General features: G+C 60.4%; 108 protein-coding genes, 2 tRNA genes, 1 other RNA gene and 1 pseudogene (2 of these 112 running past the window's edge). 68 read left to right on the top strand and 44 right to left on the bottom strand.

Going from position 1 to position 113,118, the window contains the following annotated elements; genetic code table 11:
• On the bottom strand, window positions 1-231 hold the 5' portion of the coding sequence (locus OU997_RS06990; protein WP_267809495.1) for a TIGR02444 family protein. Its footprint begins 234 nt before the window's first position; the window shows 231 of its 465 coding nt (coding positions 1-231); it begins with the start codon at window positions 229-231; its stop codon lies off the left edge, out of view.
• Between the two features lie 50 nt (window positions 232-281).
• On the opposite strand from OU997_RS06990, the gene OU997_RS06985 reads away from it, so the two are divergent.
• The 4 genes from OU997_RS06985 to rhtB all read left to right on the top strand — a co-directional run bounded on the left by OU997_RS06985 (window position 282) and on the right by rhtB (window position 4,264).
• On the top strand, window positions 282-2,192 hold the full coding sequence (locus OU997_RS06985) for an ATP-binding cassette domain-containing protein (protein ID WP_267809494.1): 1,911 nt from the start codon (window positions 282-284) through the stop codon (window positions 2,190-2,192).
• A 26-nt stretch (window positions 2,193-2,218) separates the two neighbouring features.
• A complete protein-coding gene (locus OU997_RS06980) occupies window positions 2,219-2,776 on the top strand; it encodes a mechanosensitive ion channel family protein (protein WP_108489137.1) in 558 nt (185 codons plus the stop codon).
• 6 nt (window positions 2,777-2,782) lie between these two features.
• Window positions 2,783-3,550, top strand: a complete 768-nt coding sequence (locus OU997_RS06975; RefSeq protein WP_108489105.1) for a TerC family protein — start codon at window positions 2,783-2,785, stop codon at window positions 3,548-3,550.
• Window positions 3,551-3,634: 84 nt separating this feature from the next.
• The gene (rhtB, locus tag OU997_RS06970; protein WP_108489106.1) at window positions 3,635-4,264 is read left to right on the top strand and encodes a homoserine/homoserine lactone efflux protein; all 630 of its coding nucleotides are present in this window, start codon (window positions 3,635-3,637) and stop codon (window positions 4,262-4,264) included.
• Window positions 4,265-4,279: 15 nt separating this feature from the next.
• On the opposite strand, the gene OU997_RS06965 is transcribed toward rhtB, so the two are convergent.
• Window positions 4,280-5,053: an SDR family NAD(P)-dependent oxidoreductase gene (locus OU997_RS06965; protein ID WP_267809493.1), complete on the bottom strand. Its 774-nt coding sequence runs from the start codon at window positions 5,051-5,053 to the stop codon at window positions 4,280-4,282.
• A 121-nt stretch (window positions 5,054-5,174) separates the two neighbouring features.
• On the opposite strand from OU997_RS06965, the gene OU997_RS06960 reads away from it, so the two are divergent.
• Window positions 5,175-7,055: an FTR1 family protein gene (locus OU997_RS06960; protein ID WP_267809492.1), complete on the top strand. Its 1,881-nt coding sequence runs from the start codon at window positions 5,175-5,177 to the stop codon at window positions 7,053-7,055.
• 37 nt (window positions 7,056-7,092) lie between these two features.
• Here OU997_RS06960 and OU997_RS06955 read toward each other — a convergent pair whose 3' ends face one another.
• From OU997_RS06955 to OU997_RS06940, 4 genes are read right to left on the bottom strand one after another with little or no spacing between them, the layout of a single operon-like run.
• Entirely contained in the window at window positions 7,093-7,836 is a 744-nt protein-coding gene (locus tag OU997_RS06955; RefSeq protein WP_108489109.1) for a penicillin-binding protein activator LpoB, read from the bottom strand.
• 1 nt (window position 7,837) lies between these two features.
• A complete protein-coding gene (gene lpoB / locus OU997_RS06950) occupies window positions 7,838-8,428 on the bottom strand; it encodes a penicillin-binding protein activator LpoB (RefSeq protein WP_177480041.1) in 591 nt (196 codons plus the stop codon).
• A gap of 14 nt (window positions 8,429-8,442) precedes the next feature.
• Window positions 8,443-8,838 (bottom strand): YcfL family protein, encoded by a 396-nt coding sequence (locus OU997_RS06945; protein WP_108489111.1) that lies wholly within the window; start codon window positions 8,836-8,838, stop codon window positions 8,443-8,445.
• Between the two features lie 11 nt (window positions 8,839-8,849).
• Entirely contained in the window at window positions 8,850-10,238 is a 1,389-nt protein-coding gene (locus tag OU997_RS06940) for a COG3014 family protein (protein ID WP_108489112.1), read from the bottom strand.
• A gap of 311 nt (window positions 10,239-10,549) precedes the next feature.
• Between OU997_RS06940 and OU997_RS06935 the strand changes: the two genes are divergently transcribed.
• The gene (locus OU997_RS06935) at window positions 10,550-10,999 is read left to right on the top strand and encodes a YaiI/YqxD family protein (RefSeq protein WP_108489113.1); all 450 of its coding nucleotides are present in this window, start codon (window positions 10,550-10,552) and stop codon (window positions 10,997-10,999) included.
• Between the two features lie 100 nt (window positions 11,000-11,099).
• Here the strand turns inward: OU997_RS06935 and OU997_RS06930 are convergent, their stop codons facing one another.
• Window positions 11,100-11,570, bottom strand: coding sequence for a thioesterase family protein (locus tag OU997_RS06930; protein ID WP_108489114.1), 471 nt, complete (start codon window positions 11,568-11,570; stop codon window positions 11,100-11,102).
• Window positions 11,571-11,981: 411 nt separating this feature from the next.
• A complete protein-coding gene (elbB, locus tag OU997_RS06925) occupies window positions 11,982-12,644 on the bottom strand; it encodes an isoprenoid biosynthesis glyoxalase ElbB (RefSeq protein WP_108489115.1) in 663 nt (220 codons plus the stop codon).
• A gap of 190 nt (window positions 12,645-12,834) precedes the next feature.
• Between elbB and OU997_RS06920 the strand changes: the two genes are divergently transcribed.
• The 3 genes from OU997_RS06920 (at window position 12,835) to ppk1 (ending at window position 17,555) form a co-directional block, all read left to right on the top strand.
• Window positions 12,835-14,070, top strand: coding sequence for a sterol desaturase family protein (locus OU997_RS06920; protein ID WP_267809491.1), 1,236 nt, complete (start codon window positions 12,835-12,837; stop codon window positions 14,068-14,070).
• A 245-nt stretch (window positions 14,071-14,315) separates the two neighbouring features.
• The gene (gene hemB, locus OU997_RS06915) at window positions 14,316-15,329 is read left to right on the top strand and encodes a porphobilinogen synthase (protein ID WP_108489116.1); all 1,014 of its coding nucleotides are present in this window, start codon (window positions 14,316-14,318) and stop codon (window positions 15,327-15,329) included.
• Window positions 15,330-15,347: 18 nt separating this feature from the next.
• The gene (ppk1, locus tag OU997_RS06910; RefSeq protein WP_267809490.1) at window positions 15,348-17,555 is read left to right on the top strand and encodes a polyphosphate kinase 1; all 2,208 of its coding nucleotides are present in this window, start codon (window positions 15,348-15,350) and stop codon (window positions 17,553-17,555) included.
• Window positions 17,556-17,613: 58 nt separating this feature from the next.
• On the opposite strand, the gene ppx is transcribed toward ppk1, so the two are convergent.
• Window positions 17,614-19,116: an exopolyphosphatase gene (gene ppx, locus OU997_RS06905; protein WP_108489118.1), complete on the bottom strand. Its 1,503-nt coding sequence runs from the start codon at window positions 19,114-19,116 to the stop codon at window positions 17,614-17,616.
• A gap of 277 nt (window positions 19,117-19,393) precedes the next feature.
• Here ppx and trxA point away from each other — a divergent pair, with 277 nt between their 5' ends.
• The 4 genes from trxA (at window position 19,394) to OU997_RS06885 (ending at window position 23,841) form a co-directional block, all read left to right on the top strand.
• Entirely contained in the window at window positions 19,394-19,720 is a 327-nt protein-coding gene (gene trxA / locus OU997_RS06900) for a thioredoxin TrxA (protein ID WP_108489119.1), read from the top strand.
• 291 nt (window positions 19,721-20,011) lie between these two features.
• Complete coding sequence (rho, locus tag OU997_RS06895) at window positions 20,012-21,271, top strand: transcription termination factor Rho (RefSeq protein WP_267809489.1); 1,260 nt, start codon at window positions 20,012-20,014, stop codon at window positions 21,269-21,271.
• 135 nt (window positions 21,272-21,406) lie between these two features.
• On the top strand, window positions 21,407-22,873 hold the full coding sequence (gene ubiD, locus OU997_RS06890; RefSeq protein ID WP_108489121.1) for a 4-hydroxy-3-polyprenylbenzoate decarboxylase: 1,467 nt from the start codon (window positions 21,407-21,409) through the stop codon (window positions 22,871-22,873).
• Window positions 22,873-23,841 (top strand): CDP-6-deoxy-delta-3,4-glucoseen reductase, encoded by a 969-nt coding sequence (locus OU997_RS06885; protein ID WP_267809488.1) that lies wholly within the window; start codon window positions 22,873-22,875, stop codon window positions 23,839-23,841. The genes ubiD and OU997_RS06885 overlap by 1 nt, the downstream gene beginning before the upstream one ends.
• Window positions 23,842-23,895: 54 nt before the next feature.
• Here the strand turns inward: OU997_RS06885 and OU997_RS06880 are convergent, their stop codons facing one another.
• On the bottom strand, window positions 23,896-24,873 hold the full coding sequence (locus OU997_RS06880) for an NADPH:quinone oxidoreductase family protein (protein ID WP_108489123.1): 978 nt from the start codon (window positions 24,871-24,873) through the stop codon (window positions 23,896-23,898).
• A 156-nt stretch (window positions 24,874-25,029) separates the two neighbouring features.
• Between OU997_RS06880 and OU997_RS06875 the strand changes: the two genes are divergently transcribed.
• On the top strand, window positions 25,030-25,446 hold the full coding sequence (locus OU997_RS06875; RefSeq protein WP_256583078.1) for a flagellar basal body-associated FliL family protein: 417 nt from the start codon (window positions 25,030-25,032) through the stop codon (window positions 25,444-25,446).
• Window positions 25,447-25,469: 23 nt separating this feature from the next.
• Here OU997_RS06875 and OU997_RS06870 read toward each other — a convergent pair whose 3' ends face one another.
• Window positions 25,470-25,919, bottom strand: a complete 450-nt coding sequence (locus OU997_RS06870; RefSeq protein WP_267809487.1) for an EVE domain-containing protein — start codon at window positions 25,917-25,919, stop codon at window positions 25,470-25,472.
• A gap of 168 nt (window positions 25,920-26,087) precedes the next feature.
• Here OU997_RS06870 and OU997_RS06865 point away from each other — a divergent pair, with 168 nt between their 5' ends.
• The gene (locus OU997_RS06865) at window positions 26,088-26,219 is read left to right on the top strand and encodes a hypothetical protein (RefSeq protein WP_267809486.1); all 132 of its coding nucleotides are present in this window, start codon (window positions 26,088-26,090) and stop codon (window positions 26,217-26,219) included.
• A gap of 40 nt (window positions 26,220-26,259) precedes the next feature.
• Here the strand turns inward: OU997_RS06865 and OU997_RS06860 are convergent, their stop codons facing one another.
• From OU997_RS06860 to OU997_RS06845, 4 genes are all read right to left on the bottom strand, one after another.
• On the bottom strand, window positions 26,260-26,856 hold the full coding sequence (locus tag OU997_RS06860; RefSeq protein ID WP_108489125.1) for a 5-formyltetrahydrofolate cyclo-ligase: 597 nt from the start codon (window positions 26,854-26,856) through the stop codon (window positions 26,260-26,262).
• 49 nt (window positions 26,857-26,905) lie between these two features.
• A non-coding RNA gene (gene ssrS, locus OU997_RS06855) (6S RNA) lies at window positions 26,906-27,084 on the bottom strand.
• Between the two features lie 33 nt (window positions 27,085-27,117).
• Window positions 27,118-27,432: a cell division protein ZapA gene (locus OU997_RS06850; protein ID WP_108489126.1), complete on the bottom strand. Its 315-nt coding sequence runs from the start codon at window positions 27,430-27,432 to the stop codon at window positions 27,118-27,120.
• Entirely contained in the window at window positions 27,432-27,638 is a 207-nt protein-coding gene (locus OU997_RS06845; RefSeq protein WP_108489127.1) for a TIGR02449 family protein, read from the bottom strand. Before OU997_RS06845 ends, OU997_RS06850 begins: the two co-directional genes overlap by 1 nt.
• A 305-nt stretch (window positions 27,639-27,943) precedes the next feature.
• On the opposite strand from OU997_RS06845, the gene OU997_RS06840 reads away from it, so the two are divergent.
• From OU997_RS06840 to OU997_RS06820, 5 genes are read left to right on the top strand one after another with little or no spacing between them, the layout of a single operon-like run.
• Window positions 27,944-28,498 carry a YecA family protein gene (locus tag OU997_RS06840; RefSeq protein ID WP_108489128.1) on the top strand — a complete coding sequence of 185 codons (555 nt, stop codon included), beginning with the start codon at window positions 27,944-27,946 and terminating at the stop codon, window positions 28,496-28,498.
• 49 nt (window positions 28,499-28,547) lie between these two features.
• The gene (gene pepP, locus OU997_RS06835) at window positions 28,548-29,882 is read left to right on the top strand and encodes a Xaa-Pro aminopeptidase (RefSeq protein WP_108489129.1); all 1,335 of its coding nucleotides are present in this window, start codon (window positions 28,548-28,550) and stop codon (window positions 29,880-29,882) included.
• A 3-nt stretch (window positions 29,883-29,885) separates the two neighbouring features.
• Entirely contained in the window at window positions 29,886-31,073 is a 1,188-nt protein-coding gene (ubiH, locus tag OU997_RS06830; RefSeq protein ID WP_267809485.1) for a 2-octaprenyl-6-methoxyphenyl hydroxylase, read from the top strand.
• Between the two features lie 3 nt (window positions 31,074-31,076).
• Window positions 31,077-31,559 (top strand): DUF4442 domain-containing protein, encoded by a 483-nt coding sequence (locus OU997_RS06825; RefSeq protein WP_267809484.1) that lies wholly within the window; start codon window positions 31,077-31,079, stop codon window positions 31,557-31,559.
• A gap of 14 nt (window positions 31,560-31,573) precedes the next feature.
• The gene (locus OU997_RS06820) at window positions 31,574-32,791 is read left to right on the top strand and encodes a 2-octaprenyl-3-methyl-6-methoxy-1,4-benzoquinol hydroxylase (protein ID WP_108489132.1); all 1,218 of its coding nucleotides are present in this window, start codon (window positions 31,574-31,576) and stop codon (window positions 32,789-32,791) included.
• A 167-nt stretch (window positions 32,792-32,958) separates the two neighbouring features.
• Here the strand turns inward: OU997_RS06820 and dctM are convergent, their stop codons facing one another.
• From dctM to OU997_RS06795, 5 genes are all read right to left on the bottom strand, one after another.
• Window positions 32,959-34,242: a C4-dicarboxylate TRAP transporter large permease protein DctM gene (gene dctM / locus OU997_RS06815; RefSeq protein ID WP_267809483.1), complete on the bottom strand. Its 1,284-nt coding sequence runs from the start codon at window positions 34,240-34,242 to the stop codon at window positions 32,959-32,961.
• Window positions 34,239-34,871: a TRAP transporter small permease gene (locus tag OU997_RS06810; RefSeq protein ID WP_108489134.1), complete on the bottom strand. Its 633-nt coding sequence runs from the start codon at window positions 34,869-34,871 to the stop codon at window positions 34,239-34,241. The genes dctM and OU997_RS06810 overlap by 4 nt, the downstream gene beginning before the upstream one ends.
• A gap of 126 nt (window positions 34,872-34,997) precedes the next feature.
• Complete coding sequence (gene dctP, locus OU997_RS06805; protein ID WP_267809482.1) at window positions 34,998-35,987, bottom strand: C4-dicarboxylate TRAP substrate-binding protein DctP; 990 nt, start codon at window positions 35,985-35,987, stop codon at window positions 34,998-35,000.
• 288 nt (window positions 35,988-36,275) lie between these two features.
• A complete protein-coding gene (locus OU997_RS06800) occupies window positions 36,276-37,670 on the bottom strand; it encodes a sigma-54-dependent transcriptional regulator (RefSeq protein ID WP_267809481.1) in 1,395 nt (464 codons plus the stop codon).
• Entirely contained in the window at window positions 37,667-39,481 is a 1,815-nt protein-coding gene (locus OU997_RS06795) for a sensor histidine kinase (protein WP_267809480.1), read from the bottom strand. Before OU997_RS06795 ends, OU997_RS06800 begins: the two co-directional genes overlap by 4 nt.
• Window positions 39,482-39,642: 161 nt before the next feature.
• Between OU997_RS06795 and OU997_RS06790 the strand changes: the two genes are divergently transcribed.
• On the top strand, window positions 39,643-41,268 hold the full coding sequence (locus OU997_RS06790) for a methyl-accepting chemotaxis protein (protein WP_108489340.1): 1,626 nt from the start codon (window positions 39,643-39,645) through the stop codon (window positions 41,266-41,268).
• Here OU997_RS06790 and rfbD read toward each other — a convergent pair.
• Genes rfbD through rfbB form a run of 4 tightly spaced genes read right to left on the bottom strand, consistent with a single transcriptional unit; the run spans window position 41,265 to window position 44,606 of the window.
• Window positions 41,265-42,131: a dTDP-4-dehydrorhamnose reductase gene (rfbD, locus tag OU997_RS06785; RefSeq protein WP_108489339.1), complete on the bottom strand. Its 867-nt coding sequence runs from the start codon at window positions 42,129-42,131 to the stop codon at window positions 41,265-41,267. The genes OU997_RS06790 and rfbD overlap by 4 nt on opposite strands.
• Window positions 42,128-42,673, bottom strand: a complete 546-nt coding sequence (rfbC, locus tag OU997_RS06780) for a dTDP-4-dehydrorhamnose 3,5-epimerase (RefSeq protein ID WP_267809479.1) — start codon at window positions 42,671-42,673, stop codon at window positions 42,128-42,130. The genes rfbD and rfbC overlap by 4 nt, the downstream gene beginning before the upstream one ends.
• 2 nt (window positions 42,674-42,675) lie before the next feature.
• Window positions 42,676-43,542: a glucose-1-phosphate thymidylyltransferase RfbA gene (gene rfbA, locus OU997_RS06775; protein ID WP_267809478.1), complete on the bottom strand. Its 867-nt coding sequence runs from the start codon at window positions 43,540-43,542 to the stop codon at window positions 42,676-42,678.
• On the bottom strand, window positions 43,539-44,606 hold the full coding sequence (rfbB, locus tag OU997_RS06770) for a dTDP-glucose 4,6-dehydratase (protein ID WP_108489336.1): 1,068 nt from the start codon (window positions 44,604-44,606) through the stop codon (window positions 43,539-43,541). Before rfbB ends, rfbA begins: the two co-directional genes overlap by 4 nt.
• Before the next feature lie 337 nt (window positions 44,607-44,943).
• Between rfbB and OU997_RS06765 the strand changes: the two genes are divergently transcribed.
• The 14 genes from OU997_RS06765 (at window position 44,944) to OU997_RS06700 (ending at window position 59,684) form a co-directional block, all read left to right on the top strand.
• The gene (locus OU997_RS06765) at window positions 44,944-46,170 is read left to right on the top strand and encodes a lipopolysaccharide biosynthesis protein (protein WP_267809477.1); all 1,227 of its coding nucleotides are present in this window, start codon (window positions 44,944-44,946) and stop codon (window positions 46,168-46,170) included.
• 156 nt (window positions 46,171-46,326) lie between these two features.
• Window positions 46,327-47,367: a dTDP-glucose 4,6-dehydratase gene (locus tag OU997_RS06760; RefSeq protein WP_108489334.1), complete on the top strand. Its 1,041-nt coding sequence runs from the start codon at window positions 46,327-46,329 to the stop codon at window positions 47,365-47,367.
• 56 nt (window positions 47,368-47,423) lie between these two features.
• A complete protein-coding gene (locus OU997_RS06755) occupies window positions 47,424-48,911 on the top strand; it encodes an exopolysaccharide biosynthesis polyprenyl glycosylphosphotransferase (protein ID WP_267809476.1) in 1,488 nt (495 codons plus the stop codon).
• Between the two features lies 1 nt (window position 48,912).
• Entirely contained in the window at window positions 48,913-49,845 is a 933-nt protein-coding gene (locus OU997_RS06750; protein WP_158271583.1) for a glycosyltransferase family 2 protein, read from the top strand.
• Window positions 49,842-50,666, top strand: coding sequence for an NAD-dependent epimerase/dehydratase family protein (locus tag OU997_RS06745; protein WP_267809475.1), 825 nt, complete (start codon window positions 49,842-49,844; stop codon window positions 50,664-50,666). The genes OU997_RS06750 and OU997_RS06745 overlap by 4 nt, the downstream gene beginning before the upstream one ends.
• A gap of 1 nt (window position 50,667) precedes the next feature.
• A complete protein-coding gene (locus tag OU997_RS06740) occupies window positions 50,668-51,624 on the top strand; it encodes a glycosyltransferase family 2 protein (protein WP_158271582.1) in 957 nt (318 codons plus the stop codon).
• Window positions 51,614-51,898, top strand: a complete 285-nt coding sequence (locus OU997_RS06735; protein WP_267809474.1) for a hypothetical protein — start codon at window positions 51,614-51,616, stop codon at window positions 51,896-51,898. Before OU997_RS06740 ends, OU997_RS06735 begins: the two co-directional genes overlap by 11 nt.
• Before the next feature lie 41 nt (window positions 51,899-51,939).
• On the top strand, window positions 51,940-53,076 hold the full coding sequence (locus OU997_RS06730) for an O-antigen ligase family protein (RefSeq protein ID WP_267809473.1): 1,137 nt from the start codon (window positions 51,940-51,942) through the stop codon (window positions 53,074-53,076).
• On the top strand, window positions 53,073-54,329 hold the full coding sequence (locus tag OU997_RS06725) for a glycosyltransferase family 4 protein (RefSeq protein WP_108489328.1): 1,257 nt from the start codon (window positions 53,073-53,075) through the stop codon (window positions 54,327-54,329). The genes OU997_RS06730 and OU997_RS06725 overlap by 4 nt, the downstream gene beginning before the upstream one ends.
• Before the next feature lie 105 nt (window positions 54,330-54,434).
• Entirely contained in the window at window positions 54,435-55,553 is a 1,119-nt protein-coding gene (locus OU997_RS06720; RefSeq protein WP_108489327.1) for an acyltransferase family protein, read from the top strand.
• 29 nt (window positions 55,554-55,582) lie between these two features.
• Window positions 55,583-56,203, top strand: a complete 621-nt coding sequence (locus OU997_RS06715; RefSeq protein WP_146180712.1) for a CpsD/CapB family tyrosine-protein kinase — start codon at window positions 55,583-55,585, stop codon at window positions 56,201-56,203.
• 63 nt (window positions 56,204-56,266) lie between these two features.
• A complete protein-coding gene (locus tag OU997_RS06710; protein ID WP_158271580.1) occupies window positions 56,267-57,004 on the top strand; it encodes a polysaccharide biosynthesis/export family protein in 738 nt (245 codons plus the stop codon).
• A 38-nt stretch (window positions 57,005-57,042) separates the two neighbouring features.
• Entirely contained in the window at window positions 57,043-58,170 is a 1,128-nt protein-coding gene (locus OU997_RS06705) for a hypothetical protein (protein ID WP_146180711.1), read from the top strand.
• Complete coding sequence (locus OU997_RS06700; RefSeq protein WP_108489323.1) at window positions 58,167-59,684, top strand: GumC family protein; 1,518 nt, start codon at window positions 58,167-58,169, stop codon at window positions 59,682-59,684. Before OU997_RS06705 ends, OU997_RS06700 begins: the two co-directional genes overlap by 4 nt.
• A gap of 69 nt (window positions 59,685-59,753) precedes the next feature.
• Here the strand turns inward: OU997_RS06700 and OU997_RS06695 are convergent.
• The 11 genes from OU997_RS06695 to OU997_RS06645 all read right to left on the bottom strand — a co-directional run bounded on the left by OU997_RS06695 (window position 59,754) and on the right by OU997_RS06645 (window position 69,863).
• Window positions 59,754-59,829 (bottom strand) — tRNA-Thr (locus OU997_RS06695).
• Window positions 59,830-60,078: 249 nt separating this feature from the next.
• Window positions 60,079-61,353, bottom strand: a complete 1,275-nt coding sequence (locus OU997_RS06690) for a methyltransferase (RefSeq protein WP_267809472.1) — start codon at window positions 61,351-61,353, stop codon at window positions 60,079-60,081.
• Between the two features lie 36 nt (window positions 61,354-61,389).
• The gene (locus OU997_RS06685; RefSeq protein WP_108489321.1) at window positions 61,390-62,079 is read right to left on the bottom strand and encodes an ABC transporter permease; all 690 of its coding nucleotides are present in this window, start codon (window positions 62,077-62,079) and stop codon (window positions 61,390-61,392) included.
• A complete protein-coding gene (locus OU997_RS06680) occupies window positions 62,076-62,771 on the bottom strand; it encodes an ABC transporter permease (protein ID WP_267809471.1) in 696 nt (231 codons plus the stop codon). Before OU997_RS06680 ends, OU997_RS06685 begins: the two co-directional genes overlap by 4 nt.
• Before the next feature lie 50 nt (window positions 62,772-62,821).
• Window positions 62,822-63,574: an ABC transporter substrate-binding protein gene (locus OU997_RS06675; RefSeq protein WP_108489319.1), complete on the bottom strand. Its 753-nt coding sequence runs from the start codon at window positions 63,572-63,574 to the stop codon at window positions 62,822-62,824.
• A 19-nt stretch (window positions 63,575-63,593) separates the two neighbouring features.
• On the bottom strand, window positions 63,594-64,367 hold the full coding sequence (locus OU997_RS06670) for an ABC transporter ATP-binding protein (RefSeq protein WP_108489318.1): 774 nt from the start codon (window positions 64,365-64,367) through the stop codon (window positions 63,594-63,596).
• 262 nt (window positions 64,368-64,629) lie between these two features.
• Window positions 64,630-64,705 (bottom strand) — tRNA-Phe (locus OU997_RS06665).
• A 354-nt stretch (window positions 64,706-65,059) separates the two neighbouring features.
• Window positions 65,060-65,332 (bottom strand): oxidative damage protection protein, encoded by a 273-nt coding sequence (locus OU997_RS06660; RefSeq protein ID WP_090379491.1) that lies wholly within the window; start codon window positions 65,330-65,332, stop codon window positions 65,060-65,062.
• A complete protein-coding gene (gene mutY / locus OU997_RS06655; RefSeq protein ID WP_108489309.1) occupies window positions 65,329-66,408 on the bottom strand; it encodes an A/G-specific adenine glycosylase in 1,080 nt (359 codons plus the stop codon). The genes OU997_RS06660 and mutY overlap by 4 nt, the downstream gene beginning before the upstream one ends.
• Window positions 66,405-68,639: an AsmA family protein gene (locus OU997_RS06650; protein ID WP_267809470.1), complete on the bottom strand. Its 2,235-nt coding sequence runs from the start codon at window positions 68,637-68,639 to the stop codon at window positions 66,405-66,407. Before OU997_RS06650 ends, mutY begins: the two co-directional genes overlap by 4 nt.
• A gap of 123 nt (window positions 68,640-68,762) precedes the next feature.
• Window positions 68,763-69,863: an NAD(P)/FAD-dependent oxidoreductase gene (locus OU997_RS06645; RefSeq protein WP_267809469.1), complete on the bottom strand. Its 1,101-nt coding sequence runs from the start codon at window positions 69,861-69,863 to the stop codon at window positions 68,763-68,765.
• Between the two features lie 133 nt (window positions 69,864-69,996).
• Between OU997_RS06645 and hisB the strand changes: the two genes are divergently transcribed.
• The 8 genes from hisB (at window position 69,997) to OU997_RS06605 (ending at window position 75,888) form a co-directional block, all read left to right on the top strand.
• The gene (gene hisB / locus OU997_RS06640) at window positions 69,997-70,590 is read left to right on the top strand and encodes an imidazoleglycerol-phosphate dehydratase HisB (protein WP_090255169.1); all 594 of its coding nucleotides are present in this window, start codon (window positions 69,997-69,999) and stop codon (window positions 70,588-70,590) included.
• Window positions 70,591-71,229, top strand: a complete 639-nt coding sequence (hisH, locus tag OU997_RS06635) for an imidazole glycerol phosphate synthase subunit HisH (protein WP_267809468.1) — start codon at window positions 70,591-70,593, stop codon at window positions 71,227-71,229.
• Window positions 71,230-71,490, top strand: a complete 261-nt coding sequence (locus OU997_RS06630; RefSeq protein ID WP_267809467.1) for a DUF2164 domain-containing protein — start codon at window positions 71,230-71,232, stop codon at window positions 71,488-71,490. It begins immediately after the preceding gene.
• 36 nt (window positions 71,491-71,526) lie between these two features.
• Window positions 71,527-72,264, top strand: coding sequence for a 1-(5-phosphoribosyl)-5-[(5-phosphoribosylamino)methylideneamino]imidazole-4-carboxamide isomerase (gene hisA, locus OU997_RS06625; RefSeq protein ID WP_267809466.1), 738 nt, complete (start codon window positions 71,527-71,529; stop codon window positions 72,262-72,264).
• A gap of 125 nt (window positions 72,265-72,389) precedes the next feature.
• Complete coding sequence (hisF, locus tag OU997_RS06620) at window positions 72,390-73,160, top strand: imidazole glycerol phosphate synthase subunit HisF (RefSeq protein ID WP_108489303.1); 771 nt, start codon at window positions 72,390-72,392, stop codon at window positions 73,158-73,160.
• Window positions 73,161-73,405: 245 nt separating this feature from the next.
• Window positions 73,406-74,143, top strand: coding sequence for a substrate-binding periplasmic protein (locus OU997_RS06615; RefSeq protein ID WP_108489302.1), 738 nt, complete (start codon window positions 73,406-73,408; stop codon window positions 74,141-74,143).
• Window positions 74,144-74,240: 97 nt separating this feature from the next.
• Entirely contained in the window at window positions 74,241-74,996 is a 756-nt protein-coding gene (locus OU997_RS06610; protein WP_267809465.1) for a substrate-binding periplasmic protein, read from the top strand.
• 136 nt (window positions 74,997-75,132) lie between these two features.
• Window positions 75,133-75,888: a substrate-binding periplasmic protein gene (locus OU997_RS06605; RefSeq protein ID WP_108489300.1), complete on the top strand. Its 756-nt coding sequence runs from the start codon at window positions 75,133-75,135 to the stop codon at window positions 75,886-75,888.
• A 98-nt stretch (window positions 75,889-75,986) separates the two neighbouring features.
• On the opposite strand, the gene OU997_RS06600 is transcribed toward OU997_RS06605, so the two are convergent.
• The 3 genes and pseudogenes from OU997_RS06600 to gpmI all read right to left on the bottom strand — a co-directional run bounded on the left by OU997_RS06600 (window position 75,987) and on the right by gpmI (window position 80,228).
• Complete coding sequence (locus tag OU997_RS06600; protein ID WP_108489346.1) at window positions 75,987-77,288, bottom strand: S41 family peptidase; 1,302 nt, start codon at window positions 77,286-77,288, stop codon at window positions 75,987-75,989.
• A 39-nt stretch (window positions 77,289-77,327) separates the two neighbouring features.
• Window positions 77,328-78,568 (bottom strand): annotated as a pseudogene (locus OU997_RS06595) (murein hydrolase activator EnvC family protein).
• Between the two features lie 124 nt (window positions 78,569-78,692).
• Window positions 78,693-80,228: a 2,3-bisphosphoglycerate-independent phosphoglycerate mutase gene (gene gpmI / locus OU997_RS06590; RefSeq protein WP_267809464.1), complete on the bottom strand. Its 1,536-nt coding sequence runs from the start codon at window positions 80,226-80,228 to the stop codon at window positions 78,693-78,695.
• Window positions 80,229-80,374: 146 nt separating this feature from the next.
• On the opposite strand from gpmI, the gene OU997_RS06585 reads away from it, so the two are divergent.
• From OU997_RS06585 to secB, 3 genes are read left to right on the top strand one after another with little or no spacing between them, the layout of a single operon-like run.
• A complete protein-coding gene (locus OU997_RS06585; RefSeq protein ID WP_267809463.1) occupies window positions 80,375-80,788 on the top strand; it encodes a rhodanese-like domain-containing protein in 414 nt (137 codons plus the stop codon).
• A 1-nt stretch (window position 80,789) separates the two neighbouring features.
• Window positions 80,790-81,044, top strand: a complete 255-nt coding sequence (gene grxC / locus OU997_RS06580) for a glutaredoxin 3 (RefSeq protein ID WP_108489296.1) — start codon at window positions 80,790-80,792, stop codon at window positions 81,042-81,044.
• A gap of 43 nt (window positions 81,045-81,087) precedes the next feature.
• Window positions 81,088-81,573 (top strand): protein-export chaperone SecB, encoded by a 486-nt coding sequence (gene secB / locus OU997_RS06575; RefSeq protein ID WP_108489295.1) that lies wholly within the window; start codon window positions 81,088-81,090, stop codon window positions 81,571-81,573.
• A gap of 69 nt (window positions 81,574-81,642) precedes the next feature.
• Here secB and trmL read toward each other — a convergent pair whose 3' ends face one another.
• On the bottom strand, window positions 81,643-82,107 hold the full coding sequence (gene trmL, locus OU997_RS06570; RefSeq protein ID WP_108489294.1) for a tRNA (uridine(34)/cytosine(34)/5-carboxymethylaminomethyluridine(34)-2'-O)-methyltransferase TrmL: 465 nt from the start codon (window positions 82,105-82,107) through the stop codon (window positions 81,643-81,645).
• Here trmL and OU997_RS06565 point away from each other — a divergent pair.
• The 18 genes from OU997_RS06565 to OU997_RS06480 all read left to right on the top strand — a co-directional run bounded on the left by OU997_RS06565 (window position 82,106) and on the right by OU997_RS06480 (window position 100,489).
• Window positions 82,106-82,537, top strand: a complete 432-nt coding sequence (locus OU997_RS06565) for a hypothetical protein (protein WP_108489293.1) — start codon at window positions 82,106-82,108, stop codon at window positions 82,535-82,537. The two genes, trmL and OU997_RS06565, sit on opposite strands and share 2 nt — an antisense overlap.
• A gap of 537 nt (window positions 82,538-83,074) precedes the next feature.
• Window positions 83,075-83,995, top strand: coding sequence for an MSHA biogenesis protein MshI (locus OU997_RS06560; RefSeq protein ID WP_108489345.1), 921 nt, complete (start codon window positions 83,075-83,077; stop codon window positions 83,993-83,995).
• Window positions 83,995-84,603 carry a PilN domain-containing protein gene (locus tag OU997_RS06555; RefSeq protein ID WP_267809462.1) on the top strand — a complete coding sequence of 203 codons (609 nt, stop codon included), beginning with the start codon at window positions 83,995-83,997 and terminating at the stop codon, window positions 84,601-84,603. The genes OU997_RS06560 and OU997_RS06555 overlap by 1 nt, the downstream gene beginning before the upstream one ends.
• A complete protein-coding gene (locus OU997_RS06550) occupies window positions 84,596-85,276 on the top strand; it encodes a type II secretion system protein GspM (RefSeq protein WP_267809461.1) in 681 nt (226 codons plus the stop codon). The genes OU997_RS06555 and OU997_RS06550 overlap by 8 nt, the downstream gene beginning before the upstream one ends.
• Entirely contained in the window at window positions 85,269-85,583 is a 315-nt protein-coding gene (locus tag OU997_RS06545; protein WP_256583075.1) for a Type II secretory pathway component, read from the top strand. Before OU997_RS06550 ends, OU997_RS06545 begins: the two co-directional genes overlap by 8 nt.
• A gap of 5 nt (window positions 85,584-85,588) precedes the next feature.
• Entirely contained in the window at window positions 85,589-87,190 is a 1,602-nt protein-coding gene (locus OU997_RS06540) for a pilus (MSHA type) biogenesis protein MshL (protein ID WP_256583074.1), read from the top strand.
• A gap of 4 nt (window positions 87,191-87,194) precedes the next feature.
• Window positions 87,195-88,124, top strand: a complete 930-nt coding sequence (locus tag OU997_RS06535) for an ExeA family protein (RefSeq protein WP_108489289.1) — start codon at window positions 87,195-87,197, stop codon at window positions 88,122-88,124.
• Entirely contained in the window at window positions 88,121-89,467 is a 1,347-nt protein-coding gene (locus OU997_RS06530; RefSeq protein WP_267809460.1) for a tetratricopeptide repeat protein, read from the top strand. Before OU997_RS06535 ends, OU997_RS06530 begins: the two co-directional genes overlap by 4 nt.
• Complete coding sequence (locus tag OU997_RS06525; RefSeq protein WP_108489287.1) at window positions 89,467-91,191, top strand: GspE/PulE family protein; 1,725 nt, start codon at window positions 89,467-89,469, stop codon at window positions 91,189-91,191. The genes OU997_RS06530 and OU997_RS06525 overlap by 1 nt, the downstream gene beginning before the upstream one ends.
• A gap of 31 nt (window positions 91,192-91,222) precedes the next feature.
• Window positions 91,223-92,458 (top strand): type II secretion system F family protein, encoded by a 1,236-nt coding sequence (locus OU997_RS06520; RefSeq protein WP_108489286.1) that lies wholly within the window; start codon window positions 91,223-91,225, stop codon window positions 92,456-92,458.
• A gap of 14 nt (window positions 92,459-92,472) precedes the next feature.
• Window positions 92,473-92,973, top strand: a complete 501-nt coding sequence (locus OU997_RS06515) for a hypothetical protein (RefSeq protein ID WP_218276641.1) — start codon at window positions 92,473-92,475, stop codon at window positions 92,971-92,973.
• Between the two features lie 18 nt (window positions 92,974-92,991).
• Window positions 92,992-93,504, top strand: a complete 513-nt coding sequence (locus OU997_RS20855; RefSeq protein WP_108489284.1) for a type II secretion system protein — start codon at window positions 92,992-92,994, stop codon at window positions 93,502-93,504.
• Between the two features lie 26 nt (window positions 93,505-93,530).
• Entirely contained in the window at window positions 93,531-93,995 is a 465-nt protein-coding gene (locus tag OU997_RS20850; RefSeq protein WP_324288939.1) for a type II secretion system protein, read from the top strand.
• A 5-nt stretch (window positions 93,996-94,000) separates the two neighbouring features.
• Window positions 94,001-94,444, top strand: coding sequence for a type II secretion system protein (locus OU997_RS06500; protein WP_267809459.1), 444 nt, complete (start codon window positions 94,001-94,003; stop codon window positions 94,442-94,444).
• 2 nt (window positions 94,445-94,446) lie between these two features.
• The gene (locus tag OU997_RS06495; RefSeq protein WP_256583100.1) at window positions 94,447-94,935 is read left to right on the top strand and encodes a type IV pilus modification PilV family protein; all 489 of its coding nucleotides are present in this window, start codon (window positions 94,447-94,449) and stop codon (window positions 94,933-94,935) included.
• Window positions 94,935-95,861: a PulJ/GspJ family protein gene (locus tag OU997_RS06490; RefSeq protein ID WP_420713248.1), complete on the top strand. Its 927-nt coding sequence runs from the start codon at window positions 94,935-94,937 to the stop codon at window positions 95,859-95,861. The genes OU997_RS06495 and OU997_RS06490 overlap by 1 nt, the downstream gene beginning before the upstream one ends.
• Complete coding sequence (locus OU997_RS06485) at window positions 95,842-96,243, top strand: type II secretion system protein (protein WP_267809458.1); 402 nt, start codon at window positions 95,842-95,844, stop codon at window positions 96,241-96,243. Before OU997_RS06490 ends, OU997_RS06485 begins: the two co-directional genes overlap by 20 nt.
• Window position 96,244: 1 nt before the next feature.
• Window positions 96,245-100,489 carry a DUF6701 domain-containing protein gene (locus OU997_RS06480; protein WP_267809457.1) on the top strand — a complete coding sequence of 1,415 codons (4,245 nt, stop codon included), beginning with the start codon at window positions 96,245-96,247 and terminating at the stop codon, window positions 100,487-100,489.
• Between the two features lie 55 nt (window positions 100,490-100,544).
• On the opposite strand, the gene ntrC is transcribed toward OU997_RS06480, so the two are convergent.
• From ntrC to glnA, 5 genes are all read right to left on the bottom strand, one after another.
• On the bottom strand, window positions 100,545-101,978 hold the full coding sequence (gene ntrC / locus OU997_RS06475; protein ID WP_108489279.1) for a nitrogen regulation protein NR(I): 1,434 nt from the start codon (window positions 101,976-101,978) through the stop codon (window positions 100,545-100,547).
• Window positions 101,975-103,057, bottom strand: coding sequence for a nitrogen regulation protein NR(II) (glnL, locus tag OU997_RS06470; RefSeq protein WP_177480039.1), 1,083 nt, complete (start codon window positions 103,055-103,057; stop codon window positions 101,975-101,977). The genes ntrC and glnL overlap by 4 nt, the downstream gene beginning before the upstream one ends.
• 239 nt (window positions 103,058-103,296) lie before the next feature.
• A complete protein-coding gene (locus OU997_RS06465; protein WP_108489277.1) occupies window positions 103,297-103,914 on the bottom strand; it encodes a DUF4124 domain-containing protein in 618 nt (205 codons plus the stop codon).
• Between the two features lie 3 nt (window positions 103,915-103,917).
• Window positions 103,918-104,481, bottom strand: coding sequence for a DUF4124 domain-containing protein (locus tag OU997_RS06460; RefSeq protein WP_267809456.1), 564 nt, complete (start codon window positions 104,479-104,481; stop codon window positions 103,918-103,920).
• 174 nt (window positions 104,482-104,655) lie between these two features.
• Window positions 104,656-106,062: a glutamate--ammonia ligase gene (gene glnA, locus OU997_RS06455; RefSeq protein WP_108489275.1), complete on the bottom strand. Its 1,407-nt coding sequence runs from the start codon at window positions 106,060-106,062 to the stop codon at window positions 104,656-104,658.
• 327 nt (window positions 106,063-106,389) lie between these two features.
• Here glnA and thiI point away from each other — a divergent pair, with 327 nt between their 5' ends.
• From thiI to OU997_RS06435, 4 genes are all read left to right on the top strand, one after another.
• Window positions 106,390-107,844: a tRNA uracil 4-sulfurtransferase ThiI gene (gene thiI, locus OU997_RS06450; protein ID WP_108489341.1), complete on the top strand. Its 1,455-nt coding sequence runs from the start codon at window positions 106,390-106,392 to the stop codon at window positions 107,842-107,844.
• Between the two features lie 129 nt (window positions 107,845-107,973).
• On the top strand, window positions 107,974-109,794 hold the full coding sequence (typA, locus tag OU997_RS06445; protein WP_108489274.1) for a translational GTPase TypA: 1,821 nt from the start codon (window positions 107,974-107,976) through the stop codon (window positions 109,792-109,794).
• Between the two features lie 370 nt (window positions 109,795-110,164).
• Window positions 110,165-111,820: a ShlB/FhaC/HecB family hemolysin secretion/activation protein gene (locus tag OU997_RS06440; protein ID WP_256583098.1), complete on the top strand. Its 1,656-nt coding sequence runs from the start codon at window positions 110,165-110,167 to the stop codon at window positions 111,818-111,820.
• A gap of 45 nt (window positions 111,821-111,865) precedes the next feature.
• Window positions 111,866-113,118: the start of a hemagglutinin repeat-containing protein gene (locus tag OU997_RS06435; protein ID WP_267809455.1), read on the top strand. Its footprint extends 6,985 nt past the window's final position; only the first 1,253 of its 8,238 coding nucleotides appear in the window; the start codon lies at window positions 111,866-111,868; the stop codon falls past the right edge of the window.

Genomic DNA, 113,118 nt, shown 5'->3' with positions numbered 1-113,118 from the left:
GCCTTGGCGTAAGCAGCGTAGCGGCACCACCACCTGCTGCCGCCAGGAGTAGGCCAGTTCACGCAATGCCTCGGCATGTTCCTCGGTACAGGCAATCTGTCGGCGTTCCAGCCAGGCGGCACACAGCAGCAGGCAGACATCGGCCCCCTCGTTCTGCAGCAGCAGGCAGGTGGCTTCGACATCACGCGCTTGGTAGAGGGTTTGGGCAAACCGCCACAGGTCAGTAGGCATGGTGCTTTCCGGGCTTATCAAAAAGGACTCTGGTAGACTCCGCCGCCATTATGATCCGACTCCAGAACCTGACTTTACAGCGTGGCCCTCAGCGTCTGCTAGAAAACGCCGAGATGACCCTGCACCCCGGCCACAAAGCCGGTCTGATCGGCGCCAATGGTGCCGGTAAATCCAGCCTGTTTGCCCTGCTGCGTGGCGAGCTGAGTGCCGACGCGGGCGATTGCCTGATCCCTGGCGATTGGCGCGTGGCCCACATGCGCCAGGAGATCGAGGCCGTCGAGCGCCAGGCGGTCGATTATGTGCTGGATGGCGACGTACGCCTACGTTGTGTGCAGGCCGAGTTGGCGCAGGCCGAAGCCGCCCATGACGGTGCCGCCGTAGCCCGCCTGCACACCGAACTGGATACCCTCGATGGCTATTCGGCTGACGCACGTGCGCGCAAGCTGCTGGCTGGCCTGGGCTTTGACAGTGCGCAGATGGACCGCCGCGTCGGCGACTTCTCCGGTGGCTGGCGCATGCGCCTGAACCTGGCGCAGGCGCTGATGTGCCCGTCCGACCTGCTGCTGCTCGACGAACCGACCAACCACCTCGACCTCGACGCGATCCTCTGGCTGGAAAGCTGGTTGAAAGGTTACCCCGGTACTTTGCTGCTGATCTCCCATGACCGTGATTTCCTGGATGCCGTAGTGGACCACGTTGCCCACCTCGATCAGCAGAAACTGACCCTCTATCGCGGCGGCTACTCGGCCTTCGAGCGCACCCGTGCCGAGCGTCTGGCGCAGCAGCAACAGGCTTACGAGAAGCAGCAAGCGCAGCGCGCGCACATGGAAAAATACATCGCCCGCTTCAAGGCCCAGGCCACCAAGGCGCGTCAGGCGCAAAGCCGGATCAAGGCTCTGGAACGGATGGAAGAGCTGTCGGCGGCGCATGTCGATTCGCCTTTCGACTTCAGTTTCCGTGAGGCCGACAAGATCTCCAGTCCGCTGCTCAGCCTGAGCGAAGGCCGCCTGGGTTACGGCGACAAGGTGGTGCTGGAGAAGGTCAAGCTGAGCCTGGCGCCCGGTGCGCGGCTGGGTCTGCTCGGACCGAACGGTGCGGGTAAATCGACCCTGATCAAGAACTTGTCGAACGAACTGCAACCGATCAGCGGCCATCTGCAGCGCGGTGAGAATCTGGTGGTCGGCTACTTTGCTCAGCATCAGCTCGATGCTCTGGACGACCATGCCAGCCCGCTGCTGCATTTCCAGCGCCTGGCCCCGACCGAGCGTGAGCAGACCCTGCGCGACTTCCTCGGCGGCTTCGATTTCCGCGGCCCGCGTTGCGATGAGCCAGTACAGAACTTCTCCGGTGGCGAAAAGGCTCGCCTGGCCCTGGCGCTGATTGCCTGGGGCAAGCCCAACCTGCTGCTGCTCGATGAACCAACCAACCACCTCGACCTGGAAATGCGCCTGGCATTGACCATGGCCCTGCAGGAGTTTTCCGGTGCCGTGGTGGTCGTGTCGCACGATCGTCACCTGCTCAAGAGCACCACCGATGAATTCCTCCTGGTTGCTGATGGCCAGGTGCGGCCGTTCGACGGTGATCTGGAAGATTACGCGCGCTGGCTGGTGGACTACCGCGCGCGGCAGGCACCGGCCAGCAGCGGCGACAGCAACCCGGACAAAACCGACAAGCGGGTGCAGCGCCAGGCGGCAGCGGCCCTGCGCCAGCAATTGGCTCCACACAAACGTGAAGCCGAGAAGCTGGAGAAGGAGCTGGGCCAGGTGCAGGACAAGCTCGCGGCTGTCGAAGCCCGTTTGGCTGAAAGTGACATCTACGATGCCGTGCGTAAGGACGAACTGCGCGATGCCTTGGCCGAGCAGGCCAAACTGAAAGTGCGTGAAGCCGATCTGGAAGAGCGCTGGTTACAGGCGCTGGAAACCCTGGAGGCTCTGCAGGCTGAGCTGGAGGCCGCCAGTTGAGGTTTGAGTGGCCTTCTTACGCATGGCTGTTGACCTATAGCGAGCCGCTGATTCGCGCAGGTCAGGTACTGCTGATTCTGTTCTTGGCCTGGGGGCTGCAACGCTTTTTGGCGCGTGGCCTGAATAGCTTGGGTGCACGTTATCCGCAGCTACCGGCCGAGGTGCTGTTACCGCTGCGCGGAACGGTGCGATGGCTGATCATGGGCAGTGCATTCATGCTGGTGCTGGAGCGGTTGGGCGTGTCGGCTGAGGTTCTGTGGACGGCGCTCACAGGGTTTGTGGCTGTCGCCGCTGTCGCGTTCTTTGCTATCTGGAGCGTGCTGTCCAACCTGTTCTGTGCGCTGCTGATCATCACCCTGGGGCCGTTCCGTATCGGCGACTGTGTTGAAGTCATCGAAAGCGCTGACAAGCCTGGAGTCAAAGGCCGCGTCTTGTCGGTGAACCTGTTTTACACCACCCTCGAAGACCTCAGTGAGGAAGGTGTGGGCGCGCTGATGCAGGTGCCCAACAGTTTGTTTTTCCAAAAGGCCGTGCGCCGCTGGCGCAATGGCGAACTCCCCTCACCCCGAAACAAAGAGGTTTAAGCATTTATGGAATGGTTGGCCAGCCCGGAGCTCTGGGTCGCTTTTCTGACATTGACGGCCTTGGAAATCGTCCTCGGCATCGACAACATCATTTTTATCTCGATCCTGGTCAGTCGTCTGCCCAAGCATCAGCAACCCAAGGCGCGTTTCTTCGGCCTGGCCCTGGCCATGGGCACGCGGATTCTGCTGCTGCTATCGATCAGTTGGGTGATGCGCCTGACCGCCGATCTGTTCCATGTATTCGACCAAGGCTTCTCCGGCCGTGATCTGATCCTGTTCTTCGGTGGCCTGTTCCTGCTGTGGAAGAGTACGGCGGAGATCTTCCACAGCCTGGAAGGTGAAGAAGAGGCTCAAACCGTCGGTGGCAAGACCTATGGCTTCATGGGCATCATCGTGCAGATCGCGATCATCGACATCGTGTTCTCCCTGGACTCGGTAATCACTGCGGTCGGCCTGGTCGACAACGTGCCCGTCATGGTCGCGGCCATTGTGATTTCGGTGATCGTGATGATGCTGTCAGCCGGCACTATCAGCGACTTTATCGACAAGCACCCGAGCCTGAAAATTCTTGCCCTGTCGTTCCTCATCGTGGTCGGTACCGTGTTGATCGCCGAAGCCTTCGAAGTGCATGTGCCGAAGGGTTATGTGTACTTCGCCATGGCCTTCTCGCTGGCGGTGGAAGCCGTCAATATCCGCATGCGCACCGCTCGTGCTCGTGCACGCAAGGAAGAAGACGCGGAGCCGGTGCAGTTGCGCAAGGACTTGCCAAACTAAACCACAGGCTGGGCGAGGCAATCGACAAGGGGTAGGCTAAGGCCTACCCCTTTTTATTTCGCATTTGTTTAACGGAGAAATGCCATGGCACTGGAAACCTGGCTTGCATTCTTTGTGGCCTGTTGGGTCATCAGCCTGTCGCCGGGTGCCGGGGCGATTGCCTCGATGTCCGCAGGGCTGCAATACGGGTTTCTGCGCGGTTACTGGAATGCCCTGGGCCTGCAGTTGGGCCTGGTGTTGCAGATCGCTATCGTGGCCGCCGGTGTCGGGGCGATTCTGGCCGCGTCGGAATTGGCCTTTAGCCTGATCAAGTGGTTCGGTGTGGTTTACCTGGTGTACCTCGGCTATCGCCAATGGCAGGCGCTGCCCAGCGACATGAGCGCACAGACCGAACGGCCCATCGGCCGACCGCTGACTCTGGTGCTGCGCGGTTTTCTGGTCAACTTCAGCAACCCCAAAGCGATTGTGTTCATGCTCGCGGTGCTGCCGCAGTTCCTTAACCCGCAGGCGCCGCTGCTGATGCAGTACCTGGTGATGGGCGTGACCATGATCTGCGTCGATCTGATTGTGATGGCCGGTTACACCGGTCTGGCCGCACGTGTGTTGGGCGCGTTGCGTTCGCCGCGTCAGCAGAAGCTGATGAACCGCACTTTCGGCGCGCTGTTTGTGGGGGCGGCGGCACTGCTGGCCAGCGTACGTCGCGCGCCAGTCTGATCTTCGCGGACATAGTTACCAGGGAATCGGCTGGCCGTCCCAGCCCCAGAACGTGCCGGTCTGAGCCGGGCCGTGCTGCTCAATCTGCGCCAGCAGGCATTCGGCGGAGTAGCGTGGGGTAAACAGTTTGTCGGCGGGCACATTGGCCTGAAAGGGTTTCGACAGGTCGGTGTTGGTGGTGCCGGGGTGCAGGCTGAGCACGCAGCTGTTGGGGTTGAGCCGGCTCAGCTCAATGCTCGCCGTGTGCAGCAGTTGATTCAACGCGGCTTTGCTGGCGCGGTAGCTGTACCAGCCGCCGAGGCGGTTGTCGCCAATCGAACCGACCCGCGCCGACAGCGCCGCCACTGTGCAGGCATGCTGGCCGCGTAGCAGCGGCAACAAATGCTTGAGCAGCAAGATCGGCGCAAAGCTGTTGCGCTGAAAGGTTGCCAGCAACCCCTCAAGCGTGATCTGACCCAGGCCCTTTTCCGCTTTCGCCGCGCCGTCCTGCAGCACGCCAACGGTGCACAGCAGCAGGTGCAGGCGCGGGATGACGGTGCGTAAATGCGCGGCCAGCTCGCTTAGCGCCTGTTCATCGCACACATCCACATCCAGACAGTGCAAGCGTTGGCCGTATTGCGCTTGTAGCTCAAGCAGGCCGGGCGCCTGACTGGCTTGGCGGGTGATGGCCCAGACCGCGGCGACATCGGTGCGGGCGAGCAATTGTGTGGTCAGCGCCAGGCCGATCCCCCGACTGGCGCCACAGACCGCAACATGCGCGGGTTCATTCAGGCGTTGCCAAAAAGTCATCGCATCACTCCTGCACCGTTGCGACGATCCGTCGCGGGCCATGGTCGATCAGTGGTTGAGGAAAGTTATTAGGAGGGCAACAATCGAATGTCATCCATTCGTATTTGGGATCAACTCCTATATGACTTCCGTTTTACGTTTCTGCAGCTGGTTGCTGGTGCCTGTGTTGGCATTCTGCAGCCTGGCTGTTATGGCCGAGCCCATCGAGGGCGCGGCGCAAGCATTGCATCTGCTCGGTTACCTGGGCGCTGACTACCCGGCCACCGTGGCCAATGGTCAGGTGATCGACTCCGGCGAATACCGTGAGCAGCTTGAGTTTCTTACTGTACTGCAAGGGCTGATCGTTGCGCTGCCAGCGCGTAGCGAGCAAGCCGAGTTGGAACAGGGCGTTGCCAGTCTGCGCCAGGGCATTGAACAGCGTGTCGACGGCGGCCAGGTTGCTCAGCAGGCACGGCAGCTGGCCGCGACCCTGGCCAGCGCTTATGGGGTCAGTCAGACCCCGGCGATTACCCCCGATCCTAGCCGTGGCGCGCCGCTGTTTGCCCAGCACTGCAGCGTGTGCCACGGTGATAGCGGTGCGGGTGATGGGCCGGCCGGTATCGGCCTGGAGCCGCCTCCAGCCAACCTGCGCGACCTGGCGCGGCTCAACCGTTTGAGCCTGTATGACCTGTTCAATACCATCGGTCTGGGCATCGAAGGTACGGACATGGCGGCTTTTGCCGATCAGTTGGATGAGCGTCAGCGCTGGGACCTGGCCAGTTATATCGCCGGCTTCAGTGCCGAGCCGGTTGCCGTCGGTGCGCCGTTCACGATGGCGGCGTTGGCCGGTACAAACCCGGATGAAGTGGCCGCCGCGCAGGGCGATGAAGCGGCTGCACGCTTCCGTATCCAGCGTGCTCAGCCTCCGGTGCAACAGCGTGGCCCGCTGCAGTTGATCGAGCATACTCGCGCGACCCTGGAGCAGAGCCTGGCGGCCTACCGCGTCGGTGAGCACGAGCAGGCCTATGACCTGTCTGTCGGCGCTTATCTGGAGGGCTTCGAGCTGGTCGAAAGCGCCCTGGATAACCTCGACTCGGTGCAGCGCAAGACCACCGAACGGGCGCTGATGGCTTACCGCCAGGCGCTCCAGGACGGTTTGCCGGTGCCGCAGGCGGCGCAGCGGCTGGAGCAGGCCAAGGCCGAGTTGGCGACTGCTGCCGCCTTGCTCGACAGCGATGGCCTGTCGGCTTCGCTGAGTTTCTTCTCCAGCCTGCTGATTCTGCTGCGTGAAGGGCTGGAGGCGATTCTGGTGCTGGCGGCGATTCTGGCCTTCCTGCGCAACACCGGCCAGCAACAGGCGGTGCGCAGTGTGCATATCGGCTGGGGCCTGGCGCTGCTGGCTGGGGCTGGCACCTGGGCACTAGCGGCCTATCTGATTGACGTCAGCGGTGCGCAGCGTGAACTGCTGGAAGGCGTGACTGCGCTGTTCGCCAGCGTGATGGTGCTCTGGCTCGGGGTGTGGATGCATGACCGCCGGCATGCCGCAGCCTGGCAGGATTACATCAAGAGCAGTCTGGTCGGCGGTGGCGGTCGTTTCGGCTTTGCCGTGCTGGCGTTCTTCTCGGTGTACCGCGAGTTGTTTGAAGTCATCCTGTTCTATGAAACCCTCTGGCTGCAGGCTGGTCCGCAAGGCCATGGCATGGTGCTGGCCGGTGCGGCCGCGGCGCTGGTGCTGCTGCTCGGGCTGGCCTGGGTGATCCTGCGCGGCTCGCGCAAGCTGCCGCTGGCAACTTTCTTCGGTGCTAATGCAGTGTTGCTCTGCGTGCTCTCGGTGGTGTTCGCCGGCCATGGTGTGGCGGCGCTGCAGGAAGCCGGGGTGCTGGCGACGCAGCCGGTGGCGTTTTTCGAGTTCGACTGGCTGGGTATTCATGATGACGCCTACAGCCTGGCGGCCCAGGCCACGGCGCTGGCGGCCATCATCCTGTTGTATGGGCGCAGCCAATTGACTCGCAAGGTCGCCTGAGCCAGAAAAAACAGGCGGCCATCGGGCCGCCTGTGGATTAACGCAGAATGACCGGCGCTTCGTTGGGGGGCAGTGTGCTGTTGCCTGACGGGCTTTGCAGGCCAGGGGTACGGTTACCGAGCAGTTGCTCGTGCAGCTGACCGGCAACGTCTTCACCCAGCGCCTTGGACACATCGCGGATTACTCGCCCGCGATTGGGGGTGACGCGGATATCGTTGCCATTGACCAGTTTCACGTCCTGCGCTTCACCCATGGCGGTGAACGCCGAGGTGATTTCGTAGGTTCGGGTATTGATCAGGCTGAAATCCGCCACCAGGGTCAGGCCGAGCACCTTGGAGTAGCTGTCGGTTTCGGCTATGTCGTTGAGGTCCTGGCGGAAGTCGATATCCGACAGGGTGCCGAACAGCACATAGTCAGCGCCCTTGAAGTGACCCTGCTTGATCCGCGCGATGACGTCGTAGAGGCCTTCGTTCTGCTTGGCGGTGTAGGGTTTGCCCTGAATCAGCTGGAACATCCGTGATTTGAGGATCTCGCCCTTGATGTCACCGGTGAACTTGCGCAGTTCGCCGCGCTCAACGTAGCTGTAGGTTCCTTCCACTTCGTTGTAGCTGGACGAGTTGCTTGCCGAAAAGCCACTGGCCTGGGCCTGGCTGTGCGCACTGACCACGCGGATGTATTCGCGTACACGTTCCTCGTAAGCCAGATCGGTGACCGCGATCTTGGGTGCAGCCTGGGCCAGCCCGGCGATGCCGAGCAGCAGTAATGCGATCAGATGCTTCATCTCAGCGCTCCGTAGTTTTGCGGATTTCTTTTTCGTCCATCCACTCGGCCAGGCCGCTTTCCACATCGACCAGTTGCAGGCTGAACTTGTAGAACACGTCTTTGTAATCGCTGCTGCGTTTGACGATGGAGCTGATCGAGCCTTCCAGGCGGTATTGGGCAGCAATCATGTTGCCGGTTTTGGCTACCGTGGAGTTCTTGTACAGGCCGCTCTGGTTCTGCAGCTTCAGCTGGTCAACCTGGCTCTGCATGTCGACATTGTCACTGGCGAAACGGGCTACACCGCTCTTCAGCAACTGGGTCTTGATCGATGTGGTGATTTCGCGGGTATCGATGTACTCGCTGGTCTTGTTCTTCACATCGTATACCTGCACCACCGGACGCCCCTGCAGCACGCCAGACTGAGCCAGCGAGCGGGTCATCGATTCGGCGATCATCTGCAGATCGGTGGAGCCGAACTCATTGGTTACCAGCTCGACAGCCTTGCTGTCGCCATAGCTGACATTGCCGCCACCGAGCACGGGCGACGAGGTGGAGGCACAGCCACTGGCCAGCAGAGCAAGGGCGGCTACGAAGGAAAGGCGTGCAAACAACATGGCGATCTCTCTTAACGGAACAGGTTGACGTTATTGTCGGGCGTCTGGACTTCCAGACGGAAGTCGGTGGCCTGCGGCACTGGGGCGATGGCAGGCAGGTAGGCGGTTTGCGTGCCGTACAGGGTCAGGCTTTTCCAGCCTTCTTCGCCGGCAACCGGGAACCCGTCATTGCCCAGCCAGGCAAAGCGGTAGTACATGGATTTGTTTTTGTGGCTGCTGTTCTTCAGCTCGACTTTGACGGTGAGAAAACCGTTTTCACGGGCAACGCGCATGGCACCGACTTCGATGTGCTCCATGCTGCCGAGCGATACCACCTTGCTGGCCGCGCTGCCTGGTGCAGGCGGGGGCGGTGTGGCACAGCCGGCCAACAGGGCCAGGCCGAAAATGGCAAAAAGCGGACGTGACATCATCTGTCTCCTTAAAGGCTAGAGGCCTGTGCCACACTGGGCAGCGGCGCGGGTGTAACCAGATTGGCGGCGGTGCCGCTGGTGAAAATCTGCCTGCCGATCAGGCGCAGTGGCACAACCTGGTAGTTCTGTTCAACCTTCAGACGTACCTGACTGTCGGCGAGTTGCAGCAGATGCTCACCTTTTTTCAGTCGCAGGCGAATGATCTGGGTGTTGTCGGGCAGGGTGCGCCAGGTGCGTTCATCGGCGCCTTCGGTGATGGCCGATGCGATGCCTACGGCCAGGCCTGCGAGCGGGTTGACATCGTTGAGCTGTTTTTGGGCCACGCTGCGTGTGGCGGCACGTACGCTGGTGCGCAGAATGATGCCGGGCATGTCGTCACGCAACGCGCGGCGCGACATGGCTTCAGTGCTGTTGAGTTCAGTCAGGCTCAGGCTCTGTGCGTCCAGCGACAGGCTGCTGATGTCTGCAGTGGAGGCATCGCTTTTAATCACCGGGAAGGACAGCGGGGTGATGATCAGACCACTGCTGGTTGGAATTGGCAGAGGAATGCGGACCGAGTCCCGTGCCGGAGCCAGCCCGGTTTGCACCACCAGCAGCACATCGCTTTGATCGGCTGCACGGGCGTCGGGCTTGTCCAGCTCAAGCAGTGCCTGCTCCAGCAGCGGCGTGTCAGGGCGTAATTCAGCAGCCTTGCGGTAGCCAGGGGCGGCCATGCCGCGTTCGCCCAGCGCTTCATAAACGAAGCCGGACAGGTAGTGGCTGAAGGCGCTCTGATAGCTGTTCTTCAGGCTGATCACCTCTGGGGCATTCAGCGACTCCACGGGGTAACCCTGGAGGTCCTTGAGTTCGGCCGTGACGCCCTGTTTTTCGGCCTCTTCCTCGCGCTTGAGGTATTCCTTGTCGCGCAGTTCAGCAATCAGTGCTTCGCGCTCATGGGTCTTCTTGATTTCAACGCGCGCCGCTTCGAAGTCGCCTAAGGCCAGGTGGTTGATGGCCATCTGGGTGGTTAGCATGACTTTTTCGTAGTCATACCCTTCATAACGGCGCACCCGGTCATTGACCAGAAAGCTGCCGAATTCGCCCAGGTATTTGTTTGGGTCGCCGCGCACAGCTTCTTCCCACGCCATGACCTGCTTGTCAGCCTCGGTCCAGGCGGCCAGGCTACCTTGCAGATCGCCTTTGCTGCGCAGCAGTTCGCCTTTCTCGAAGTAGTAGAGAAGGTCTTTGCTTTCGCCGTTGTTGTTCTTTTCCAGGAGCGCCAGGGCTGCGTCGATATCACCGTTTTGCAGGTGCTGGTTGGTTTGGGTCAGCTCGCTTTCGTAGCTGCGGAAAGCCGCACAGCCGCTTAGGAGCAAAGACGCGCACAGCATGAGCGCGACTAGAGCACGAGATTGCATCGGATACTCACATTTTCATCGGGTTCGTAAATTCTGCCGACTCTGCGGTCAGCAAGACGAGGTCCGCTTGGCGTGCATTGCTTTTGGCTATCCTGCCAATCCCTCATAAGCGCGAGGGCCAAAATACCTTTTGGGCATAAATGGTGGGGGCGAAATTATATGCCCAATTTTGTGGTGCGTAATGGCAATTTGTTCGCGTCCAGACCAGCTGTCGTCTCTCAGGGGATGACACTCAGCGTGAACAGTGGCGGCGAGCATGGCTCGCAGGTTGCAACTGGCATAATGATGCTTTGCTGAGGGAGAACACGCGCATGCGAGTCTGGATTGATGCCGATGCCTGCCCTAAGGCGGCCAAGGATCAGGTGGTGAAGTTCGCCCTGAAGCGGCGCTTCGAGGTGCTGCTGGTGGCGGGGCAGGCGCAAGTCAAACCGGCCTACAGCTGCGTGCGGCTGATCGTGGTACCCAGTGGCCCGGATGCGGCGGATGATTACCTGGTTGAACACGCTGTGCCAGGTGAGTTGGTGATCTGCAGCGACGTACCGCTGGCCGACCGCCTGGTGAAAAAAGGCGTGGCGGCTCTCGACCCACGCGGCCGCGAGTTTGATGAGCGCAACATGGGCGACAAGCTGGCCGTGCGTAACCTGTTTACCGAGCTGCGCGAACTGGGCCAGGTCGGCGGCGGTCAGCCGCCGTATGGCGAGCGCGACAAACAGGCGTTCGCCAATTCACTGGACCGCATCCTCACCCGCTTGAGCCGTTAGTGCATCCTGCGTGCTGCTGTGGGAGGCGCTTCAGCGGCGAGCCTTGGCGTCTCATGCGGCTAAAGCCCTCCCGCATCGCTGCTCTCTGAACCGACCTGGACTATCCGCACAGATAAGTGCCAGTGCCGACAGCGACCAGGGTGCCATCGTCGCTGTGCAGTTCGCTGCGCACCACCGCCACCTTGTTGCCTGTGCGCAAGAGCACGGCGGTGGCGGTAAAGCGCTGGCCGCGGCCGGGGCGCAGGTAGTCGATGCGCAGGTCGATGGTGCCGAGCTTTGACAGCCGCGCCATGCGCTCGGCGCTGGACAAATGCTGGTGCTTATCGAAGGCGCCAATCAACGCCATGGCGCCGCCAGCCACATCCAGCAACGAGGAAATCACCCCGCCATGCAGAATGCCGTGGACAAAGTTGCCGATCAGTTCGGGCTTCATTGGCAGGTGCATGGTCACGCGCTGGGCGCTCAGCTCATCCAACTCGATACCGAGCACCTGATTGAAAGGAATGCGCTGAAAAAAGTTGCTGACCGCCTGCTGTAATTCAGCGGTGAGCTCAAAAGGTGGGTTGTTCATGGAGATCGTGCCTGGGCGAAGGGATGCTCAACCTGCCGCACTCGAGCTGATCTGGCCAGTGGCGCGGCTGGAGTGCCGCGCGCATTGGCGTGATTGACCTGATATGCCGGGCTGAGCCGGCCAATTAACAGATCGTTGGAAAAAACGTAGGCGAGGCAGGCAAGACAAGGCGCTACGTTAGCAACAGCCTCCGGCTGGTCAACACGGCCGAGAAACGCAGCGTAGCGGAGTAACAGCCAGCGGCTGACCCGCAGGGTGAGCGCAGCGAATCAAGCGGAGTTTACGGGCTGTAAATGAGCATGACTCGTTTCACTCGCCCTTCGGGTCGCGCTAAAGCGCGTGAGCCGCCAGCGGCTTCCGAGGCCGTTTTTAACGCAGTATTGCCAACGCAGGTAGTTTTTCAGCGATCTGTCAGGCTGGGTGGCTGAGCTCCAATACCCGATCCACCAGCTTGTTGATCCCCGAGGCGGCCTCACTGATCGACTGGGCGAGCATATAGGCCGGGGTGGTTATCAGCTTATGTTCGGCGTCTTCGACAATCTCGCTGACTTCACACTCATGGTGCTCGGCGCCCATCTGCACCAGAGTCGCGGCGGTTTCATGGTCCTTGCCGATGGTGCAGATCACGCCGTTGCCGAAGATCTTCGCGGCCAGCGCCGGGGCGATGCAGATCAGGCCCACCGGTTTGCCGGCTTTGACGAAGGCCTGGGTAGCGCTCAGTACATCGGGCTGCACCGTGCAGTTGGCGCCGCTGATGGCGAAGTCGGAGAGGTTTTTCGCCACGCCAAAACCGCCGGGCAGGATCAGCGCATCGAAGTCGCCGACATGCAGCTCCTTGACGTCCTGGATCTTGCCGCGGGCGATGCGTGCTGACTCAACCAGTACGTTGCGCGTGTCGTCCATTTCGTCGCCACTGTAGTGATCGACTACGTGCAGCTGCGGTACGTTGGGGGCGAAGCACTGCACCTGCGCGCCGCGCTGATCGAGGCGCAGCAGGGTGATCACGCTTTCATGGATTTCCGCGCCGTCATAGACGCCACAGCCGGAAAGAATCACCGCGACTTTCTTGCTCATCAAATTCTCCTGAATAACCCGCTGTATCGAATTGAGTCGTGTCCTGTCGTCGCCTGAGCCCTAATGTCGCCATATGCCACCCAGGTTGGCATGGCGCGCCGCGAGGCGGATGTGACGCTGGGCTAGGATTTGTTCAGCATCCTAGCCGTTAGCCGCGTGCTGCGATATGGCCTATGCAACAGGTGAAACCATGAATTACATCCTCTATGCCGTACCGTTCTTCTTTGCCTTGATCGCCCTGGAACTGCTGCTCGACCGCTGGCGCGGGGTCAGCACCTACCGCTTCTCCGACGCCCTCAACAGCCTCAGTGCAGGGGTGCTGTCGACCACCGTGGGCCTGCTGACCAAGGCCGTCGGGTTGCTCACCTACACCCTGGCCTGGCAACACTTCGGCGTGTTCGAGTTGTCGGCCAGCAGCCTGTGGGTCTGGCTGTTTGCCTTCGTCTTCTACGACTTCTGTTACTACTGGAACCACCGCCTGGGTCACGAGCGCAACGTGCTCTGGGCCGCGCACTCGGTGCACCATCAGAGCGAGGACTACAACCTCTCCACGGCGCTGCGGCAGACCAGTACCGGTTTTATTTTCGGTTGGATCTTCTACCTGCCGATGGCCATGGCTGGTGTGCCGCCGCTGGTATTCCTCACCGTGGCGGCGCTCAACCTGCTCTATCAGTTCTGGGTGCACACCCGGCATATCCCCAAATTGGGCTGGTTCGAGTGGTTCTTTATCACACCGTCCAACCACCGCGTGCACCATGCGCAGAATGCTGTGTATATGGATCGCAATTACGGCGGTGTGTTCATTCTCTGGGATCGGTTGTTTGGCACCTTTCAGGAGGAATTGGACGAAGAACCGGTGATATTCGGCGTAACCACGCCGCTGGCCAGCTGGAACCCGCTGTGGGCCAATGCGCAGTTCTATGTTGCGCTGTGGCAGGACGCGGTACGGGCCGAGTCCTGGTGGGACAAGCTGCGCATCTGGTTTATGCGCACCGGCTGGCGCCCGGCCGATGTCGCGGCCAACTACCCGCAGAACAAGCCGGACCTTAGCCAGTTCGTCAAATTCGACGTGCCGCTGAGTCTGGCGCAGAAGCTCTACGCCGGTGTGCAGTTCAGCCTGTATGTGGTGGCGGGCACCTGGCTGCTGGGCATGGGCGACACACTGAGCCTGACGCAGGCGCTGCTGGGCATCGTCTGGATGGCCGTGGGGCTGATGACCATCGGCTGCTGGCTGGAAAACCGGCCGACGGCCAAGCGTCTGGAAATACTGCGTCTACTGTTCAACCTGCCGGCGGCCTGGCTGGCTCTGCAACTTGGTCTGCTAACCGCTCAGCCACTGCTCTGGGCGCTGCTGCTGGGTTACAGCCTGCTCAGTGTCGGTGCGCTGTTCTGGACGCCGCGCGGACATAATCCCGTGCCTGCTTAGGCAGAGACTGCTGCTGAACCCGATAACGCTGGACAGGCGCAGGCCTGTTCCACCGTTATGCGTTTAAGCCTTGTTATTCGGCCTACCTTCCTGCTTTTCCGGCATATCCTCGCGCCCGTCGCAGCGCTATGCTTGCTGGGCTTGCGGCAAGCGGTCGCAGCGCTGTCGTGCGTTGTCATACTTTGGTCATAATGGCCGCTTATAACTGTCACACTCGCCCGTTGCTGCGGGCTTCGGAGTCTGCCGTGAGCTTTACCCCCGCCAATCGCCTGTTTCCCGCCACTCGCCTGCGTCGCAACCGCCGTGATGATTTTTCCCGGCGTCTGGTGCGGGAAAACCGCCTGAGTGTCGATGACCTGATTCTGCCGGTGTTCGTCCTCGACGGCGAAAACCGCCGCGAAGCGATTGCCTCGATGCCCGGCGTCGAACGCCTGTCCATCGACCTGCTGCTCAAGGAAGCCGAGCACTGGGTCGCTTTGGGTATTCCGGCGCTGGCGCTGTTCCCGGTGACGCCGCTGGAGAAGAAATCCCTGCTGGCGGAAGAAGCCTGGAACCCGGACGGCATCGCCCAGCGCGCCATCCGTGCTCTGCGCGCCAAATTCCCCGAACTGGGGGTGATCAGCGACGTGGCACTGGACCCATTCACCACGCACGGCCAGGACGGCATCCTTGATGATTCCGGCTATGTGATGAACGATGTTACGGTCGATGCATTGGTCAAGCAGGCGCTCTCGCATGCCGCTGCCGGTGCCCAGGTGGTCGCGCCCTCGGACATGATGGATGGCCGCGTACAGGCGATCCGCGAGGCGCTGGAGCTGGCCGACCACAGCAATGTGCGGATCATGGCCTACTCGGCCAAGTACGCCAGCGCCTACTACGGCCCGTTTCGCGACGCGGTGGGTTCGGCGGCCAACCTGGGCAAGGCCAACAAGGCCAGCTACCAGATGGACCCGGCCAATGGCGACGAAGCCCTGCATGAAGTGGCGGCGGACCTGGCTGAGGGCGCGGACATGGTCATGGTCAAGCCGGGCATGCCCTACCTGGACATCCTCTGGCGGGTCAAAACGGAATTCAAAGTGCCGACCTTTGTCTATCAGGTCAGCGGTGAGTACGCCATGCACATGGCAGCGATCCAGAATGGCTGGTTGGGCGAGGCGGTGATTCTTGAATCACTAACCGCCTTCAAACGTGCGGGTGCTGATGGCATCCTGACTTATTTCGCCGTGCGCGCGGCAGAACTGCTGAAGCAGGGGCAGTAGGCCCCACAGGAACTCCAGATGAACACCGAAGGACTCAGTAACACCGAATTGCAGGACGCCCAGCCGGTCGTCGAGGACGCCGCCGTGGTTGAGGCGCCACCTGCCGAGGCACCCGCTCCGGTGGTTGTCCCGGCGCCTGTGGTGATCCACAACCTGGATGACAGCAGCCTGTATATTCACCGCGAGCTGTCGCAGCTGCAATTCAATATCCGCGTGTTGGAACAGGCGCTGGATGAGTCCTATCCGCTGCTGGAGCGGTTGAAGTTTCTGCTGATCTTCTCCAGCAACCTGGATGAGTTCTTCGAGATTCGTGTGGCTGGTCTGAAGAAGCAGATCAACTTCGCCCGCGAACAGGCCGGCGCGGATGGCTTGCAACCGCATCAGGCGCTGGCACGGATTGCCGAGTTGGTGCACGAACAGGTGGATCGTCAGTACGCGATTCTTAACGACACCCTGTTCCCGGCGCTGGCCAAGCACAACGTCAACTTTATCCGCCGGCGCTTCTGGACGGCCAAGCACAAGGCCTGGGTACGTCGCTATTTCCGCGACGAGATCGCGCCGATCATCACCCCGATCGGCCTCGACCCGACCCACCCGTTTCCGCTGCTGGTGAACAAGAGCCTGAACTTTATCGTCGAACTGGAAGGCATTGATGCCTTCGGCCGCGACTCCGGTTTGGCGATCATTCCGGCCCCGCGTTTGCTGCCGCGCATCATCAAAGTGCCGGAAGAGGTTGGCGGGCCGGGGGATAATTTTGTCTTCCTCTCATCGATGATCCACGCCCATGCCGATGACCTGTTCCAAGGCATGAAGGTTAAAGGTTGCTACCAGTTCCGCCTGACCCGTAACGCTGACCTCTCAGTCGATACCGAAGACGTCGAAGACCTGGCCCGCGCCCTGCGTGGTGAGCTGTTCAGCCGCCGTTATGGCGATGCCGTGCGCCTGGAGGTGGTCGATACCTGCCCGCGCCCGCTGCTCGATTACCTGCTCAAACAGTTCAGCCTGACCGAGGCCGAGCTGTACCGGGTCAATGGTCCAGTCAACCTGACCCGCCTGTTCAGCATCACCGGCCTGGAAAGCCACCCGGAGCTGCAGTACACACCGTTCACCCCGGTGATCCCCAAACTGTTGCAGAACGCCGAGAACATCTTCAGCGTGATCAGCAAGCAGGACGTGCTGTTGCTGCACCCCTTTGAATCGTTCACCCCGGTGGTCGATCTGCTGCGTCAGGCGGCGAAAGACCCGCATGTGCTGGCTATCAAGCAGACGCTGTACCGCTCCGGGGCCAACTCGGAGATCGTCGACGCGCTGGTGGAAGCGGCGCGTAACGGCAAAGAAGTGACCGCGGTGATTGAACTGCGTGCGCGCTTTGATGAAGAGTCCAACCTGCAACTGGCCAGCCGCCTGCAGGCGGCTGGTGCGGTGGTGATTTACGGTGTGGTGGGTTTCAAGACCCACGCCAAAATGATGCTGATTTTGCGCCGCGAAGCCGGCGATATTGTCCGCTACGCACACCTGGGTACCGGTAACTACCACGCCGGTAACGCCAGGCTGTACACCGACTACAGCCTGCTCACCGCTGATGTTGCGCTGTGTGAAGACGTGTCCAAGCTGTTCAGTCAGTTGATTGGCATGGGTAAGACCCTGCGCATGAAAAAGCTGCTGCACGCGCCGTTCACCCTGAAGAAGACCCTGCTCGACATGATCGCCCGCGAAACCGCGCTGGCGGCCGAGGGCAAGCCGGCGCATATCATTGCCAAGTTCAACTCGTTGACCGATCCGAAGATCATCCGTGCGCTGTACAAGGCCAGCCAGACCGGGGTGAAGATCGATCTGGTGGTGCGCGGCATGTGCTGCCTGCGTCCTGGGATTATCGGGGTGTCGCACAATATCCAGGTGCGCTCGATCATCGGTCGCTTCCTTGAACACACGCGCGTGTTCTATTTCCTTAATGGCGGCGAGGAGAAAATTTACCTGTCGAGTGCCGACTGGATGGAGCGCAACCTCGACAAGCGCGTCGAGACCTGCTTCCCGGTGGAAGGCAAGAAGCTGATTCTGCGGGTTAAAAAGGAGCTGGAAAGCTACCTGACTGACAACACCCAAGCCTGGGTGCTGCAGCCGGACGGGCGTTATCTGCGTGTCAGCCCAAGCGGTAACCAGAACCCACGCAGCGCGCAGGCAGGCTTGTTGGAGAAGCTGACGGCACCGCTGATCAGCGCCCGCTAGGCAAGTGGGCTGATACCCATCGCCATTGCCCTCTGCCAATGCGGGGAGGGCGTGAGCGTCACCTCACACTCAGTTCAATCCCGATCCGTTTGAGCCACTCCGCTTCCTGGGTGAAATCTGCCTGGGTCAGCGGGTTGCTCTCCAGCCAGCCCTCAGGGAACTGAATCTCCAGACGCTGTTCGGCCGCTTTGAGCTGCACGTTGGGCATTTCCTGAGTACCACGGATGTGGTGGAACAGGATGGCAAAGCGCAGCAGTACGCACAGGCGGATCAGCTTGATGCCTTCGGCGCCGAACTCGGCAAACTTGTCCTTGGGAATATTGCGTCGGTGGCCGCGCACCAAGAGCGCGAGCATCTGTTGATCTTGACGTGAGAAGCCGGACAGGTCGGAGTGCTCGACCAGATAAGCGCCGTGCTTGTGGTATTGGTAGTGAGCGATGTCCAGGCCCACTTCATGCACCTTGGCCGCCCAACTGAGCAGCTCGCGGTGCCAATCGTCTTCCAGCTGCCAATCCCCGGTGACCTTGTCCAGCGCAGAGAGTGCCTTGCTCTCCACTCGCGCGGCTTGCTCCAGGTCGACGTGATAGCGCTCCATCAGCGAACTCAGCGTGCGCTCGCGCACGTCCTCATGCTGATGGCGGCCCAGCAGGTCGTAGAGCACGCCTTCGCGCAGCGCACCTTCGGAATGGCTCATGCGCTGGATATCGCAAGCGTCGAAGATCGCTTCGAGAATCGCCAAGCCCGCCGGGAAGATGCCTCGGCGATCCGGCTTGATGCCGTCAAGGTCGAGCTTTTCTACTTCGCCGATCTTGAACATCTTGCGTTTGAGCCAGGCCATGCCGGCTGCATTGACTTCACCGGAGCCGAGCCCGGCGGCCTGAATGGCCAGACCTACGGCTTTGATCGTACCCGATGCGCCGACGGCATCTTCCCAGCCCAGGCGGCGCAGGGCGTGCTCAATGCCCATGATTTCCAGGCGCGCAGCGGTGTAGGCCTGAGCGTAACGCGCCGGGGTAATCTTGCCATCCTTGAAAAAACGCTGGGTGAAGCTGACGCAGCCCATCTGCAGGCTTTCGCGGATCAGGGGTTCGAAACGCTGACCAATGATGAACTCGGTACTACCACCGCCGATATCGGCGACCAGGCGTCGGCCAGGGGTGTCGGCAATGCTGTGTGATACGCCGAGGTAGATCAGTCGCGCTTCTTCGCGTCCGGAGATGACTTCAACCGGGTGGCCGAGGATTTCTTCGGCGCGGCGGATGAATTCGCCACGGTTACGCGCCTCACGCAGGGCATTGGTGCCCACGACGCGTACTGCACCTTCCGGCAGGCTGGCGGTCAGCTGAGCAAAGCGGCGCAGGCAGTCCAGCCCGCGCTGCATGGCCTCTTCACTGAGTAGGCGCTCTTCATCAATGCCAGCTGCCAGTTGCACCTTGTCGCCGAGGCGTTCGAGGATACGGATCTCGCCATGGTCGGCTTTGGCCAGCACCATATGGAAGCTGTTGGAGCCCAGGTCGATAGCAGCAATCAAAGGAAAAGACTCGGCAGGGGTATACGGCATGGAGAACCATCTCATTGCGGAACCGTGCCATCGTGCCACGATAGCCCAGCTCCGCCAACGCATACTGATGTCGCAGGTCTGTTGGCTGACCTTGTTAAGGGGGTCGCACAGCGAGGGCTGAGGGTTTGCCGGCTGTCTGAATAAACTGTGACATGGCTGTCCAGGCGACAAATTTCGCTATGGGTCATAGAGAAGCTCAATTGCCACTGCCTTCCTGTGTAAGGAAAGCCGGGCTATGATGTCGGCCATCTTTTGCTTCCGAATACGGAGACTTTCCATGAGCGACTTCATCACCAATGTCAGCGATGCCAGCTTCGACCAGGATGTGATCCAGGCTGAAGGTCCGGTACTGGTCGATTACTGGGCTGAGTGGTGTGGCCCTTGCAAGATGATTGCGCCGGTGCTCGATGAGATTGCCCAGGTCTATCAAGGCAAGCTGAAGGTCTGCAAGCTGAACATCGACGAAAATCAGGACACTCCGCCGAAATACGGCGTGCGTGGTATTCCGACGCTGATGCTGTTCAAGAACGGCAATGTTGAGGCGACCAAAGTGGGTGCACTGTCCAAGTCGCAGCTGGCGGCTTTCCTCGACAGCAACATCTAAGTATTCGGCCAGCCGCTCTGTCGGGCCATGGCCCGTGCATGGCAACAGCGCCGCCTGCTCGTGAAAGCCCCGTGAAATGCGGGGCTTTTTTCTGCCTGAGTGCTGGACGGATCAATAAACCCGGTGTTACATTCGGCCTCGTTGCATTTCCTATGCAGCCCCCTGCAAGCCGTCGCCGACGGATTCCTCCGCGAATACCCTCGATACACACGGGCGATCAAATCGCCGCTCAGTGGCACGGCCTCCCAAGCTTATTAGCTTATTTCCCTCCCTCATGATTACGTCATTCCTATGAATCTGACCGAACTCAAGCAAAAGCCGATCACCGAACTGCTGGAACTCGCCGAACAACTGGGCCTGGAAAACATGGCCCGTTCGCGCAAGCAGGACGTGATTTTCTCGCTGTTGAAAAAACACGCTAAAAGCGGTGAGGAAATCTCCGGTGATGGCGTGCTGGAGATTCTCCAGGACGGTTTCGGCTTTCTCCGCTCTGCGGATGCCTCGTACCTCGCTGGCCCCGATGACATCTACGTCTCGCCGAGCCAGATCCGCCGCTTCAACTTGCGTACAGGCGATACCATCGTCGGCAAGATTCGCCCGCCGAAAGAAGGCGAGCGCTACTTCGCGTTGCTCAAGGTTGACACGATCAACTACGACCGCCCGGAAAACGCCAAGAACAAAATTCTGTTCGAAAACCTCACGCCGCTGTTCCCCAACAAGCGTCTGGTCATGGAGGCCGGTAACGGCTCCACCGAAGACATCACCGGCCGGGTCATCGACCTGTGTGCGCCCATCGGTAAAGGCCAGCGCGGCCTGATCGTTGCACCGCCGAAAGCCGGTAAGACCATCATGCTGCAGAACATTGCGGCGAACATCGCGCGCAACAATCCTGAGTGCCACTTGATCGTGCTGCTGATCGACGAGCGCCCGGAAGAAGTGACCGAGATGCAGCGCACCGTGCGCGGCGAAGTGGTCGCGTCGACCTTCGACGAGCCGCCAACCCGTCACGTGCAGGTGGCCGAAATGGTCATCGAGAAGGCCAAGCGCCTGGTTGAGCACAAGAAGGATGTGGTCATCCTGCTTGACTCCATCACCCGTCTGGCGCGTGCCTACAACACCGTGATCCCAAGCTCCGGCAAGGTGCTCACCGGTGGTGTCGACGCCCATGCTCTGGAGAAGCCGAAACGCTTCTTCGGTGCGGCGCGTAACATCGAAGAAGGCGGCTCGCTGACCATCATCGCCACCGCGCTGGTGGAAACCGGCTCGAAGATGGATGAAGTGATTTACGAAGAGTTCAAAGGCACCGGCAACATGGAGTTGCCGCTGGACCGTCGTATTGCTGAGAAGCGTGTGTTCCCGGCCATCAACATCAACCGCGCTGGCACCCGCCGCGAAGAGTTGTTGACCGCTGAGGACGAACTGCAGCGCATGTGGATTCTGCGCAAGTTGCTGCACCCGATGGATGAAATTGCCGCCATCGAGTTCCTTACCGACAAGCTGAAAGCGACCAAGACCAACGAAGAGTTCTTCCAGTCGATGAAGCGTAAGTAAGGCGTTCTTCGCTTTACAACAAAAGCCGGGCAAGCCCGGCTTTTGTGTGTCTGAAGGCTGGCTTTCCCTTCTGAAAGACCGAGTTCGGCGCTAAACTTTGTGCCCCTATTGCTCGGCCCGAAACGAGGCATCTGCATGCAGTATCGTGATCTGCGCGATTTTATTCGCGGTCTGGAGACGCGCGGCGAACTCAAGCGTATCCAAACGCCGGTTTCCCCTGTGCTGGAAATGACCGAAATCTGCGACCGCACCTTACGTAAAGGCGGGCCGGCATTGCTCTTTGCAAACCCCACGGGCTTCGATGTGCCGGTGCTCGGCAACCTGTTCGGCACGCCCAAGCGTGTGGCGCTGGGCATGGGCGCGGAAGAGGTCAGTGAGCTGCGCGAAATTGGCAAGTTGCTGGCCTTTCTCAAAGAGCCCGAACCGCCGAAAGGGCTGAAGGATGCCTGGAGCAAACTGCCGATCTTCAAGAAAGTGCTGAGCATGGCGCCCAAGGTGTTGAAGGATGCGCCGTGCCAGGAAGTGGTCGAAGAGGGCGACGACGTCGATCTCGCCAAGCTGCCGGTGCAGACCTGCTGGCCCGGCGATGTCGGGCCGCTAATCACCTGGGGCCTGACCATCACCAAAGGCCCGAATAAAGAACGGCAGAACCTCGGCATCTATCGCCAGCAGGTGATTGGCCGCAACAAGCTGATCATGCGCTGGCTCAGCCACCGTGGGGGTGCGCTGGATTTTCGCGAGTGGTGCCTGAAGTATCCGGATCGTCCCTACCCGGTGTGCGTGGCCCTCGGCGCCGATCCGGCGACCATTCTCGGTGCGGTCACCCCGGTGCCCGATACCTTGTCTGAGTATGCGTTTGCCGGTTTGCTGCGCGGCCACCGCACCGAGCTGATCAAGGCCCGTGGCAGTGATCTGCAGGTGCCGGCCAGCGCCGAAATCGTCCTCGAAGGGGTGATCCACCCCGGCGAGACCGCGCCGGAAGGCCCTTATGGCGACCACACCGGTTACTACAACGAAGTCGACACCTTCCCGGTGTTTACTGTCGAGCGCATCACGCGCCGGCAAAAGCCGATTTACCACAGCACCTACACCGGCCGTCCGCCGGATGAGCCGGCGATTCTCGGCGTGGCGCTCAACGAAGTGTTTGTGCCAATCCTGCAGAAGCAGTTTCCCGAAATCACCGACTTCTACCTGCCGCCGGAAGGCTGCTCGTACCGCATGGCGGTGGTGACCATGAAGAAGCAGTACCCGGGACACGCCAAGCGCGTCATGCTCGGTGTGTGGTCGTTCCTGCGTCAGTTTATGTACACCAAGTTTGTGATCGTCACCGACGACGATATCAACGCACGGGACTGGAATGACGTGATCTGGGCGATTACCACGCGCATGGACCCCAAGCGCGACACGGTGATGATCGACAACACGCCGATTGACTACCTCGACTTCGCCTCGCCGATCTCGGGTCTGGGCTCGAAGATGGGGCTGGACGCCACGCACAAATGGCCTGGGGAAACCACTCGCGAGTGGGGCCGGGCTATCGTGCAGGATGAGGCGGTCAAGCAGCGCGTCGATGCGCTGTGGTCTGAGTTGGGAATTGATTGATGAAAGTCACCCTGAACCCTTCAGGTGCCGTACTGGACGTGCAGCCCCGCGAACGCATTCTCGATGCGGCGCGACGACTGGGTTACGACTGCCCGCAGAGCTGCCGCAATGGCAACTGCCATATCTGCGCGGCGTTGCTGGTGGAGGGCCGTGTGCAGCAGGGTGGGGTCGAGCTGACCCAGGGCGAACTGTTCACCTGCCTGGCTGAGCCGCTGGAAGACTGTGTGCTGCACTGGGACGGCGTGCTTGCTCCGGGTGAAATGCCGGTGCGCGAGCTGGCCTGCCAGGTGGTCGCGTGTGATGACGTGGGCGGTGATGTGTTCCGCCTGCGCCTGCAGACCCCTGCCGGCAAGGTGCCGCGCTACCACGCCGGGCAATACCTGCTGCTGCAGCGTGATGGTGATGATTACGCGGCCTTCTCCCTGGCCTCAGCCCCGCATCGTGGGCGTGAGCTGGAGCTGCACGTGCTGGCTCGCGATGAGGTCACGGTTGCGCTGATCGCCCAGCTGCGCCGCAGCGGTCTGGTGCGGGTGAGGCTGCCGTTTGGCGACGCCCACCTGGCGGAGCTGCCGGATGGGCCGCTGGTGCTGATCGCTGCTGGCACCGGCATGGGGCAAATGCACAGCTTGATCGAACACTGCCACGCTGCCGGTTTCGTCCATCCGGTGCACCTGTATTGGGGGGCACGCCGTCCAGAAGACTTTTACGACCTGGAGCACTGGGCGCAGTGGCAGCAGGTGCCCAACCTGTTCCTGCATCAGGTGGTCAGCGACCCGTGTGGCTGGCAGGGACGTTGCGGCCTACTGCACGAGGCGGTGCGCGAAGACTTTCCTGACCTCAAGGCGCTGCATGTCTACGCCAGCGGCTCGCCGGCGATGGTCTACGCCACCCTGGATGCGCTGGTGGAAGCGGGTATGGATGCTCACCAGATGCGTGCGGATGTATTCGCCTACGCGCCGCGCGGCTGAAGCCTGCGCATAAAAAAGGCCGCGTGATGGGCGGCCTTTTGCTACGCGTTGGGCTTAGCGTACGCTGACGACGACTTTACCCACTGCCTTGCGCTGACCGAGGGTGTTGATCGCCTCGGCTGCCTGTGCCAGCGGGAAGGTCTGCGATACCAGCGGCTTGAGCTTGCCTTCGGCGTGCCAGGCAAATAGTTGCTGGAAGTTGGCGGCGTTGTCCTGCGGCTGGCGCTGGGCGAACGCCCCCCAGAACACACCTACCACGGCCGCGCCCTTGAGCAAGGTCAGGTTGACTGGCAGCTCGGGGATGCGCCCGCTGGCAAAACCCACCACCAGCAGGCGGCCGTTCCAGGCTATTGAGCGGATTGCGGCGTCGAACAGGTCGCCGCCCACCGGGTCATAGATCACGTCTGCGCCCTGGCCGCCAGTCAGGCGCTTCACTTCGTCCTTCAGGCTGCATTCGCTGTAGTTGATCAGCTCATCGGCACCAGCGGCTTTGGCCACTTCGAGTTTTTCCGCGCTGCTGGCGGCGGCAATCACCTTGGCGCCCATGGCTTTGCCAATTTCCACGGCGGCCAGACCAACGCCACCGGACGCACCGAGTACCAGTAGGGTTTCACCTGGTTGCAGATTGGCGCGTTGCTTGAGGGCGTGCATCGAGGTGCCGTAGGTCATGCCGAATGCGGCGGCGCAGGCGAAGTCCATGCTCGGCGGAATCGGCATGACGTTGTAGCCAGGTACTGCCACTTCCTCGGCAAAGCTGCCCCAGCCGGTCAGGGCCATCACCCGGTCGCCAACTTTCAGATGGCTGACTTTTTCACCGACGGCCGTGACCACGCCAGCGGCCTCGCCACCCGGTGAGAACGGGAAGGGCGGCTTGAACTGGTACTTGCCTTCGATGATCAAGGTGTCGGGGAAATTGACTCCGGCCGCATGGACGTCGAGCAGCACTTCGTTCTTCTTCGCTTCGGGGCTGGCGATTTCTTCCAGCACCAAGGTTTCGGCGGGGCCGAAGGCTTTGCACAGCACGGCTTTCATCAGGCTTTCCTCTGCGGTTGATGGTCATGCAGTGTAGGGGTGGGTGTGCCAGGGTCAACGAGCATGGCTGCGCCTGATGAGTCAGCATAAGTTTGGGGCTTGGGCTGTGGGCAGACTCTGGCTATGCTAGGTGCAAATTAGCGAGGAATACTGCCTGTGAAAGCCTTGATTGCAATGCTGTTGGCTCTGTCCCTGCCTTTACTGGCGCATGCCTCGGGAGATGAAGAGCCGAAGGAGGGGGCGCCCGTGGCGCCCGTGGTCGCTTATGTCACATTGGTTCCTGCGTTAGTCGGCAATTTTGGTGAGGGCCCCAAGTTGAAGTTCTACAAGGCGGACCTTTCCTTGCGTGTTACTGGTGCGGATATTGAGGCCAAGGTCAAACACCATGAGCCGTTGATTCGTAATCAGCTGGTTATGCTGTTTTCGCAGCAGACTGAAGAGGCCATGGCGGCCTCTGGTGCGCGGGAGACGTTGCGTGCGGAAGCGCTCAAGCAGGTTCAGGCTGTTCTGACCCAGGAAGAAGGCAAGCCGCTGGTTGAAGATTTGCTGTTCAACAACCTGATTATTCAATAGGTCGTCATTCCAGCCTGCTGCGTTCAGCGCAGAGCGAGAATGGCCGCCCATTCTTCAGCTTTGACGGGCATCACTGAGAGACGGCTGCCTTTTTGTACCAGTGGCAGTTCCAGCAAGGCGCTCTGAGCTTTCAGCTGTGCCAGTGGTATGACCCGTTTGAATGCTTCAACAAACGCCACGTCGACGGCGCTCCACGGATTTTTCGCGGCGCTGGCTTTGGCGTCGAAGTAATGGCTTTCAGGCTCCAGCGCCGTCGGGTCAGGATAGTGCGCCGAGATGACTCGGGCGATCCCGGCAATGCCCGGTTCCGGGCAGCTGGAGTGGTAGAAGAAGAACAAATCATCCGGTTGCAGGCTGCGCACGAAATTGCGTGCCTGGTAATTGCGCACGCCATCCCAGCGTGTCTGCTTCAGGCGTTGAAGGTCGTGGATGGATAGTTCCTCGGGTTCTGACTTCATTAGCCAATAAGGCATGAACTTTGCTCCTGTGGGTCAGTCCGTTAACGGACTGGGTGTGCCGCCCGCTATCTATCACATGGGCTTGTTGCCCGAATGGCAGGGCGGATGGCCACCGTTGCGGGATCTATAACAATAATGGCTGCGGAAACACCGCGCGTTATGCCTTAAAGGGGGAGGCATTGAATGAAACGTAAACCAGATGTGTTGTGGGTGTTGGTGATTCTGTTCAGTCTGGGCGTGGTAACCACGGGTTACACCCAGAGCCTGTGGGAGCGCCAGCCTGCGCCGGTGTTGCAGCCCAAAGCGGCAGGCTAAGCCGGTTGTGTACCGCAGGGAGCGCGGTACCGCTACACCATCAATACCACGCCTTATCCGTTACCGTGCCTTGCAAGGGCACGTCCCAACTGGCCATGCTCAGCTGTTCGACCTGCTGACACTCATGCGCCAAGCCGAGTAATGTCGGTTTGTGCCAATTTTTGCGCAGTGCGCGATAGGCCAGGCTACGGTCATAAAACCCACCGCCCATGCCCAGGCGCGCGCCGTGACGGTCGAAGCCAACCAGGGGCAGTAGCACCAAATCCAGGGTCCAGATCTTGCGCTGCTGCTTGCGGTTGCGCCGCGGCTCGTCAATGCCGAAGCGGTTTTTCTGCAAGCGTTCGCCAGGTCGGATGCGCTGAAACACCATCTTGCTGCGTGGCCAGGGGCTGAGCACTGGCAGGTAGGTCGCCTTGCCGCGCTGCTGCGCCGCACGCAACAGTGGGCGCGGATCGATCTCGCCATCATTGGGCAGGTACAGGGCAATCTGCGTCGCACGGCGAAACAGTGGGTGCTGGGCGAGTTGTTGGTACAGTCCGCGCGCGGCGTGGCGCTGGGCCTGGCGGCTGAGTGCGCGGCGTTGCGCGCGCAGGTGTCGGCGCAGTTGCGTGCGACTCAGTGCAGAAGTATCGGGCATGGGCTTGGGCGGGCGCTGTGACCACGGCTGGGCAACAGGCTAAAAAGGGTGACTCCCCGACGTGCCGCTGTCGGTTTAGCCCTTGAACCCGAAAGTTCAAGGTGGAGGTTGCAGGAGGCGTTAAGGCTTTCCGTCAGGCGGACATGCACACCGGCCTCAACATGCAACCCCCGGGTTTGTGCGTATCGGCTCAGGGACATCACCAACTGGCGCACACTCCAGGGAGCGGCCGTTAGTATACCCGAAAGCGTCTGTGCGTAATCAGTTGGCTTGCTCATCAGCATCCCGCGCCAGAGCACCGTCGACGCGGTTGAGCAGACTGCGCACCTGTTCGCGGTTGGCGCCGGCCTGCTGATCAAGGTGTTGCTGTTTGTGTAGCAGGTCGTGGGTGATGTTGAGGGCGGCCATCACGGCAACGCGGTCGGCACCGATCACTTTGCCGCTGGAGCGAATCTCCCGCATCTTGCCGTCCAGGTAGCGCGCGGCACTCTCCAGATTGCTGCGCTCATCACTGGGACAGGCGATGCAATATTCTTTGTCCAGAATCTGGACGGTCAAGGTATTCGACTGGGTCATTAATCCTGCTCCAGGGCTTTGAGGCGCGAAATCATGGATTCGACCTTGTGCCGGGCCATTTCGTTCTTTTCAATTAACTGCGCGCGTTCTTCGCGCCAGGCCTTTTCGCTCGCCAGAAGCAGTCGGTTTTGCGCTTTGAGCTGCTCGACGCGCTGGATAAGCAGATCCAGCTTGGTCGTGAGTGCATGCAGATCGGCGTCTTCCATGGATTCTCTACTCGCGGGTATATGAGCGGGACAGACAAGGGGGAAAATAGCGTTTTTCGATCGTCTTCGACAGTGCCGAGCAGTGCATGCTGCGGATACTCGGCAGTTTGGTCAGTGTGGAACAGATTACTGCGCCAGCGCTTGATGTGTTTCACCCGGCGATCATCTTGTGGCTATGCGTCGCGGTGTTGGCAGGTTGGACATGCACGTTCCGCCGAGCACCTTGAATAGTCTTGGTGGGCTTGCCGGTGCTAGGATACGAGGCCTCCATTCTAGTGATTGCGCAGCGTTGCGCCTAGTTATCTATGCCTATCTCGAACTCCCCGTATTCTGCTTTTGCAACCCTGCTAGCCAGCAGCGGTTATACCGTTTCGCCTGCTGAGTTGCATGGCCTGTTGCTCGGTCGTAGCTGCGCCGGCGCCGGCTTTGAAATCGACCCCTGGCTGGTGGATGCCGCCGAGCTGCTCGGCGCTGCGCCGGAAGATACCGTGCGCCAGGCGCTGATTGGCCTGCAGGAAATGGTCAAGAACGAACTGTCCAGCAATGACGTCACCGTGGTGCTGTTGCTGCCCAGCGACGATGCGCCGCTTAGCGAGCGCGCTGTGGCTCTGGGACAATGGTGTCAGGGCTTCCTCGGTGGTTTCGGCCTGACTGCCCGTGACAGCGCTCTGAGCGCCGAAGCCATGGAAGTGCTGCAAGACCTCTCGGCCATTTCTCAGGTGCAGAACGCCCTGGACGAGTCCGATGATGGCGAGAACGACTACATGGAAGTGATGGAATACCTGCGCGTAGCGCCGCTGCTGTTGTTCAGCGAGTGCGCCAAACCAGTGGTCGCCGCGGCGAAACCGTCGCTGCATTGATTTGCATGACACCTGTTTTCAAGTAACCAGAAGTGGACTCAATCTGCCCATGATCAGCATCCCCAAGTCGGAATACGCCCGTCGGCGCAAGGCGCTGATGGCGCAGATGGAACCCAACAGCATCGCGATTCTGCCGGCTGCGCCGGTGTATATCCGCAACCGCGATGTTGAGCATATCTACCGTCAGGACAGCGACTTCCAGTACCTCTCCGGCTTTCCCGAGCCCGAAGCGGTGATTGCGCTGATTCCTGGGCGTGAGCATGGCGAGTATGTGTTGTTCTGCCGCGAGCGCGACCCCCTGCGTGAGCTGTGGGATGGCCTGCGTGCCGGCCAGGATGGCGCGATCAGCCAGTACGGTGCGGATGATGCGTTCCCGATTGGTGACATCGACGACATTCTGCCAGGGCTGATCGAGGGCCGTGATCGGGTCTATTCCTCCATGGGCACCAATCATGAGTTTGACCGCCAGCTGATGGAGTGGATCAACGTGATCCGCTCCAAAGCGCGCCAAGGCGCGACGCCGCCCAACGAATTCATCACCCTTGAGCACCTGCTGCATGACCAGCGCCTGTACAAGTCGGCGGCCGAAGTCAAAGTCATGAAGGAAGCGGCGGACATCTCCTGCCGTGCCCATGTGCGCGCCATGCAGGCGAGCCGTGCCGGCCTGTTCGAGTACCACCTGGAAGCCGAACTGGACTACGAGTTCCGCAAGGGCGGGGCGAAGATGCCAGCCTATGGCAGCATCGTCGCAGCGGGCAAGAACGCCTGCATCCTGCATTACCGCGAGAACGATGCACCGCTGAAAGACGGCGATCTGGTGTTGATCGATGCTGGTTGCGAGATCGACTGCTACGCCAGTGACATCACCCGCACCTTCCCGGTCAGCGGCACCTTCTCGCCGGAGCAGAAGGCCATCTACGAGCTGGTGCTGGCGGCGCAGGAAGCAGCCTTCAAGGAAATCGCCCCTGGCAAACACTGGAATCAGGCCCACGAGACCACCGTGCAGGTGATTACCGCTGGTCTGGTGGAACTCGGTCTGCTGCAGGGTGATGTGGCCGAGCTGATTGCCACTGAAGCCTACAAACCCTTCTATATGCACCGCGCCGGCCACTGGCTGGGCATGGATGTGCATGATGTCGGCGAGTACAAGGTCGGCGGCGAATGGCGCGAGCTGGAAGTTGGCATGGCCATGACGGTTGAGCCGGGCATCTACATCGCCGTGGACAACCCGGACGTGGCGAAGAAGTGGCGCGGCATCGGTGTGCGTATCGAAGATGATGTGGTGGTGACCAAGACAGGCTGCGAAATCCTTACCAGCGGCGTACCGAAAACCGTCGCCGAGATTGAAGCGCTGATGGCCGCCGCACGCAGTGTGGCGGCCTAGAGCATGTCACGCGTCGACATTGCGATTATTGGCGGTGGCTTGGTCGGCGCCAGTCTGGCGGTGGCCTTGCAAACGGAGGCCAAGCAGCGCAACTGGCGTATTTGCCTGATCGAGCCGTTCACCCCGGGCAATGGTTATCAGCCCAGTTACGACGCACGCTCCACTGCGCTGTCGTTCGGCTCGCAGCAGATCTACCAGCGGCTCGGCCTGTGGCAGCAGATCAGCCAGCGCGCCGAGCCGATCAAGCAGATTCATGTTTCCGACCGTGGCCGCTTTGCCGCTGCGCGCTTGAGCGCCGAGGAAGAAGGCGTGCCGGCACTGGGCTATGTGGTGGAAAACGCCTGGCTCGGTGAATGTCTGTGGCAGGCGCTGGATCAGCAGGTGGTGAGCTGGCGCAGCCCGGCTCAGGTTAACCGCATGCAGGCCCTGGCCGATGGCTACCGGCTGACCCTGGACGATGGCAGCGAACTGGAATGCAGCCTGGCGATTCTCGCTGAAGGCGGCCGCTCCGGGCTGCGCGAGCAACTGGGCATTGCCGTCAGCAACACGCCCTATGGCCAGAGCGCGCTGATCGCCAACGTCAGCCCGCAAGAGGCGCATAACGGCCTGGCCTTCGAACGGTTTACCGAAGAAGGGCCGATGGCCCTGTTGCCGCTGGCGGATAACCGCTGCGCGCTGGTCTGGACTCGCGCCACGCTGGAAGCCGAACGCTTGTCGATGCTGGACGATGCGGCGTTTCTTGCCGAGTTGCAGCAGGCCTTCGGTTATCGCCTGGGCAGTTTGCGCCAGGTTGGTACGCGGCATCTCTATCCACTGGCGCTGACGGCCGCCAGGGAGCAGGTGCGTCAGCATCTGGTGGTACTCGGTAACGCCGCGCACAGCCTGCATCCAATTGCCGGGCAGGGCTACAACCTGTCGTTGCGCGACACCCTGGTGCTGGCAGAAACGCTGCTGGACAGCAGCGCGCCCTTGGGCGATCTGACCACCCTGCAGCGCTACCTGAAGAGTCAGCAGATGGATCAGCAGCTGACCGTCGGCTTCTCCGACCAGGTCACCCGCCTGTTCAGCACTGGCCAGCCGCTGCTGGCTGCCGGGCGTAACCTCGGTTTGCTTGGCCTCGATCTTCTTCCTCCGGCGAAACGCTGGTTTGCCCGCCAGGCCATGGGCCTCGGCACCCGTTCGGAGTATTGAGTCATGTCGGCAAATAAATTGGCGCGCAAGGCGCGGCTGCTGCGTTGGGCGATGAACCTGTATCCGCCCTACCTGGGGGCTGGCGTACGGGTGCGGCAGATCAGCGCGGACTTCCGTCAGGTGCAGGTCAAGATGGGCCTGGGCTGGTATAACCGCAACTATGTTGGTACCCAGTTCGGCGGCAGCCTGTATTCGATGACCGACCCGTTTTTCATGCTGATGATCATGGAAAACCTTGGGCGTGAATTTATCGTGTGGGACAAGGCGGCGCGCATCGACTTTATCGCCCCCGGCAAAGGCCCGGTGTACGCCGATTTCAGCATCGACGAACACCTGCTCGAGGACATTCGCCAGCACACCGCCGACGGTGAAAAATACCTGCCCGAGTTGCATGTAGAGGTGCGCGATGGCAGCGGTACCCTGGTGGCGCGGGTGCATAAAACTCTCTACGTGCGACTTAAACCGCGCGCTCGGCAGGCAGCCTGAACAAGGAATATGTGATGCAAGCGGATCTGATCATCGTTGGCGCAGGCATGGTGGGCAGCGCCCTGGCACTGGCCCTGCAGGATCAGGGCCTGGAAATCCTGCTGGTTGATGGCAGCCCGCTGAGCGTCAAGCCCTTTGATCCGCAGGCCGCCTTCGAGCCGCGAGTCAGCGCGCTGTCGGTGGCCAGCCAACGCATTCTTGAACGCCTGGGTGTGTGGGATGGCATTGCCGCGCGGCGCGCCTGCTCCTATTCCGAGATGCAGGTGTGGGATGGCTCGGGCACCGGGCAGATTCACTTCAGCGCGGCCAGCGTGCATGCCGAATCCCTGGGCCATATCGTCGAAAACCGCGTGGTGCAGGACGCGCTGCTTGAGCGCCTGCATGACAGTTCGATTGGCTTGCTGCCAGGTGCACGTCTGGAGCAGTTACGCCGCTCCGGCGAGGGCTGGTTACTCAGCCTGAGCGACGGCCGTGAGCTACGCGCGCCGTTGATCATTGCTGCTGACGGCGCCAACTCGGCGGTGCGCCGTTTAGCCGGTTGCGCCACCCGTGAATGGGATTACCTGCACCACGCCATCGTCACCAGCGTGCGTTGCAGCAAGCCAAATCAGGCCACCGCCTGGCAGCGCTTTACCGATGACGGCCCGTTGGCCTTTTTGCCGCTGGCCGGTCCCGAAGGTGAGCACTGGTGCTCGATTGTCTGGTCGGTTACGCCCACTGAAGCCGAGCGGCTGATGGCATTGGATGATGCGGGTTTCCGCCGCGCCCTCGGTTTTGCCTTCGAACATCGTCTGGGTGAGGTGCTGCAAGCTGACCCGCGCCTGTGTATTCCGTTGCGTCAGCGGCACGCCAAGCGTTATGTCGAGGATGGCCTGGCACTGATTGGCGATGCCGCGCACAGCATCCACCCGTTGGCCGGGCAGGGCGTCAACCTGGGCTTTCTTGATGTCGCGGTATTGGCTGAGGTGTTGCTGCACGCCGCGCAACGTGGCGAGCGTCTGAGTGATGTAAAGGTGCTGAGCCGTTACGAGCGCCGGCGCATGCCGCATAACCTGGCGATGATGGCGGCGATGGAAGGCTTCGAGCGGCTGTTCCAGGCCGATCCGCTGCCCGTGCGCTGGCTGCGCAACAGTGGCCTCAACTGGGTGGACGACCTGCCGGAAGCCAAGGCGCTGTTCGTGCGTCAGGCGCTGGGTTTGTCGGGTGACCTGCCAGAGTTGGCGCGGGTTTAACTCGTTAGCCCAGTGATGCGCGGTGCGCCGATGGTGGGTTACGCCGCACGGCGTGAACCTGGCCATGGCGCATGGTGCCAATCCGCCTGACAAAAAACTGCGAGCAAAAAAAGCCCGGCACCTAGGCCGGGCTAAAAGTGTGCAGGGAAGTGCACACAGAGTTGCTGTCAGGTCATGCCCAGCCAGTTTGGCAGTGCCAGGGATATTGACGGCACGTAGGTGATCACTACCAGGAAGCCCAGCAAAATCATCAGCCATGGCCAGGCAGCCTTGACCACGGCGGTCAGCGGCATGCCGGTCACCGCCGAGGTGACGAACAGATTGAGTCCCACCGGTGGCGTGATCAGGCCGATTTCCATGTTCACCACCATGATAATGCCCAGGTGGATCGGGTCGATGCCCAGTTGCACGGCAATCGGGAAAAGGATTGGCGCGAGGATCAGGATGATCGCCGACGGCTCCATAAAGGCGCCCGCCACCAGCAACACGATGTTCACCACCAGCAGGAACTGCCAGGGTTGCAGGCCCATGTCCACCACCCAGGCGGTGATGGTCTGCGGGATCTGCTCAGTGGTCAGCACGTGGGCGAAGAGCATGGCGTTGGCAATGATGAACATCAGCATGATGCTCAGCTTGCCGGACTCCAGCAGCACCTTCGGGCACTCGCGGATGGTCATGTCCTTGTACACGAACAGCGCCACTAAGCCGGCGTAGACCGCCGCCACAGCAGCGGCTTCGGTTGGGGTGAACATGCCGGTGTAGATGCCGCCGAGGATGATCACCATCAGCAGCAGGCCCCATACGGCTTTGCGTGCAGCGGTGAGGAACTCACGGAAAGTGGCACGTGGCATGGCCGGCAGGTTCATCTTCCGCGCGACGATATAGATCGCCACCATCAGGATTACGCCCAGCAGCAGGCCCGGTACCACACCGGCCATAAACAGCTTGCCCACCGACTGCTCGGTTGCCGCGGCGTACACCACCATGACGATCGACGGCGGAATCAGGATGCCCAGGGTGCCGGCGTTACACACGATACCGGCGCCGAAAGCCTGCGGGTAACCGGAGCGCACCATACCGGCGATGGCAATCGAACCGACGGCAGCCACGGTGGCTGGGGATGAGCCGGACAGCGCCGCGAACAGCATGCACGCCAATACCGCCGAGATGGCCAGGCCGCCACGGATATGGCCGACGCAGGCGTTGGCGAAATCGATCAGGCGCTTGGCCACGCCGCCGGTGGTCATAAAGGCACCGGAGAGCAGGAAGAACGGGATCGCCAGCAGGGTGTAGTGCTCACTGGTTTCGAACAGCTTGATCGCCAGCGAACGCACCGAGTCCGGGCTGAACAGCATGATGGTCAGCGCACCGGAGAGACCCAGCGACGCGGCAATCGGCACGCCGATAAACATCAGTAGGAACAGCAGGACAAAGAGGAACAGGATGGTCATGGCTTGTGCTCCTCATGCTCATTGATCTTCAGCGCGTCGGCGGCTTCATCGGCCAGGCCGAGGCCGGTCTGCTGGTTACGCAGGATGCGCACGAAGATTTCAAAGAAGCGGATAAACACCATGGCGTAGCCGAACGGCACGATGGCAGTGATGTGCCATTGCATGATGCCGTAGTGACCGAGGTCCTCGGCGCCGATGCCGGCGGTGAACAGGGTTTTCACCCAATCGAAGCTGGCCACGGCGATCAGCCCTGCATAACCCAGGCAGGCCATGCATGCGATCAGGCCGATAACCCGCTGCACCGGTTTGCTGGCCAGTTTCACCAGCGCATCCACGCCGATATGCCCGGCGGTGCGCACACCGTAGGCCAGGCCAAAGAAGATCAACCAGGCGAACAGCGCCTTGGTCAGGGCAATGCTCCAGGTCATCGACTGGGCCATGCCGAGAATGCTGTCGCCAATGGCGAAGAAAAACTCGCTGCTGCCTTCCCAGCGATCCGCCAGGTTGTAGAACAGCGTGTAGAGGTTGTTGAGGATCACGTAGACGAAGGTCACCAGCGTCATGGCGGCCAGCAGGAACGCGATAAAGCCTTCCTCGAAGTGGTCCCAGACGCGCCGCAAGGCGTTCATCAATAGAGTCTCCAGTGGTGAGGGGCAGCGTACCCAGGCAGCCGGCAAGGGGTGCCTGGGTAGTCGGCCAATCGCGCAGCAGCAAGGCTGCGCTGTGGTTGGGTGCAGGCCGTAGCCTGTTCCGCCTTACTGGTTGGCTGCGTCGGCAGCCTTGATCAGGTCGGCACCGATTTCCGCTTCGAACTTGCTCCACACTGGCTTCATGGCATCGCGCCATTCATTACGCTGCTCTGGGGTCAGGGTAATGATCTCGGTGGTTTTGGCTTCGAGGATGCGCTGCTTGTCGCCTTCGTTGAGGGCGTCAGCCTGCTTGTTCACTTCGGCAGTCACTTCCACGATGATCTTGTCCAGCTCGCTGCGCACATCGGCAGGCAGGCCGTTCCAGAACTTGGTGTTGGTGATCAGCATGTAGTCCAGAACACCGTGGTTGGATTCGGTGATGAATTTCTGCACTTCATGCATTTTCTGGCTGTAGATGTTCGAGTAGGGGTTCTCGGCACCGTTGACCACGCCAGTCTGCAGGCCTTGGTAAACCTCGGCGAAGCTCATTTTGCGCGGGTTGGCGCGCACAGCCTTGAACTGCTCTTCCAGTACGGCAGAAGCCTGTACGCGGAATTTCAGGCCGCGGGCGTCTTTCGGCTCACGCAGCGCCTTGTTGGCGGACAGCTGCTTGAGACCGTTGTGCCAGTAGGCCAGACCGGTGATGTTTTTCTCTTCCATGGATTTCAGCAGTGCCTGACCTTCCGGGCTCAGCTGGAAGCGGTCAACGGCGGCCATGTCGTTGAACAGGAACGGCAGGTCGAAAATCTGGATTTGCTTGGTGTAATGCTCGAATTTGGCCAACGAAGGCGCGATCAGTTGCACGTCACCGAGCAACAGCGCTTCCATTTCCTTGCCGTCACCGAACAGCGAGGAGTTCGGGTAAACCTCGACCTTGACTTTGTCGCCCAGACGCTCTTCGGCGAGCTTCTTGAACAGCGCGGCACCCTGGCCTTTTGGGGTGTGGTCGGCGACCACGTGGGAGAACTTGATCACGATCGGATCGGCGGCCTGGGCCATACCGGCGATGCTCAGCGACAGGGCGCACGCGAGCGCCTTGGCAGTCAGTTTGAACATGGAATTTTTCCTCTTGTTTTTGTAGTGCGTGATGCGCCTTAGCGCGGCAAGACAGACTCAAGTCCAGGCGGTCTGCCAGAAAGTGGCTGGCCGCTGGGCAGCGATTGCCTCAACCAGGGCGTGTGTGAGTCGCCTGCAGGAGCCTAGAGCAACGGCCATGCCAGCCTGCGGCGGATTGCCGCTGTTCAGGCTAGAGGCCAGGTTTGTCGGGGCTTGGCGCTGCTTGGGGAGAAGGCGGGCGGCTTGTGGCGGCCGCCGCCGGAGAGGCTATTGGCGGAATTCTGCCAATCAGTCAGGGTTGTCTGGCGAGCTTCCGCCAGCGTCGGCGAAGCTCAGCCCATGCTTGCGCAATTTGTCGTGCAGGGTCTTGCGCGGCACACCGAGGGCTTCGGCCAGGCTGCGCAGCGAACTGTGTGAACGGCTCAGTTCGGCGCTGATCAGGCTGCGCTCGAAGGCCTCCACCTGGGCATTCAGGCCACCGCTGTTGCCGTCTTCATCGGGCATGGGCGCAGTGGCTTGGGTTTTCAGGTCGAGGTCCAGTTCCAGTCCCAGGGCAAAGCGTTCGGCGGCGTTCTGCAATTCACGCACATTGCCCGGCCAGGGGTGGCGCAGCAGGGCGGCACGCTGGCCCGGTTGCAGGCTGCGTTCGGTCAGGCCATGGCGGCTGCGGGCGGCCTCGGCGAAGTATTGAAACAGCATCAGGGTGTCTTCACCGCGTTCGCGCAGCGCTGGAATGCGCAGTGGGGCGACGTTCAGGCGGTAATACAGGTCAGCGCGGAAACGTCCCTGGTCAGCGGCCTGGCGCAGGTCTTCCTTGGTCGCGGCAATCACCCGGATATCCAGAGGAATCAACTGATTGCCACCGAGGCGTTCGACCACTCGCTCCTGCAGCAGGCGCAGCAGTTTGACCTGGACTTCCAGGCTCATGCTTTCGATTTCATCAAGAAACAGCGTGCCGCCATTGGCAAATTCGAACTTGCCGATGCGGCGCTTCTGCGCGCCGGTAAAGGCGCCCTGTTCATGGCCGAACAGCTCGCTTTCCACCACCGATTCCGCCAGGGCGCCGGCGTTGATCGCGACGAAGGGCCCGGCCCGGCGGCTGGACAGATCGTGCAGCGCGCGCGCCACCACTTCCTTGCCGGCACCAGTTTCGCCGAGGATCAGCACGTCGCTGTTGATCCCGGCCAGGGCGCCAATCTGTTCACGCAGGCGCAGCATGGCGGGCGACTGCCCCACTAAACGCGCCGACAGGGTGTGGCGATCGGCCAGGGCCATGCGCAGGCTACGGTTATCCAGTACCAGGCGACGCAGAGCCAGGGCGCGGCGCACGCTGTCGAGCAGGTCGTCGCTGGCGAAGGGTTTTTCCAAGAAGTCATAGGCCCCGGCACGCATGGCCTGCACGGCCAGCGGCACATCGCCGTGGCCGGTAATCAGCAGCACTGGCAGTTCCGGGTCCTGTTCCTGCAGTTGTTGCAGCAGCTGCAGGCCATCGATACCGGGCATGCGGATATCGCTGACCACCACGCCCGGCCAGTCGCGTTCGATGCGCGCGGCCACACCATGGGCATCGGCCAGGGTGCAGACCTTCAGCCCGGCCAGGTCGAGGGTCTGGCTCAGCGCCTGGCGCAGGTGGGGGTCGTCATCGATCAACAGCACCTGGGTGCGGGAATCGATCATGCTCATACGACAAAATCCTCTTGGGACTGGGTTTTGATGCCCTGATCCGCTGCGCGCAGGCGCAGGGTCAACTGGGCGCCACCGTCGGCATGGTTGGCCAGCAGCAGTTCGCCGCCCAGGGCGCGCATCAGGGTATCGCAAATGGCCAGGCCGAGGCCGAGGCCCTGGGCGCTGGTCTTGGTGGTAAAGAAGGGTTCGCGGGCGCGCTGCAGGGCTTCCTGGCTGAAACCGGGGCCATTGTCGCGTAGGTGCAGGTCAATCCCGCTGGCGGTGACTTCCGCGCTCAGCCACAGGCGGCGCGGTTGTGGTACTTCACTCAGGGCGTCAAGGGCATTGGCCAGCAGGTTGCCAAGCACCTGGCGCAAGCGGGTTTCCCCGGCCTGCACCCATAGCGTGGCGTCCGGCAGGTCGCGGATCAGTTCAACTTGCATGGCCTGCCGGCGCTTGGCCAGCAGTGCCAAGGCATCATCGATGGCGGGCTGCAAGGCCACGCTTTCCGGAGCGTGGCGGTCGCGGCGAGCAAAGGCGCGCAGGTGGGCGATGATTGAGGCCATGCGTTCGGTGAGTTGGCTGATCAGCTTGAGGTTGGCGCGGGCATCGTCGCTGCGCTGGTGGTCGAGCAGCACGCCGGCGTTGTCGGCGTAGCTGCGGATGGCCGCCAGCGGCTGGTTGAGTTCATGGCTGATGCTCGCGCTCATGGTGCCGAGGGCCGAGAGTTTGCTGGCTTGCACCAGTTCATCTTGTGCTTGAACCAGTTCCTGCTGGGCCTGTTCACGCTCCAGCACTTCCTGTTTCAGCCGGCTGTTGAGCCGCTCCAGGTCCAGGGTGCGCTCCAGTACGCGCTGTTCCAACTGCTGGCGCGCCTGGCTATCAAGGGCAATGCGCTCCAGGTAGTGGCGGCGACGTTGCATCAGCAGGCCAAGCAGCAGCATCAACAATAACAGGATGCCGCCAGCCGCAACCAGAGCGGTGCGCACCGGGCGGTCGAGCAGGCTGCGTGGGGCGAGGATACTGACGGTCCAGCCGGTTTCCTTGAGTTCGCGATCCTGGCGGATCCAGTTTCGCGCGTCCAGCTTGATCGGCGGCGGCGCCTGGGTCGGGTAGGGCAGGTTAGCGGCTATTGCGGCGCGCTCTGCGGCGTCCAGCGGGCGGCTGGCGGTAAACCGCCACTGGCTGTTGGACGTGAGAATCACCACGCCATTGGCATCGGTTACCAGCAGTTGTTCCGGGGTATTACCCCAGAGGGTTTCGGTGTGGTCGAAATCGACTTTGACCACCAGTGCGCCGAGGTTGCGCTCGCCATCGCGTACGGCTGCGGCGAAATAGTAGCCGCGTTTGCCTGACGTCGTGCCGAGGCCGAAGAAGCGCCCCTGGCGGCCAGCGATGGCCTCGCGGAAGTAGGGGCGGAAGGCAAAGTTGCGGTCGACGAAGGAGTCGGTCTGCTTCCAGTTGGAGGCGGCCAGGGTCTTGCCGTTGGGGTCCATCAGGTAGATCACGTCGGCGCCGGTTTGTGCGCTGACTTGATCCAGCAGGCGGTTGGCGCTGTCACGGGCGCTCTGCTGATCGGGCTGTTGCAGGGCCATGCGCAGGGCGGGTAAGTCGCCAAGAATTGGCGGTAGCACTTCATAGCGACGCAGTGTGCCGAGTAGATTGGCCACATACAGGTCGAGGGTCTGGCGATTCTGTTCGACCAGTACGCCGCTGTAGTAACGCTCGGCCAGTTGCTGCACAGGCCACAGCAGAGGTGTCAGCAGCAGCGCCAGGGCGGCCAGGCTGCGCCAGCGCGGACGGCTGGGGTGCGGGTGAGCGGTGGGCATGTGGTTACTCGATGTGGAGTCTCGGGTGGCTGTTATGCAATAAGCGGGCAAGCTTGCCGATATGGTCAATACTCACTGTGTCCGGCATCGCTCTGGAGTATTGGTGCCACTGTGCTGCGCCCGGCATGAACGGCTGCGCTTTAGTTTCTGGAGATATCCTGATGCTGGCTCAATTTACGGTTCGGGCGCGTTTGTTGATGCTGGCAGTGGTACCACTGCTGGTGCTGATTGTGGTCATCGGCATGGCGTTGTCCAACGCCAGCAAGCTCAATGACAGCTTTGATGAGCTGTTTGTTGATCGCATGCGGCCGATCAGTCAGCTCAAGGTGGTGTCCGATGCCTACGCCGTGGCGATGGTGGATGCGTTGCATAAGTACCGCTCAGGTGTGTTTGACCAATCGGCGTTGCGTAAGGCCTTCAGTGAGGCGCGCAGCCGTGGTGACCAGGCCTGGGCGCAATACATAGCGACTCGATTGACAGCCGATGAGAGTCGCCGGGTCGAGCGGACCAAGCCGCTGTTGCTGCAGGTTCAGCAACTGGCCGATCAGTATCTGGCCCAGGTCGATTCGGGTCAGTTGCGGGCTGCCGAGGCCGAGGTCTTCAATCGGACCTTGTACGACACCTTTGACCCTTTGGGTGGAGAGCTGGAGGGGCTGATCAGCCTGCAGCTGAGCGAGGGCGAGAGGCTCAATACACTGACCACTGAGCAGTACCACTCCATGCGCGATGTCTTTCTGCTGATTGGTGCGGTGGCATTGATTCTGGTGCTGGTGGCCGCCTTGCTGATCAGTCTGTCGATCATTCGCCCGCTGTCCGGTTTGCGTGGTGTGATCAGCGAAGTGCAACAGTCATCCAACCTGACCTTGCGGGCAGACACGCACGGGCGTGATGAGGTCTCCGATACCGCGCGGGCGTTCAATAAGCTGCTGGAGCATCAGCAGGCTCTGATCAGGCATTTGACCGATACAGCCATTCAGCTGGCCGCCGCTTCCGAGGAAATGAGTGCGATCAGTGCCCAGGTCAGCCATGCCGCCACGGCGCAGGGTGACCAGACCAATATGGTCGCCACCGCCGTGCATCAGATGAGCGTAGCGGTGCAGGAGGTGGCACGCAATGCGCAGTCCACCGCCACGAATGCGGCGGACGCAAACAAGGAAGCGCGCCAGGGCAGCGAGTTGGTGCAGTCCAACCTCACATCGATTCAGGGGCTGTCGACCTCGGTGGAAAAAGCCGGTGAGGTGATCGACACCCTGCACAGCCAGAGCGATGAAATCAGCAAGGTGCTTGGGGTGATCCAGAGTATTGCCGAGCAGACTAACCTGCTGGCGCTCAATGCGGCGATCGAGGCCGCACGCGCCGGTGAGGCGGGGCGTGGCTTTGCCGTGGTGGCCGATGAGGTGCGCAGCCTGGCCAGCAATACGCAGAAAGCCACCGAGTCGATCCGCAGCATGATCGATGCCCTGCAAGGCGGCGCGCGCAGTGCGGTGAGTGCCATGCAGCTCTCGCGCGAGCAGGCGCAGAACAGCGTCAGTCATGCCCGTGAAGCGGGTGAAGTGCTCAATCATATTGCCCATGCCATCGAAGGTATCGCCGACGGCAACGTGCAGATTTCCGCCGCTACCGAAGAGCAGACGGCGGTGGCCAATGAGATCAGCCAGAACATCAGCAGTCTTAACGACAGCATCGGCGAGGTGGTCAACGGCGCTGAGCAGAGCTCGATTGCCAGTCGCGATCTGGCGCAGCTAGCCACCGGGTTACAGCAGCAGATTCAGCGCTTCAGGGCTTAACTACGAGCTAGACATTGCTCCAGCGCGGCTTGCCAGGTTGGCAGTTGAACGTGCCAGTCCTGCTGCAGGCGGTTGCAGTCCAGGCGCGAATTAAGCGGGCGCTGCGCCGGGGTTGGGTAGGCGCTGCTGGGAATGGACTGCAGTGTGGCCACTTTTTTGCCCTGGCTGCGCAGGTGTGCGGCAATGGCACTGGCAAAGCCGAACCAGCTGGTTTCGCCCTGCGCGGTCAGGTGATACACGCCCCACGGGCCGGCCTGGCCGCTGCGCCACTGTTCGATCAGCAGCGCCGTGGCTTGAGCGATAGTGCCTGCCCAGGTTGGTGCGCCGATCTGGTCGTCCACCACCGAAAGACTTTCGCGCTCCTGCAGCAGGCGTTGCATGGTCAGCAGGAAGTTTTTGCCGTGCTGCGAATAGACCCAGCTGGTGCGCAGAATCAGGTGCATGCCGTTCACGGCCTGAATCGCCTGCTCGCCAGCCCGTTTGCTGCGGCCATAAACACTGAGCGGATTGGTGGCGTCGCTTTCGCGGTAAGGCACGGCGTGGTTGCCATCGAACACATAATCAGTGGAGTAATGGATCAGCGGAGCACCAAGCTCGGCGGCAGCCTCGGCGAGGATGCCGGGTGCTGTTGCGTTGATCGCGAAGGCCAGCTCCGGCTCGCTCTCGGCCTGATCCACGGCGGTGTGTGCGGCGGCATTGATGATCAACTCGGGGTGCAGGCACTGAACCTGCTGGCGAATCAGCTCGGGTTGAGACAGGTCCAGCTGCTCGTGGCCCAGTACCGTCAGTGAGCCTGCGCCTTGCAGGGTGCGCTGTAGTTCCTGACTGACCTGGCCATGCCGGCCGAGCAGGAGAATTCTCACGGGAAGACCTGCGCATCGATGAAGCTGAGGCCAGCCTGGTCCTTGGTCGACAGTTGCGGCGCATTTTCCAGTGGCCAGTCGATGGCCAGCGTCGGATCATCCCAGCGAATGCAGCGTTCATGTTCGGGGGCGTAGTAGTCAGTGGTCTTGTAGAGAAACTCGGCGAACTCGCTGAGCACTACAAAACCATGGGCAAAACCTTCCGGCACCCACAGTTGCCGCCTGTTTTCGGCGGACAGTAGGGTGCTCACCCATTTGCCGAAGGTGGGTGAGCTGCGCCGTAGATCCACGGCTACGTCATAAACTTCACCGGCGGTGACGCGCACCAGTTTGCCCTGCGCTTGCTGCACCTGGTAATGCAGGCCGCGCAATACGCCGCGTTGCGAGCGTGAGTGGTTGTCCTGGACAAACTCGCGCTGCAGGCCGGTGGCTTCGGCAAAGCTGCGAGCGTTGAAGCTCTCGAAGAAAAAGCCGCGCTGATCGCCGAATACCTTGGGCTCGAGAATGATCACGCCGGATATTTCGGTGCTAAGAGCTTGCATGGTCAATCCTCGGCCAGCTTGAACAGGTAGTGGCCGTAGCCGGTTTTGCCAAAGGCTTTGGCCTGGGCCAGCAGTTGCTGGCGATTGATCCAGCCCTGCTGGTAGGCGATTTCTTCCAGGCAGGCGACTTTCAAGCCTTGACGGTGTTCGATGGTCTGCACGTATTGCGAGGCATCCAGCAGGCTGTCGTGGGTGCCAGTATCGAGCCAGGCAAAACCACGGCCGAAACGCTCTACACGTAGGTCGCCGCGCTGCAGGTAGGCATTGTTGACATCGGTGATTTCCAGCTCGCCGCGCGCCGAAGGTTTGACCGCTTTGGCGATTTCGACCACATCGTTGTCGTAGAAGTACAGGCCGGTCACCGCATAGCTGGATTTAGGGACGGTGGGCTTTTCCTCGATGGAAATGGCCTTGCCCTGGGCGTCGAACTCAACCACGCCAAAGCGCTGCGGGTCATTGACCCAATAGCCAAATACGGTAGCACCCGAGGGCTCGGCTGCAGCACGCAGAAGTTTCTCGGTGAAGTGTTGGCCGTGAAAAATGTTATCGCCGAGGATCAGGCAGACCGAGTCGCCACCAATGAAGTGTTCGCCCAATACAAAGGCTTGGGCGAGGCCGTCGGGTGAGGGTTGTTCGGCATACTCGAAGTGCAGGCCGAACTGCTGCCCGTCACCAAGCATTTTGCGGAAATTCGGCAGGTCCTGTGGCGTTGAGATGATCAGGATTTCACGAATGCCGGCGAGCATCAGTACGGAGATCGGGTAGTAGATCATCGGCTTGTCGTAGATCGGCAGCAGCTGTTTGGACACGCCGAGGGTGATCGGGTGCAGGCGGCTGCCGGAGCCGCCTGCCAGAATGATGCCTTTCATTGTGCTGCTCCTTGGGGGGCGCCGAGGCGTTCGCGTTGGTAGCTGCCATCCTGCACGCGCCGACACCAGTCGAGGTTGTTCAGATACCAAAGCACGGTTTTGCGCAGGCCGCTGGTGAAGGTCTCGGCGGGTTTCCAGCCGAGCTCACGTTCGATCTTGCTGGCATCAATGGCGTAGCGCAGGTCATGGCCTGGGCGGTCGCTGACGAAACTGATCTGCTCTTTATATGAGCCGTTCTGGCGTGGGGCCAACTCGTCCAGCAGCACGCAGATGCTTTCCACTACATGCAGGTTCTTTTGCTCGTTGTGCCCGCCGATATTGTAGGTTTCGCCGACCTTACCTTCGCTCACCACCTTTAACAGTGCGCGGGCATGGTCTTCCACATACAACCAGTCACGCACTTGCTGGCCATTGCCGTATATCGGTAACGGCTTGCCATCCAGAGCATTGAGGATCACCAGCGGGATCAGCTTTTCCGGGAAGTGGTAAGGGCCATAATTGTTCGAGCAGTTGCTGATCAGCACCGGCAGGCCATAGGTGCGCTGCCAGGCGCGCACCAGATGATCCGATGCGGCCTTGCTCGCCGAGTAGGGCGAGCTGGGGGCGTAAGGCGTGGTCTCGGTGAACAGATCATCTACGCCGTGCAGGTCGCCATACACCTCGTCAGTGGAAATATGGTGAAAGCGAAACGCTGCCCTGCGCGCCGGGTCCAGCAGCATCCAATAATGGCGCGTGGCTTCGAGCAATGCATAGGTGCCGACGATATTGGTCTGGATAAACGCCGCTGGGCCGTCGATGGAGCGGTCGACATGTGATTCCGCCGCAAGATGCATGATCGCGTCCGGCTGAAACTCGGCCAGCGCCTGGCTTACAGCTGTGCTGTCGGCAATATCCGCCTGCACGAAGCGATAGCGCGGATGATCAGCAACACTGGCCAGCGACTCGAGATTGCCGGCATAGGTCAGCTTGTCGAGGTTGAGTACCTGATGCGCAGTGTTGCTCAGCAGGTGACGAATCAGTGCTGATCCGATAAAGCCGGCGCCGCCGGTGATAAGGATGTGCATAGGCAGCGCCTGTTGTGTGGTTCGGCAGGGTGTGTCGGCTGAGCTGATGGTATCGAGCGAAATTCTATCTTTGAGTGTCAGGCGCGTGGTTGCTTAATCCGGTGCGCTCCATTCGCATTCTTATACTGTTCCTGATCATTAATATAACTTTCGCTGCTGCAATGTAGTGTGCATGCCTTGTGGGCAAGATGATAGGTTTATGGATTGGACTGTCAACCATGTGTGTTGCCGTAGTCGTTAAGTGCGCCATGGTTGTTCGCTTTTTTCTTTCTGCACTTTTGTGGGGCGTCAAGTCGGCCTGTGTGATGTGCGTTTTCAATAATGGATAGGCGGCTGAATGGAAAAGTTAGGGGGTGGGGTTTGGGTTTTACTGGGGCAGGCGCTGCAAAGTCTGGTTAATTTTGCCACTGTCATGGCATTGGGGTATTGGGCAGGGCAGGAGGAGTTGGGTGTTTTTGCGCTGGGTTTTTCATTTTGTTTTTTGGCGATTTCTCTGGGCGACACGCTCGTGGCTACACCCTACACCTACTTCCAGTCTCAGGAGGGCGAGGGGCGTCGCTTGTATTTTAGTGCGGCAATGCTGAGTAACTTGGCGTTAGTGTCTGTTGTTGTAGCGTTTTTCTGGATTGGACTGTGCGTCGGTCTCTACAGCCTGTCGGTGCTTGGTTTAGTGTTGCCGTTTGCTTTGATAGGGCTTGTTTATAGAGAGTTCTTTAGGCGTCACTTATATGTCGCCGATAAGTTGGCGCGCTCATTTAGATTTGATTTGCTTTCATCTGCCATTCAGTTCGGGTTAGTCTCGGTGCTGATTCTTTTTGAGGCATTGTCCGCAGTCACTGCATTTGCTGTTATCGCCTGTGCTTCATTGTTGCCAACGTTTTTGGGTGTATACCAAGAGCGTGTTTTTTGGGGCTGGCACTCTTGGGCTGATAGTTGGCAGCGTGCGCAGTCATTTGCGCGCTATGGGCGTTGGCTGGTGCTGGGCGGAGGTTGTCATGTCGCCAGTCTTCAACTCTACCCCTGGCTAGCCTTGCTGGGTGGTGGGTTGGCTCAGGTCGGTGGTTTTGCGGCATGTATGGCATTGACTAACCTGGTCAATCCGTTACTTGTGGGGGCTACCAATTATTTGCGGCCGCAATTTATGCGGCGTTATGCGCAGTATGCGGATAAGGGGTTTGTCGCTTATGTGGTGCGTTGGGGGGTGTTTTTTGCGTTGCCGGCGGTTGCGTATTTGTTAGTTGTCTTGCTGTTCGGTGGAGACTTGTTGGTTTTACTGTATGGCGATGCTTATTTCGCTGGCGCTAATGCGTTGAGTTTTATGGGGTTTGGGGTTGTTGCCATTGCGTTGTCAGCTCCACTGCAGTTGGCTTTTTTAGCAATGCGTGTGCCTGTAACAAATTTAATTTATCACGGTACGGCACTGCTTTTGCTGCTGTCGCTGGCTGCGGTTTTCACTGAAAACCTGTCATTGCCTATGTTGGGTATTTTTTATGGTGGCGTGAATTTTGCTGCATTTGCTGTTCTGCTTGTGCTGTTTTGGCGGCGAGTCCGGGCGAGATGTTAGGTGTGAGTCTGATAATAATTTGACGTCAATTTTTATTAGAGCGGAGACCGTTGGCGGATCAATTGCTTTGAATAATTAATTCTTTGTTCTGAAAAGGATTTTTACTTATAGAGGCGGGTGTGCACTCGTCCTGGTGGGTTCGGAGAGGGATTTAATATGCGCAAAATAGTGATTACGGGCGGTGCAGGGTTCGCGGGTTCACATATTGTTGATGAGGCCTGTTTGCAATATCCGGATGCGCGCATTGTGGTGCTGGATAAAATGACTTATGCCGGTGATGTAAGAAATATTTCCCATCATGTTTTCTCCAATCGGGTGCAGTTGCTGGTGGGCGATGTTGCCGATCTGGAGTTCTGCTGCAGGGCGGTAAAAGGTGCAACTCTGGTGATCCATGCCGCTGCCGAAAGTCATGTGGATAATTCATTTGGCAACTCGTTGGAGTTCACCCGAACCAATGTTTTGGGTACCCACAGTTTGATGGAAGCGTGCCGCCAGGAGCGTGTGGCCAAGGTGGTGCATGTCAGCACTGATGAGGTTTACGGTGAGGTGATGGATGGTGCAGCGGTCGAAGACGATGTGCTGCGTCCGACCAATCCCTACTCATCCTCCAAGGCTGCTGCAGAGATGATTCTGCGTGGTTACATTCAGTCGTATCACGAGCCAATCGTGGTTATCCGGGCAAACAACCTATATGGCATTCGCCAGTTTCCGGAAAAGATCATTCCTCGGTTCATTTGCCACATGCTGACGGGGCGTCGTCTGCCTTTGCATGGCAATGGCAGTAACCGTCGGCACTACCTCAGTACGAGGGATTTTGCCCGTGCTGTGTTGTTCATTGCCGAGCGCGGAAAGGTAGGCGAGACCTACAACATTGGTACGTGCGAGGAATATACCAACTTGCAAATGGCTGAATTGATCTGCGACTTTTTTGGTCGTGGAGTCGATGAGGTTGTAGATTTTGTGGCGGATCGTCCCTTCAACGATGCCCGCTACTCGATCTCCTGGGCCAAACTCGAGGCAATGGGGTGGCGGCCTCAACACAGCTTGCGCGATGACCTTGGCATGCTGGCTGATTGGTATGCCAGTAATCTGGATCGCTATGGCGAGTTGTTTGGTGTTGCAGATGCGCCCATCCCGCTGCAATTGGCTGTGCCTGGCGCTGCATTGTCTGATCTGAGTCTTGAGGCAAATACCTGATTGAGCGAAATCGGGTAGGTGTTGGGCTCAGGGAAGGCATATGCAACGGAGGCAAGATGATAGGTTCGAGTGAAGCGCCGGAGCGTTTTTCGCGTGAGCGCCTGAGGCAGTTTCGCCGGCGTAAAGGGTCTGCGTCTGGGCATTCCGTACGACGTTTCGACGCGGCTGCGATGTTGCGGGTGGAGTTGCTGCTATTGCGGGCGATACACGGGCTTTGTGGCGTGTTAGCTGTCGCAGTCGGCTGCGGGCTGTGCGTGCTGGCGGGGCTTGAGGTGCCGAGCGACTGGCGGTTCTGGGGTGTTTTCCTAGGTGTGTTTTTCGCCTGTATGCCTGTGCGGGCCTACAAAAGTCTGGGCCAGCCAACGGTGGCGCGGGCGCTGCTGGTGGTTAGTGCATTGCTTAACGTTGTATTGGCCATCGGCCTGTTGCAAGTGCTTTTGCTGCTGGCCGGCCGACCATTGTTGCCGCCGCCGCTACTCTTCGGACTCTTTTCGTTATTACTGTTACTCGCGCTGCTTGGCCGCCTTTTGTTGCAGCGGTTTGCACATCGCTGGGCGCGTAAGACGCGGCTGGTGGTAGTGGGAGCTGGTGAGCAGGGCGTGATCATTGTTCAGCATATGGCCCAGCATGAGCCGGATATAGACGTGATTGGGTTTATTGAGGACCGTCAGTCGCGGATCGATCCGGCGATCTTGCCTGTTCCTTTGCTGGCCAGTACGGCTGAGCTGGGGTGCCTGCCCAGAGACATCGATGGCGTTGTGATTGCCCTGCCTAACAGTGCAGGGGCGCGGGTTAATGAACTGGCCAGTCTTCTGCGCGCTCAGTTGGGCAGCGTTTATCTGGCTCCGGAAGTGCCGGTGTTGCGTCATACGTTTGCCCGCTGGCCCAAGCAGGGGCCGCATAAAATGATGTTGCTTGGCATGAATCGGTTACCGGTGGAAGGTCGCCTGGTCAAGCGGCTGTTTGATATAGCTTTTGCGGCATGTGCCTTGTTGGTGTTTTTGCCGTTCGGTCTGCTGATTGCCCTGGCAATCAAACTGGAGTCGTCGGGGCCAGTGTTGTTCAAACAGCAGCGCTATGGTCTGCGCAACCAGCTGTTCGGTATCTACAAGTTCCGCAGCATGACCTTTGATCCGCTGGGTGAGAGCAAGGAAATCCGCTTGACGGAGCGCGGTGATAGCCGTGTGACACGGGTAGGCGATTTTCTACGGCGCACCAGTCTCGACGAGTTTCCGCAGTTTATTAACGTATTGCTGGGGCATATGTCGGTGGTAGGGCCGCGCCCTCATCCGCCAGGGGTTAAAGCCGGTGAGCGTACCTACGAAGCGGTCGTGGCGGACTTTGTTGAGCGTTACAAGGTGCGGCCAGGTATTACCGGTTGGGCTCAGGTCAATGGTTTGCGTGGCAATACCTTCACCGAGGAGCACCTGACAGAGCGCTTTTCTTACGACATCCATTACATCCAAAACTGGTCGCTTGAGTTGGACCTGTGGATTGTGCTGAAAACCGTGTTCGGTGGTTTGGGTGGCAAGAATGCATTCTGAAATGACAGAGCGCCTTGCGCGTACCAGTGTTGTGGTACTGACCTTGAATGCCCAGGACTACCTGCCTGCCTTGCTGGCCGCGTTCGCGGTGCTACCTCAAACCGTGCATCGCGTACTGTTTATCGACTCGTCGTCCACTGATGCCAGTGCGGCGCTGATTACTGCCGCCGGGCATCAGTTACACAGCATCAAACGCAGCGAATTTGGCCATGGGAAAACGCGTAATCTGGCTCTTCAGCTGTGTGCCGATAGTGAGTTCCTGGTTTATCTGACGCAGGATGCCTGTCCGAGCGGCACTGACTGGCTGGAGTGCCTGCTACAGCCCTTCGAGGATGACGCTGTTGCCCTGGTGTATGGCAGGCAATTGGCTCGCAGCAATGCCAGCCTGTCGGAGCGCTTTGCCCGTGAATTCAATTATCCGGCCACAGCTGAGCGCAGCATGTTGGCTGACTTGCCGGCGCGCGGCATCAAGGCCGTGTATTGCTCCAACTCTTTTGCGGCTTATCGACGTGCTGCTCTGGCGGACGTCGGCGGCTTTCCCGAGCGATTGCCACTGGGGGAGGATATGGCGGTGGCGCTGCGCCTGCTGCAACGGGGCTATGCCCGGGTTTATCAGCCACTGTCATGTGTCGTGCACAGCCATGACTACAGCGTATGGCAAGAGCTCAAGCGCTATTTCGATATCGGTACGTTGATGGCAATGGATGATGAACTGCGCAATGTGCGCCTGGCCGCGTCGGGAGAGGGCTTGCGGTTTGTACGCGCTGAGTTGGCCGCTGCCTGGGCACATAGCCGTTTGGCTGAGGTGGTGGGTATTTTCATTCGCACCTTCGGCAAGTACTGCGGTTTCGCATTGGGATTGCGTTACCGATACCTACCAGTGGGCCTGCGTCGACGTTTGAGCATGCATGCTTTCTTCTGGAGTGAGTCATGAGCATTGCTGTGGTGGGCGGCACTGGTTTTATTGGTCAGGCCTTGCGCGCACAGGCGCAAACGGCGGGTTGGCGCTTTATCGACCGAAGTGCCGCCTTGGCAAGTGATGCATGGTTGGAGGGGGTTGGCTGTCTGATTAATTGCGCATTCGATAGCGCTCTGAAAGCACAACCTTACAGCTCTGACCGTGATGTCGATGTGCACTTGGCCAGCATGCTGCAGCGTCATCCTCAGGTCCATTATCTGATGCTCAGCTCGCGGATGGTGTATGGCCCGGCCGGCCATGATGGTCGATTGCACGAAGCGTTGCAGCCACAGCCGTTGAATCTGTATGGCCGCGCCAAATGGACCAGCGAGCAAGCGCTGCGCGTATTGCTCGGCGAACGTCTGACGGTGCTGCGGCTGAGCAATGTCTGCGGTTATGAGCCAGTGCCGGGGCGGCGTAGCTTCTTTGCCATGGCCATGTCCAGCTTACGTGACCAGGGGCGCATTGTGCTGGACATGAGCCCTTTCGTAGAACGTGACTTTCTACCGGTAGAGGTTCTGGCCGAGGCATTGGTGGGAATTGCCGAGCAGCCCCAGGCGGGTTTGTTCAATCTTGGCGCAGGTCATGGGGTGGCCTGTGGGCGGGTCGCGCAGTGGTTGATCGAAGGGTATGGCGGCGGTGAGTTGCTGGTTAACAACCTTCGCGAATATGACCCGTTCTGGCTGGATATCCGCAGTGCTAGCGAGGCTTATGGCTTTGCCGGGGTTAGCCCCGCGTTCGTGCGTGACTATTGCCTGGGTTTGGGGCGGCGCATGCGAACAGGGTTGGAGTCCTAATATGAGTTGCTTGACCGTCTCTATCGTCAACTACAAAACCGCGCAATTGGTCGTCGAGTGTGTCGACTCGCTTAAGCGGTTTGCTCCGCTGCGTGCTCGTCTGGATATCGTGGTAGTCGATAACGCATCTCAGGATGGCAGCTTATCGGTGATTGCCCAGGCCCACCCGGATGTTCGGCTGATTGATGCAGGTGCCAACCTGGGGTTTGCGGGAGGCAATAATTTAGCGTTGCGCGCTTGTCGCAGTGATTATGTGTTGCTGCTCAATAGCGATGCGCTGGTGGAGGCCGGTACGCTCGATGGCCTGCTGCAGGCGCTGGAGCAAAATCCACAGGTGGGAGTGGTGAGCCCGCGGGTGGTGAATGCCGATGACGGGGCTGACCAGGACTACCCCAGCCGCTTCCCCAGTCTGCCGGAAATGTTTCGGCGCGCCTGGCATGGCCCGCAGTACCCCGCTGCAGGGCACACCGAGCCTTTGGCTCTAGAGCGTTTGCACGGTGCCTGCATGCTGCTGCGCGGTGAATTGCTGGGCAATGTGGGGCTGCTCGACGATGGTTTTTTTATGTATGACGAGGATGTCGACTGGTGTGTGAGGGCGCGTAGTAAGGGCTGGCAGTTATGGTTGCTGCCGCAGTTGCGTGTATTGCACCACGGCGGTAAGTCATCCGGGCGGGCACCGAGTGGGAGACGGGCTCAGCTCGAACTCAGCAGTACGGCCCTGCGTATGCGTTATGAGCTGCGCCGCAGCCGTTATCGCTTGTACCGCAAGCACCGCAGTATTGCCGAGCTACTTCTGCTCAAGGGTTTGACCGATCTCGCCATGCTGTTCGCCAGCTTGCGTTTGCTGCTGCGTTGCATACGACCGCAGCAGCGTCCGGCAGCCCTCGCCTTGCTGCGAGCTAACCTCCAGGTGATGGCGCTAAACCCCTTCGTCAAGGTGGATAGGCATGGTGCTTAAGTCACTGCTGCAGCCGGCCAGCCTGAGCTGGCGGGGCGTGGTATTGGCCGTGCCGTTGGGCTTTGTTATGGCTTTGTTGACCGTGCTCTATCCCTTGCCGGGTATGGTGCTTGCAGCTTCCCTGGGCGGTTGCCTGCTGCTGAGCAAGCAGCCGCAGTATCTGCTGGTATTGTTTGTGATCAGTCTGGCCATTCCCATCCAGAAAAGCCTTGCCGGTCTACCTCTAAACGCGGCGGACGGGCTGCTGGTGGTCTGGGGGGGCTCTGGTTGTTGATGCTGCAGCGCGAGCAAGCGCCGCTATTTCAGGACATCCGGGTGCCTATCGTTGTATGGGCCATTCTGCCGTTTCTTCTGGCCAATCTGTTGGCTCAGATCGGTTCGATTGCCCAAGGCAGCAGCTTGAAACAGGTGCTGCGCATCGTTGAGTGGTTTGTCGTGCTCCCCATGTTGCTGTTGGTATTTCGTCCGGATGAGCGTTTCTGGCGTTTTGCCGCGGTAACCATGCTGTTGGTGCCTTGCCTGTTTGCCATCGATGGCTTGTATGAGCTTGCTAGCAATGGTACGCGTCTGACCGGCATGCTGGGGATCCCCGTGCCGATCCCTGAAGGAGACATGGCGCAAATTCGCCACACCTTTGATATTTCCGGGCGGGCCGGCAGTGCGTTTGGTGGCGCGCAGGGCTTGGCTATGTATCTGGTGATGAGCATGAGTGTGGCCATTGCCTTTCTTTTCCGTGCGCCACGGCCCGGCATGCGCCTGCTGGCCGGGTTATGCCTACTGATCTGTCTGGCCGGGCTTGCGGCAACCAAGTCTCGCGGCGGCTTACTCGGCGGTCTGGCTTTGCTGCTGGTCATGTTGTTGGTCATGCGGCCAGCGCTGTGGCGCTGGTTGGTGCTGGTTGGCGGTATCGCTGCACTGGTCATCGTACTGACTGTGGCCATGTTGCCAAATTGGGATGGCAGTATTGCCGGGCTGGTTCCTGGCCGTCCGGAGGCGGTGCTTGATCGGCTGATTATCTGGGGGGTAGCCCTTGAGGTGTTTCAAGAAAACCCACTATTTGGTGTGGGGTTGGGCAACTTCCGCGATGAGTTTTTCTCCCGCGAGGTGTGGCTCAACGTTGAGTTAGGTTATCCCTCGCTGCATGCCCATAACACCTACCTGGAAATTCTTGCCGGCACCGGTCTGTTCGGCCTGCTGGCCTACCTGGCGTTCTTGCTGATGATGGCCCGGCATTTATTAAAGCGTTGGCGGGGGCGCCAACAGGATAATTCATCGGTTTTTACTCTGGCGGCTATCGGCACCCTGGCGGCTTACATGGTGTTCGCCATGGTCGACATGCTGCTGTTGCAGAACATGCATTTCCTGCTGGTGCTGCTCCTGTCTTTGGGGCTGAGCAATCCAGATGCGGCGGCTGTGGGCATGGCTGTAACTGTGCATGAGGACGCACGATGAGGGTGTTATTGCTGGTCGAGACGCTGTCTATTGGTGGCTTGCCGAACTACGTGCTGGAGTTGGCCAGGGCCTTGAGTGAGCGTGGTGACCAGGTGGCTCTGGCGCATGGCGGTGGGGTGGTGCCGGAGTACTTGGATTGCCGGGGGGTTGAGTTGCTGGCGCTCAGCCCGCAGGGTTTTGACCATCCCTATGACCTGATGCAGAGCCTGCAGGCGATTCGTAGCTGGCGTGCCGATGTACTGCACGTACATTTATGCAGTGTCTTGCCGCTTTTGCAGGCCCTGCCGTCGTTGGGGATTCCTTTGCTGCGCTCGTTTCATGACTACACCTCGATGTGCTTGCGTCGTGGTCGTCGGCGTTTCCCCGGCGATCGTTGCCCGCGTGCGTTGGGCTGGTCCTGCATTACGCAGGGCTGTTTGATCGGTGCCCCAAAGCCCGGTAGTCGAGTGCCTGGGCTGCAGAATCTGCCAGCAAAAATGGCTGAAAGAGACCTCTATCAAGGATTCTCGGGTGCCGTTGTCGGTAGTCAGCATATGCGTCGAGTGCTGCTGGTTAACGGCTTTGAAAATGCACGCGTACAAGTGGTGCCTTATTTCAGCCGGTTTGATCAGCAAGCCCAGGGGTTGGCCTCGATGGGTGAAGCCAAGGCGACAGGCGTGCCTGGTCGTGAGCGTCCATTGCGCCTGTTATTTACCGGTCAGGCGGTCAAGGGCAAAGGCCTTGAAGTGTTAATCAAGGCCCTTGCACAGGTGCGGGGTGATTGGCGCCTGAGCGCTATTTCGTCTGGTCCGCGCTTGGCGGTTGCCAAAGCCATGGCCCAGCGCTACGGCATTGCCGGGTATATCGATTTTATTGAGTGGTTACCGCAGGAGGCGTTGGCTGGCCATTACCGCGCGGCAGATCTGTTCGTGTTGCCATCGGTGTGGGATGACCCGGGTCCCCTGGTTGGTATTGAAGCCATGTCATTTGAAACGCCAGTCCTGGCCTTTGCGGTCGGTGGCATTGCCGACTATGTGCACGACGGTAAAACCGGGTTGCAGGCGGCTGCGGTTTCTGTGGCGGCGCTGGCACAGGGTCTCCAGCGAGCCCTGGATGGGCATGTTGATTTGCTGGCCCTCGGCCGCGCAGCACGGGAACTGGTCGCGCAGCAGCATTGCCGTAGTCGCCATGTCGATCAGCTGCAACAGCTTTATCGGGATGTTCTGGCAAGTCCTCAGCAGGCCGGTCCAGTGCTTGTTGAGGCGTGTAAGTGAACAGGGGCCAAGGAGAGTGAAGATGCTGCCAAGTCGATCAATTGACGGGATAGTGTTCGGGCAAGGTTGCCTCGGTAAAGGACAGCTGTTGCTGCCGGGATCGCCATGACGGCCATTTTCCGAGAGTTCGCCAGCGTCTATAGCAAGGCATTGGCCAAGCCGGTTGTGCATGCTGGCGAACTGTTGAGTGTGCAGCGCCTGCGCGGTGTGGCGGTGCTTATGGTGCTGCTGGTGCATGTTGAGGACATTGCCCGCAAGCTGCCTGGCTGGGCCGACTTTCATAGTGCCTACGCGCTCAATATCGGCTATTCGGCCCCGGATATGTTTTTCGTGATCAGCGGCTTCATCATGACTTACATAACCTTCACCACCCCTTTCAAGCCGCGCCGTTGGCTGATCAGCCGGTTTATCCGGATTTTTCCGATGTATTTCTTCTTCACCAGCCTGGTGGTCGCCTTATGGTTATTCAATCCGGCGATGACCATGGGCTCTGGCGAGCATGACTGGTGGTCAGTTGCCCAGTCATTGTTGATGTTGCCGCAAGCGGATCTGCCGATTCTTTTTGTCGGCTGGACTATTGAGCATGAGTTGGTGTTCTACGCCACGGTTTTTCTGGTAGCGCGCTTTCTGACATACAACTGGCTTGCCTCGGTGCTGGTGCTGATGTCGGTGCTGGCTTTTGCTAAGTGGTTACTGCGTGAGTATTCGGGCGTGGATTTCTGGGATTTCCACATCCTGTCGCTGTATATCGCACAGTTCGCGATGGGTGCCTGTATCTACCGCTTCTGGTCGACCAGCGACTATTCGGGCTGGCTACTACCTTGCGTGCTCGGCGTGGTGCTGGTGGCGGCCGCTGCTGTGGCTGCTGACTCGGGCACCATCAATCGCGAGCAGCCGCTACGGGTGCTGTTGTTCGGTGGTGCCTACGCAATGTTCCTGCTGGCATTACTCAATCGTGAAAAGCGTATCCGTGCCTCGGGGCGCATGCCGAGTGTGCGTGATGGTTTGGTGCGTGCTGGCGACGCGTCGTATTCGATCTACCTTTCTCATCCTTTCGTGCTGGCATGTTTTGGCAAGCTCTTCCCCTATCTGGAATTGAGTCAGCCATTGGGCTGGCTGGTCGTTCTGGGTGCAGGGCTGGCGACACTGCTGGTTGGTCAACTCACCCACGTATTTATCGAGAAACCCATCATAGAGGTGGGTAAACGGCTGTCGCGCGGTTAGCGTCCTCAGCGAGCTCAAGGGATAGCAATATGAATGCAGTCAATCCTCAAGCAGTACCTCAACCTCTAGTGGGAGATGGCCGTCTGGCGTTGCCCATGCAGGAGCTAATGGCTCGGGTTCTGCGCGAGGCGCGCCAGCGCCAACTCAGTCAGCTGATGATTGTTGGTGTGGCACGTCGGGTCGGTGCCACGTTTATTGCCCAGCAGGCGGCTGAAGAGTTGGCGGCAGCCTTTGGTCAGGTACTGGTGGTGGAAGTGCGTGCTGACGTGAGTGATGACGAAGGTCTGGATGGCGACTTGGAGCGCTTGCGGATTCCGGGCCAGGCGGTCGCCAGAGTGAGCCTGTCGCTGAATACCTGCCTGCGCTTGTTCGGTCTCGGCGGTGACGATACGCAAGAGGTCTTCGGCCATTTGCGCGAGCAATTTGCCCTGGTGTTGTGGGACATGCCTCCGCCGACGGTTTCTCCCGTATCGATGGTGGCCGCCAACTGTATGGATGGCGTCGTGCTGGTGGCTCATGCCAACAGAACCCGTCGCCAGGTCGCGCGCTATGTCAGCCAGCGCTTGCAGGAAAGCGGTGGTGAGCTGCTTGGGGTGGTGCTCAATCGGACTCTCAATTTTATTCCGGATTGGCTGTATCGCTGGTTATAGGGCGTTACCGCAGACCATCGGATCTACGTTGCTAAGGAAGAGTTGCTTATGTGGGGAATGGGCTTGAAATGCAGCCTTGTGTTGTTGGCTGCCGTATTGGCTGCAGGCTGCAGCGCGATCAAGGTCAATCACTTGCCGGGTGCTGAAGGCTTGCCTCTGGTTGGCGGTGATGGCGTTGTTCCCGAGCTCGAGTACCTGATCCGCCCTGGCGATGATCTGGAGATAAAGTTCTTCTACACCCAGGAGCTCAATGAAGCGATCAAAGTGCGCCCTGATGGCTACATCACGCTGCAATTGATTGATGAGCTCAAGGTCGCCGGCATGACGCCCAAGCAGCTGGATGCTGTGTTGACCGATAAGTACTCCAAGCACTTGAAAGATCCCTCTATTGCAGTGATCGCGAGATCTTTTAAAGGCTTTCGCGCTTATGTCGGTGGTGAGGTCTCTGTGCCTCAGGTGGTCTCACTGGACGGTGGGATGTCGGTTATTCAGGCCATCTACCGCGCTGGCGGTACGCTACCTACCGCCAATATGGAGTCGGTTATCCTGATTCGCAAAGGCCCCAACGGTGAGCCAATCCCTTATCACCTGGACCTCAGTGATGGAGCCGTCGAACAGAGCAAGGTCGACTTGCAGGTGGCGCTATCGCCTTCCGACGTGATCTATGTACCGCGCTCGCCCATTGCCAATGCCAATCGCTGGGTTCAGCAGTACATCACCGATCTGGTGTTGTTCAAGGGTGTCCAGCTGGGCTTTGGGGTGAGTTATGTGATCGAGCATGACAAGGACGACAATGACTGATGAATAGCCCTACTCTTGCCCGCATCTTGCGTCAGTTGGTGCTGCTGGTGGTGCTGCTGTGCAGCACAGTAGCTAGCGCGCAGGCATTGTCCATCGGCATCAATGCCATGTGGATTCCCGGCGATGAAAGCAGCTTGCGTGCACGCTTCCAGAAGGCCAGGGCGTTGGGTGTCAGCCAGGTCCGGCTGGATTGGGAGTGGCGTCAAGTTGAGGCGGTGAAAGGGCAATACGATTGGCAGGCGCTCGATACTTTGGTGCGGGTGGCCTATGAAGAGCAGATCGAATTGTTTCCGATAGTCCACTATGCGCCAGCGTGGGCCCTACGGCCAGAAAGCAAACCTGATGAGATCTACCAGATGGCACCCGCAGATTCGGCTTTTGCCGACTATGCGCGCTTCCTGAAAGCCTCCATCGAACGCTATGGCCCGAACGGTAATTACCCGCAAACATTCACCCCAATCGTTTACTGGCAAGTCTGGAACGAGCCGAATATCAAGCAGTTCTGGGGGCCAAAACCCGATGCGCCGGCTTTCGTGCGCTTGATGCGTGCGGTGCATGAAGAGACTGCAGGTGTGCGTAAGCAGATCAAACTGGTACATCCAGGCTTGTCGAAGTCCGATCTGATTTTCTTCTGGCAATTGTGGGAGGGCGACGTCGCCTATGGCGAGACCTTCGACATCATGGCCGTGCACCCCTATCTGTTTCATTGGTGGGACGGGATACGCGACCCTGAAGATATGGATCGTGATGTGAAACGTTATGCCGAGCTCGGCGTTGTGGGCAGTCACGATGATCCCGGCTATCTGGGCAAGGTCTTCAATCTGCAGTTGATGATGGACCTCAAAGGCTATCCAGATAAGCCCATATGGATTACCGAGATAGGTTATTTCGTGGCTGACCACCGCTTGGGTGTCACTGATCAGGAGCTTAGTGAGCGCCTGATGGCCACCCTGGAGTTTATCCAGCAGCGTCTGACATCTGCGCCATACGGTCATGGCGTGCGTGGTGATCTGGCGGCTAACGTAGAGCGTGTCTACTGGTTTGCCCTGGAAGACTACCCATCGCCGGATGGCCTGGGTTCTTTTGGCTTATATCGTGCTGATGGCAGTCAGCGCCCAGCTGCCGAGGTTTTCCGCCGTAAAGCTATGCAGGTAAATGCCCGATGACTATTCGTGACATTCTTAATATTTTGTTCAAGCGTAAGCTGGTTGTTGGTTGCTTCTTTCTGGCGGCGTTACTCGGTGGCTTTGCCGGTCTCAAGCTGATCGCTCCGACCTACGAGTCCACCGCGCGTCTGTTGGTGAGAATCGGCCAGGAAGATATCTACATGCCCGTACTGGCAACCAGTCAGTTTCGTACGCCGATGATGTCGGTTGTGCGTGAAGAGCAACTGCATTCAGAGTCGAGCATCCTTACCAGCGGTGACCTGGCGCAGAAAGTGGTGTCTCAGGTGACGCCCCAGCGCCTGTTTCCGGGTATCGATGTGGAGCACCCCTGGTATACCCCAAAAGGGGTGCTGCAATTGGGTCGTGATATCTATCGCGGTCTGGAGGACTACTTCTTTCCTCTTTCCAGTGACCGGACTCTGGAAGGCCAGGCGGTGAATCGCTTTCTGAAGGACCTCAATGCTCAGGCTTTAAAAAGCTCCAATATCATCGAGGTTTCGCTACGCAGTAAATCGCCGGAGTCGGCGATGCTAGGCGTCAATGAACTGGTGCGCCAGTACCTCACCGAGCGCGTGAGGATCTACCAGCGTGAGCAGGCCGGATTCTTTACAGAACAGCTGACGCAGCTTGATAGTCAGCTGGCAGAAACCGAAAAAGCGGTAAACCGTTTCCGTACCGAGAAGCAAATTGTCGACGTGGACAAGCAGCGTAGTCAGCAGATTGAACGCATTAATGAAGTCCGCAAGCACATCGACAGCTTTAAGGTCTCTGTTAGCCAGTCCGAACGTCAGATTGAGGTTCTTCGCTCGCAGTTGGCCTCGGTGCCTGCCACAACCCAGTTGAGCGGTGCCGAAACGTCCAACGGATATGCCATTAGTGAACTGAGCAAGCAACTGGCGGATTTGCAGCGCCAGGAGGCCGATATTGCGCAGCGCTTCTCTGATAATGATCCACGTCTGCGTTCCCTGCGCGAGGAAATCGCGGTGATCAATCGTTTGCTGAAAAGTCAGGAAGGGCAGCGATACACCTCATCAGAGCGTGGCATCAACCCACTGCATGCACGCTTGCGTGATGACCTGATGCAGCATGAAGCCCTGCTTGCCGGCTATCGCCAAGCGCTGGAGAACTGGCTGCAGCTTGAGCGGGAGACACGGGCGCGTATGGACGACCTAAATGGCCAGGAAGCGCAATACAAACATTTAGTCCAGCAGCTGCAAGTACTGCGAGAAACGCGTCAACTGTACCTGGAGAAAACCGAGGAAACACGATTTCTCTCGGCACAGGCTGCAGCCAAGATTGGTAATGTATCGGTAGTTAACTGGGCCACTGTCAGCAATCGCCCGGTCAGCCCCAAGCTGTGGCTGGTACTAGTGGGCGTGCTCGTTGTTGGTCTGATTGGCGGTGTTGGCTTGGCATTTGTCGTAGAGTTTCTGGATGACAGCTTAAAGTCCGATACCGATGTAATGCGTTACTTAAAACTGCCAGTGATCGCCAAGGTGCCCGAACTGGTTTGAGTCAAGAGGTCGGTGAGCCAGCATATTCAGTGTAAAAAAAGCCCCGCATCGCAGCGGGGCTTTTTTATATGGTGCCGGCACCAGGAATCGAACCCGGGACCTACTGATTACAAGTCAGTTGCTCTACCAGCTGAGCTATACCGGCCTTTGAGGGTCGCCATTATATCCATTCATTTGGCCGAGTAAAGCCATCTGTGTGCAGTTCTGTGTTGGCCTCGTTATCAGTGGGCGATGGCTTATGCACATACGCAGTGCATTTGGTACGAGCGTGCGCAAACTTTGTGCGCTGGTTCGCTGTATTTGCTAACGGTATGTTTTTAAAGGAAATACTTTTTAGATCAAAAAATGTCCAGTTAATTGGTGGCGTGAATTGGCGAGCGTTTGCGTGATTTGCTCAGAATCTGTCAACAGAGTTATCCACAGAAGCTGTGGGCAACTGATGTTGGTGTTCGGCCAGTAACAGCAGGTTTCGCGGGCTTTGCTCGGTTGCGCAGAAGGTGCCCAGGCGCACGTTATAGCCCTGCTCCTGAAGAAACAGTGCGCGATCTAGCAGCAGCCAGAGTTCCAGTGGGCGACGGAATAATCCGCGTAAGAGTTCCAGGTTGCGTACTTCGGCCAAGCGTTGCCAGCCTTGTTGCTCCAGGTGCGGCCAGTCATCTCGGGTTGGTGCCGGCAGCTGTTTCAGTGTGGCGAGGTCGCGGCAGTAATCAGCAAAGGGTTTGTCCAGCCAGGCAGCCGGCACGGAAGGCGTAGGTAGGTATTTGTCGATACCGCGGAGTTGGCGTTGCAGTATGTCGAAGGCCAGGCGGCGGGCCATGGATTGGTCGCGCTGACGACGTATACGGGCGCCAGCTGTGACGGTTTCACTCATGGGTAAGCCGAGGTCATCGATGGACAGCTTCAGCGCGGATGCCTGGGCGTTTGCGGACAATGCCTGGTAGTGGGTGCTGTTGATACGGTTATAGCAGCAGGGGGCGACGGCCAGTTGCTGGCAGCCAATCTGGCTGGCGAGTTGCAGCAGGCGTATATGCAGTTCACCACAGGCGTGCAGTGCCACCGGGCAGTGGTGTGCCTGCAAGCGTCTGGCAGCATTCTCAGCCAGTACATCCTGTTGAATATGGGCGGCGCTGATGCCGAGCTTCTGGCTGAGCAACTGGCCGCTGTTGACCAGGTGTGCGTCGTATTCCAGGCAGGTCAGGGTGCCGCCGTCGTGCGCCAGCCGGCGTCCGAGGTGGCCCTTGCCGGCACACCAGTCCAGCCAGTGCTGCGGCGCGTGGGTAAAGCTCAGGCTGCGGGCGAAGGCGTCGATCTGCTGCCACTTGCGTCCCGGCACATCATTGCTAAGGCGTGGGGGCAGAGCGGTGCCTGGTTGTCGAGGTAGTTCACCGATCAGGCTTAGCATGTGAGCCTGGGCGGCCAGTTGCGGGAATGGCGCGGGTGCGGGTAACCGATGCGGCTGATTATGTGCAGCTTCTGCATGCTCCAGGCTTTGCGTCCTGAGCCAGGTGGCCAGTTGCGGGTATTCAGCTTCCCACGGCAGGCCGGTGTGGTACACGAACGGTCGTGGTCGCCAGAGTGCCTGGTGCTCGACCAGAAAACGATCAAGTACGTTGAAGCGCTGCTGCAGGTCAGCGTTTTGCAGGGCTGCGGGGCTTGATGAGGCTGGCATGAGCAATACCGCCCGAGGGGCTAGGCCCTCGGGTAATCAACGGCCCTGGCAGGCGTCGACGCGCAGCCAGCGCTCCAGCAGCTTGAACCCGCGCACCAGCAGGAAGGCGATCAGCAGGTAGAACATTCCGGCCGCGAAGAATATCTCCACGGGCAGGTAGGTGCGGGCAATGATCGTGCGGGCCATGCCGGTCAGCTCCAGCAGGGTCACGGTGCTGGCCAGCGCGCTGGCCTTGAGCATCAGGATCACTTCATTGCTGTAAGCGGGCAGGCCGATGCGCGCGGCGCGTGGCAGGATGATGTACAGCATTGCCTGGGCTCTCGACATGCCCAGTGCGCGCGCTGCTTCGATCTCGCCCGGTGGCACTGCCTGGATCGCGCCACGCAGAATCTCGGCGATATAGGCCGCAGTGTGCATGGTCATGGTCAGGACGGCGCACCAGTAAGGGTCGCGCAGGTAGGGCCAGAGTGGACCTTGGCGTACTGCATCAAATTGCGCCAGGCCGTAATAAACCAGGAACAGTTGCACCAGCAATGGTGTGCCGCGGAAGAAGAAGATATAGCCGTAAGGCAGGGCGCGCACATACCAGTGCCGTGAGGCGCGTGCGATGCCCATCGGTAGCGCCAGGATGAGTCCGGCGATAACGGCGATGGCTACTAGTTCCAAGGTCAGCAAGGCGCCTTCTGACAGGCGTGGCAGCCACTTGATGATCACTTCCCAGTTCATGAGGCACTCCTGATAAAGCCACGGCTGGCGCGTTTTTCGAGGAAGTGCATGCCGATCATCGCCAGTACGGTCAGGCCCAGGTAGATAAAGGCCGCCACCATATAGAAGGTGAAGGGTTCCTTGCTTGCAGTCACGGCGATTTGTGAGCGGCGCATGATCTCTTCCAGGCCGATCACCGAGACCAGTGCAGTGTCCTTCATCAGGATCATAAACAGGTTGCCCAGGCCGGGCAGGGCGATGCGCCACATCTGCGGCAGGATCAGCCGCCAGAAGATTCGTGGCTTGGACATGCCCAGCGCCTGGCCGGCTTCGCGATGGCCTTTGGGTATGGCCAGTATGGCGCCGCGAAACACTTCGGTGGCATACGCGCCGAAGCAGATGCCGAGGGCGATGGTGCCGGCGGCAAAGGCATTCAGCTCAAGGCTTTCGATGCCGAGCAGGTCCGCCAGGTTGCGCATCAGTTGCACGGTGCCGAAATAGATCAGCAACACCCAGAGCAGCTCGGGAATCCCGCGCACGATGGTTGAATAAGTGCCGCCAAGCCACTGCAGCGGCTTGTACGGAGAAGTCTTGGCAAGGGCACCGAGTAGGCCAAGCACCAAACCCAGGCACAGCGCGCTGAGCGCCAGCTTGATGGTCATCAGGGTGCCAGCAGCCAGGGCCGGGCCGAATCCGTAGAGGTCGAAATTCATAGAGGCTCAGAAGCCTGCGCCGCCCCGGAGGGCGGCGCAGTGCCGGCAGCTTAGTAGATGCTGAACGGGAAGTACTTGTCGTTGATCTTCTTGTAGGTACCGTCAGCCACGATCTCGGCCAGGGCGGCGTTCAGCTTGTCACGCAGGGCGTCGCCCTTGCGCACGGCGATACCGATCTTGTCGTTGTCGAATACCGGATCACCCTTGAATTCGAAGCCTTTACCGGCATCACTCTTCAGCCATTCCCAGTTGACGAAGGTGTCAGCCAGTACGCCATCCAGGCGGCCCGACGACAGATCGAGGTAGGCGTTTTCCTGGGTGTCGTACAGTTTGATATCAACCACGCCGTTGAGGTTGTCTTCCAACCAGGTGCCGGCGATGGTCGCACGCTGTGCGCCAATAACCTTGCCTTTCAGGCTGGCTTTATCGGTTTTGAAATCGCCGCCTTTGGGCGCGATGAACTGCAGCTTGTTGGTGTAGTAAGGCGAGGTGAAGTCAACGGCGGCCTGGCGCTCTTCGGTGATCGACATGGACGCGATCAGGAAGTCGAATTTCTTCGCGTTCAACGCCGGGATGATGCCGTCCCAGTCGGAGGTGACCACTTCGCACTCGACCTTCATCTTGGCGCACAGCGCTTTGCCGATTTCTACATCGAAACCACCGACCTGGCCGCTGGCGTCAATCAGATTGAAGGGTGGGTACGCGCCCTCGGTGCCCAGTTTCAGTTTGTCAGCAGCGACGGCGCTGGTGCCGAAGGCCAGAGTGGCGGCCGCGGCCAGCAGGATCTTCTTATAGTTCTGCATGCGTAGTTGCTCCGTGTTTTCAGTGGTTGCTGGACATGAATTGTTTGCAGCGCGCCGAATTCGGGTTTTCGAATACCTGTTCAGGAGAGCCTTGTTCTTCGACCAGGCCCTGATGCAGGAACACCACTTCACTGGACACCTGGCGAGCAAAGTTCATCTCGTGGGTAACCAGCAGCATGGTTCGGCCTTCTTCGGCGAGTGCGCGGATCACATTAAGCACTTCTTGTACCATCTCCGGGTCGAGGGCCGACGTGGGCTCATCGAACAGGATGACTTTCGGCTGCATGGCCAGGGTGCGGGCAATGGCTGCGCGTTGTTGCTGGCCGCCGGAAAGCTGATTGGGGTAAACGTGGCGCTTGTCGGCAATACCGACCTTGGCCAGCAACGCTTCGGCCATTTCGATGGCTTCAGCCTTGCTCTTGCCGAGTACACGGCGCGGTGCCTCGATGATGTTATCGAGCACGCTCATGTGCGGCCACAGATTGAAATTCTGAAAGACAAAGCCGATCTCGCTGCGCAGGCGATTGATCTGGCGGTTGTCAGTGGCAACCAGGTCGCCATTCTTCGTGGCTTTGAGTTTGAGCTCCTCGCCAGCCACGATGATCTGCCCCTTGTGTGGGTTTTCCAGCAGGTTGATGCAGCGCAGAAAGGTCGATTTGCCGGAGCCGGATGAGCCGAGGATGGAAATCACATCGCCGTCGCGAGCGGTGAGGGAGATGCCCTTGAGCACCTCAAGGTCGCCGTAGCGTTTGTGCAGATCGCGAATTTCCAGCGCAGGCGTGGCCTCGGCCATGGGGTGTCCTCTTCTTGTTCGGGTGCGCTCAGGCGTTGTCTGGCCTTCCTGGCGAGGCGTCAAGCTAGCATAGCGTTTCGCTGGCCGCCAAGCCGTTTACCGGCCGTGCCCGGCTTGGCTGGTTACGGTGTCGCCTGGCTGCAGTTGGCTGTCGCGCGTGCACAATTTCTGCTGGCGCCTATCGGCTTTGGGGTGCGAGTTGAAATACAGGCATTAAAAAACCCCAAGGAGGTTTAGCTCGCTTGGGGTTTTCCGGTATTAGTGGTGCCCAGGGACGGAATCGAACCGCCGACACGGGGATTTTCAATCCCCTGCTCTACCGACTGAGCTACCTGGGCCAACGGGGCGCTATTAGACGGATTTGAAGGGTGGGTGTCAAGCGCGAGTTTGAAAAATATTTAATTATTACGGGCGGTTAGGTTCGGGTGAGGGTTGCGCGGCACCTTGCGATGCGCTGAATGGATAAGGCGTTATTCACCCTGCGGTCTGGGTGATGAGCGCGTGAGGGGCTTTAGTCGCGATTTCTGGTGGGGCATTTCGCCGCTAAAACGCCTCCCACGGGTGAGGCGTGTAGGGTGGGTAACGCTTTGCTTATCCACCCTCTCGGTGTGGTGGATGGATAAGGCTTCATCCACCCTAGGCCTGCTGTTAGAGCCGTTCGCCGCTAAAGCGCCTTCCACGGTTCGCCAGGGTTACTCGCTGGGTGGCACATAACCTTCGGCCTGGGCGTATTCCTCGCCGGAGAGGAATTTGTCCATCTCGGCCTGGAGGAATTTGCGGTCTTCGGCGTTCATCATGTTCAGGCGGCGTTCGTTGATCAGCAGGGTCTGGTGCTTCTGCCATTCGTCCCAGGCTTGCTTGGAGACGTTGTTGAAGATGTCCTCACCTTTGGCGCCCGGATACGGCGGGCGGTCCAGGCCGGGGAGTTCCTGCTTGTGTTTGCGGCACTGTACGGTGCGGGTCATGGTGTTTCTCCAGTATTCGGTGCTGTTGCGAGTGCATCGGCCGCGCGCTTCAGCAACTTCTTCACTGGGGCGGCAAGGCCCAGGCGCGGCGGGGTGGCGAGGTTATACCAGAGCCAGTCAGCCTCGGCCACGGCAGTTGGCGCGGCGTCGACCTGCACCAGCCAGGGCTCGATCGTCAGTTGGAAGTGGCTGAAGGTGTGGGTCAGGTCGCTCAGCTCGCGTTGCGCGCCGAGTTGCAGGCCATGCTGGCTGGCGAGTGGGGCGATGGCTGTTACTTCGTCCAGTTCCGGCAGGCTCCACAGGCCGCCCCAGAGGCCGCTGGATGGGCGGCGATAGAGCAGCACCTCGCCGTGGTGGTTGGCGAAGATCGGCATCAGTGTGCGTTTCTGTGGCAATGTCTTGCGCGGCTTGGGGATCGGGTAGCGGATTTCCAGGCCCAGCAGGTGTGCCTGGCAGCCGCTCTTCAGCGGGCAGAGCAGGCAGCTCGGCTTGCTGCGGGTACACAGGGTGGCACCGAGGTCCATCATCGCTTGGGTGTAGTGGTTTATCCGGGCGTGCGGGGTATAGCGCTCGGCCACATCCCACAGCTGCTTGGCCACCTTTGGCTCGCCTGGATAGCCTTCCTGCGCGACGTAGCGCGCCAGTACGCGTTTGACATTGCCGTCGAGGATCGGCGCGCGCAGGCCCATGCTGAGGCTGGCGATGGCGCCAGCGGTGGAGCGGCCGATGCCGGGAAGTTCGGTGAGCTGGTCGACATCGCGGGGGAACTCGCCGGCATGTTCGCGCATAACGATCTGCGCGGTTTTTTGCAGATTGCGCGCGCGGGTGTAGTAACCGAGGCCCGTCCACAGGTGTAGCACTTCGTCTTCCGGGGCTGCGGCCAGGTCATTAACCGTCGGCAATGCGGCCATAAAGCGGTCGAAATAGCCGAGTACGGTGCTGACCTGAGTCTGCTGCAGCATGATCTCTGAGACCCACACGCGGTAGGGTGTGATGCCCTGTTGCCAGGGCAGGTCCTTGCGCCCGTGGCTGTCGTACCAGTTCAGAACTGCGGCGGAAAATTGCGCGGGGCTCATCGGTTGAACAGGCCCTTGAGTGCGTCTTTCAGTTCGGGGCTGACTTTGTCGCCGAGTTTTTCTTCGATCTTCTCGCTGAGCTTGTTGCCGGCCAGCTTGGCGGCGACTTTGCCCAGGCCGTCCTGATCCAGGCGGCAGGCCTTGCCACCCATTTCCAGTGGGCCGCGGCAGCGCACCGGCCATTCGATGCCGACATAGCGTTCGTTGACCTGGCAGGCCGGGTCAGGCATTTCGCGCTGATCGCCAATGACGGTGATACCGATGCGGTAGTCAAGGCCGAGGATGCGCAGGTCCAGGTCGCCATTGCCGCTGACTGCCAGGCCTGGAATGGCGGCCTTGAGGTCCGGGTTGTGGGCGACGCCATTGTGTAGGCTCAGGCTGCCTTGCAGGGTTTTGAAGGGCGTGTCCCTGCCGCGCGGGTCGCTGCTCAGGGATTTGCGGTTGAGCGTGGCGATGCCGCGACACAGTTGCTGTTCGAGGTTGGCGTCGACCAGCACGCCGTCATTCAGCTGGAACCGTGCATCACCTGTCAGTCCTTCAACCCAGGCGCGCTGGCTATTGCCGCTGGTGGTCAGGTTGGCGTTGAGATCCAGCAGGCCTTTGACCGGCGAAGGCTGGTCGGACTTTTTCAGAAATGGCTCAAGCGGAATGCCGCTGACACTTTTGCGTACGCTGAGCAGCGGGATGGCTGGGCGTGCATCGATGCTGGCTTGGGCGTTGAAACTGCCGTTGCCGATAGTGCCGCGCACATCCTGCAGGGTCAGCAGGCCACCTTTGCTTTGTGCCTTGGCGCTGAAGGTGCTGATCACCTGCTGTTGGACGATGAGCTGATCCAGGCCGAGGTCGAGTTGCACGTCGAGCTTGCGCAGCAGGTCGAGTGGCAGCATTTCGCTGCTGCTCCAGGCTTGCTGGGTCGGTGCGTCAGGCAGTGGTGTGCTGCCGCTCTGTCCGGCATTGGCGACGCTGGCCTTGACCTCGGCCTTGCGGGCGGCACCGGCATCCTTGGCGTCCTTGGAGGGCGCGGGCAGGTAGCGATCGAGGTTCAGCTGGTTGCCCTTGAGCTGCACGCGCAGTGCCTGCTTGGTGAAATCGGCAATTGCCAGCTGGCCACTGAAGTGGCTGTCATCCAGGGTCAGCTTGAGGTCTTCAAGGGTCAGGCTGTTGTCGGTGCCGCTGAGGCGGGTGACCAATTCGAACTGGCTGAGGGTTTTGTCATCGTTCATCGGCGGCAGTTTCTGGCCGATGGTGGCGAGGAATTCACGCAGGTTGAGTGGAGCGATGGACAGGCCGCCGCTGAGTTTTGGCTGCTTGTCGAGGTCGCGGACTTTCAACTCGCCCAAGGCGCGCAGCTGGTTGCCGGAGAGTTTCAGGCCGTTCCATTCGGCGACCTGGGCGGCCAGGTCGACCAGCAGTTGGCCTTGCGCGGAGTAGGTCAGGGTCTGGCCATCGAAGGGTTCGCCGGAGACTTCGCCGGAGAGTTTGGCGTCTTCCAGTTGGTAGCGTTTCAAGGCGCGGTCGAAGCGCAGTTCGCCTTGCAGTTCGCTGCGCGCGCGCAGCACCGGTTTGTTGAGGCCGAAGAAGGCGCTGAGTTTGACCGGGATGCTTGCACCTTCGCGAATCGCTCCGGTGGTCAGCTGGATGCTTTCGGCGCTGAATTGCTGGCCTTTTTGCGCATCGTGGTAGTCGATGCGTGCGCTGTTGACGATCAGGCTGTCGATATCCAGCTTCAGTGGCTGGCTGCTTTCGCTAGGCTCAGCGGCTGGGCTGTCGGCCTGCGTGCTGTCGGTGCTCGCTGCTGGTGCGTCGGCTGTTGCATTCGCGGCGTTGGCTGGCTTGCCGACATCGTCCCAGTTGCTGCGGCCTTTCTCGTCGCGCTGCAGGTTGAGGTTGAGGCCGTCGATACGGATGTCGCTCATCTGCACTTCCTTGCGCAGCAGCGGCAGCACGCGTACCGACAGGCCGAGGAGGCGCAGGTCGGCGAACGGCTTGTCCGGGGTGTTGGGGCTGGCGAGGGTGGCGTCGGTCAGCTCCAGGCCGAGCCAGGGGAACAGGCTCCAGCCGATATCGCCCTTGAGGGTCAGCTCCAGGTTGGCCTTGTCGCGGGCCAGCTGGCGGATTTCATCTTTGTAATCGTTGGGATCGAACAAGTGGGTGAGGGCAAAGCCCAGCGCCACGATGATCAGCAAGAGCCCGAGAAAAAACAGGCCGAGAATTTTGCCGAGCGCTTTCATGTGCGAATCCTTGTTTCGAAGCAAGAGGGTGAAAAGCAGCCATTCAAGCCGGCGAGTATAGCGCCGGCACTTTTATCTGGGCCGCTGACAGTCCGGTTTGCCGGGTGATTTTGCAAGCGGCTTTTACAGGGCCTGAGCCACACGCTCGGCAATCGCCAGGCTGGCGGTGAGGCCGGGGGACTCGATACCGAACAGGTTGACCAGGCCTGACAGGCCGTGATCATTGGGCGTTTGGATAATGAAGTCGGCGGCCGGTTCCCCGGGGCCTGCGAGTTTCGGTCGAATACCGCTGTAGCCCGGCACCAGGCGCGCGCTGTCGAGGGCTGGGAAGTAGCGGCGGATGGCGTCGGCGAATGGCGCGCGCAGGCTTTCCTCGACCTGATAATCGATGTGCGTGAGGTAGCGGGTATCCGGGCCGAAACGCAGCTGGCCGCCAAGGTCCAGGGTGGCGTGGATGCCAAGTCCGGCGGTGTTGGCTTCCGGCATTGGGTAAATCAGGTGCTGGAAGGGTGAGCGGCCGCTGTAGCTGAAGTAGCGGCCCTGGCACAGGTGCAGCGGCGGTAGGTTCTGCAGCCCTTGGGTTTGCTTGGCCAGTTGCTGGGCGAACAGGCCGCCGGCATTGATCACCCGCTGGGCTTTGAGCTGGAATGGCTCACCGTTGCTCTGGCCGTGGGCTAGCCAACCATCGCCATCTGCTTCGAGCTGTTCGACGCGGGTGTGCAGAATCAACTGCGCGCCGCGATGCTCGGCAGCAGCCAGTAGCGATTGCAGGTAGGCGTGGCTGTCGATAATCCCGGTGCTGGGCGAGAGCAGGGCGGCAACGCCGCGCACGGCGGGTTCCAGGGCATTTAGCTGCGGCTGCTCGATGGTCTGCAGGTCGTGCACGCCGCAGGCTTGGGCATTGCGCTGCAGTTGTTCGAGTTTGGCGATTTCTGCGCCTTCCACGGCCACCAGCAGTTTGCCCAGCCGGCGGTGCGCCACCTGATGGCTGTTGCACCAGGCATACAGGCGTTCGCGGCCTTCCAGGCACAGTTCGGCCTTGAGTGAGCCGGGGGCGTAGTAGATCCCTGCATGGATAACTTCTGAGTTGCGGCTGGAGGTATGGCTGCCGATCAGGCTTTCCGCCTCGACGATCAGGCAGCTCTGCCCCGGCGTACTCAAGCGTGCAGCGCAGGCCAGGCCGACCGCGCCTGCGCCAATAATCAGGGTGTCGATACTGTCCATATGCGTTCCGTTCGTTCTCTGACGTGGGGTTATGCGTTCGATAGCGGCGCCTCTGATCGCCGCTGGTAGCCGCCTGGGTGGATGCCCGCCTATAATGCCAGCCTTTTTCCGTGGGCAATTTCTGGAGCTGGTGATGGCCGAACGTACGGCATCCGTCGAGCGCAATACCCTGGAGACCCAGATCAAGGTCTCGATCAACCTGGATGGGACTGGCAAGGCCAAGTTTGATATTGGCGTGCCGTTTCTTGAACACATGCTCGATCAGATCGCCCGTCACGGTCTGATCGACTTGGATATCCAGTGCAAGGGCGACCTGCATATCGACGACCATCATACCGTTGAAGACGTCGGCATCACCCTTGGCCAGGCCTTCACTCAGGCTATCGGCGACAAAAAGGGCATGACCCGTTACGGTCATTCCTATGTGCCGCTGGATGAAGCGCTGTCGCGCGTGGTGATCGACTTCTCCGGCCGTCCGGGCCTGCAGATGCACGTGCCGTTTACCCGCGCCGTGGTCGGTGGTTTTGACGTGGACTTGTTCCAGGAGTTCTTCCAGGGGTTCGTCAACCACGCGCTGGTTTCGCTGCACATCGACAACCTGCGTGGCACCAATACCCACCACCAGATTGAAACCGTGTTCAAAGCCTTCGGCCGCGCGCTGCGCATGGCGGTGACGCTGGATGAGCGCATGGCCGGGCAAATGCCGTCGACCAAAGGGTGCTTGTAAGTGCAGACGGTTGCAGTAATCGACTACGGCATGGGCAACCTGCACTCGGTGGCCAAGGCGCTTGAGCATGTGGGTGCTGGCAAGGTGCTGGTCACCAGCGATGCGCAGGTGATTCGCGAGGCCGATCGCGTGGTGTTCCCCGGCGTGGGCGCGATTCGTGATTGCATGGCCGAGATCAAACGCCTGGGTTTTGACGCGCTGGTGCGCGAAGTCAGTGCAGACCGGCCGTTTCTTGGTATCTGTGTAGGCATGCAGGCGCTGTTGGAGCACAGCGAAGAGAACGATGGTGTCGATTGCATCGGCCTGTTCCCCGGCAAGGTGCGTTTCTTCGGCAAGGACATGGTCGAAGACGGCGAGCCGCTCAAGGTGCCGCACATGGGCTGGAATGAGGTGATGCAGGCGGTCAAACACCCGCTGTGGCACAACATTCCGGACCTGGCGCGCTTCTACTTCGTGCACAGCTATTACATCGAGGCCGGCAACCCTAAACAGGTGGTTGGTCGCGGTCATTACGGCAAGGATTTCGCCGCAGCACTGGCCGAAGGTTCGCGCTTTGCCGTGCAGTTCCACCCGGAAAAGAGCCACACCCATGGCCTGCAGCTGCTGCAGAACTTTGCTGCTTGGGATGGCCGCTGGTAAATGAGCCGGGGCAAGGCGAAACCGCCGATCATGACGTTGAATGCCGAGCAGGAGCGTGAAGCCTGTCGGGTGCTCAAGCGTTTCATGGCCGAGCGCTTCGAGCTGGAACTGGGCAGTTTCGAGGTCGCCGAGGTGCTCGAACTGTTTGCCCGCGAGATTGCACCGCACTACTACAATCGGGCGATTTTCGATGTGCAGACTCACCTGAAAGAACGGTTCGAGAGCATCGAAAGCGACCTCTGGGCACTCGAAAAGAGCTGACCCACCGAATTCACACGACTTGAGCAGGTTCATCCGATGCTGATTATCCCCGCTATCGATCTGAAGGACGGCGCCTGCGTGCGTCTGCGCCAGGGCCGCATGGAAGACTCCACGGTGTTTTCCGATGACCCGGTGAGCATGGCGGCCAAGTGGGTCGAAGGCGGCTGTCGTCGTCTGCACCTGGTTGACCTCAATGGCGCCTTCGAAGGCCAGCCGGTCAACGGCGAAGTGGTCACGGCCATCGCCAAGCGCTACCCGACTCTGCCGATCCAGATCGGCGGTGGCATCCGTACCCTGGAAACCATCGAGCACTACGTGCGCGCCGGCGTCAGCTACGTGATCATCGGCACCAAGGCGGTAAAAGATCCGCAGTTCGTCACCGACGCCTGCAAGGCTTTCCCTGGTAAGGTGATCGTCGGTCTGGACGCCAAAGATGGCTTCGTCGCCACCGACGGCTGGGCAGAATTGTCGACCGTACAGGCCACTGATTTGGCCAAGCGCTTCGAAGCAGACGGCGTCTCGGCCATCGTTTATACCGACATCGCCAAAGACGGCATGATGCAGGGTTGCAACGTCGAAGCCACTGCTGCACTGGCGGCGGCCAGCCGTATTCCGGTGATCGCCTCCGGCGGCATCCATAACCTGGGTGATATCGAGAAGCTGCTGCTGGCACGTTCGCCCGGCATCATCGGTGCCATCACTGGGCGTGCCATCTATGAAGGCACCCTGGATGTGGCCGAAGCGCAGACCTTCTGCGACGCCTTCAAAGGCTGATCTGAACGTAGGGTGGGTTAGTCGCGTAGCGGCGTAACCCACCGTTGGAGTCATCCGTTGGCGCGACGATGGGTATCGCTGCGCTCAGCGGAACGCCGCCCGCCCCATCCAACGAGAACATAGTTATGGCTTTGGCTAAACGCATCATCCCCTGCCTCGACGTGGACAATGGCCGCGTGGTCAAGGGCGTGCAGTTCGAGAACATCCGCGACGCCGGCGACCCGGTGGAAATCGCCCGTCGTTATGACGAGCAGGGTGCTGACGAGATTACCTTTCTCGACATCACGGCCAGCGTCGACGGCCGCGACACCACGTTGCACACCGTCGAGCGCATGGCCAGCCAGGTGTTTATCCCGCTGACCGTGGGCGGCGGCGTGCGCACCGTGCAGGACATTCGCAACCTGCTGAACGCCGGAGCGGACAAAGTGTCGATCAACACTGCCGCGGTGTTCACCCCGGAGTTCGTCGGCGAAGCGGCTTCGCGCTTTGGTTCGCAGTGCATCGTCGTGGCCATCGACGCGAAGAAAGTCTCCAAGCCGGGTGAAACCCCGCGCTGGGAAATCTTCACCCACGGCGGGCGCAAGCCCACCGGTCTGGATGCGGTGCTCTGGGCGAAGAAGATGGAAGACCTCGGTGCCGGTGAAATCCTCCTGACCAGCATGGATCAGGACGGCGTGAAAAGCGGCTATGACCTGGGCGTGACCCGCGCCATCAGCGAAATGGTCGGCATTCCGGTGATCGCCTCCGGCGGCGTCGGCAACCTGCAGCACCTGGCTGACGGCATCATCGAAGGCAAGGCCGCAGCCGTACTGGCGGCGAGCATCTTCCATTTCGGCGAATACACTGTGCCGGAAGCCAAGGCCTACATGGCCAGTCGCGGGATCGTGGTGCGCTAGAGGCCGTCCTGGCGCGGTTGTCCTTGAGTGTCAGTTGCCCGCGTTCAGGTTGACTGGCTGAGGCGCGGGCAAGTTGCATTCCTGGCTGGCCAGCCATTCTGCTGGCTGCTGCTGCGGGCGAGTCGACAGCAAAATGTTGATCCGCCCGCTAAAATCAGTCTGTCCGCGCCTGGGGCCGTTGCTGTCGGCATGCCTTTCGGCCGTTACTCTTTCCTCAAATAGCCTTGTTCATACACGGAGTGCTTATGTCCGCTATTCGGCTGTTCACCGCGCTTTTGCTGTTGTCTGCCGTCAGCCTGGTGCGTGCGGAGCCTCTGGTTCTGCTTACCGAAAACCTGCCGCCGTTCAGCATGGCGGCCGGTGGTGGCAATTTTGCTAAGGACGCTGATGTGCAAGGCATCAGCAGCGATACGGTGCGTGGGCTGTGCAGCAAGGCGCAGCTTGAATGTCAGGTGATCCTGCGCTTCCCCTGGGAGCGACAGTACAAGCAGGCGCTTGAGAGCAAGGGCTACGGGGTGTTCTCCACTGCTCGCACGGCGGACCGTGAATCGCTGTTCAAGTGGGTTGGGCCGATTGTTGTGAGCAATTGGGTGTTGCTGGCCAAGGCCGACAGCACCATTGCGTTGAACAGCCTGGAGCAGGCAGGTGACTATCGGATCGGCGGTTATCGCGATGACGCGATTTCACAGTTCCTGATCGACCGCGGCGTGACCGTACAAACCAGCCTGCAGGACAAGGAAAACCTCAGCAAGCTGGAGAAGGGGTTGATCGACCTGTGGGCTACTAATGAAGCGGGTGGGCGCTATCAGGCCAAGCAGTCTTCACTGGGCGTGCTAAAGGTGGTGCATCGCTTTAATAGTGCCGAGCTCTATCTGGCGCTGAATAAAGAGACGCCCGATGAAGTGGTGCAAAAGTTGCAGAAAGCCCTGGACGATATGCGCGCTCAAGGTGAGCTGGATACGATCAAAGACGCTTATCGGTAAGCTTTTTGCGTCCGTGCCTGTGCAAAACCTGGGCTGGGCTTAGTCGGGCGTGCTGGGTATGCTTGCATGCTCAGCCCAACTATCGATGTGAGACATCATGGTCAAACAATTTCTAGTCGCCCTTGCCGGCACAGTTGTGGTGCTCGCGGGCAGTGCTCGGGCCGAAATCGACCCGAGCTACCGCATGGTCCTGCTGACTGAGAACTTCCCGCCGTACAACATGGCGATCAACGGCAAGAACTTCGCCCAAGAAGACAATATCGACGGTATTGCCGTCGATATCATCCGCGAGATGTTCAAGCGGGCCGGCATTCAATACAACATGACCCTGCGTTTCCCCTGGGATCGCATCTATAAGCTGGCGCTGGAAAAGCCAGGCTATGGCGTGTTTGTTACTGCGCGTCTGCCGGAGCGTGAGGCGCTATTCAAGTGGGTCGGTCCGATTGGTCCGGATGACTGGGTACTGCTCGGCAAGGCCGATAGCAGCATTACTTTGAGCAGCCTGGAAGACGCCAAGCAATACAAGGTCGGTGCCTACAAGGGCGATGCGATAGCCGAGCATCTGGTGGAGAAAGGCCTGGAGCCGATTACCGTCCTGCGCGATACGGAAAACGCCAAGAAGCTGATGGCCGGTCAGATCGACCTGTGGGCTACTGGTGATCCTGCCGGCCGCTACCTGGCCAAGCAGGAAGGTGTTTCTGGGCTGAAAACCATTCTGCGTTTCGATAGCGCAGAGTTGTATCTGGCGCTGAACAAAGAAGTGCCGGACGAGGTTGTACAGAAGCTGCAAGCCGAGCTGGACAAGATGCGCAGCGAAGGTCTTGTCGACGATATTCTGAACAACTACCTGTAATACGAAAAATAGCGGGCTGGCCACCAACCGGCCTGCAACCATGGATGGTTGACGCCACGTACCATACGTCGCCGGGCAGTCGCCCGAGCAGGGATGCCGCTAGCCATAATCACAATTCATGCGAGCGGAATGACCTATGTTGAAAACCCTGAAAGCCAGCCTGTTGTTCGGGCTTGTCCTGAGTGCCTGCGCAGCCCGTGCAGAGCTTCCAGCCGATTACAAAGTGGTGTTGCTGACCGAGAACTTCCCGCCATTCAATATGTCCGTGGATGACAAGAACTACGCCCGTGACGACGGTATCGATGGCATAAGTACCGAAATCGTCCGCGAGATGTTCAAGCGTGCCGGCATCAACTACACCCTGACTTTGCGTTTTCCCTGGGATCGCCTCTATCGCCTGACTCTGGACAAGCCCAGCTACGGCCTGTTCTCCACCACCTTTACGCCTGAGCGTCAGCCACTGTTCAAGTGGGTGGGGCCGCTGGCCAAGACGGGCTGGGTACTATTGGCTGCACCGGGTAATAACATCAGCATCAACAGCCTCAAGGATGCCGCGCAGTATCAGATCGGCGCCTACAAGAATGATGCCGTCAGTCAGCACCTGGAAAGCCAGGGTCTGACCCCGACCAACGCCCTGCGTGATCAGGAAAACATCAAGAAGCTGCTCAGCGGCAAGATCGACCTGTGGGCCACCACCGATCCGGTGGGGCGCTACCTGGCCAAGCAGGAAGGCGTCAGTGGTTTGAATACCGCGCTGCGTTTCAACGAGGCTGAGCTGTACCTGGCGCTGAATAAGGACACGCCCGATGAGGTGGTGCAGCGTCTGCAGAAAGCGCTGGATGAGCTGCGTGCCGAAGGCTTTATCGACGAGATGACCAATAACTACCTGTAGTTTCAGGCGTTATTAACAAGCCCGACGCTGAGTGCTCAAGGTCGGGCTTTTTGTTGGCTGCAGTTTCGCGGGGCTGGCTCGCTCCTGCAGGCGGGCGATCAGTCGCCGCGGGTGACGCTCAGGCCTTTGAGCAGGTTGAGTGCCTGGCTCAGCTGGTAGTCATCATCCTGTGGGCGTATCGGGGCGTTGGTCTTGCTTTTACTTGGCTTGTCAGCGCCACCGTTGCCATTGCCCAGGTGGCCTTGCAGGTCGGCTTCCTTGATGGATTCGTCGCCTTGCTCACGGGTCAGCTTGGCACGCGCCACTTCGATGTCCGGCACGATGCCCTGGGCCTGGATCGAGCGGCCGTTGGGGGTGAAATACAGCGCGGTGGTGAGTTTCAGGGCGCGATCATTGTTCAGCGGCAGTACGGTCTGCACCGAGCCTTTGCCGAAGCTGTCGGTGCCCATCAGCACGCCACGTTTATGGTCCTGCAGGGCGCCTGCGACGATTTCCGAGGCCGAGGCACTGCCACCATTGATCAGCACCACCAGCGGTACGCCTTCGCTGGCATCGGCCGGATCGGCATTGAAGCGTAGCTCGGAGTTGGCGATGCGCCCTTCGGTGTAGACAATCAGCCCCTTCTTGAGGAAGTGGTCGGTGACTTCCACCGCCGCCTGCAGCACGCCGCCGGGGTTATTACGCAGGTCGAGAACGATACCGCGTAGCTTCTTGCTGTTGTCCTTGCGCAGTTTCGCAAGCGCCTTGCCGACTTCTTCGCCGCTGTTGACCTGAAACTGAGTAATGCGGATGTAGCCGTAGCCATCGTCGAGCAACTGACTCTTCACGCTTTTGACCTTGATCACGGCGCGGGTCAGCTCGATGTCGAAGGGTTTGCCGCCTTCGCGCACCAGGGTCAGTTCGATGTCGCTGCCGGCTTTACCGCGCATTTTCTCGACGGCTTCCATCAGCGACATGCCCTTGGTCGGTTGGCCGTCGATCTTCACGATCAGGTCACCTGGCTGGATGCCTGCAACAGAGGCTGGGGTGTCATCAATCGGCGAGACCACCTTGAGAAAACCGTCCTCGGTGCCAAGCTCAAGGCCCAGCCCGCCGAATTCACCACTGGTGCTTTCCTGAAGGTCGCGGAAGGCTTCTGGTTCCAGGTAGGCCGAATGCGGATCAAGGTTGCTGAGCATGCCTTTGATCGCGTTTTCCAGCAGGGTCTTGTCGCTCACCGGCTCGACGTAGGCGGATTTGATGCGATCCATCACCTCGGCAAAGGTGCGCAGGTCGTCTAACGGCAGCGGTGCACTGTCGCTGACCGTGGCGGGGGCTTCAGCCGGCGCGGCCAGGGCGGCCGTGCTGCCCAGCAGGGTAACGGCCAGTGCTAGAGCGGTGAGGCGGAACAGATGCGGCATGTCGAACTTACTCCAGTCCTGAATCGGTAATAGCAGCACTTATCCTTGTGCGCGGCACCATTGAGCGGGGTCGATCGGGCGGCCCTGCTGGCGAATTGCAAAATACAGCGCGGGGGTGTCCTGGCCGCCACTGGTGCCTACAGTGGCGATGGCTTCGCCAGCCTTGACCACATCGCCGGCATCCTTGAGCAGGCTCTGGTTATGTCCATAGAGGCTCAGGTAGCCGTTGCCATGATCGAGAATGACCAGAAGCCCGGCACCGCGCAACCAGTCGGCAAACACCACGCGACCGCCGTGTACGGCATGCACCTGGCTGCCGGCTGATGCACCGATCAATACGCCATCCCAAGTGGTGCGGGCATCACCGCCACGTGGGGTGCCGTAGCGTGCCACCAGGCGACCGTTGACAGGCCAGGGCAACTGGCCGCGGGCTTTGGCAAATGGGCCGCCAAAGCTGGCTCCGGCACTGACCAATGGCCCGCTGCTTGGGGCTTTGTTGCCACTGCGTGCCTGTTCGCGTTCGGCCAGCAGCGCTTGCTGACGAGCGACCTCTGCTTCACGGGCCTGGCGGGCGAGGGTTTCTTCGATGGTTTTCAGTACGCGGGCCAGCTTGGCCTGCTCTTGCTCACGGGCCTTGAGCTTTTGGTCGCGGGCGGAGAATTCCGTGTTCAGCTTGGCCAGGGCCAGCTGACGCTCCTTGCGCACGCTGGCGAGTTGCTCGCGGCGGCCATCCAGCGCGCTTTTCTGCTCCAGTAGCTGGTTTTGCTGGTTGGCGATGTCCATTTCAACATTGGCCAGCTGGCGCAGGGTTTCGTTGAAGGTGGCCAGCTGCTCCATGCGCGCTTCGCTGAGGTAGTCGTAGTAGGTCAGGGTGCGCGAAAACTTTTCCGGATTCTGCTGATTGAGCAGCAGCTTGACGTACTCCTGGCGGCCGCTCTGGTAGGCGGCACGGGCCTGGATGCCGATCAGGCGTTGCTGTTCAAGGCGCGCGCCCTCGAGTTTTTTTTCTCACCATCGAGTCGCTGAATCTCGTCTTCGCTTTTTTTCAGGTCCTGCTGCAAGCCCTTGACCTGCTTCTCCAGCTGACCCATATCGCTCTCGGTCTTTTTCAGCGCCTGCTGTACACCGGATTTCTCCTGTTGCAGCTTCTCCAGCAGTTGTTTCAGCTCGGCGACATCGGCGCGCGCGGCGTCCAGCTGCTTCTGCGCGTCGCTCTTTTCGTCGGCGATCGCAGGCGTCAGCAGGAGGGTCAGAAAGATAAGGGCGAGGGCACGAAACATGGGGCGGGCAGCACCTGAATTAAGATCGTGCCTAGTATGCCTAAAAAATGGCTGGGAGCCATTTTTAACGTCGCGTAGCGACGGCCCGCAGGCCAGGCATTGCACCTGGCTTGCGGGCAGCGGCTCAGTTCAGCTCGACGATGCTGGTGCCGGTCATTTCCGCCGGCACCGGCAGGCCCATCAGGGTCAGCAGGGTTGGGGCTACGTCGGCCAGTACGCCGCCTGGGCGGATTGTTGCCGAGCGCTTACCGACATAGATGAAGGGGACTGGTTCGCAGGTGTGCGCGGTGTGCGCCTGGCCAGTGCTTTCGTCGGCCATTTGCTCGACGTTACCGTGGTCGGCGGTGATCAGTGCTTCGCCGCCGACTTTGTCCAGCGCCGCGACGATGCGCCCGACGCAGCTGTCCAGGCATTCCACGGCCGCCACGGCCGCGGAGAACACGCCGGTATGGCCAACCATGTCGCCGTTTGCGTAGTTGACGATGATCACGTCATAACGCTGGTTTTCGATGGCGTCGACGATTCGGTCGGTAACTTCCGGGGCGCTCATCTGCGGCTGCAGGTCATAGGTGGCGACGTTCGGTGACGGGATCAGGATGCGTTCTTCGCCAGCAAAGGGCTCTTCACGGCCGCCGGAGAAGAAAAAGGTGACGTGGGCGTATTTCTCGGTCTCGGCGATGCGCAGCTGGGTCTTGCCGTTGTTCGCCAGGTACTCGCCAAGCACGTTGGTCAGGGCTTCCGGCTTGTAGGCGCTGGGCGTCGGGATGCTCGCGGCGTACTGGGTCAGCATGATGAAGCCGGCCAGTTGCGGCACGCGTTTGCGCTCGAATTCCTTGAAGCCTGGTTCGACAAAGGCGCGGGTCAGTTCGCGGGCGCGGTCGGCGCGGAAGTTCATGAACACCACGGCGTCGCCATCGTCCATGCGCACGGGCTCGCCGATGGTGGTGGCTTTGACGAACTCGTCACTCTCCCCCCGTGCATAGGCAGCTTCCAGGCCTTCCACGGCGGTGGCTGCGGTGAACTGACCGTGGCCGTCGACCAGCAGTGCATAGGCTTGCTCTACGCGTTCCCAGCGGTTGTCGCGGTCCATGGCGAAATAACGGCCGCTGAGGCTGGCAATGCGGCCCTTGCCGAGCTTGGCGAAGGTGGCGTCGAGCCGCTCGATGGACGGTTGGGCGCTCTTGGGTGGGGTGTCGCGGCCGTCAAGGAAGGCGTGCAGGTAGATTTTTTCCGCGCCGCGCTGGGCGGCCAGTTCGGCCATGGCCACCAGGTGATCCTGGTGGCTGTGCACGCCGCCGTCGGAGAGCAGGCCAAAGATATGCACGGCCTTGCCGGCGCTGACGGCGTTATCGACTGCAGTGGTGATGGTCGGGTTGGTGAAAAACTCGCCATCGCGAATGGCTTTGGTCACCCGCGTGAAGTCCTGGTACACCACGCGGCCGGCACCGAGGTTCATGTGGCCGACTTCGGAGTTGCCCATTTGCCCGTCCGGCAAGCCGACATCCATGCCTGAGCCCGAAATCAAACCATGTGGCTGGGTGGCGCGCAGGTGGTCATAGACCGGGGTGTTGGCGGCCATGATGGCGTTGGATTCCGGGCTGTCACTGTGGCCGAAGCCATCAAGGATGATCAGTACCAGGGGTTTGGGCGTGGCGCTCATAAAGCTGGCTCGCTCTGGGTCGATGGGCGGGAAACAAGGCCGGGCATTTTACGGCCAAGTGCGGCAAACGTCACCGCCAGGCGGGGTTTGGCCGGCCTGTGTGGCTGTGTATACTGGCCGACATTTTACCGTCCCGGAACCGCATAATGCTTGCCAACTTGATTGAATTTGCCACTACCCACTATGTACTGAGCGGATTGTTCGTGACCCTGCTGGCGCTGCTGATCTTCACCGAAGCGCGCAAAGGTGGGCAGAGCCTGAGTTGCCGTGAGCTGACCGCACTGGTCAACAGTGAGCAGGGCGTGGTGCTGGACATTCGCGGACAGAAGGACTTTTCCGCCGGACATATCGTCGGTGCATTGAATATTCCGTTCGAAAAATTCGCTGCCCGCATGGTTGAACTGGACAAGCACAAGGCTAAAACCATCATCGTGGTCGATGCCATGGGCCAGCACAGTGGTGGCGTTTGTCGCGACCTGAAGAAAGCTGGCTTTACCGCCGCCAAACTGTCCGGCGGGATTGCCAGCTGGCGTGGCGACAACCTGCCACTGGTGAAATGAAATGCAACCTGTCGTCATCTATTCCAGTGACTGGTGTCCCTACTGCATCCGTGCCAAGCAGTTGCTGAGCCACAAAGGTGTGGCTTTCAACGAGCTCAAGGTGGATGGCCAGCCGGATGTGCGTGCAGAAATGACCCGCAAGGCGGGGCGCACCTCGGTGCCGCAAATATGGATCGGTGACCGCCATGTCGGCGGTTGCGATGACCTCTACGCCTTGGAGCGCGCTGGCAAACTCGACGCGTTGCTCAAGGCTTAACCCCCCTGTTTATTCAGTACTTTAACGAGAAGAAGGCTTTGCCATGACAGAACAAGCAAGCAACGGCGCCGCTCAGGACGAACAAACTCCGCAATTCTCTCTGCAGCGGATCTATGTACGTGACCTGTCCTTCGAAGCGCCGAAGAGCCCGGAAATCTTCCGTCAGGAGTGGGCGCCTAGCGTTGCCATGGACCTCAACACTCGCCAGAAAGCCCTCGAGGGTGACTTTCACGAAGTGGTGCTGACGATCTCCGTTACCGTCAAAACAGGTGAAGAAACGGCCTTTATCGCTGAAGTGCAGCAGGCCGGTATCTTCTTGATCAAAGGTCTGGATGCGGCTTCCATGAGCCACACCCTGGGTGCGTTCTGCCCGAACATCCTGTTCCCCTATGCCCGCGAAACGCTGGACAGCCTGGTGGTACGTGGCTCGTTCCCGGCGCTGATGCTTGCGCCGGTGAACTTCGATGCCCTGTATGCTCAGGAGCTGCAGCGTATGCAGCAGGCTGGCGAGGCGGCTACCGCGCACTAAGGTGTGTGGCTGTAACAAAAAACGCCCCACGGGGCGTTTTTTAATGGGCGCTGTACAGCAAGATCGGTGCTACTGGGCGTCGGCAAAACCCTGCTGGCGCCAGGCTTCATAGACCGCCACGGCAACGGTATTGGACAGGTTCAGGCTGCGGCAGCCCTCGCGCATGGGCAAGCGCAGGCGTTGTTCGGTGGGCAGGCTGTCGCGAATCTCTTGTGGCAGGCCGCGGCTTTCCGGGCCGAACAGAAACGCGTCACCAGGCTGATAGCTGACCTCGTGAAACGCCTGTGAGCCTTTGGTAGTAAAGGCAAACACGCGAGGCTGGCCGATGCTGGTCAGGCAGCTGGCAAGGTCGGCATGACGCTGCAGGGTGGCATATTCGTGGTAATCCAGGCCGGCGCGGCGCAGGCGTTTGTCATCCAGTTCGAAGCCCAGTGGCTCGATCAGGTGCAGGTGGCAGCCGCTGTTGGCGCAGAGCCTGATAATGTTGCCGGTATTGGGCGGTATTTCCGGTTGAAAAAGGATGACGTGAAACATGCGCGGCTCCGAGCTTGACGACGAGCAGTATTCTACAGACCCGCGCCCTCGTCCGTGGGTGCGGGTGATTGCTTCGTTGGGTGTATTTGGTTTCCTGATTGGCCTGATGATTGGCCGTATGTTTCAGCCCGACCCTCTGTGGCTTGAGCGGGTAGAGGTGCTGGAACAGGGTTTGGAGCTGTGGTTCAACGTTGAGCCAATCCCGCATGAGGAGCATGTGGCGGGTGTGATCAACCTGCGTTTGAAGAGTTTTGGTCGGGAGCTGCAAGGCACGCTCAAAGTAAATGGCCGCCAGGCCAATTGGCGTTTGCAGCGCGAGCGAAGGGATCTGGTTCTGCGGGTGGTGGCGGCTCGCCCACTGCACAGCGCGTGGCGCGCTGAACAAGTGGGTAGTCGTTGGCGGCTGGTGGTCAGCCTGAGGGAGCAATAAAAGAGGGGAATCCCCGGCCTGCCTGTACCAAGGTCCCCAAAACTGGGATTGCCAGAGTCTATGCAGGCCGTGTGCCAGTTTTATTACGCGGGCCGCAACAGCCTGAATGTGGCGGACTGCAGGGCATAAGGGCGAGGGTTTAAGGCGTCGATGGCCCAGGCTGTGAACCGCTGCTGTGCACGAGTGGGTCGCTGTGCATTGCTCTGGCGCATTTTTGCCGGGTGCGCCATGCAGGCTGCGCGTATGCCGGATAACGCCTGGGTGGTTTGTGTTATACAGTCCGTTAGTGACGAATGGCCTTTTGGTGTCGTTTATTAAATAAGAAGGCTCACAAGGCCTGTGCCATCCTGGCGCCGTCTGACAGGGGTGAGTGTTGCAGCTGTTATTGTCGGGTGACTCAACTCATCCGCAGCGAGCGCATGCGTTCAGCATTAGCGTCTGAAACGTTGATCAGGCTCAGGGGTGTTCCTGAGTGGCTAATCTACAGTGTGCCGCAGGCTGCATGGCCTGCATTGAAATAGCTGGGGGACTGTGCAGTTGGCGTGGTTTGCAAATAAAAGAACAAAGATCGCCACTGGTTTACTGGGGATTGAAACCAGCCCGGAAGGTATTGCCCTGGCGCGCGTACTGCGTGAAGCAGGGCAGCCCCCGCAGCTGCTGGAGTGCCAGTTTCATGAGGCCAGTAGCGTCGAGCAGCCCGCGTTGCTCAAGCGCCTGGTTCAGGAGCTGGGCTTTGCCGGTATGCCGGTCAATCTGTTACTGCACCCTGCCACCTACCAGATGCTGTTGCTCGACAGGCCAGATGTACCTGCTGCCGAGTTGCGTGATGCCATGCGCTGGCGGGTCAAGGAGCTGATTGCCGAACCCCTCGAGAATGTCGTCGTTGATGCCTTCAACCTGCCTGAAGATGCCTACCGTGGCCGTTCACGTATGGCCTACTGTGCTGTCCTGAACAAGGCGCGGATGCTTGCCTTGGGTGAGATGTGCAAGGGCGCAGGATTGCGCCTGGGCAGTATCGATGTCACCGAGATGGCGTTCCGCAACCTCGGCCTGCTGGCCGGTAGCGAGGGCATGAGTCTGGCGCTATTGCGTTTGCGCTCCAGCGAAGGACTGATCGCCGTGCAGCACGGCGCAGACCTGTACATGGCACGGCGCATCGAGCAGGGCCTGGAGCAGGCCGATCAGGATTTCTCGGCGATGACCCTGGAGATCCAGCGCTCTCTGGATTATTACGAAAGTCAGCTCGGCAAGGGCTACATCAACCGGCTGTTGCTGTTGCCGATGAAGCGCAATGGCGCAGCAGCCCTGCAGGCACTGTCCAGCGGCCTTGCGGTCAAGCTGCAGACGCTGGATTTGCGAGCGCTGTTTCCGGGTCAGGCCAGCGCTGAGCTGTCCGAGCAGGAACAGGCCTATTGCATGGGTGCTGTGGGTGCAGCCCTGCGGCAGGAGGCCGGTTGATGCAGAACCTCAATCTGTTTCAAATCGAGCGCCGGCAGAAGAGCGGGCCGCGGCGCGCCCAGATGCTGTTGGGGCTGGGTGTTCTGCTGGTGGCGTGCCTCGGGCATGCGGCCTGGACGGGTTGGCAACTGCATGAAGGTGCGCAGCGTCTGGCGGTGCTGCACGCGCAAGCGCAAGAGGAAGAGGCCCAGCTGGAGGCTGTGCGCGGAAACTTTGTTGAGCCACAGCTGGATACGCGGCTGCCCGAAGAGCTGGCTGCCCGCGAGCATGACAACCGTGAGTTACAGCGCCTGATCGCCTATCTGCAGGTGCTGGGTGTTCAGCGCAGTGCCGGTTTTGTCGCCCCGCTGACGGCGCTGACGGAACAACACCCGCAAAGTGGGTTGTGGCTCAGTGGCATCAGCCTGCATCAGGGCGGTCGGCATATGCGCCTGCAGGGCCGCAGTCAGGATCAGGAGTTACTCCCTCAATACCTGCAACGGCTGGGGCAGAGTGCGGTGTTCAAGGGGCGCGAATTTGCCCGTTTTGATGTGCAGCGTGGTGATGATCAATTGCTGCACTTTGACCTCTCGTCCCAGTTGAAGGACCAGGAGGCCAGCAATGAATAAGTGGTTGCAGCGCTGGCATGGCATGGCCACGCGTGAGCGTTGGCTGGCCTACGGCGTAGGCCTGAGTCTGTTCGGCATGCTGTATCTGCTGTTGATCGGCGACCCGCTTGGCCGGCGCCTCCAGCAGCAACAGAGCAGCGAACAACAGGCGCAGGCGCGGCGTATTGCTGCTACCAGCGAGCTGCAAGCGTTGCAGCAGCGTATTGCGGCGGACCCCAACCTGGCATACCGCAGCGCACTTTTGGCGGCGTCTGCCAGCCGAGAGGCGCTGATCCAGCAGATTGACCAGCACACCGCCGAGCTGGTGACGCCACAGAAAATGCAGGCGGTATTGCAGGAATTACTGCGCAAGCAACCGCAGCTGCGTGTACTGGGTATGAGCAGTTTCACCGAGCCGGTGCAGCTGGCACCCGCCGAGCCAGCAGCAACGCCGGCAGCGGCTGATAAAGCGTCGCCCGAGCCAGCGGTAACGCTCTATCGGCATGGTCTGGAACTGCACCTGGAGGGCGGCTACTTCGATTTGCTCAACTACCTGCAGGCGGTGCAGGCCAGCGGCTGGCAGCTGAACTGGGACACTCTGGATTATCAGGTTGGCGAGGCGGGGCCGAGCAAGGCCAGTATCCGCCTGAAGCTCTACACCTTGAGTCGACATGCGGGGTGGGTCGGTGTCTAGATTTCTGCTTCTCTGCCTGCTGATCAGCGCGGCCGCACTGGCTGACCCTGGCGTCGATCCGACCCAGCCGCCGCGCGACCTGTTGCCTGCCGCTACGGCCAGTGGCAACAGTCCGCTGATACTGCAAGCCATCGTGCGGGGCGCCCAAGGCAGCCGTGCAGTGATTGATGGACAGAACCTGCGGGTTGGTGAGCGCCATGCCGATGTCCGGGTGCTGGCCATCCATGCGCAGTCCGTATTGATTGAACGTCAGGGCCAGCAACAGCTGCTGCGCCTGGCTGAACCCGTTATGCAACCGAGCCGATGATGCCCATGATCAGATTTTTGCCCAGTGTCAGCCTGTTGAGCCTGAGCTGCCTGCTTGTGGCCTGCCAGACCTTCAAGGATGGCGATGCGCAACTCTATGAGCAGAGCAGCAAACTGCTGGATGACAGCCTCAAACAGACCCAGGCCACGCCCAAGGTCATGCCGCCGCTGGCCGTACAGGCGGCGCTGATCCCGCCGCTGGGCAGCGGCTTCAGCAGCGGCCCGCGCTTTGATGTGGCGGCCAAGGACATGCAGGCGCGCGAGTTCTTCCTCAGCCTGATGGACGGCGCCGGGCAGAACCTGGTGGTGCACCCGGACGTGAGCGGCACCATCACCTTCAGCCTGCGTCGAGTTACCCTCGATGAAGTGCTGGCTGCAGTGCGCGACAGCTATGGTTATGACTACCGCCGCACCAGCTATGGCTACCAGATTCTGCCCAACCAGGTAATTACCCGCAGTTACGACATCAACTACCTCAACCTGCAGCGCATCGGCCAGACCGATACACGGGTCAGCTCCGGGCAGGTGGAAAGCACCAGCAACAACAACGCGGGCAGCGGCGTTAGCAACAGTGCCAACAACAGCGGCAACAGCAACACTGTCACCACCCTGAATGCCAGCCAGGTCAGCACCTCCAGCAATGTCGACTTCTGGAATGAAGTGCGCCAGGTGGTGGAAATGATTGTCGCGGGCGACAGCAACAGCAGCGTGATGATCAACCCGCAGGCCAGCCTGCTGGTGGTGCGCGCGCACAGCGCCGCCCAGGAAAACGTCGCGCGCTTTCTTGAGCAGGCTCAGCTCAACTTGCAGCGTCAGGTGATTCTGGAAACCAAGATCCTCGAAGTGCAGCTCTCCGATGGCTTCCAGGCCGGGATCAGCTGGGATCAGCTCGGTGGTGATGTCAGCAGTAGCCTGGGCGGTGCCGCGCTGAGTGGCCCGACCGGGGTCGACGGGGTATTTGGCATTGCCCTGACCCTCGGCGACTTCACCGGTCTGATCGAACTGCTGGAAACTCAGGGTGAAGTGCGCGTGCTCTCTAGTCCGCGTATTTCCACGTTGAACAATCAGAAAGCGGTGATCAAGGTGGGCACTGACGAGTTCTTTGTTACCAATGTCTCGTCCACCGGCTCCACGGCCACTGTGGGCGGCGTCACCGAGCCGACCCAGGACATCACTCTGACGCCGTTCTTCTCCGGCATCTCCCTCGACGTCACGCCGCAGATCGACCAGAACGACACCGTTACCCTGCATGTGCGCCCGACCGTCAGCCGTGTGCGTGACCAGAACAAGACCATCACCTTGGGCGAAGACAATGTCTTCAACCTGCCGCTGGCGCTGTCCACCACGCGCCAGTCTGACTCCATCGTGCGTGCCCGCAGTGGCCAGGTGGTGGTGATTGGCGGCCTGTTGCAGAACAACAGCGAGAACACTGATGCCAGCATCCCCTGGGCCAGCACCCTGCCGATTGTCGGCAACCTGTTCAAGCAACAGCGCAAGGCGCTGCAGCAGAGCGAGCTGGTGATTCTCATGCGGCCGCAGGTGGTCAGCGATGAGGTCTGGTTGAATGAACTGCGCAAGAGTGCGCAAACCTTCAAAGAGCTGAGATAGGCCGATGTATGAAGCCTTCTTTGGTCTGCACGAAAAACCCTTCGCGCTGACCCCGAACACCGGTTTTCTGGTGCAGCTGGCGCCCTACCAGGCCTGCCTCAACCTGCTGCGCGTGGCACTCGGTGAAGGTGAAGGCTTTATCAAGATCACCGGCGAGGTGGGCACCGGCAAAACCCTGTTGTGTCGCACCCTGCTCAATGAGCTGGACGCTGAGCGTTTTCAGCTGGCCTATCTGCCCAATCCGGGCATGAGCCCGACGGGCTTGCGCCAGGCGTTGGCGCGTGAACTGGGCATTGACGGTGCTGCAGAGCTGGATAGCCAGGCGGTGCTCGATGCGTTGCACCGACGGCTGATTGAGCTGGCCGCCGCAGGCAAAAGCACGGTGCTGCTGATTGATGAGGCCCAGGCATTGCCCACGGCCACCCTGGAAGCCCTGCGCCTGCTGACCAACCTGGAAACCGAGCAGGACAAATTGCTGCAGGTGGTGTTGTTCGGCCAACCCGAGCTGGATGCGACCCTGGCGCGTGCGGAGTTCCGTCAGCTGCGTCAGCGCATCACCTTTTCCTACCAACTGCGTGCATTGGATGTGAAAGATGCCAGCCGTTACCTGACCGAGCGTCTGGCGGTGGCTGGCTACCGTGGTGAGCCGCTGTTCGATAGCGCTGCCGTGCGGCGCCTGGTGCGCGGCAGCGGAGGCATCCCACGGCTGCTCAATATCCTTGCGCACAAGGCGCTGATGGTGGCGTTCGGTGAGGGGGTGCGGCGGGTGCGGGTCAGCCATGTCAAACGCGCACAGCTGGATACAGAAGGGGCGCAACCTTTCCTGCAGCGTCGTTCCCCCTGGCTGGGCTGGGGCATGGCCGCTGGTGTGCTGTCGGTCGTGCTGCTGGGCGTCTGGCCTTGGCTGGAACAATGGCGGGAGTGGTTGCCATGAGCCTGGTCAATGACATGCTGCGTGATCTGGAGGCGCGTCGTGCCGCGCCCAATGAGCGGCTGCGCCTGGATGGTTTGTACGCCGTGGATGAGCGCGCTGCAGCCCGCCGTGGCCGGTTGCTGCAGGTGCGTCGCGGGGTGGTTGCTGTGGTGCTGTTGAGCGTCCTGGGCCTGCTGGTCGCTCTGGGTCTTCTGCGTCTGTTCAAAGCCCCTGCTGACGGGCTTGTCGATGACGCGCCGAGTACCTCGGTGGCGGCTACGCCGGCCGTACAGATTCTCGCCGTGCTGCCGCAGCACGATGCCCGTGGTTTGGTTCTGCAGCTTTTGCTTGAGCGCGGTGTCGCCTACCAGCGCAGCGAGGAAAGCGGGGCGATCAGCCTGCGCCTGCAAGACACCCAGCTGGTCGGCGAGCCGCAGCAGGGCAGCCTGCAACGCGAGGGCCGCAGCCTGTCCTGGCGGGTGGAAAACAGCGGTGCGGATGTGCAGGTGCTGCTGGTCGGCCTGGGCGACAGCCTGGACGTGCGTGACCGCCTGGAGGCAGCCGGTGATCGCTGGATGCTTTGGGTGGAGGTGCCGTTGAATACGCCTGTCGCTGTGGACGATACCCCCCTGGCGCTGGACAACCTGCCCCCTGCCGAAGCCGCGCCAGCGCAAGTCGAAGCGCCCATGCCGGCTTGGGTCAGTGCACCGTTGCCGGCTTCTGTGCCGGCCGCTGCAGCGCCACCGGCCGCTCAGCCCGTTGCCCCTGCTGTGACGCCGCAGGTGAAAATTGCCGCGCATCAGCCTGACGACCTGACCCTGGCGCGGCAAGCTTTGCAGGATGGCGACAACACCCGCGCCATCAGCCTGCTGGAAGCCCTGCAGAAAACCCGCAGCCATGATCCGCAAGTGCTGCGCTGGCTGGCCCGTGCCTATCTGGCTGCTGGCGATCAGCAGCGTCTGCTCGACTGGCTTCCTGGGCAGTTGGCGCAGGTGTCGGATGACAGCGAGCTGCGCCTGTTGCTGGCGCGTGCGCAACTGCAGGCCGGCGATACCCGTGGTGCCGTCGCGACCCTTGAGCAGAATCCACCGCGCCTGGAGCAGGAGCCCACTTACTTTGCCTTGCTGGCGGCCAGCTACCAGCAGACCGGGCAATGGCAGCACAGTGCCGAACTCTATCAGCGCCTGGTTGCGCTGCGCCCCGGCCAGTCAACGTGGCAGCTGGGTCTGGCCATTGCCTTGGAACAACGTGAGCAACCGGCCGATGCTGGCCGTCACTATCGCCTGGCCCTGCAAGGGGCGGGGCTGGATGAGAGCGCGCGGCGCTTCGCCGCAGAACGCGCCAAGGCGCTGGGAGGCCTTTGATGAGTCAGGATGATCTTCGCCAACGCAAGGTGCGTCTCGGCGACCTGCTGATTCAGGCCGGCTTGCTCAGCGATGCGCAGCTGCAACTGGCCCTGCAGGATCAGAAACGTACCGGTGCCAAGTTGGGGCGTACGGTGGTCGACATGGGCTTTGTGGATGAGGTGCGTTTGCTCACCGCCTTGTCCGAGCAGATGAAGATCCCGTTTATCGACCTCAAACACTTCAAGTTCGATCAAGAATTGGTGCAGCGCCTGCCAGAGGCCATGGCCCGGCGTTTCCGCGCGCTGGTGCTGTCACGCGAGGGCGATGGCCTGCTGGTAGGCATGTCCGACCCGCTCGATCTGTTCGCCCTGGACGAGATGGACCGCATCCTCAAGGTCCGCGTGCGCCCGGCGGTGGTCCGTGAGGCCGAGCTGCTGGCGACCCTGGACACGGTGTATCGACGCACCAGCGAAATTGCCTCGATTGCCGGTGAGCTCGAAGGCGAACTCAAGGACAGCGATTTCGACCTGTCCAAGCTGGGTGCCGACAGCAACACCGAAGCGCCGGTGGTGCGTTTGCTGCAAACCCTGTTTGAAGATGCCGTGCAGATGAAGGCGTCCGACATCCACATCGAGCCCGACGAAGGTGTGGTGCGCATTCGTCAGCGCATCGACGGCGTGCTCAGTGAGCAGGTGATGAAGGAGGCGCGCGTGGCTTCGGCCCTGGTGATGCGCCTGAAGATCATGTCCGGGCTGGATATTTCCGAAAAGCGCTTGCCCCAGGACGGCCGTTTCAATATCCGGGTCAAGGGCCACAACATCGATGTGCGGGTCTCGACCATGCCGGTGCAGTACGGTGAGTCGGTGGTCATGCGTTTGCTCGATCAAACGGGCGGGGTGTCCACCCTGGAAGCCAGCGGCATGCCGCCGGACATGCTGGTGCGCTTCCGTCGCCTGCTGCAACGCCCGTTTGGCCTGGTGCTGGTCACCGGGCCCACCGGCTCCGGTAAGACCACCACGCTGTATGCCGGGTTATCCGAGCTGAACAGCCCGGAGAAAAAGATCATCACCGTGGAAGACCCGGTGGAATACCGGCTGCCACGCATCAATCAGGTGCAGGTCAATGCCAAGATCGAGCTGAGCTTTGCCCGCGTGCTGCGCGCCGCGTTGCGTCAGGACCCGGACATCGTGCTGATCGGTGAGATGCGTGACCAGGAAACCGCCGAGATCGGCCTGCGAGCCGCATTGACCGGTCACCTGGTGCTCTCGACCCTGCACACCAACGATGCCCTGACCTCGGCCATGCGCCTGATCGACATGGGCGCCGAGCCGTTTCTGGTCGCCACCTCGCTGAATGCGGTGCTGGCCCAGCGCCTGATCCGTCGCGTCTGCGAGAACTGCATGGAGGACGATACGCCCGAGCCGCGCCAGCTGCTGTGGCTGGAAAACCTGCACCGTGCGCCGCTGACCGGGCGTACGTTCAAGCGTGGCGCCGGTTGCCACCAGTGCAACAACACCGGCTATGCCGGGCGTATTGGTGTTTACGAACTGCTGGAAATGGACGACGGCATGATTGCCGCGCTGCGCCGCAACGACCCACAAGGCTTTGCCGAAGCGGCCCAGGCCAGCGTCCATTACCGACCGTTGGCCGCCTGTGCGCTGGATTACGCCCTGGCCGGTGTGACCAGCGTGGATGAAGTGCTGAAAGTCTGCGCCACTCTGACTGATGAAGGGGTGGCCTGATGGCGAGCGTAGGGTGCCAGGAGAATGAGCGGTGAGCCTGTATCGCTTTACCGGTCGTGATGCCCAGGGCGGCAAGATTATCGGCAGCCGCGAGGCGGGGTCGGCAGATAGTCTGGCCAGCGAACTGCTGGCCGAACGCATCACCCCACTGACCATCGAAGAGCAGGCCCAGGCGAGCGACAACGACGTGTTCGCTCAGCTCAAGGAAAGCCTGCGGCGCAAACATGTCGATCTGGAAGAGCTGATTATCTTCTGCCGGCAGATGTACAGCCTGAGCAAGGCCGGCGTGCCGATCATCCGCGCGATTGGTGGCCTGGCCGAATCCAGCCGCAACCTTTACCTGCGCGAAGTGCTGCAGGCGGTGCGCAGCGATCTGGAAGGCGGTCAGGGCATGGCTGTGGCACTTAACGCCCATCCCAAGGTGTTCAACACCCTGTTTGTCAGCATGATCAGCGTCGGGGAAAACACCGGCCAGCTCGATCAGGCCTTCCGCCAGCTGTCGGTGTACCTGGAACTGGAGCGCGAAACCCGCAAGCGCATCAAACAGGCCACGCGTTACCCGCTGTTCGTGCTGTCGGCCATGGCGGTAGCGCTGGTCGTAATCAACCTGTTCGTGATTCCGGCCTTCGCCAAGGTGTTTGCCCAGTTCAAGGCGGACCTGCCCTGGGCCACACAAATCCTGATCGGCACCTCGCAGTTCTTTCAGGATTTCTGGTGGCTATTGGCCCTGCTGTTCGGCGGCAGTCTGTTTGGCTTTTTCAAATGGATCGAGACCGATGCCGGTGCCCTGAGATGGGACCAGATCAAGCTACGCCTGCCGATTGTCGGCGGCATCTTCGAGCGCATCGCCCTGGCGCGCTTCACCCGCACCTTCGCGATGATGTACCGCGCCGGCGTGCCCCTGCTGCAGACCCTGTCGATCAACAGTGCCAGCGTGGGCAACCGCTACATCGGCCAGGCGATTCTGGCCATGCGTGAAGGCATTGAACGTGGTGAAGCCTTGACCCGCACCGCGTCTGCCAGCGGCCTGTTCACCCCGCTGGTGCTGCAAATGATGGCCGTGGGCGAAGAAACCGGCGCGCTGGACGACCTGTTTGTCGAGGTGGCGGATTTTTACGAACAGGAAGTCGATTACGACCTCAAGCAACTGGCCGATGCCATTGAACCGATTCTGATTGTGGCCATGGGCATCATGGTGCTGGTGCTGGCGCTGGGGGTGTTTTTACCCATGTGGGAACTGGCTTCGGCGGCCAAGGGTGGCCGTTGAAGGGCGAGTACCAATTGGAAGAGCACGTGCGCCTGGCGCGGCGGCTTGTTTGGACTATCAGCGGTGTACTGCTGGTGGCCGTGCTGCTGGCGCTGGCCTGGAAGATTGCGCAGGTCACTGAGCAGCGTGCCAGAGAGGCCACCCGCGAGCACCTGGCGTCCAGTCTCGCCAGCCTGAGTGCCGAGCATCATGCACGGGGGCGTACTCTGGACAGCAGCTGGCGCAAGAAAAATCCGTTTGCCCTGTTGCGTTGGCAGCAGGACAACTATTGCGGTGAATTGACGGTAGGGGCTGCGCCTCAGGGCGGTTGCTGGTATTGGTTACCAGACCACGCTTGGGTTCTTTACCAAGCCAGCTTTACCGACGGGTGGACAAGAACACGGGGTGAAGTGCGTGCGTGGCGGTTGTTGGTTGTTTCTGATGGGCTGCCAGCTGCGTCACAATCATTACAAGCATCTTTTACCCTGGAGCTTGAGGCAGTACCCGCGACGGAGTTGTCTGCAGCGGGGTATTGAAGTGACTGAGAGGAAACAATGAAGAACAGCAAAGGCTTTACCCTGATCGAATTGGTTGTCGTCATCGTCATACTCGGCATTCTTGCCGCTGTGGCGCTGCCGCGTTTTATCAACGTCTCCAAGGATGCTCATGAGGGTGCCGTCAAAGGTGCCGGCGGGGCATTGGCTTCAGCTGTTCTGCTGGTGCGTTCGCAGTGGGAAGTGAACCGCTCCAACGGCTCGGATACGACACCGGACACGGATGTAACCGGATACGGTGACGGCCTGGTGGATGTGAACGCCAGCGGCTGGCCAATCGGAACCGCTGGTGCGCTCAACTGCGTGCAGCTGTGGAACGCTATTCTGCAGGGATCTGCTCCGACTGTTGGCACGGCCTCGACACCGACTGCCCCGGTGGACTACGTGGCCACAACTGCCGGTACAACCTGTACTTACACCTATCAACTCGACCCGCCAGTGAGTGCCACCACGGGTGACCGGATCGTCTACGACTCTGCAACGGGCACTGTCGTCACGACTTACGTACGTTGATCAATTGCTGTTAGAGGACCTATCTGATGAAGAAGCAACAAAGCGGTTTTACCCTGATCGAGCTGATTATGGTGATTGTGATCCTGGGCATTCTGGCGGCGTTTGCGTTGCCGCGGTTTGCGGATTTCGGTGCCGATGCTCGCCGCGCAACCATTCAGGGTGTTGAGGGCGCGATGAAGTCGGCCAGCGCGATCACGCGTTCGGCATTTCTGGCGGCTGGTACGAATCCGGCGACTGTTACTCTGGAGGGGGCTTCTGTTGCAATTACCAACGGCTATGCCAGTCCTGCAGGCATCGTAGTGGCGGCAAATATCACGGGTAACAGTGCTACTGATAACACCAATACGGGCGATTTCGTCGTTACTACCACGGCCACCACAGCAACTGTGCAGGCTAAAGGTGCAACTACTGCGACTGCATGTCAGGTGGTTTATACCGCAGCCACTGCGACGGTAGCTCCGACTATTGTCCGTACTATCACAGGCTGCTAAACCCTGTGCGTGGCTTTACCCTGGTCGAGTTGCTGATGGTCATGGTGATCATCGGCATTCTCGCCGCCGTGGTAGGGCCGCGTTTCTTTGACCGGCAGGTGTTCGATGAGCGCCTGTTTTTTGAAGAAAGCCTGGCGGCAGTGCGCTACGGGCAGAAGCTGGCGGTGGCCAGTGGCTGCCCGATCAAGGCGCAGATCAGCAATGCCGGCTATGCGCTGACTTACGCGGCGGCCTGTGGTGCACAGGCGGCGGGCAGTGCGGTGGCCAACCCGGCTGGCGGTAGCTATGCCGCCAGCAAGCCTGACAACGTGGACCTCAGCGTCGCGTTGGATGTTACGTTCAATTCCCTGGGGGGCGCTGCTGGTCCGGACAGCACTGCCAAGATGGCCAATGGCGCCTTTGTGCTGAGCGTCCATCCTGTCACCGGTTTTATTGAGACCACGCCGTGAGCATGCTGCGGGTTGCCCGTCTTGAGTACAAACCTGCGCAGCGCGGCATGACCCTGGTTGAGCTGGTCATCACCATTGTGGTGTTGGGTATCGCGGCGGCGGCCATGTTTTCGGCCATGGCGGCGATCACCGGGCGTTCGGCGGACCCCATGCTGCGCCAGCAGAGCCTGGCGATTGCCGAGGCCTATCTGGAAGAAATCACCCTGCAGGCTTTCCCAGCCACCACGCCCTGTGCCGCGAGCCATGACGGCGCTGGGCGAGGCAGCTTCGATGACCTGTGTGATTACAACGGGTTGTTCTACGCCAATCAGCCATTTGCACCGCGCAGCGCGGGATCGGTTACGCCGTTGGCCGGCCTTGAGGCTTATCAGGTAGGCGTTGCGGTGGTGTCCGCGCAACTGAACGGTGTTGATGCCTTGCGGATTACCGTGACGGTGCGTGACCCCGCCGGTCAGTCGTTGGCGCTCGACGGTTACAGGGCGGCCTACTGATGTGCAACCAGGCATTGGCTATCCCGCCCTCAGGTGCGCTTGCATCTAGTGGGCGTGGTGAGCGTGGCTTCACTCTGGTGGAGCTGATCATGGTGATCGCTCTATCGGCGCTGGTGGCGGTGCTGATCAGCAGCGTGCTGTCCAACCCTCTGCAAGGCTTTGTCGATCAAAGCCGGCGGGCCGAGCTGGTGGACCTGGCGTCTGGTGCGCTCAACCGCATGGCCCGCGACGTCCGCCTGGCCGTACCGAATACCCTGCGCACGCCGAATGCGCAGACGGTTGAATTGCTGGCGATTCACGAAGCCGGGCGTTATCGCGCCAACCTGGCCGGTGGTGTGGTGCGGCATGATCCGCCGCGCTGCCCGCCATCACCGCAGGCCTGTGTGATTGACGTGCTGAGCCCCGGCATGACGCCGGCGCGTGTCGCCGATGCGCGCTGGATGGTGCTGTACAACATCGGTATGGACACCACGGGGGATTCGGTCTGGCCGCCGTTCAACAGCAGCGATGCTGCCACCCCAGCCGTGGTGACGCCCAATGGTGTCGGGTTCGCCTTCAGTGCGGGGGTGATGACCCTCAGCGGTGCCGCGGCTTCAGGCTTTCGCTTTAAATTCGCCTCGCCGCAACGGCGCTTTTATCTGGCCCGGGAAGTACTGGGTTATCACTGTGATAATCCGGGTACGGATGCGACCACCGGGCATGGCACCGGGGTCATCCGGCGGGCCAGCTTTACCAGCCTGGCCAGCAGTTATACCTATGGCGTGGGCAACAGTTCGTTGCTGGTGGACAGCGTGTCGCGCTGCACGTTTACCTATGAACCGGGCACCAATACCCGTGGTGCGTTGCTGACCTTGCGGTTGGGTGTGAAGCGCCAGGGGGAGGAAATCATGCTGATGCAACAGGTGCATGTCGACAATGCGCCCTGACTCGCGGCAGCGCGGTTTCGGCCTGGTGGCAGCGATGTTCGTGATCATCATCATGGCCGCTGTGATCGCCACCATGGCGCGCCTGGCCGTCAGTCAGAACGCCACCAATACGTTGGCCATTCAGCAGGCGCGTGCTTATCAGGCGGCGCAGGCCGGACTTGAATGGGGCATTAAACAGGTCTTGGACGGGCAAGCCTGCACCGACAGTTTCAGCGTGTCGGGGTTTGCCGTGAGTGTCAGCTGTGTGGCGACCACACCGTTGAGCGTGGCCGAGGAAAATCGCATGGTGCAGTTCTATCAGCTGACCGCCACGGCCGAGTTCGGCGCCACGGGCAGCGCCGATTATGCCTACCGTCGTTTGACGGCTGTTGTGGAGCGTTAACATGTGCATCCGAACCTGGCTTGTTCGCCTGCTGTGGGTGTTTGCGTGTGTGGCCAGTGCCCCCGCAGTTGCTCAAATCAGTTTCGTGTCTGCGAGCAGTGCAACGCCCACCGCCAATACCACCAGCCTGGTATTGAGCGTGCCTGCGGGTGTGCAAAGCGGCGATTTGCTGCTGGCTCAGGTGGTGACCAATGGTTCGGCCACATTCACGACGCCCAGCGGTTGGACCGCGTTGCAAACCACCAGCAATGGCCTGGTGCAGGGCCTCTTCTATCGCTTTGCCACCGCCAGTGAGACCGGTACGGTCACTTGGACCTGGAGCGGTAATCGACGGGCCGGTGGCGGTATTGCGGTTTACCGGGGCGTTGACAGTAGTCAGGCGCCAGGGGCGGCAGTGTCTGCCAGTAATACCAGTGGAAATCCGACCGCACCGGCTCAGACTGTGGTCGATGTCAATAGCCTGCTGGTCGCGGTGTATGCCTTCGACCGAGGCCAGGGCACCCTGACCGCTACAGGAAGCATGAATACGGCGTATGCGCGCAGCAGCACTCAAAGTACTGGCGTTACCTTGCTGGGCAGTTACGAACAGCGGCCGGCCCCCGGCAGCACTGGCACACGGGTGGCAACCAGTAGTGATAGCGCGCGTAACTGGATTGCACACAGCCTGTTATTGCGCCCCTTGCCGATCAGCAACGCCGCCTTGCTCAGTTGGCGGCTGGATGAAGCCAGCTGGACGGGCGCTTCCGGTGAGGTGCTCGATAACAGCGGTAACGCACTGCACGGCACCGTCATCAATGCGGCCACTACCGCCAATACTTCGCCGGCTCTGCCACAGGTCAATGCGCAGGGCACGTGCGGCTACGGCACGTTCAGCAGCGCCGCCAGTCAGTATGTTCAGCGCGCAGATAACAACCTGCTGGATTTGCAGGGCAGCTTCACCATTGGCGCTTGGGTCAAACCGCGTACCCTGCCGTCCTCGGGGTTGATGAGCATTTTGTCCAAGGATGAGAACTACGAGTTTCATCTCAACCCCAATGGCACCATCAACTGGTGGTGGCAGACCACCGGCAACGCCACCAACCAGTTCAACAGCAGCACGGCAGTGCCGGTTGGGCAGTGGAGCCATGTACTGATCCGCTATGCACCGGGCGATCAGCGTATCTACATCAATGGCAGCCTGGCGGGGCAGGCCAGCTTCAGTGGTACACCGCAGGCCAACAATGATCCGCTGCAGCTGGGGGCTGATCAGGGGCAAGGTAGCCGTTACTTCAATGGCGAGCTGGATGAGGTGCGTATCTTTGCGAGTGCGCTGACTGAGGCGCAGATCAGTGCGCTGGTGGCCGAGCGTCACGCCTGTGCGGTGAGCTTGCAGTGCTTCAGTGACAATTTTGACGATGGCAGCCTGGGCAATGACTGGGCAGTGGCAAGCCGCGGTGCAACGTCCTTCACTCCGACCGTGACGGCCGCGCGTATGCGCCTGACCAGTAATCAGGTCAACGTCTCCACCGCTTCTACCTTGCAGCGGCTGTTCCCCGCCGCCGGTAACTTTATCCAGGTGCAGTTCAAGTATTACGCCTACAACGGCTCGGGTGCCGATGGCGTGGCCGTAGTGCTTTCGGATGCCACGGTGACGCCGCAACCGGGTGCGTTTGGCGGGCCGTTGGGCTATGGCACGCGTGGAGATGCCGCCAACCCCGGGTTTGCCGGTGGCTGGCTGGGTGTGGGCCTCGACGAGTACGGCAATTTTTCAGTCGAAGGCGGTGACAACCCACAGCAGCAACGCCCTGATTCGGTGGCTATACGGGGTTCGGGTAATGCCGGAGGAACCAGCGGTTACCGTTACATCGCAGGCACTCCCGCCAACCTCAATCCTGAGGTCGATAGCCCCGCGAGTAGCGCGGCGGCTCCCGGACACACCTACCGCATTACTGTGGATGGCCGCTTCAGCAATGAAGCGCGGGTGACCGTGGAGCGCGACACCGGCAGTGGTTTCGTGGTGCTGCCCAATCTGAATGCGGTCAATGTGCTGGCAGCGGCTAATCAGCAGGCAGCCCTGCCTGAGGATTTCTACCTGTCGTTAACCGGCTCCACCGGCGGCTCGACCAATATTCATGAGCTCGACGACCTGCAAGTCTGTGCCACCACGATTAATCCCATCGGCCAGCAGATCGATCATTTCGAGTTCAGCTACTCGCCCAATGCACTGACCTGCAATCCACAGCCCGTGGCCATTCGCGCCTGTGCCGATGCCAGCTGCAGCAGCCTGTTCAATGGGCCGGTGAGGGTCACGCTAAGCCCGGACAATTACTGGACCGCCACGCCCCCGGCAACGGTCGAGAACGGCAAAACCCTCGTTTTCAGTGGTGGCTCGGCACAGGCACAGCTGCGCGTGCCCACGGTGGGAACAGTGGTCATCGATGATCTCAGCTCAGTGCCCGTTACCAGGCCCAACAGCCAAACCGTCTGCTCAACCGCCGGCTGCCAGATCAGTTATGCCAACAGCGGTCTGCTGCTGCAGGTGCCGAACATGCTGGCGGCCAAACCTACAGCGGCCACCCTCAGCGCGGTGCGCAAGGCGGATAATGCGCTGCAATGCGTGCCGGCCTTTGCCAACGTCACGCGCAGCGTCAGCTTCACCTCGGCCTATAGCAATCCGAATAATGGCTCCCAGCCCGTGGTGGTCAACGGCAGCAATGTCGGTGACACGGCGGTGAGCCTGGCGCTCGACTTCGATGCCACCGGCACTGCGCCGCTGACCGTGCGTTACGACGATGCCGGGGAGATGAAACTGAGTGCCCGCTATCAGGGCGGGGCCGGCAGTGGCGACGACGGGCTGGTGCTGGACAATGCCGCGACTGACGATCTGTTTATCAGCAAGCCTTATGGCCTGTGTCTGCAGACCGCCAGCCTTCTCGCGCCGAGCACCAGTTGCAATGACGCCAGCTGTTCGGTGTTCCCCGGCGGCATCCGTGCGGGTGACAATTTCCCTCTGACCATTCGTGCAGTGGGCTGGCAGGCCGATGGCGAGGCGCTGACGGCGACACAGCTGTGCAACGGCAATGTCACCACCCCCAATTTCCGCCTCGCGAATATTGGTCTGAGCAGCGCAGTAGTCGCCCCGAGCGGGGGCAGCAATGGCACAGTAACCCCCGATCGCTATAACCATGCCCTGGGTAATGCAACGCTTACGAACCACTCGGTTTCCGAGGTCGGTGTCTTCACCATCACCGCTACTCCGCCGACAGGCAGTTATCTGGATGGGGAAACGGTCAGTGGCGGTAGCAGCGAGCCGGTGGGTCGTTTTATTCCGGCCTTTTTAAGCGCTCAGGGCAGTGCCAGCCTGACCCCCAGTTGTGGCAGCGCTTTCAGCTATCAGGGCCAGCCAATGGGGTTCGCCAATGACCGCCAGCCCACACTGACGGTCACGGCCATGAACCGCAATGGCGGTGTAACCACAAACTATGACCGCGGGGCTTTCTGGAAGCTGGCAGCGCCGGCAGTCGGCACTTACAGCTCAATCACCGGCATCGCCGCTCGGGATGTGCGGCTGACCCGTCAGGGCACTGCCAACCTGGCGGTGCTGGGGGCTGATAACGGTGATGGGTTGCGTACCTATCGCTGGACGGGTGAGCAACTGCTCTATACGCCCGCGATCACGCCCAGCAGTGACGACTACCCCTTTGATGCCAGGATCCGCCAGACTTTTCTCGCGGCCAGCTTGCGCGAGGATGACCAGGGCCAGGCGGTGTGCCATGGCAGCGGCTGCCAGGATTTCAATTACGACTTCACGATTGATGCAAACAACAACCTCGGTAGCCAGGTGCGTCTCGGCCGCTTGCGCCTGGGCAACGCGCATGGCTCGGAACTGCAGGGGCTGGGGCTGCCGGTGGTGCTGGAGAGTTGGCAGGCTGTGGCCACTGGCAGCTTTCGGCCTGAAGGGTTGGACACCTGCACCACGGCTGTCAGCCTGGGGGCGGCGCAGCTGGATCAATTCAGTGGCCATCTGGCCTCTGGGGAAACCACGGCCAGCCTGGCTTGGCCGCTGGATCCAACTCAACGGCAGGTGTTAATGAGTGCACCCGGCAACGGCAACGACGGTTCGGTGCAAGTCAGTTTTCCATCCGCGCCCAGCTGGTTGCAGTACCCCTGGGACGGGGCGACCCGTTCGGCTGCGCGTGGCCTGGCCAGTTTTGGGATCTACAAGGGCTCGGCCCCGGTGATCTACCGCCGCGAACTGTATCGCTGAAACAGCAAGGCCGCCTGTGCGGCGGCCTTGCTTGGATCGGCTAAGGTGCGAGGGATCAGTCGTCGCTGTCCTCGTCATCAGCACTTTCAACGTTCATGCCCAGTTCCTTGATCTTGCGCGTCAAGGTATTGCGGCCCCAGCCCAGCAGCACGGCGGCGTCGCGGCGGCGGCCGGCGGTGTGTTTGAGCGCGGTTTCGATCATGATCCGCTCGAAGGCCGGTACGGCGGTGTCGAGCAAGCTGGATTGGCCACGGCCCAAGGCCTGATCGGCCCATTGGCGCAGGGCTTGTTCCCAGTTGCTGGCCGGGGCGCTTTCCTGCGGTTGGCTGAGCAGTTCGGGCGGCAGGTCGTCGACATGCACTTCACGCCCGGAGGCCATGACGGTGATCCAGCGGCAGGTGTTCTCCAACTGGCGCACGTTGCCCGGCCACGGCAGGTGTTTGAGGTAGTCTTCGGTTTCGCTTTTCAGCAGCTTGGGTTCGACGGCCAGTTCCAGCGCGGCGCGGCTGAGGAAGTGGCGGGCCAGCGTCGGGATGTCTTCGCGGCGATCCGACAGGCGCGGGATGTGGATGCGGATGACGTTGAGGCGGTGGAACAAGTCCTCACGGAACTTGCCAGCCTGCACCAGGCTTTCCAAGTTCTGGTGGGTGGCGGCGATGATGCGCACATCGACCTTCACCGGGGTGTGGCCCCCCACGCGGTAAAACTCGCCATCAGCCAGCACGCGCAGCAGGCGGGTCTGGGTGTCGGCTGGCATATCGCCGATTTCATCGAGAAACAGCGTGCCGCCGTCGGCCTGTTCGAAGCGCCCGCGCCGCTGGTTGGCGGCACCGGTAAACGCCCCCTTCTCGTGGCCGAACAGCTCGGATTCCATCAAATCTTTGGGAATCGCCGCCATGTTCAGCGCAATAAAGGGGGAGGCCGCGCGCGGGCTGTGGCGGTGCAGGGCGTGGGCGACCAGCTCCTTGCCGGTGCCGGACTCGCCGTTGATCAATACGGTGATGTTGGAGTGCGAGAGGCGACCGATGGCGCGAAACACCTCCTGCATGGCCGGCGCTTCACCGATGATTTCCGGTGTGCGCGGCTGCTCGACCGGCGCGGCCAGGCTTTGCTGTTCCTGTGCGTGCAGGTTGGCGCGTTTGACCAGCGACACCGCTTCGTCGACATCAAACGGCTTGGGCAGGTATTCGAACGCGCCACCCTGGTAAGACGCCACGGCGCTGTCCAGGTCGGAATGGGCGGTCATGATGATCACCGGCAAACGCGGATACAGCTCGCGGATGCGTGCCAGCAGATCAAGGCCGCTGGCCCCCGGCATACGGATATCGGAAATGATCACATCCGGTTGCTGCCGGCTCAGGCGGTTGAGCACACCATCGGCGCTGTCGAAGCTCTGCGTGGTCATGCCTTCTTGTTGCAGGGCTTTTTCCAGTACCCAGCGGATGGAACGGTCGTCATCGACAATCCAGACGGTTTCACTGCGACTCATGACGGTGATGCTCCTTGTTCCAGCGGCAGGAAGATCGAGAACACGGTATGGCCCGGATGGCTCTCGCATTCGATCAGGCCTTGGTGCTGACTGATAATGTTCTGGGTGATGGCCAGGCCCAGGCCGGTGCCGTCGGCACGCCCGCTGACCATGGGGTAGAAGATGGTTTCTTGCAGCTCGGGCGGTATGCCGGGGCCGTTGTCGATGATTTCGATTTTCGTCACCAGGCGATGCCGGGTGTGGCCAATGGTGAACTGGCGCAGGGTGCGGGTGCGCAGGGTGATGCGGCCCAGGCGCAGATCGGTTTGTCCGGACAGTGCCTGCATGGCGTTGCGCACGATATTCAGCACCGCCTGAATCATCTGTTCACGGTCGATCAGGACATCCGGAATGCTCGGGTCGTAATCGCGCACCAAAATGATGCTGCCCTGGCTTTCCGCTTCCACCAGGCTGCCGACGCGCTCCAGCACTTCATGCACGTTGGTCAGCGCCAGGGAGGGCAGCTTGTTCGAGCCGAGCATGCGGTCCACCAGATTACGCAGGCGGTCGGCCTCCTCAATGATCACGTTGGTGTAATCCTTGAGGCTCTCCTCGGGCAGTTCACGCGCCAACAACTGCGCTGCTCCACGAATACCCCCCAGCGGATTTTTAATCTCATGAGCCAGGCCGCGCACCAGCATTTTGGTGGTTTCCTGTTTCGACAGCTGGGCTTCTTCCTTGGTGATGCGCAGCAGCCGATCACGCGGGTGGACTTCCAGCAGCAGCAGGGTTTCGCCGCGATTGAGCACCGGCGTTACCGCGTAGTCGACGGTCAGGGTCTGCCCGCTGACGGAGGTCAGCACCGCTTCACGTTTGTTGAACGGGTGGGCGTGCTCTACCGCCAGACGCAACGCGCTGAGGGCTTCGCTGGATTCAGTGAACAGTTCGCTGATGAATTGGCCGTGACTGCGCTGGCCACTGACAGCCAGGAGCATCTCCGCTGCCGGGTTCATGTACTCAAGACGCAGGTTGTCGTTGAGCAGCAAGGTGGCCGTGGTCAGGTTGTCCAGCAGCAGGCGATGCAGTGCGTCGTTGATGATCATATGGAATGTCGCAGACCCTTGGGCTCCAGCAGTGTGGCTGGAAAATGCAAGAAGCAAACCAAAGCCCCGAAAAGAAGCGTGTTTGGCTGTGGAATGCGGCGAATTGGCGACTATTCAGCGCAATTGGGCGCTGCGGTGCGACCCAAAACAGGGAGAGTATAGAAACGCAGCACGCCTGAATGCACCTTGTTGGTGCGCCAGGGTCTGTTGCCGTTTCGTCGCGAGTCGCGTTGCTATCAGAGGAAGGGCACGAAAGGGATGTCTTTTTTCTCTGGCGGCTTGTCCTTCAGTGGACACTCAGGACGCACGCCATAGTCGGCCTTCTTGCAGGGGGTGACCATGCGTTTCTGCGCCAGGGAAATGCGCAGCATGTGAAAGGGCTGACTGGGCGTACGTTCGATGATGCGGCCTTGCGCATCAATGATTTCGACCGCCAGTTGATGGGTGCCGCGGTCGATATTCTCCAGCGGAAACACCGGGCTGCTGCCCACTTCGCCTACCTGTTCGCCGTCCAGCAGCAGGCGGTAGCTGTGCTGCGGGTGGAGGTCGGGCTCGCTGTTGACGCTGACGATCAGGTTGCCGGCAGCATCCCGGATGGTGGCATCCGGCTGGGGTACCAGAATGCGCAGCAGGTTGTAGCGCAGCGCCGGTTCGGGCGGGGCCGCGATAACCGGTGCCGCCGACGCCGGTTGGGCGGGCATGGCGTTGCTGGGCACCAGTTCGACGCGCTCGGCATTGCCGGACTTGGGTTTGTCGGTAAACACCCGGTTACCGTCGGCATCAATGTAGGTATAGACCTGCGCCAGAGTAGGCAGGGCGAGCAGTAGCAGGCCGCATAACAGCAGAGTTCGCATAGGTCAGGTGGCTGGCTTTGGTGTGGGTTTTGGCGGTGGTGGTCGCAGGGCCGGGCTGCTGGTATTCACCCGCTGCACGGTGAAGGTCACCGTGGCGCTCTGCTGGATTGGCTTGCCTGCACTCAGTACCTCCACCGCCAGGCTGTGTTCACCGCGGTCGGCATTGTTCACCTGCAGGCGTGGTGCATTGCTGAGTTGGCCATGAGGTTTGCCGTCCAGCAGCAAACGCAGTAGATGGTTGCTGGCCAGACGTGGCTCGATCGCTACGCCGACGCTGAAGGTGCCGTTGTTGGCGCGCAGCGCTTCCTCACTGGGCAGGTCGGTGAGTTGCAGGGTGCTATAGGGCACTGCGGCGGTACCGCTGTCGCTCGGTGTGCTGGGCGCTGGGGCGGGGGGTACCGCCAGGGTTACGCTGTTGGTTTTGGGCAGTTCGACATTCTGCGTTGCCTGGCCTTCCGGCGGTTGGTCAGTGAAGACCGTATTGCCGTTGGCGTCGGTGTATTTGTAGATCTGTGCACTGGCCGGCAAGGCCAGGCTCAGCAGCAGGCAGATAAGTAGAGGGCGCATGCCTGACTCTCCCGGGTAATGTGCCCTAAGCCTTGCACTGGTGAGGCGCTCTGGCAAGCACGCAAATGGCTGAGCGTGTACCAGCGCAGAAAACTACGGCGCGAAAGGTGGTTTGTGCGCGGCGCCAAACGCAAAAAGGCCACCCGAAGGTGGCCTCTTGTGTTGCGTGCCGGATTAGACGCTGTAGTACAGGTCGTATTCCAGCGGGTGTACGAAGGTACGTACTTTGATTTCTTCTTCGGACTTCAGCTCGATGTAGGCATCGATGAAGTCGTCGGAGAACACGCCGCCTTTGGTCAGGAACGCACGGCCTTTGTCCAGCTCTTCCAGGGCCTCCTTCAGGCTGCCGCACACTTGTGGGATCAGCTTGCCTTCTTCGGGTGGCAGGTCGTACAGGTTCTTGTCGGCCGCATCGCCAGGGTGGATCTTGTTCTGGATACCGTCGATACCGGCCATCAGCAGAGCCGCGAAGGCCAGGTACGGGTTGGCAGCCGGGTCCGGGAAGCGTGCTTCGATACGGCGGGCTTTCGGGCTGGACACGTACGGAATACGGATCGAGGCCGAACGGTTGCGCGCCGAGTAAGCCAGCATTACTGGAGCTTCGAAACCTGGGACCAGACGCTTGTAGGAGTTGGTCGACGGGTTGGTGAAGCCGTTCAGGGCTTTACCGTGCTTGATGATGCCGCCGATGAAGTACAGGGCGGTATCGGACAGGCCGGCATAGCCTTCGCCGGAGAAGGTGTTCTTGCCATCTTTGGAGATGGACATGTGCACGTGCATGCCCGAACCGTTGTCACCGTACAGTGGCTTCGGCATGAAGGTCGCGGTTTTGCCATAGGCATCAGCCACGTTGTGTACGCAGTACTTCAGGGTCTGAACTTCGTCAGCCTTGGCCACCAGGGTGTTGAACTTCACACCGATTTCGTTCTGGCCGGCAGTGGCCACTTCGTGGTGGTGAACTTCGATGACCAGGCCCATTTCTTCCATGGCATTACACATGGCAGTACGGATTTCGTGGTCGTGGTCGCACGGCGGAACTGGGAAGTAGCCACCTTTGACAGCTGGGCGGTGGCCCTTGTTGCCGCCTTCGATGTCAGCGTCGGTGTTCCAGGAGCCTTGTTCGGAGAAGATCTTGAACATGGAGCCGGAGATGTCGGACTTGAACTTCACTTCGTCGAAGATGAAGAACTCAGGCTCCGGGCCAACGAATACGGTGTCACCGATGCCGGTGGTTTTCAGGAATTCTTCCGCGCGCTTGGCGATCGAGCGTGGGTCACGATCGTAGCCTTGCATGGTGCTCGGCTCGATGATGTCGCAGACGATGATCAGGGTCGGCTCTTCGGTGAACGGATCCAGTACGGCGGTTTCGTCAACCGGCAGCAGGATCATGTCGGAAGCTTCGATGCCTTTCCAGCCGTGGATGGAGGAACCGTCGAACATTTTGCCGACTTCGAAGAACTCGTCGTCCAGCGCATCGCGTGCCGGCATGGTCACGTGGTGCTGTTTGCCCTTGGTGTCGGTGAAGCGCAGGTCAACCCACTTCACGTCGTGTTCTTTAATAAGTTGAATCGACTTCGACATGCTGTCCTCCAGGTGGATAAGGCTCGAATCGTGAGCCCTCAATAGTACGGTACGGCCGGCGGCATACTCCGCCAGGGCATCCTGCCTCACAAGGGAGCAAATTGCATGCCAGTGCACAGGAATGGGTGTAAGCCCTGAAACTCAGGGCTGGCGGGGGCTGCATAGCGCTGCTCGATAAATATTTGCACTGTTATGGTTCGCTATATTTATTGCGCGCACTTTAATGGTGCGCGTTTTGATTGGGTGAGGATTTTTGATCAAAGCTTGAGCAATTTCCGCTATAATCCGCGCCCCTGTTTTTTGGCCGTCTCGGCACGCAGCGTTTTCATGAAACTGATCGTTAAAGTCTTCCCGGAAATCACCATTAAAAGTCGGCCGGTGCGTAAGCACTTTATCCGGCAGCTGGCGAAGAATATTCGTTCGGTTTTGCGTGAGTTCGATCCACAGCTGCAGGTCAGCGGTGTGTGGGACAACCTGGAAGTCGAAACCCAGATCAGTGAACCGAAAACCCTGCAGGCGATGATCGAACGGCTGAGCTGCACCCCCGGCATCACCCACTTCCTGCAAGTCGATGAATACCCGCTGGGCGACTTCGATGACGTGTTGGCCAAGTGCAAGCTGCACTTTGCCGATCAGTTACCGGGCAAGATTTTTGCGGTGCGCTGCAAGCGCGCTGGCAAGCATGCCTTCAGCTCCATGGACATCGAGCGTTACGTCGGCAGCCAGTTGCGCCAACAGTGCGGCGCAGCGGGCATTTCGCTGAAAGACCCGGACGTGGTGGTGCGCATGGAAATCCGCGACCAACGCCTGTTCGTCATTCATCACCAGCACGAAGGTCTGGGCGGTTACCCGCTGGGCTCGCTGGAGCAAACGCTGGTGCTGATGAGCGGTGGTTTCGATTCCACCGTGGCGGCCTACCAGATGATGCGCCGTGGTCTGGTTACCCACTTCTGCTTCTTCAACCTCGGTGGCCGTGCCCACGAGTTGGGCGTGATGGAAGTGGCGCACTATTTGTGGGAGAAGTTCGGCAGCTCGCAGCGTGTGCTGTTTATCAGCGTGCCGTTCGAGGAAGTGCTGGGTGAAATTCTCGGCAAGGTCGACAACAGCCAGATGGGCGTGATCTTGAAACGCATGATGCTGCGCGCCGCCACGCGCATGGCCGAGCAGCTGCAGCTCAATGCGTTGGTCACGGGCGAGGCGATTTCCCAGGTATCCAGCCAGACCTTGCCGAATCTCTCGGTGATCGATTCGGCTACCGACATGCTGGTGCTGCGCCCGCTGATCGCCAGCCACAAGCAGGACATCATCGACACGGCCACGCAGATTGGCACGGCCGAATTTGCCAAACACATGCCGGAATACTGCGGCGTGATCTCGGTGAACCCGACCACGCGGGCGAAGAAAGACCGCATCGAACATGAAGAGCGCCAGGTGGACATGGCGGTCTTCGAGCGCGCCTTGACGCGTGCCACCTTGCTGCCGATCGACAAAGTCATCGACGAGCTGGGCAAGGACATCAAGGTCGAAGAAGTCAGCGAAGCCCTGGCCGGGCATGTCATCATCGACATCCGCCACCCGGATAATGCCGAAGAGCAGCCGCTGGAGCTGCCCGGTATCGAAGTACAAGCGTTGCCGTTCTATGCCCTGAACAGCCGCTTCAAGGAGCTGGATGCCGCGCGCCAATACCTGCTGTATTGCGACAAAGGCATCATGAGCCGTTTGCATGCCCACCACCTGCTCAGCGAGGGGCATGCCAATGTGCGCGTTTATCGTCCGACATAAAACGCCCGGGTTGAATGGCGGCAGTATTCGCCATCGCCCTCCCGACCAACGGGCCAGCTGATACCGCGTTTCTTAATACTCGCCGCCTAGACTAAGCGGCAAACCGAATCCTCTGATCGAGATACACACGTGATCGAAAATCTACGCAACATCGCCATCATTGCCCACGTTGACCATGGTAAGACCACCCTGGTAGACAAACTCCTGCGCCAGTCCGGCACCCTTGAGCGCAACGAGCTCAACGACGAGCGCGTGATGGACAGCAACGACCAGGAAAAAGAGCGCGGCATTACCATCCTGGCCAAAAACACCGCGATCCGTTGGGGCGAGTACCGCATCAACATCGTCGACACCCCCGGCCACGCCGACTTCGGCGGCGAAGTAGAGCGCGTGATGTCGATGGTTGACTCCGTGCTGCTGCTGGTTGACGCCCAGGATGGCCCGATGCCGCAAACCCGCTTCGTGACCAAGAAGGCTTTCGAAGCCGGCCTGCGTCCGATTGTGGTGATCAACAAGGTTGACCGTCCGGGCGCGCGTCCGGACTGGGTACTGGACCAGATTTTCGACCTGTTCGACAACCTCGGCGCCACCGAAGAGCAACTGGACTTCCAGGTCGTCTACGCCTCGGCCCTGAACGGCATTGCCGGTCTGGACCACACCGCCATGGCCGAAGACATGACCCCGCTGTACCAAGCCATCGTTGACCACGTGCCTGCGCCGCAGGTTGATGTCGACGGCCCGTTCCAGATGCAAATCTCGGCACTGGACTACAACAGCTTCCTCGGCATTATCGGCGTCGGCCGTATCGCCCGTGGCCGCGTCAAGCCGAACACCCCGGTGGTCGCCATCGACGCCGAAGGCAAAAAGCGCAACGGTCGTATCCTCAAACTGATGGGCCACCACGGTCTGCACCGTGTGGACGTTGAAGAGGCCACTGCCGGTGACATCGTCTGCGTCAGCGGCATGGATCAGCTGTTCATCTCCGACACCCTGTGCGACATCAACAACGTTGAAGCCATGAAACCGCTGACCGTTGATGAGCCGACCGTTTCCATGACCTTCCAGGTCAACGACTCGCCGTTCTGCGGTAAAGAAGGCAAGTTCGTCACCAGCCGCAACATCAAAGAGCGTCTGGACAAAGAGCTGCTGTACAACGTGGCCCTGCGTGTGGAGGAAGGCGACAGCGCCGACAAGTTCAAGGTTTCCGGCCGGGGTGAGCTGCACCTCTCGGTACTGATCGAAACCATGCGTCGCGAAGGCTTCGAAATGGGCGTTGGCCGTCCGGAAGTGATCATTCGTGAAGTGGGCGGCGTCAAGCAAGAGCCGTTCGAAAACGTCACCATCGACATCCCCGAAGAAGCTCAGGGCAAGGTCATGGAAGAAATGGGTCTGCGTAAAGGCGACCTGAGCAACATGGTGCCGGATGGCAAAGGCCGTGTGCGTCTTGAGTACAACATCCCGGCGCGCGGTCTGATTGGTTTCCGTAACCAGTTCCTGACCCTGACCAACGGTGCAGGCATCCTGACCTCGATCTTCGACCGCTACGACGCCATGAAGTCCGGCACCATGTCCGGTCGTCAGAATGGCGTACTGGTTTCGGTTGAAACCGGCAAAGCCCTGACCTACTCCCTGGAAACCCTGCAAGCGCGCGGCAAACTGTTCGTTGAGCACGGCCAGGAAATCTACAACGGTCAAATCGTCGGCCTGAACAGCCGCGACAACGACCTGGGCGTGAACCCTACCAAGGGCAAGAAGCTCGACAACATGCGCGCCTCGGGCAAAGACGAAACCATCGCCCTGGTACCGCCGGTTCGCTTCACCCTGGAGCAAGCGCTGGAGTTCATCCAGGACGACGAGCTGTGTGAAGTGACGCCGAAGTCGATCCGTCTGCGTAAGAAGATCCTCGACGAAGGCGAGCGCACCCGCGCTGCCAAGAAAGCCAAGAACTGATAACAGTTCTAGCTATCTGAAAAGCCCCCGCCGGCACGAGCCTGCGGGGGCTTTTTTATGCGGGGTTGCCTGGCAGCAGCATTGTCGGCTTGGGGTGTTTTCTGTACGTTGCGCGACAGCAACCGGTGGTCAGAAGTTCAGGGTGAGCGGCTGGTTCTGTGAGGCGGGTCACGCGCTTTTGAGATGATGGCAACTCGCCATGTGTTTTAATGCGCGCCGCATTTTTCTCTGTTAATCCGCTATTCAAAGGATTGAAGGCATGTCCCTTCGTAGTAACCCTTTATGGCCTGCCATTCTTGGCGGCCACCCTGCGTGCCGTCGCTGCGCGACGTTAAAAATGGTTCCCGGCCATTTTTTGGCCGTCTGGCTGATGTGTTCCCTTATTCCCGCGGTATCGCTGGCGCAAACGCCAGGTGATCGTGACCTTATCCGCGAACGTCAGGAGCGTCTGCTGCAAGAGCAGCAGCGGCGTCTGGATGAGTTGCGTCAGTTGCCAGGGAAGGTTGATCAGCTCCCCGCGCAACCAGCAACAGACGATGAGCGCTGCTTTGCCATTGAGCAGATCAATCTGGTCGGAGCCACCCTGCTGAGTGCGGCGGATCAAGCCAGTATCCTCAAGCCCTACAGCGGCCAATGCTTAGGCGTTGGTCAGCTCAATCAGCTGCTCAAGGACATCACCAATCACTATCTCGGTCGTGGTTATGTCACCACGCGTGCCTACCTGCCGCAGCAAGACCTGGCCAGCGGTACGCTGCAGGTCACGGTGGTCGAGGGCCAACTGGAAGGCTTGAACAGCTCGGAGCTGGCCTCGGATCGCGAGCTGGCCATGAGCTTTCCCGGTACGACCGAGCGCACGCTGAACCTGCGCGAGCTGGAGCAACTGGTCGAGCAGCTCAACCGTTTGCCGTCGCGTCAGGCGCAGCTTGAGTTGGTGCCCGGTGAGCAGGTCGGTGGCAGCCGCGTGCAGCTGCAAGGTCAGCGCAGCAAGCCGTGGCGCGTCAGCCTGGCGCGGCACAACGATGGCCAGTTGAGTACCGGTGAGCAGCAGTGGGGGCTGGGCCTGGATTGGGACAGCCCACTGGGCCTGGCCGATCAGTTGAGCCTGCGTGCCGGCCGCGATGCAGTCAGCGACAGTTACCGCCATTCGCACAACCAGAGCCTCAACTACAGCCTGCCGTACGGCTGGTGGACCTTCAATTACAGCTACAGCCAGAGCTACTACCGCACCCTGAATGAGTCCAACGGCTTTGCCTTCGACACCGATGGCGAGAGCAAAACCCACGCCTTGCGCGGCGAACGTGTGCTGCACCGCGACAGCCTGAGCAAAACCGCCGCCAGCCTGGGCGTCAGCCACCTGCGCAGCAACAACTTTATCCTCGGCAACCTGATCGACGTGTCCAGTCAGCGTCTGTCGGAAGCGCAGTTGGGCTTTAACCATGGTCGCCGTATCGGCAGTGCCTTCATCAACGCCGACCTCGGCTGGCAACACGGTACCGGCGCATTCGATGCGCAGCGCAGTGGCAGCCCGCAAGGCGGCCAGCCGGTGGCGCGGTACAACAAATACAGCCTGACCTTGAGTTACCTGCAGCCGTTCCAGCTGTGGGGCGAGTCGTTCAGCTTCGACAGCCTGGCCAACGGCCAGCGCAGTGAAGACGTGCTGTTCAGCCCGCAACGCATCAGCGTCGGCGGTCTCAGCTCGGTGCGCGGTTTCAAGGAGCAATCGCTGTCCGGCGACAGCGGCGCCTATTGGCGCAACCAAGTGCGCTGGCGTAAGGCGGTGAGCTGGCAACCGCTGCAGCCCTTTGTCAGTGAGTACGGCGTGGCTTTCGCCTACGACATGGGCGTGATCAGCGGCGGGCGTTACAACCCGGACCAGCACGGTCGCCTCTCCGGCAATGCCATCGAGCTGAGTGCCCGTGGCCAGCACCTGGCCGCCTCGGTGACCTTCGCCCGTTCACTGGAACGCCCGGACGCCATCGAGCGTCAGGAGCATCCGGTGTACTTCCGGGTCGACCTGTTCTTCTGATTTTCCTGATTGCTGATTTATCGCCCTACGGGTTGGAGTTTTTACATGGACGTGCGTGCGCCGTTTTTCCAAAACATGGCCTGTGTCTTGATTGGGGTCATGTTCCTCAATCCGATCGTGACCACGGCAGCTGAACTGGCACTGGATGCCCAGGCCGGCAGCAATGCTGCGGTGACCCAGGCCGCCAATGGCGTGCCCATGGTCAATATCGCCACGCCCAATGGCAGCGGCCTGTCGCACAACAAATTCACTGACTTCAACGTCAGTCAGCAGGGGCTGATCCTCAACAACAGTGCTCAGGCAGTGGTGCAAACGCAGCTAGGCGGCTACGTGATGGGTAACCCAAACCTGGGCGGCCCCAATCTCACGGGTGGGGCGGCGAACGTCATCCTCAATGAGGTCAACGGCGGCAGCCCCAGCCAGCTCAGGGGCTACACCGAAGTGGCCGGCAAGTCCGCTGCGGTCATCGTCGCCAACCCCCATGGCATCAGCTGCGACGGCTGCGGCTTTATCAATACCCCGCGCGCGACCCTGACTACCGGCAAGCCGATTGTTGAGAACGGCAAGCTCGACCGTTTTGATGTCGAGGGCGGGCAGATCCGCATCGAAGGCGATGGCCTCAATGCGCGCAATGTCAGTCAGTTCGACCTGATCACCCGCAGTGCGCAGATCAACGCCGAGCTGCATGCCAACCAACTGAATGTGATTACCGGGCGTAACGACGTTGACGCCGCCAACCTCACGGCCACCGCCAAAGCCGATGATGGCAGCGCCAAACCGCAACTGGCCATCGACAGCTCAGCGCTGGGCGGCATGTACGCCGGGGCGATTCGCCTGGTCGGTACCGAAGCCGGTGTGGGCGTGAAACTGGCCGGTGATATGGCTGCCAGTGCCGGGGATATTCAGATTGATGCCAATGGCCAACTGAGCATGGCGCGCACCGCCGCCAGCCGCGACCTGCAGCTTAAGGCCGAGAATATCGAACTGAATGCCGACACCTTCGCCGGGCGCAATGCCGTGGTAGACGTCAGTGGCCAGACGCGGGTCAAAGAAAGCCTCGCCGCCACCCAGCAGCTCACCGTTAAAGGTGGCGAGCTGCTCAACCAAGGCGTGGTCGAGGCGGGTGTGCGTGCCGATGGCAGCCTGAACAACACGGCCACCCTGAGCCTGCAAACCCACACGGTGAAAAACCCCGGCACTATTACCTCCCACGGCAGCTTGAATGCCGATGTGCAAACGTTGGACAACCGCGCCGGCAAGCTGCTCAGCGCCGGTGATGCAACGCTCAAGGCGCAAAC

The organism is Pseudomonas sp. SL4(2022) (genome assembly GCF_026625725.1).
Classification (GTDB): Bacteria; Pseudomonadota; Gammaproteobacteria; order Pseudomonadales; family Pseudomonadaceae; genus Aquipseudomonas.
The sequence above is the reverse complement of the archived record's forward strand: the minus strand, read 5'-3'. Positions and strand labels throughout refer to the sequence as shown.

Bases quoted from the DNA above. Each gene is read 5' to 3' on its own strand.
- ubiD (WP_108489121.1), top strand. From the start codon at position 21,407: ATGCAGTATCGTGATCTGCGCGATTTTATTCGCGGTCTGGAGACGCGC.
- OU997_RS06715 (WP_146180712.1), top strand. From the start codon at position 55,583: ATGAATGCAGTCAATCCTCAAGCAGTACCTCAACCTCTAGTGGGAGAT.
- OU997_RS06885 (WP_267809488.1), top strand. From the start codon at position 22,873: ATGAAAGTCACCCTGAACCCTTCAGGTGCCGTACTGGACGTGCAGCCC.
- OU997_RS06965 (WP_267809493.1), bottom strand. From the start codon at position 5,053: ATGACTTTTTGGCAACGCCTGAATGAACCCGCGCATGTTGCGGTCTGT.
- OU997_RS06960 (WP_267809492.1), top strand. From the start codon at position 5,175: ATGACTTCCGTTTTACGTTTCTGCAGCTGGTTGCTGGTGCCTGTGTTG.
- secB (WP_108489295.1), top strand. From the start codon at position 81,088: ATGACAGAACAAGCAAGCAACGGCGCCGCTCAGGACGAACAAACTCCG.
- ubiH (WP_267809485.1), top strand. From the start codon at position 29,886: ATGTCACGCGTCGACATTGCGATTATTGGCGGTGGCTTGGTCGGCGCC.
- OU997_RS06740 (WP_158271582.1), top strand. From the start codon at position 50,668: ATGAGTTGCTTGACCGTCTCTATCGTCAACTACAAAACCGCGCAATTG.
- OU997_RS06930 (WP_108489114.1), bottom strand. From the start codon at position 11,570: ATGAACAACCCACCTTTTGAGCTCACCGCTGAATTACAGCAGGCGGTC.
- OU997_RS06600 (WP_108489346.1), bottom strand. From the start codon at position 77,288: ATGCCGCATCTGTTCCGCCTCACCGCTCTAGCACTGGCCGTTACCCTG.
- OU997_RS06680 (WP_267809471.1), bottom strand. From the start codon at position 62,771: ATGAATTTCGACCTCTACGGATTCGGCCCGGCCCTGGCTGCTGGCACC.
- trmL (WP_108489294.1), bottom strand. From the start codon at position 82,107: ATGTTTCACGTCATCCTTTTTCAACCGGAAATACCGCCCAATACCGGC.
- OU997_RS06660 (WP_090379491.1), bottom strand. From the start codon at position 65,332: ATGACCCGCACCGTACAGTGCCGCAAACACAAGCAGGAACTCCCCGGC.
- grxC (WP_108489296.1), top strand. From the start codon at position 80,790: ATGCAACCTGTCGTCATCTATTCCAGTGACTGGTGTCCCTACTGCATC.
- OU997_RS06845 (WP_108489127.1), bottom strand. From the start codon at position 27,638: ATGGAAGACGCCGATCTGCATGCACTCACGACCAAGCTGGATCTGCTT.
- OU997_RS06530 (WP_267809460.1), top strand. From the start codon at position 88,121: ATGAGCCTGGTCAATGACATGCTGCGTGATCTGGAGGCGCGTCGTGCC.
- OU997_RS06880 (WP_108489123.1), bottom strand. From the start codon at position 24,873: ATGAAAGCCGTGCTGTGCAAAGCCTTCGGCCCCGCCGAAACCTTGGTG.
- OU997_RS06850 (WP_108489126.1), bottom strand. From the start codon at position 27,432: ATGACCCAGTCGAATACCTTGACCGTCCAGATTCTGGACAAAGAATAT.
- OU997_RS06820 (WP_108489132.1), top strand. From the start codon at position 31,574: ATGCAAGCGGATCTGATCATCGTTGGCGCAGGCATGGTGGGCAGCGCC.
- OU997_RS06465 (WP_108489277.1), bottom strand. From the start codon at position 103,914: ATGCGAACTCTGCTGTTATGCGGCCTGCTACTGCTCGCCCTGCCTACT.
- elbB (WP_108489115.1), bottom strand. From the start codon at position 12,644: ATGAGCAAGAAAGTCGCGGTGATTCTTTCCGGCTGTGGCGTCTATGAC.
- OU997_RS06755 (WP_267809476.1), top strand. From the start codon at position 47,424: ATGATAGGTTCGAGTGAAGCGCCGGAGCGTTTTTCGCGTGAGCGCCTG.
- OU997_RS06810 (WP_108489134.1), bottom strand. From the start codon at position 34,871: ATGAACGCCTTGCGGCGCGTCTGGGACCACTTCGAGGAAGGCTTTATC.
- OU997_RS06870 (WP_267809487.1), bottom strand. From the start codon at position 25,919: ATGCCTTATTGGCTAATGAAGTCAGAACCCGAGGAACTATCCATCCAC.
- OU997_RS06675 (WP_108489319.1), bottom strand. From the start codon at position 63,574: ATGCAGAACTATAAGAAGATCCTGCTGGCCGCGGCCGCCACTCTGGCC.
- OU997_RS06955 (WP_108489109.1), bottom strand. From the start codon at position 7,836: ATGAAGCATCTGATCGCATTACTGCTGCTCGGCATCGCCGGGCTGGCC.
- OU997_RS06945 (WP_108489111.1), bottom strand. From the start codon at position 8,838: ATGTCACGTCCGCTTTTTGCCATTTTCGGCCTGGCCCTGTTGGCCGGC.
- OU997_RS06720 (WP_108489327.1), top strand. From the start codon at position 54,435: ATGACGGCCATTTTCCGAGAGTTCGCCAGCGTCTATAGCAAGGCATTG.
- OU997_RS06535 (WP_108489289.1), top strand. From the start codon at position 87,195: ATGTATGAAGCCTTCTTTGGTCTGCACGAAAAACCCTTCGCGCTGACC.
- hisF (WP_108489303.1), top strand. From the start codon at position 72,390: ATGGCTTTGGCTAAACGCATCATCCCCTGCCTCGACGTGGACAATGGC.
- OU997_RS06615 (WP_108489302.1), top strand. From the start codon at position 73,406: ATGTCCGCTATTCGGCTGTTCACCGCGCTTTTGCTGTTGTCTGCCGTC.
- OU997_RS06700 (WP_108489323.1), top strand. From the start codon at position 58,167: ATGACTATTCGTGACATTCTTAATATTTTGTTCAAGCGTAAGCTGGTT.
- OU997_RS06440 (WP_256583098.1), top strand. From the start codon at position 110,165: ATGTGTTCCCTTATTCCCGCGGTATCGCTGGCGCAAACGCCAGGTGAT.
- OU997_RS06860 (WP_108489125.1), bottom strand. From the start codon at position 26,856: ATGCCCGATACTTCTGCACTGAGTCGCACGCAACTGCGCCGACACCTG.
- thiI (WP_108489341.1), top strand. From the start codon at position 106,390: ATGAAACTGATCGTTAAAGTCTTCCCGGAAATCACCATTAAAAGTCGG.
- OU997_RS06935 (WP_108489113.1), top strand. From the start codon at position 10,550: ATGCGAGTCTGGATTGATGCCGATGCCTGCCCTAAGGCGGCCAAGGAT.
- OU997_RS06630 (WP_267809467.1), top strand. From the start codon at position 71,230: ATGAGCCGGGGCAAGGCGAAACCGCCGATCATGACGTTGAATGCCGAG.
- rfbA (WP_267809478.1), bottom strand. From the start codon at position 43,542: ATGAAAGGCATCATTCTGGCAGGCGGCTCCGGCAGCCGCCTGCACCCG.
- OU997_RS06485 (WP_267809458.1), top strand. From the start codon at position 95,842: ATGTCGACAATGCGCCCTGACTCGCGGCAGCGCGGTTTCGGCCTGGTG.
- rfbB (WP_108489336.1), bottom strand. From the start codon at position 44,606: ATGCACATCCTTATCACCGGCGGCGCCGGCTTTATCGGATCAGCACTG.
- OU997_RS06490 (WP_420713248.1), top strand. From the start codon at position 94,935: ATGTGCAACCAGGCATTGGCTATCCCGCCCTCAGGTGCGCTTGCATCT.
- OU997_RS06480 (WP_267809457.1), top strand. From the start codon at position 96,245: ATGTGCATCCGAACCTGGCTTGTTCGCCTGCTGTGGGTGTTTGCGTGT.
- OU997_RS06985 (WP_267809494.1), top strand. From the start codon at position 282: ATGATCCGACTCCAGAACCTGACTTTACAGCGTGGCCCTCAGCGTCTG.
- ppx (WP_108489118.1), bottom strand. From the start codon at position 19,116: ATGCCGTATACCCCTGCCGAGTCTTTTCCTTTGATTGCTGCTATCGAC.
- rhtB (WP_108489106.1), top strand. From the start codon at position 3,635: ATGGCACTGGAAACCTGGCTTGCATTCTTTGTGGCCTGTTGGGTCATC.
- OU997_RS06865 (WP_267809486.1), top strand. From the start codon at position 26,088: ATGAAACGTAAACCAGATGTGTTGTGGGTGTTGGTGATTCTGTTCAGT.
- OU997_RS06725 (WP_108489328.1), top strand. From the start codon at position 53,073: ATGAGGGTGTTATTGCTGGTCGAGACGCTGTCTATTGGTGGCTTGCCG.
- rho (WP_267809489.1), top strand. From the start codon at position 20,012: ATGAATCTGACCGAACTCAAGCAAAAGCCGATCACCGAACTGCTGGAA.
- OU997_RS06495 (WP_256583100.1), top strand. From the start codon at position 94,447: ATGCTGCGGGTTGCCCGTCTTGAGTACAAACCTGCGCAGCGCGGCATG.
- hisB (WP_090255169.1), top strand. From the start codon at position 69,997: ATGGCCGAACGTACGGCATCCGTCGAGCGCAATACCCTGGAGACCCAG.
- OU997_RS06790 (WP_108489340.1), top strand. From the start codon at position 39,643: ATGCTGGCTCAATTTACGGTTCGGGCGCGTTTGTTGATGCTGGCAGTG.
- pepP (WP_108489129.1), top strand. From the start codon at position 28,548: ATGATCAGCATCCCCAAGTCGGAATACGCCCGTCGGCGCAAGGCGCTG.
- OU997_RS06610 (WP_267809465.1), top strand. From the start codon at position 74,241: ATGGTCAAACAATTTCTAGTCGCCCTTGCCGGCACAGTTGTGGTGCTC.
- gpmI (WP_267809464.1), bottom strand. From the start codon at position 80,228: ATGAGCGCCACGCCCAAACCCCTGGTACTGATCATCCTTGATGGCTTC.
- trxA (WP_108489119.1), top strand. From the start codon at position 19,394: ATGAGCGACTTCATCACCAATGTCAGCGATGCCAGCTTCGACCAGGAT.
- OU997_RS06800 (WP_267809481.1), bottom strand. From the start codon at position 37,670: ATGAGCATGATCGATTCCCGCACCCAGGTGCTGTTGATCGATGACGAC.
- ntrC (WP_108489279.1), bottom strand. From the start codon at position 101,978: ATGAGTCGCAGTGAAACCGTCTGGATTGTCGATGACGACCGTTCCATC.
- OU997_RS06745 (WP_267809475.1), top strand. From the start codon at position 49,842: ATGAGCATTGCTGTGGTGGGCGGCACTGGTTTTATTGGTCAGGCCTTG.
- OU997_RS06920 (WP_267809491.1), top strand. From the start codon at position 12,835: ATGAATTACATCCTCTATGCCGTACCGTTCTTCTTTGCCTTGATCGCC.
- OU997_RS06565 (WP_108489293.1), top strand. From the start codon at position 82,106: ATGCGCGGCTCCGAGCTTGACGACGAGCAGTATTCTACAGACCCGCGC.
- OU997_RS06650 (WP_267809470.1), bottom strand. From the start codon at position 68,639: ATGAAAGCGCTCGGCAAAATTCTCGGCCTGTTTTTTCTCGGGCTCTTG.
- OU997_RS06735 (WP_267809474.1), top strand. From the start codon at position 51,614: ATGGTGCTTAAGTCACTGCTGCAGCCGGCCAGCCTGAGCTGGCGGGGC.
- OU997_RS06940 (WP_108489112.1), bottom strand. From the start codon at position 10,238: ATGCAATCTCGTGCTCTAGTCGCGCTCATGCTGTGCGCGTCTTTGCTC.
- OU997_RS06645 (WP_267809469.1), bottom strand. From the start codon at position 69,863: ATGGACAGTATCGACACCCTGATTATTGGCGCAGGCGCGGTCGGCCTG.
- OU997_RS20850 (WP_324288939.1), top strand. From the start codon at position 93,531: ATGAAGAAGCAACAAAGCGGTTTTACCCTGATCGAGCTGATTATGGTG.
- OU997_RS06685 (WP_108489321.1), bottom strand. From the start codon at position 62,079: ATGAACTGGGAAGTGATCATCAAGTGGCTGCCACGCCTGTCAGAAGGC.
- OU997_RS06585 (WP_267809463.1), top strand. From the start codon at position 80,375: ATGCTTGCCAACTTGATTGAATTTGCCACTACCCACTATGTACTGAGC.
- ppk1 (WP_267809490.1), top strand. From the start codon at position 15,348: ATGAACACCGAAGGACTCAGTAACACCGAATTGCAGGACGCCCAGCCG.
- OU997_RS06765 (WP_267809477.1), top strand. From the start codon at position 44,944: ATGGAAAAGTTAGGGGGTGGGGTTTGGGTTTTACTGGGGCAGGCGCTG.
- OU997_RS06460 (WP_267809456.1), bottom strand. From the start codon at position 104,481: ATGCGCCCTCTACTTATCTGCCTGCTGCTGAGCCTGGCCTTGCCGGCC.
- rfbC (WP_267809479.1), bottom strand. From the start codon at position 42,673: ATGCAAGCTCTTAGCACCGAAATATCCGGCGTGATCATTCTCGAGCCC.
- OU997_RS06690 (WP_267809472.1), bottom strand. From the start codon at position 61,353: ATGCCAGCCTCATCAAGCCCCGCAGCCCTGCAAAACGCTGACCTGCAG.
- OU997_RS06525 (WP_108489287.1), top strand. From the start codon at position 89,467: ATGAGTCAGGATGATCTTCGCCAACGCAAGGTGCGTCTCGGCGACCTG.
- OU997_RS06670 (WP_108489318.1), bottom strand. From the start codon at position 64,367: ATGGCCGAGGCCACGCCTGCGCTGGAAATTCGCGATCTGCACAAACGC.
- OU997_RS06550 (WP_267809461.1), top strand. From the start codon at position 84,596: ATGAATAAGTGGTTGCAGCGCTGGCATGGCATGGCCACGCGTGAGCGT.
- mutY (WP_108489309.1), bottom strand. From the start codon at position 66,408: ATGAGCCCCGCGCAATTTTCCGCCGCAGTTCTGAACTGGTACGACAGC.
- OU997_RS06750 (WP_158271583.1), top strand. From the start codon at position 48,913: ATGACAGAGCGCCTTGCGCGTACCAGTGTTGTGGTACTGACCTTGAAT.
- OU997_RS06555 (WP_267809462.1), top strand. From the start codon at position 83,995: ATGCAGAACCTCAATCTGTTTCAAATCGAGCGCCGGCAGAAGAGCGGG.
- dctP (WP_267809482.1), bottom strand. From the start codon at position 35,987: ATGTTCAAACTGACTGCCAAGGCGCTCGCGTGCGCCCTGTCGCTGAGC.
- OU997_RS20855 (WP_108489284.1), top strand. From the start codon at position 92,992: ATGAAGAACAGCAAAGGCTTTACCCTGATCGAATTGGTTGTCGTCATC.
- OU997_RS06760 (WP_108489334.1), top strand. From the start codon at position 46,327: ATGCGCAAAATAGTGATTACGGGCGGTGCAGGGTTCGCGGGTTCACAT.
- OU997_RS06795 (WP_267809480.1), bottom strand. From the start codon at position 39,481: ATGCCCACCGCTCACCCGCACCCCAGCCGTCCGCGCTGGCGCAGCCTG.
- OU997_RS06825 (WP_267809484.1), top strand. From the start codon at position 31,077: ATGTCGGCAAATAAATTGGCGCGCAAGGCGCGGCTGCTGCGTTGGGCG.
- hisA (WP_267809466.1), top strand. From the start codon at position 71,527: ATGCTGATTATCCCCGCTATCGATCTGAAGGACGGCGCCTGCGTGCGT.
- dctM (WP_267809483.1), bottom strand. From the start codon at position 34,242: ATGACCATCCTGTTCCTCTTTGTCCTGCTGTTCCTACTGATGTTTATC.
- OU997_RS06840 (WP_108489128.1), top strand. From the start codon at position 27,944: ATGCCTATCTCGAACTCCCCGTATTCTGCTTTTGCAACCCTGCTAGCC.
- OU997_RS06605 (WP_108489300.1), top strand. From the start codon at position 75,133: ATGTTGAAAACCCTGAAAGCCAGCCTGTTGTTCGGGCTTGTCCTGAGT.
- OU997_RS06975 (WP_108489105.1), top strand. From the start codon at position 2,783: ATGGAATGGTTGGCCAGCCCGGAGCTCTGGGTCGCTTTTCTGACATTG.
- glnA (WP_108489275.1), bottom strand. From the start codon at position 106,062: ATGTCGAAGTCGATTCAACTTATTAAAGAACACGACGTGAAGTGGGTT.
- OU997_RS06540 (WP_256583074.1), top strand. From the start codon at position 85,589: ATGATCAGATTTTTGCCCAGTGTCAGCCTGTTGAGCCTGAGCTGCCTG.